This window comes from Nocardia fusca NBRC 14340 (assembly GCF_001618425.1).
In the GTDB taxonomy this organism is placed as follows: domain Bacteria; phylum Actinomycetota; class Actinomycetes; order Mycobacteriales; family Mycobacteriaceae; genus Nocardia; species Nocardia fusca.
The window spans coordinates 230,687-346,029 of the sequence record NZ_BDCU01000017.1 but is presented as its reverse complement, the minus strand read 5'-3'; the positions used below and the strand labels follow the sequence as shown (position 1 = coordinate 346,029).

At 69.7% G+C, this 115,343-nt stretch carries 101 protein-coding genes and 4 tRNA genes (2 of these 105 running past the window's edge); 59 read left to right on the top strand and 46 right to left on the bottom strand.

Annotated features, from left to right (window positions below):
• The 4 genes from NF4_RS08015 to NF4_RS08000 all read right to left on the bottom strand — a co-directional run.
• On the bottom strand, nucleotides 1-651 hold the 5' portion of the coding sequence (locus NF4_RS08015) for an amino acid ABC transporter permease (RefSeq protein ID WP_063126609.1). It extends 243 nt beyond the left edge of the window; the window shows 651 of its 894 coding nt (coding positions 1-651); the start codon lies at nucleotides 649-651; its stop codon lies beyond the left edge, outside the window.
• Nucleotides 652-715: 64 nt separating this feature from the next.
• Nucleotides 716-1,396 carry an amino acid ABC transporter permease gene (locus NF4_RS08010; protein ID WP_084532941.1) on the bottom strand — a complete coding sequence of 227 codons (681 nt, stop codon included), beginning with the start codon at nucleotides 1,394-1,396 and terminating at the stop codon, nucleotides 716-718.
• A gap of 84 nt (nucleotides 1,397-1,480) precedes the next feature.
• Nucleotides 1,481-2,320 (bottom strand): glutamate ABC transporter substrate-binding protein, encoded by an 840-nt coding sequence (locus NF4_RS08005; protein WP_030521659.1) that lies wholly within the window; start codon nucleotides 2,318-2,320, stop codon nucleotides 1,481-1,483.
• Nucleotides 2,321-2,391: 71 nt separating this feature from the next.
• Nucleotides 2,392-3,120: an amino acid ABC transporter ATP-binding protein gene (locus NF4_RS08000; RefSeq protein WP_156058930.1), complete on the bottom strand. Its 729-nt coding sequence runs from the start codon at nucleotides 3,118-3,120 to the stop codon at nucleotides 2,392-2,394.
• A 365-nt stretch (nucleotides 3,121-3,485) separates the two neighbouring features.
• Here NF4_RS08000 and miaB point away from each other — a divergent pair, with 365 nt between their 5' ends.
• A complete protein-coding gene (gene miaB, locus NF4_RS07995) occupies nucleotides 3,486-5,039 on the top strand; it encodes a tRNA (N6-isopentenyl adenosine(37)-C2)-methylthiotransferase MiaB (protein ID WP_063126607.1) in 1,554 nt (517 codons plus the stop codon).
• On the top strand, nucleotides 5,036-5,743 hold the full coding sequence (locus NF4_RS07990) for an Rv2732c family membrane protein (protein ID WP_232330355.1): 708 nt from the start codon (nucleotides 5,036-5,038) through the stop codon (nucleotides 5,741-5,743). The genes miaB and NF4_RS07990 overlap by 4 nt, the downstream gene beginning before the upstream one ends.
• A gap of 69 nt (nucleotides 5,744-5,812) precedes the next feature.
• On the opposite strand, the gene NF4_RS07985 is transcribed toward NF4_RS07990, so the two are convergent.
• Nucleotides 5,813-7,201 carry a DUF349 domain-containing protein gene (locus tag NF4_RS07985; protein ID WP_063126606.1) on the bottom strand — a complete coding sequence of 463 codons (1,389 nt, stop codon included), beginning with the start codon at nucleotides 7,199-7,201 and terminating at the stop codon, nucleotides 5,813-5,815.
• Nucleotides 7,202-7,590: 389 nt separating this feature from the next.
• Here NF4_RS07985 and NF4_RS07980 point away from each other — a divergent pair, with 389 nt between their 5' ends.
• The 7 genes from NF4_RS07980 (at nucleotide 7,591) to NF4_RS07950 (ending at nucleotide 15,127) form a co-directional block, all read left to right on the top strand.
• A complete protein-coding gene (locus tag NF4_RS07980) occupies nucleotides 7,591-8,388 on the top strand; it encodes a class III extradiol ring-cleavage dioxygenase family protein (protein ID WP_063126605.1) in 798 nt (265 codons plus the stop codon).
• Nucleotides 8,385-9,368: a tRNA (adenosine(37)-N6)-dimethylallyltransferase MiaA gene (gene miaA, locus NF4_RS07975; protein ID WP_063126862.1), complete on the top strand. Its 984-nt coding sequence runs from the start codon at nucleotides 8,385-8,387 to the stop codon at nucleotides 9,366-9,368. The genes NF4_RS07980 and miaA overlap by 4 nt, the downstream gene beginning before the upstream one ends.
• Nucleotides 9,365-10,198 (top strand): TrmH family RNA methyltransferase, encoded by an 834-nt coding sequence (locus NF4_RS07970; protein ID WP_084532940.1) that lies wholly within the window; start codon nucleotides 9,365-9,367, stop codon nucleotides 10,196-10,198. Before miaA ends, NF4_RS07970 begins: the two co-directional genes overlap by 4 nt.
• Before the next feature lie 92 nt (nucleotides 10,199-10,290).
• The gene (dapF, locus tag NF4_RS07965) at nucleotides 10,291-11,169 is read left to right on the top strand and encodes a diaminopimelate epimerase (protein WP_063126861.1); all 879 of its coding nucleotides are present in this window, start codon (nucleotides 10,291-10,293) and stop codon (nucleotides 11,167-11,169) included.
• A gap of 60 nt (nucleotides 11,170-11,229) precedes the next feature.
• A complete protein-coding gene (gene hflX, locus NF4_RS07960; RefSeq protein WP_232330354.1) occupies nucleotides 11,230-12,789 on the top strand; it encodes a GTPase HflX in 1,560 nt (519 codons plus the stop codon).
• A 123-nt stretch (nucleotides 12,790-12,912) separates the two neighbouring features.
• On the top strand, nucleotides 12,913-13,815 hold the full coding sequence (locus NF4_RS07955; RefSeq protein ID WP_063126603.1) for a lysophospholipid acyltransferase family protein: 903 nt from the start codon (nucleotides 12,913-12,915) through the stop codon (nucleotides 13,813-13,815).
• Nucleotides 13,816-13,981: 166 nt separating this feature from the next.
• Nucleotides 13,982-15,127 carry an acyl-CoA dehydrogenase family protein gene (locus NF4_RS07950; RefSeq protein ID WP_063126602.1) on the top strand — a complete coding sequence of 382 codons (1,146 nt, stop codon included), beginning with the start codon at nucleotides 13,982-13,984 and terminating at the stop codon, nucleotides 15,125-15,127.
• A 79-nt stretch (nucleotides 15,128-15,206) separates the two neighbouring features.
• Here the strand turns inward: NF4_RS07950 and NF4_RS07945 are convergent, their stop codons facing one another.
• Complete coding sequence (locus tag NF4_RS07945; RefSeq protein WP_063126601.1) at nucleotides 15,207-16,277, bottom strand: NAD(P)H-dependent amine dehydrogenase family protein; 1,071 nt, start codon at nucleotides 16,275-16,277, stop codon at nucleotides 15,207-15,209.
• A gap of 10 nt (nucleotides 16,278-16,287) precedes the next feature.
• Nucleotides 16,288-17,079 carry an SDR family oxidoreductase gene (locus NF4_RS07940; protein ID WP_063126600.1) on the bottom strand — a complete coding sequence of 264 codons (792 nt, stop codon included), beginning with the start codon at nucleotides 17,077-17,079 and terminating at the stop codon, nucleotides 16,288-16,290.
• 103 nt (nucleotides 17,080-17,182) lie between these two features.
• Here NF4_RS07940 and NF4_RS07935 point away from each other — a divergent pair, with 103 nt between their 5' ends.
• Nucleotides 17,183-18,055 carry a helix-turn-helix domain-containing protein gene (locus NF4_RS07935; protein WP_063126599.1) on the top strand — a complete coding sequence of 291 codons (873 nt, stop codon included), beginning with the start codon at nucleotides 17,183-17,185 and terminating at the stop codon, nucleotides 18,053-18,055.
• 53 nt (nucleotides 18,056-18,108) lie between these two features.
• Here NF4_RS07935 and NF4_RS07930 read toward each other — a convergent pair whose 3' ends face one another.
• Nucleotides 18,109-18,807, bottom strand: coding sequence for a hypothetical protein (locus NF4_RS07930; RefSeq protein WP_063126598.1), 699 nt, complete (start codon nucleotides 18,805-18,807; stop codon nucleotides 18,109-18,111).
• Nucleotides 18,808-18,871: 64 nt separating this feature from the next.
• Nucleotides 18,872-19,600 (bottom strand): transcriptional repressor LexA, encoded by a 729-nt coding sequence (gene lexA / locus NF4_RS07925; protein ID WP_063126597.1) that lies wholly within the window; start codon nucleotides 19,598-19,600, stop codon nucleotides 18,872-18,874.
• 171 nt (nucleotides 19,601-19,771) lie between these two features.
• On the opposite strand from lexA, the gene NF4_RS07920 reads away from it, so the two are divergent.
• Nucleotides 19,772-20,329 carry a hypothetical protein gene (locus NF4_RS07920; protein WP_063126596.1) on the top strand — a complete coding sequence of 186 codons (558 nt, stop codon included), beginning with the start codon at nucleotides 19,772-19,774 and terminating at the stop codon, nucleotides 20,327-20,329.
• Between the two features lie 203 nt (nucleotides 20,330-20,532).
• The gene (gene nrdR / locus NF4_RS07915) at nucleotides 20,533-21,000 is read left to right on the top strand and encodes a transcriptional regulator NrdR (protein WP_039825717.1); all 468 of its coding nucleotides are present in this window, start codon (nucleotides 20,533-20,535) and stop codon (nucleotides 20,998-21,000) included.
• A gap of 10 nt (nucleotides 21,001-21,010) precedes the next feature.
• Here the strand turns inward: nrdR and hrpA are convergent, their stop codons facing one another.
• On the bottom strand, nucleotides 21,011-25,192 hold the full coding sequence (hrpA, locus tag NF4_RS07910) for an ATP-dependent RNA helicase HrpA (protein ID WP_063126859.1): 4,182 nt from the start codon (nucleotides 25,190-25,192) through the stop codon (nucleotides 21,011-21,013).
• A gap of 166 nt (nucleotides 25,193-25,358) precedes the next feature.
• Between hrpA and NF4_RS07905 the strand changes: the two genes are divergently transcribed.
• Nucleotides 25,359-25,994 carry a DUF5134 domain-containing protein gene (locus NF4_RS07905; RefSeq protein WP_063126595.1) on the top strand — a complete coding sequence of 212 codons (636 nt, stop codon included), beginning with the start codon at nucleotides 25,359-25,361 and terminating at the stop codon, nucleotides 25,992-25,994.
• On the opposite strand, the gene speD is transcribed toward NF4_RS07905, so the two are convergent.
• From speD to NF4_RS07890, 3 genes are all read right to left on the bottom strand, one after another.
• Nucleotides 25,976-26,356: an adenosylmethionine decarboxylase gene (speD, locus tag NF4_RS07900; protein WP_232330353.1), complete on the bottom strand. Its 381-nt coding sequence runs from the start codon at nucleotides 26,354-26,356 to the stop codon at nucleotides 25,976-25,978. The two genes, NF4_RS07905 and speD, sit on opposite strands and share 19 nt — an antisense overlap.
• A gap of 35 nt (nucleotides 26,357-26,391) precedes the next feature.
• Nucleotides 26,392-28,890, bottom strand: coding sequence for a DEAD/DEAH box helicase (locus tag NF4_RS07895; protein WP_063126594.1), 2,499 nt, complete (start codon nucleotides 28,888-28,890; stop codon nucleotides 26,392-26,394).
• 77 nt (nucleotides 28,891-28,967) lie between these two features.
• On the bottom strand, nucleotides 28,968-29,909 hold the full coding sequence (locus NF4_RS07890) for a PAC2 family protein (protein WP_063126593.1): 942 nt from the start codon (nucleotides 29,907-29,909) through the stop codon (nucleotides 28,968-28,970).
• A gap of 419 nt (nucleotides 29,910-30,328) precedes the next feature.
• Here NF4_RS07890 and NF4_RS07885 point away from each other — a divergent pair, with 419 nt between their 5' ends.
• Nucleotides 30,329-31,702, top strand: coding sequence for a DUF4192 domain-containing protein (locus NF4_RS07885; RefSeq protein WP_063126592.1), 1,374 nt, complete (start codon nucleotides 30,329-30,331; stop codon nucleotides 31,700-31,702).
• Nucleotides 31,703-31,719: 17 nt separating this feature from the next.
• On the opposite strand, the gene galE is transcribed toward NF4_RS07885, so the two are convergent.
• Both galE and NF4_RS07875 read right to left on the bottom strand, forming a co-directional pair.
• The gene (gene galE / locus NF4_RS07880) at nucleotides 31,720-32,700 is read right to left on the bottom strand and encodes a UDP-glucose 4-epimerase GalE (protein ID WP_063126591.1); all 981 of its coding nucleotides are present in this window, start codon (nucleotides 32,698-32,700) and stop codon (nucleotides 31,720-31,722) included.
• A gap of 3 nt (nucleotides 32,701-32,703) precedes the next feature.
• Nucleotides 32,704-33,390: an iron-dependent transcriptional repressor DtxR gene (locus NF4_RS07875; RefSeq protein WP_063126590.1), complete on the bottom strand. Its 687-nt coding sequence runs from the start codon at nucleotides 33,388-33,390 to the stop codon at nucleotides 32,704-32,706.
• A gap of 183 nt (nucleotides 33,391-33,573) precedes the next feature.
• Here NF4_RS07875 and NF4_RS07870 point away from each other — a divergent pair, with 183 nt between their 5' ends.
• Together NF4_RS07870 and NF4_RS07865 are read left to right on the top strand one after the other, a co-directional pair.
• Nucleotides 33,574-34,839, top strand: a complete 1,266-nt coding sequence (locus NF4_RS07870) for an acetoin utilization protein AcuC (RefSeq protein WP_063126857.1) — start codon at nucleotides 33,574-33,576, stop codon at nucleotides 34,837-34,839.
• Complete coding sequence (locus tag NF4_RS07865; RefSeq protein WP_063126589.1) at nucleotides 34,832-37,531, top strand: bifunctional acetate--CoA ligase family protein/GNAT family N-acetyltransferase; 2,700 nt, start codon at nucleotides 34,832-34,834, stop codon at nucleotides 37,529-37,531. The genes NF4_RS07870 and NF4_RS07865 overlap by 8 nt, the downstream gene beginning before the upstream one ends.
• 209 nt (nucleotides 37,532-37,740) lie before the next feature.
• On the opposite strand, the gene NF4_RS07860 is transcribed toward NF4_RS07865, so the two are convergent.
• From NF4_RS07860 to NF4_RS07850, 3 genes are all read right to left on the bottom strand, one after another.
• Nucleotides 37,741-38,709 (bottom strand): sigma-70 family RNA polymerase sigma factor, encoded by a 969-nt coding sequence (locus tag NF4_RS07860; RefSeq protein WP_030521630.1) that lies wholly within the window; start codon nucleotides 38,707-38,709, stop codon nucleotides 37,741-37,743.
• A gap of 176 nt (nucleotides 38,710-38,885) precedes the next feature.
• Entirely contained in the window at nucleotides 38,886-40,409 is a 1,524-nt protein-coding gene (locus tag NF4_RS07855; protein WP_063126588.1) for a DUF7782 domain-containing protein, read from the bottom strand.
• Nucleotides 40,410-40,493: 84 nt separating this feature from the next.
• Nucleotides 40,494-40,934, bottom strand: coding sequence for a DUF3099 domain-containing protein (locus NF4_RS07850; protein ID WP_084532936.1), 441 nt, complete (start codon nucleotides 40,932-40,934; stop codon nucleotides 40,494-40,496).
• A gap of 302 nt (nucleotides 40,935-41,236) precedes the next feature.
• Between NF4_RS07850 and NF4_RS07845 the strand changes: the two genes are divergently transcribed.
• Complete coding sequence (locus tag NF4_RS07845; RefSeq protein ID WP_063126856.1) at nucleotides 41,237-41,473, top strand: DUF3039 domain-containing protein; 237 nt, start codon at nucleotides 41,237-41,239, stop codon at nucleotides 41,471-41,473.
• Nucleotides 41,474-41,672: 199 nt separating this feature from the next.
• Here NF4_RS07845 and NF4_RS07840 read toward each other — a convergent pair whose 3' ends face one another.
• A complete protein-coding gene (locus tag NF4_RS07840) occupies nucleotides 41,673-42,773 on the bottom strand; it encodes a YihY/virulence factor BrkB family protein (RefSeq protein ID WP_084532983.1) in 1,101 nt (366 codons plus the stop codon).
• 186 nt (nucleotides 42,774-42,959) lie between these two features.
• Here NF4_RS07840 and NF4_RS07835 point away from each other — a divergent pair, with 186 nt between their 5' ends.
• Nucleotides 42,960-44,702, top strand: coding sequence for a DEAD/DEAH box helicase (locus tag NF4_RS07835; protein WP_084532982.1), 1,743 nt, complete (start codon nucleotides 42,960-42,962; stop codon nucleotides 44,700-44,702).
• Nucleotides 44,703-44,758: 56 nt separating this feature from the next.
• Here NF4_RS07835 and NF4_RS07830 read toward each other — a convergent pair whose 3' ends face one another.
• Nucleotides 44,759-45,319, bottom strand: coding sequence for a hypothetical protein (locus NF4_RS07830; protein WP_063126586.1), 561 nt, complete (start codon nucleotides 45,317-45,319; stop codon nucleotides 44,759-44,761).
• On the bottom strand, nucleotides 45,319-47,070 hold the full coding sequence (locus NF4_RS07825; protein WP_063126585.1) for a DEAD/DEAH box helicase: 1,752 nt from the start codon (nucleotides 47,068-47,070) through the stop codon (nucleotides 45,319-45,321). Before NF4_RS07825 ends, NF4_RS07830 begins: the two co-directional genes overlap by 1 nt.
• 245 nt (nucleotides 47,071-47,315) lie before the next feature.
• On the opposite strand from NF4_RS07825, the gene NF4_RS07820 reads away from it, so the two are divergent.
• The gene (locus NF4_RS07820) at nucleotides 47,316-48,053 is read left to right on the top strand and encodes a TetR/AcrR family transcriptional regulator (RefSeq protein WP_063126584.1); all 738 of its coding nucleotides are present in this window, start codon (nucleotides 47,316-47,318) and stop codon (nucleotides 48,051-48,053) included.
• Nucleotides 48,054-48,141: 88 nt separating this feature from the next.
• Here NF4_RS07820 and NF4_RS07815 read toward each other — a convergent pair whose 3' ends face one another.
• A complete protein-coding gene (locus tag NF4_RS07815; protein WP_030521621.1) occupies nucleotides 48,142-48,336 on the bottom strand; it encodes a DUF7455 domain-containing protein in 195 nt (64 codons plus the stop codon).
• 269 nt (nucleotides 48,337-48,605) lie between these two features.
• Between NF4_RS07815 and NF4_RS07810 the strand changes: the two genes are divergently transcribed.
• Nucleotides 48,606-48,965 (top strand): DUF952 domain-containing protein, encoded by a 360-nt coding sequence (locus tag NF4_RS07810; protein WP_063126583.1) that lies wholly within the window; start codon nucleotides 48,606-48,608, stop codon nucleotides 48,963-48,965.
• A 17-nt stretch (nucleotides 48,966-48,982) separates the two neighbouring features.
• Here the strand turns inward: NF4_RS07810 and NF4_RS07805 are convergent, their stop codons facing one another.
• Both NF4_RS07805 and NF4_RS07800 read right to left on the bottom strand, forming a co-directional pair.
• On the bottom strand, nucleotides 48,983-49,645 hold the full coding sequence (locus tag NF4_RS07805; protein WP_063126855.1) for a response regulator: 663 nt from the start codon (nucleotides 49,643-49,645) through the stop codon (nucleotides 48,983-48,985).
• Entirely contained in the window at nucleotides 49,642-50,850 is a 1,209-nt protein-coding gene (locus tag NF4_RS07800) for a sensor histidine kinase (RefSeq protein ID WP_063126582.1), read from the bottom strand. The genes NF4_RS07805 and NF4_RS07800 overlap by 4 nt, the downstream gene beginning before the upstream one ends.
• A gap of 240 nt (nucleotides 50,851-51,090) precedes the next feature.
• On the opposite strand from NF4_RS07800, the gene NF4_RS07795 reads away from it, so the two are divergent.
• Both NF4_RS07795 and eutC read left to right on the top strand, forming a co-directional pair.
• Nucleotides 51,091-52,512, top strand: a complete 1,422-nt coding sequence (locus NF4_RS07795; protein ID WP_063126581.1) for an ethanolamine ammonia-lyase subunit EutB — start codon at nucleotides 51,091-51,093, stop codon at nucleotides 52,510-52,512.
• Nucleotides 52,509-53,330: an ethanolamine ammonia-lyase subunit EutC gene (gene eutC, locus NF4_RS07790; RefSeq protein WP_063126580.1), complete on the top strand. Its 822-nt coding sequence runs from the start codon at nucleotides 52,509-52,511 to the stop codon at nucleotides 53,328-53,330. Before NF4_RS07795 ends, eutC begins: the two co-directional genes overlap by 4 nt.
• A gap of 78 nt (nucleotides 53,331-53,408) precedes the next feature.
• On the opposite strand, the gene NF4_RS07785 is transcribed toward eutC, so the two are convergent.
• Entirely contained in the window at nucleotides 53,409-54,788 is a 1,380-nt protein-coding gene (locus tag NF4_RS07785; RefSeq protein WP_063126579.1) for an RNA polymerase sigma factor, read from the bottom strand.
• Between the two features lie 168 nt (nucleotides 54,789-54,956).
• Nucleotides 54,957-55,715, bottom strand: a complete 759-nt coding sequence (gene ppgK, locus NF4_RS07780; protein ID WP_157120045.1) for a polyphosphate--glucose phosphotransferase — start codon at nucleotides 55,713-55,715, stop codon at nucleotides 54,957-54,959.
• Nucleotides 55,716-55,923: 208 nt separating this feature from the next.
• Between ppgK and NF4_RS07775 the strand changes: the two genes are divergently transcribed.
• Nucleotides 55,924-56,835: an inositol monophosphatase family protein gene (locus NF4_RS07775; protein ID WP_063126578.1), complete on the top strand. Its 912-nt coding sequence runs from the start codon at nucleotides 55,924-55,926 to the stop codon at nucleotides 56,833-56,835.
• A gap of 22 nt (nucleotides 56,836-56,857) precedes the next feature.
• Here NF4_RS07775 and cei read toward each other — a convergent pair whose 3' ends face one another.
• Nucleotides 56,858-57,538, bottom strand: coding sequence for an envelope integrity protein Cei (gene cei, locus NF4_RS07770; protein WP_063126577.1), 681 nt, complete (start codon nucleotides 57,536-57,538; stop codon nucleotides 56,858-56,860).
• Nucleotides 57,539-57,927: 389 nt separating this feature from the next.
• Here cei and NF4_RS07765 point away from each other — a divergent pair, with 389 nt between their 5' ends.
• Nucleotides 57,928-58,230 carry a DUF4193 domain-containing protein gene (locus NF4_RS07765; RefSeq protein WP_030521610.1) on the top strand — a complete coding sequence of 101 codons (303 nt, stop codon included), beginning with the start codon at nucleotides 57,928-57,930 and terminating at the stop codon, nucleotides 58,228-58,230.
• Between the two features lie 13 nt (nucleotides 58,231-58,243).
• Here the strand turns inward: NF4_RS07765 and NF4_RS07760 are convergent, their stop codons facing one another.
• A complete protein-coding gene (locus tag NF4_RS07760) occupies nucleotides 58,244-58,759 on the bottom strand; it encodes a DUF3093 domain-containing protein (RefSeq protein ID WP_063126576.1) in 516 nt (171 codons plus the stop codon).
• A gap of 52 nt (nucleotides 58,760-58,811) precedes the next feature.
• On the opposite strand from NF4_RS07760, the gene dut reads away from it, so the two are divergent.
• Both dut and NF4_RS07750 read left to right on the top strand, forming a co-directional pair.
• Nucleotides 58,812-59,306, top strand: a complete 495-nt coding sequence (gene dut / locus NF4_RS07755) for a dUTP diphosphatase (RefSeq protein WP_084532934.1) — start codon at nucleotides 58,812-58,814, stop codon at nucleotides 59,304-59,306.
• Nucleotide 59,307: 1 nt separating this feature from the next.
• Complete coding sequence (locus NF4_RS07750; RefSeq protein WP_063126575.1) at nucleotides 59,308-60,240, top strand: DUF3710 domain-containing protein; 933 nt, start codon at nucleotides 59,308-59,310, stop codon at nucleotides 60,238-60,240.
• 82 nt (nucleotides 60,241-60,322) lie between these two features.
• Here the strand turns inward: NF4_RS07750 and NF4_RS07745 are convergent, their stop codons facing one another.
• Complete coding sequence (locus NF4_RS07745) at nucleotides 60,323-61,054, bottom strand: alpha/beta fold hydrolase (RefSeq protein ID WP_063126574.1); 732 nt, start codon at nucleotides 61,052-61,054, stop codon at nucleotides 60,323-60,325.
• An 89-nt stretch (nucleotides 61,055-61,143) separates the two neighbouring features.
• Here NF4_RS07745 and NF4_RS07740 point away from each other — a divergent pair, with 89 nt between their 5' ends.
• The 3 genes from NF4_RS07740 (at nucleotide 61,144) to shbA (ending at nucleotide 63,063) form a co-directional block, all read left to right on the top strand.
• Nucleotides 61,144-61,548 carry an OB-fold nucleic acid binding domain-containing protein gene (locus tag NF4_RS07740; RefSeq protein ID WP_063126573.1) on the top strand — a complete coding sequence of 135 codons (405 nt, stop codon included), beginning with the start codon at nucleotides 61,144-61,146 and terminating at the stop codon, nucleotides 61,546-61,548.
• A gap of 3 nt (nucleotides 61,549-61,551) precedes the next feature.
• Nucleotides 61,552-62,283: a DUF3159 domain-containing protein gene (locus NF4_RS07735; RefSeq protein WP_063126572.1), complete on the top strand. Its 732-nt coding sequence runs from the start codon at nucleotides 61,552-61,554 to the stop codon at nucleotides 62,281-62,283.
• A 141-nt stretch (nucleotides 62,284-62,424) separates the two neighbouring features.
• Nucleotides 62,425-63,063, top strand: coding sequence for an RNA polymerase sigma factor ShbA (shbA, locus tag NF4_RS07730; protein WP_084532933.1), 639 nt, complete (start codon nucleotides 62,425-62,427; stop codon nucleotides 63,061-63,063).
• A gap of 33 nt (nucleotides 63,064-63,096) precedes the next feature.
• Here the strand turns inward: shbA and NF4_RS07725 are convergent, their stop codons facing one another.
• Nucleotides 63,097-63,816 carry a potassium channel family protein gene (locus NF4_RS07725; protein ID WP_063126571.1) on the bottom strand — a complete coding sequence of 240 codons (720 nt, stop codon included), beginning with the start codon at nucleotides 63,814-63,816 and terminating at the stop codon, nucleotides 63,097-63,099.
• A gap of 2 nt (nucleotides 63,817-63,818) precedes the next feature.
• Nucleotides 63,819-64,484, bottom strand: coding sequence for a potassium channel family protein (locus NF4_RS07720; protein WP_063126570.1), 666 nt, complete (start codon nucleotides 64,482-64,484; stop codon nucleotides 63,819-63,821).
• A gap of 185 nt (nucleotides 64,485-64,669) precedes the next feature.
• Here NF4_RS07720 and NF4_RS07715 point away from each other — a divergent pair, with 185 nt between their 5' ends.
• Both NF4_RS07715 and NF4_RS07710 read left to right on the top strand, forming a co-directional pair.
• Entirely contained in the window at nucleotides 64,670-66,658 is a 1,989-nt protein-coding gene (locus NF4_RS07715) for an APC family permease (protein ID WP_063126851.1), read from the top strand.
• 6 nt (nucleotides 66,659-66,664) lie between these two features.
• Nucleotides 66,665-68,050, top strand: coding sequence for a class I SAM-dependent RNA methyltransferase (locus NF4_RS07710; RefSeq protein WP_063126569.1), 1,386 nt, complete (start codon nucleotides 66,665-66,667; stop codon nucleotides 68,048-68,050).
• Nucleotides 68,051-68,076: 26 nt separating this feature from the next.
• Here the strand turns inward: NF4_RS07710 and NF4_RS07705 are convergent, their stop codons facing one another.
• A complete protein-coding gene (locus tag NF4_RS07705; RefSeq protein ID WP_063126568.1) occupies nucleotides 68,077-68,742 on the bottom strand; it encodes an SIMPL domain-containing protein in 666 nt (221 codons plus the stop codon).
• A 231-nt stretch (nucleotides 68,743-68,973) separates the two neighbouring features.
• On the opposite strand from NF4_RS07705, the gene dxs reads away from it, so the two are divergent.
• Nucleotides 68,974-70,872: a 1-deoxy-D-xylulose-5-phosphate synthase gene (dxs, locus tag NF4_RS07700; RefSeq protein ID WP_063126567.1), complete on the top strand. Its 1,899-nt coding sequence runs from the start codon at nucleotides 68,974-68,976 to the stop codon at nucleotides 70,870-70,872.
• Nucleotides 70,873-70,920: 48 nt separating this feature from the next.
• On the opposite strand, the gene NF4_RS07695 is transcribed toward dxs, so the two are convergent.
• A complete protein-coding gene (locus tag NF4_RS07695; RefSeq protein ID WP_084532931.1) occupies nucleotides 70,921-72,276 on the bottom strand; it encodes a ribonuclease D in 1,356 nt (451 codons plus the stop codon).
• A 38-nt stretch (nucleotides 72,277-72,314) separates the two neighbouring features.
• Nucleotides 72,315-72,866, bottom strand: a complete 552-nt coding sequence (locus NF4_RS07690) for a DUF3000 domain-containing protein (RefSeq protein ID WP_063126849.1) — start codon at nucleotides 72,864-72,866, stop codon at nucleotides 72,315-72,317.
• A 286-nt stretch (nucleotides 72,867-73,152) separates the two neighbouring features.
• On the opposite strand from NF4_RS07690, the gene hemE reads away from it, so the two are divergent.
• From hemE to hemQ, 3 genes are all read left to right on the top strand, one after another.
• Nucleotides 73,153-74,217, top strand: a complete 1,065-nt coding sequence (gene hemE, locus NF4_RS07685) for a uroporphyrinogen decarboxylase (RefSeq protein WP_063126566.1) — start codon at nucleotides 73,153-73,155, stop codon at nucleotides 74,215-74,217.
• A 116-nt stretch (nucleotides 74,218-74,333) separates the two neighbouring features.
• Nucleotides 74,334-75,692: a protoporphyrinogen oxidase gene (locus NF4_RS07680; protein WP_063126848.1), complete on the top strand. Its 1,359-nt coding sequence runs from the start codon at nucleotides 74,334-74,336 to the stop codon at nucleotides 75,690-75,692.
• A 96-nt stretch (nucleotides 75,693-75,788) separates the two neighbouring features.
• Nucleotides 75,789-76,484, top strand: coding sequence for a hydrogen peroxide-dependent heme synthase (gene hemQ / locus NF4_RS07675; protein ID WP_063061043.1), 696 nt, complete (start codon nucleotides 75,789-75,791; stop codon nucleotides 76,482-76,484).
• A 95-nt stretch (nucleotides 76,485-76,579) separates the two neighbouring features.
• Here hemQ and msrB read toward each other — a convergent pair whose 3' ends face one another.
• The 4 genes from msrB to NF4_RS07655 all read right to left on the bottom strand — a co-directional run bounded on the left by msrB (nucleotide 76,580) and on the right by NF4_RS07655 (nucleotide 80,921).
• Entirely contained in the window at nucleotides 76,580-77,032 is a 453-nt protein-coding gene (gene msrB, locus NF4_RS07670) for a peptide-methionine (R)-S-oxide reductase MsrB (RefSeq protein WP_063126565.1), read from the bottom strand.
• A 38-nt stretch (nucleotides 77,033-77,070) separates the two neighbouring features.
• Entirely contained in the window at nucleotides 77,071-78,417 is a 1,347-nt protein-coding gene (locus tag NF4_RS07665; protein WP_269749585.1) for a glycosyltransferase family 87 protein, read from the bottom strand.
• A 107-nt stretch (nucleotides 78,418-78,524) separates the two neighbouring features.
• A complete protein-coding gene (locus NF4_RS07660; RefSeq protein WP_063126564.1) occupies nucleotides 78,525-80,075 on the bottom strand; it encodes an alpha/beta hydrolase in 1,551 nt (516 codons plus the stop codon).
• A gap of 81 nt (nucleotides 80,076-80,156) precedes the next feature.
• Nucleotides 80,157-80,921, bottom strand: coding sequence for a pyrimidine reductase family protein (locus tag NF4_RS07655; protein WP_063126563.1), 765 nt, complete (start codon nucleotides 80,919-80,921; stop codon nucleotides 80,157-80,159).
• 35 nt (nucleotides 80,922-80,956) lie between these two features.
• On the opposite strand from NF4_RS07655, the gene zapE reads away from it, so the two are divergent.
• A complete protein-coding gene (zapE, locus tag NF4_RS07650) occupies nucleotides 80,957-81,973 on the top strand; it encodes a cell division protein ZapE (protein ID WP_063126562.1) in 1,017 nt (338 codons plus the stop codon).
• A 161-nt stretch (nucleotides 81,974-82,134) separates the two neighbouring features.
• Complete coding sequence (locus NF4_RS07645) at nucleotides 82,135-82,944, top strand: tyrosine-protein phosphatase (RefSeq protein WP_063126847.1); 810 nt, start codon at nucleotides 82,135-82,137, stop codon at nucleotides 82,942-82,944.
• A 22-nt stretch (nucleotides 82,945-82,966) separates the two neighbouring features.
• Here the strand turns inward: NF4_RS07645 and NF4_RS07640 are convergent, their stop codons facing one another.
• Nucleotides 82,967-83,500: a GNAT family N-acetyltransferase gene (locus NF4_RS07640; RefSeq protein WP_063126561.1), complete on the bottom strand. Its 534-nt coding sequence runs from the start codon at nucleotides 83,498-83,500 to the stop codon at nucleotides 82,967-82,969.
• Between the two features lie 176 nt (nucleotides 83,501-83,676).
• Between NF4_RS07640 and NF4_RS07635 the strand changes: the two genes are divergently transcribed.
• From NF4_RS07635 to NF4_RS07625, 3 genes are all read left to right on the top strand, one after another.
• Nucleotides 83,677-86,196, top strand: coding sequence for an FAD-dependent oxidoreductase (locus NF4_RS07635; RefSeq protein WP_063814522.1), 2,520 nt, complete (start codon nucleotides 83,677-83,679; stop codon nucleotides 86,194-86,196).
• 7 nt (nucleotides 86,197-86,203) lie between these two features.
• The gene (locus NF4_RS07630) at nucleotides 86,204-87,157 is read left to right on the top strand and encodes a LysR substrate-binding domain-containing protein (protein WP_198165252.1); all 954 of its coding nucleotides are present in this window, start codon (nucleotides 86,204-86,206) and stop codon (nucleotides 87,155-87,157) included.
• A gap of 182 nt (nucleotides 87,158-87,339) precedes the next feature.
• Entirely contained in the window at nucleotides 87,340-88,221 is an 882-nt protein-coding gene (locus NF4_RS07625; protein WP_232330352.1) for a hypothetical protein, read from the top strand.
• Nucleotides 88,222-88,262: 41 nt separating this feature from the next.
• On the opposite strand, the gene NF4_RS07620 is transcribed toward NF4_RS07625, so the two are convergent.
• Nucleotides 88,263-88,493: a hypothetical protein gene (locus NF4_RS07620; protein ID WP_063126560.1), complete on the bottom strand. Its 231-nt coding sequence runs from the start codon at nucleotides 88,491-88,493 to the stop codon at nucleotides 88,263-88,265.
• Between the two features lie 41 nt (nucleotides 88,494-88,534).
• Complete coding sequence (locus tag NF4_RS07615) at nucleotides 88,535-89,755, bottom strand: sigma-70 family RNA polymerase sigma factor (protein ID WP_232330351.1); 1,221 nt, start codon at nucleotides 89,753-89,755, stop codon at nucleotides 88,535-88,537.
• A 219-nt stretch (nucleotides 89,756-89,974) separates the two neighbouring features.
• Between NF4_RS07615 and NF4_RS07610 the strand changes: the two genes are divergently transcribed.
• The gene (locus NF4_RS07610) at nucleotides 89,975-91,081 is read left to right on the top strand and encodes a baeRF11 domain-containing protein (RefSeq protein WP_063126843.1); all 1,107 of its coding nucleotides are present in this window, start codon (nucleotides 89,975-89,977) and stop codon (nucleotides 91,079-91,081) included.
• A 67-nt stretch (nucleotides 91,082-91,148) separates the two neighbouring features.
• Here the strand turns inward: NF4_RS07610 and NF4_RS07605 are convergent.
• The 3 genes from NF4_RS07605 to NF4_RS07595 all read right to left on the bottom strand — a co-directional run bounded on the left by NF4_RS07605 (nucleotide 91,149) and on the right by NF4_RS07595 (nucleotide 91,412).
• Nucleotides 91,149-91,223: transfer RNA gene (locus NF4_RS07605), tRNA-Val, on the bottom strand.
• A gap of 1 nt (nucleotide 91,224) precedes the next feature.
• A tRNA-Cys gene (locus tag NF4_RS07600) sits at nucleotides 91,225-91,295 on the bottom strand.
• 44 nt (nucleotides 91,296-91,339) lie between these two features.
• Nucleotides 91,340-91,412, bottom strand: a tRNA-Gly gene (locus NF4_RS07595).
• A gap of 314 nt (nucleotides 91,413-91,726) precedes the next feature.
• On the opposite strand from NF4_RS07595, the gene NF4_RS07590 reads away from it, so the two are divergent.
• Together NF4_RS07590 and NF4_RS07585 are read left to right on the top strand one after the other, a co-directional pair.
• A tRNA-Val gene (locus NF4_RS07590) sits at nucleotides 91,727-91,798 on the top strand.
• Nucleotides 91,799-92,192: 394 nt separating this feature from the next.
• Nucleotides 92,193-93,296, top strand: a complete 1,104-nt coding sequence (locus NF4_RS07585; RefSeq protein WP_063126559.1) for a CapA family protein — start codon at nucleotides 92,193-92,195, stop codon at nucleotides 93,294-93,296.
• A gap of 26 nt (nucleotides 93,297-93,322) precedes the next feature.
• Here the strand turns inward: NF4_RS07585 and NF4_RS07580 are convergent, their stop codons facing one another.
• Entirely contained in the window at nucleotides 93,323-95,668 is a 2,346-nt protein-coding gene (locus NF4_RS07580) for a molybdopterin-dependent oxidoreductase (protein ID WP_063126558.1), read from the bottom strand.
• Between the two features lie 213 nt (nucleotides 95,669-95,881).
• Here NF4_RS07580 and NF4_RS07575 point away from each other — a divergent pair, with 213 nt between their 5' ends.
• The 8 genes from NF4_RS07575 (at nucleotide 95,882) to NF4_RS07540 (ending at nucleotide 104,106) form a co-directional block, all read left to right on the top strand.
• A complete protein-coding gene (locus tag NF4_RS07575; RefSeq protein WP_198165250.1) occupies nucleotides 95,882-96,466 on the top strand; it encodes a biotin transporter BioY in 585 nt (194 codons plus the stop codon).
• On the top strand, nucleotides 96,459-97,580 hold the full coding sequence (locus tag NF4_RS07570) for a class I adenylate-forming enzyme family protein (protein ID WP_063126557.1): 1,122 nt from the start codon (nucleotides 96,459-96,461) through the stop codon (nucleotides 97,578-97,580). The genes NF4_RS07575 and NF4_RS07570 overlap by 8 nt, the downstream gene beginning before the upstream one ends.
• On the top strand, nucleotides 97,577-98,704 hold the full coding sequence (locus NF4_RS07565; RefSeq protein WP_063126556.1) for a thiolase family protein: 1,128 nt from the start codon (nucleotides 97,577-97,579) through the stop codon (nucleotides 98,702-98,704). Before NF4_RS07570 ends, NF4_RS07565 begins: the two co-directional genes overlap by 4 nt.
• Nucleotides 98,701-99,381, top strand: a complete 681-nt coding sequence (locus NF4_RS07560; protein ID WP_063126555.1) for an energy-coupling factor ABC transporter ATP-binding protein — start codon at nucleotides 98,701-98,703, stop codon at nucleotides 99,379-99,381. Before NF4_RS07565 ends, NF4_RS07560 begins: the two co-directional genes overlap by 4 nt.
• On the top strand, nucleotides 99,378-99,980 hold the full coding sequence (locus tag NF4_RS07555; protein ID WP_063126554.1) for an energy-coupling factor transporter transmembrane component T family protein: 603 nt from the start codon (nucleotides 99,378-99,380) through the stop codon (nucleotides 99,978-99,980). Before NF4_RS07560 ends, NF4_RS07555 begins: the two co-directional genes overlap by 4 nt.
• The gene (locus NF4_RS07550; RefSeq protein ID WP_063126553.1) at nucleotides 99,973-101,343 is read left to right on the top strand and encodes an AMP-binding protein; all 1,371 of its coding nucleotides are present in this window, start codon (nucleotides 99,973-99,975) and stop codon (nucleotides 101,341-101,343) included. The genes NF4_RS07555 and NF4_RS07550 overlap by 8 nt, the downstream gene beginning before the upstream one ends.
• Before the next feature lie 164 nt (nucleotides 101,344-101,507).
• A complete protein-coding gene (locus NF4_RS07545) occupies nucleotides 101,508-102,767 on the top strand; it encodes a cytochrome P450 (protein ID WP_063126552.1) in 1,260 nt (419 codons plus the stop codon).
• 148 nt (nucleotides 102,768-102,915) lie between these two features.
• Nucleotides 102,916-104,106, top strand: coding sequence for an aminoglycoside phosphotransferase family protein (locus tag NF4_RS07540; protein ID WP_157120042.1), 1,191 nt, complete (start codon nucleotides 102,916-102,918; stop codon nucleotides 104,104-104,106).
• An 18-nt stretch (nucleotides 104,107-104,124) separates the two neighbouring features.
• On the opposite strand, the gene NF4_RS07535 is transcribed toward NF4_RS07540, so the two are convergent.
• On the bottom strand, nucleotides 104,125-104,667 hold the full coding sequence (locus NF4_RS07535; RefSeq protein WP_063126550.1) for a hypothetical protein: 543 nt from the start codon (nucleotides 104,665-104,667) through the stop codon (nucleotides 104,125-104,127).
• A 694-nt stretch (nucleotides 104,668-105,361) separates the two neighbouring features.
• Here NF4_RS07535 and NF4_RS07530 point away from each other — a divergent pair.
• From NF4_RS07530 to NF4_RS07495, 8 genes are all read left to right on the top strand, one after another.
• On the top strand, nucleotides 105,362-107,668 hold the full coding sequence (locus NF4_RS07530) for a SulP family inorganic anion transporter (protein WP_063126549.1): 2,307 nt from the start codon (nucleotides 105,362-105,364) through the stop codon (nucleotides 107,666-107,668).
• Nucleotides 107,669-107,978: 310 nt separating this feature from the next.
• On the top strand, nucleotides 107,979-110,288 hold the full coding sequence (locus tag NF4_RS07525; protein WP_063126548.1) for a SulP family inorganic anion transporter: 2,310 nt from the start codon (nucleotides 107,979-107,981) through the stop codon (nucleotides 110,286-110,288).
• A gap of 134 nt (nucleotides 110,289-110,422) precedes the next feature.
• Entirely contained in the window at nucleotides 110,423-110,863 is a 441-nt protein-coding gene (locus NF4_RS07520; protein ID WP_063126840.1) for a TIGR02611 family protein, read from the top strand.
• Nucleotides 110,836-111,507, top strand: a complete 672-nt coding sequence (locus NF4_RS07515; RefSeq protein WP_232330350.1) for a (2Fe-2S)-binding protein — start codon at nucleotides 110,836-110,838, stop codon at nucleotides 111,505-111,507. The genes NF4_RS07520 and NF4_RS07515 overlap by 28 nt, the downstream gene beginning before the upstream one ends.
• Nucleotides 111,508-111,742: 235 nt before the next feature.
• On the top strand, nucleotides 111,743-113,815 hold the full coding sequence (thrS, locus tag NF4_RS07510; RefSeq protein WP_063126839.1) for a threonine--tRNA ligase: 2,073 nt from the start codon (nucleotides 111,743-111,745) through the stop codon (nucleotides 113,813-113,815).
• A gap of 36 nt (nucleotides 113,816-113,851) precedes the next feature.
• Nucleotides 113,852-114,451: an ATP adenylyltransferase gene (locus tag NF4_RS07505; RefSeq protein ID WP_084532928.1), complete on the top strand. Its 600-nt coding sequence runs from the start codon at nucleotides 113,852-113,854 to the stop codon at nucleotides 114,449-114,451.
• Nucleotides 114,452-114,529: 78 nt separating this feature from the next.
• Nucleotides 114,530-115,198 carry a phosphatidylinositol phosphate synthase gene (pgsA, locus tag NF4_RS07500; protein ID WP_063126547.1) on the top strand — a complete coding sequence of 223 codons (669 nt, stop codon included), beginning with the start codon at nucleotides 114,530-114,532 and terminating at the stop codon, nucleotides 115,196-115,198.
• A protein-coding gene (locus NF4_RS07495) for a phosphatidylinositol mannoside acyltransferase (RefSeq protein WP_063126546.1) crosses the window boundary here: on the top strand, nucleotides 115,195-115,343 show its 5' end (the start). 823 nt of this gene lie beyond the right edge of the window; 149 of the gene's 972 nt are visible here — the first part of the coding sequence; the start codon lies at nucleotides 115,195-115,197; its stop codon lies beyond the right edge, outside the window. Before pgsA ends, NF4_RS07495 begins: the two co-directional genes overlap by 4 nt.

Below are 115,343 nucleotides of genomic sequence, written 5' to 3'. Positions count from 1 at the left end.
GCCCAGCGCCGAATCCTTCAGCGCGACCACCATCTGGGAGATCAGGGCCGGCAGCATCGCCGTGATCGCCTGTGGGAGCAGGATGAGCCGCATCAGCTGACCCTTGCGCAGCCCCAGCGCCACCCCGGCCTCGGTCTGTCCCTTGGGCAGCGACAGGATGCCGGCGCGCACGATCTCGGCGATCACCGACCCGTTGTAGATGGTCAGTGCCGTCACCACGGCGCCCAGCGCCAGGTACTCGGATTCGAAGAGGTCGTATTCGGAGTACAGGGCGAACAGGAAGATCATCAGGATCAGCACCGGGACGGCGCGGGCGATCTCGACGATCGTGCCCGCCGTCCAGCGCACCCAGCGGTGATCCGAGAGCCGGGCGATACCGAATACCATCCCGATCACCAGGGCGAACACAATGGACAGCAGCGCGGCGACCACCGTGCCGCGCAGGCCGGGCAGGATGTAGGTGCTCCAGACCGCCCCGTCCAGGAACGGCTCCCATTTCTCGGCCGTGAACTGCCCTTTGTCGGCGAAGCCGCGGTAGACGAACCAGCCCGCGGCCACGATCACCACGAACACCACGACCGAGTAGACGATATTGCGGACTCGGGCGACGGGCCCCGGGGCGTCGTACAGAACAGAAGCCTGGCGTGTCATTTGGCCTCCCACGGAGCAGGTTCGTGCGGTCCGCGGACACCGCAGCAAAGGGGAAGGGATCGCATCATCGGGCCACCTCGAATCGTTTGGCCAGATGTCCGAACAGCAGGCCGGCGGGCAGCGTCAGGATGACGAAGCCGAGCGTGAAGATCAGGCCGATGGCCAGCAGCGCCGCTTCGGTTTCGATCATGTTCTTCATCAGGAACGACGCCTCGGCGACGCTGATCGCGGAGGCAACCGTCGTGTTCTTGGTCAGTGCGATGAACACACTGCCCAGTGGGGCGATCACCGAGCGGAACGCCTGGGGTAGCACGATGATCCGCAAATTCTGCAGGAAGCCGAGCCCCAGCGAGCGGCCGGCCTCCGACTGGCCGATCGGCACGGTGTTGATACCGGCCCGCAGTGATTCACAGACGAATGCCGCCGTGTACACGCTGAGGCCGATAACGGCCCAGCGGAAGTTGTTGTCGGCCAGCGAGGTGGGCCCCTCGGAGGCGAGGTTCATCCCGAGTGTGGAGTACAGGCCCAGGGAGCAGAACACCAGGATGAGGGTGAGCGGGGTGTTGCGGAACACGGTCACATAGGCCGTGCCGACCCAGCGGGCCACGGGGACCGGCGAGACCCGCATGCCGGCGACGACGGTACCCAGCACCAGGGAACCCACCGCCGAGAACACGGTCAGTTTTATGGTCATCCAGAATGCTTCGAGCAGCTGGGTGTCGTATTCCGAGATCAAATCGAACACGGTGGTTGCGCGCCTCCGATCGGCAGGATGGGCCCGGATCGGAGGGCTGGGCCGCGACCGCGGCCCAGCCCTCCGATGCGGTGGTCAGTACCGGTCCACCTGCGGGGCCTGCGGGGTCTCGTAGCTCGCGGCCTTACCGACCGTCTCCTGGAACGCGGTGTCCCATGCGCCCGAACTGATCATTTCCTCGATCGCGTCGTTGATCTTGTTGCGGGTGTCCTGGTCGCCCTTCTTCAGGCCGATCCCGTAGTTCTCGGTGGTGAACTTCTCGCCGACGACCTTGTACTTGCCGGGCGACTGCGACGCGTAACCGGCCAGGATGATGTCATCGGTGGTCACCGCCGCGACGGCTCCACTGTTCAGACCTTCGAGGCACAGCGAGTAGGTGTCGTAGGTCTGCAGCTGGGTGTCGGGGTACTTCTTCTGGATGTTCTGCGCGGGCGTGGAACCGGTCACCGAGCACACCGTCTTACCTTTTAGGCTCTCCGGGCCGGTGACATCGTTGTTGTCGGCCCGCACCAGCAGGCTCTGCCCCGCGACGTAGTAGGGGCCGGCGAAATCGACCTTCTCCTTGCGCGCGTCGGTGATCGAGTAGGTGGCGACCACGAAATCGACCTGTCCGTTCTCGATCAGGGTTTCGCGCTGCGCGGAGGGGGCTTCCTTGAAGGTGATGCCGTCCGGCTGGACGCCGAGTTTCGAGGCCACGTACTTGGCGACCTCGACATCGAAGCCGCTGTAGGTTCCGTCGGTGTTACGCAGGCCCAGACCGGGCTGATCGTATTTGATGCCGATGGTGAGCTCGCCCTCCTGGGCGTTCTCCAGTGCGGTCTTGTCGCTGCCGCCGCCGCAGGCCGCGGTCGTGGCGGCGGTGACGGCCACCGCCACCGCGCCGACCGCGATGCGGAGTGCTCGGTTGATCCTCATCGATTTCCTTCCCTCATCTCCTCGACGGCGCGACGCCGTCGAGTTTGTGCCTGTCTATCCGCCGGGCAGATTCAGTGACTGAGAATCTTGCCCAGGAAGTCCTTGGCACGATCGGACTTCGGTGCGCTGAAGAATGTCTCGGGGTCGGTGTCCTCGACCACCTGGCCGTCGGCCATGAACAACACCCGATCGCCGGCACGGCGGGCGAAGCCCATCTCATGGGTGACCACCAGCATGGTCATGCCCTCTTTGGCCAGCGAGACCATCACATCGAGGACTTCGTTGACCATCTCCGGGTCGAGGGCCGAGGTCGGCTCGTCGAACAGCATCACCTTGGGGTTCATGGCCAGGGCCCGGGCGATGGCGACGCGCTGCTGCTGACCGCCGGAGAGCTGGGCGGGATACTTGTCGGCCTGGTTGGCGATACCGACCCGCTCCAGCAGTTCCATGGCGTGCCGGCGGGCCTCGTCCTTCTTCGCTCCGCGAACCTTCAACGGCGCGAGCATGACGTTGTCCACGATCGTCTTGTGCGCGAAGAGGTTGAACGACTGGAAGACCATGCCGACATCGGCCCGCAGGGCGGCGAGGGCGCGACCCTCGGCCGGCAGCGGCACTCCGTCGACGCTGATCTCACCCGAATCGATCGGCTCCAGCCGGTTGATGGTGCGGCAGAGGGTCGATTTCCCGGAGCCCGACGGTCCGAGCACGATCACGACCTGCCCACGGGGCACCTCGAGGTTGATATCGCGCAGCACGTGCAGGGCACCGAAGTGCTTGTCGACGGCGCGTAGGGTGATCATGGGCACAGCAGTGGTGTCGCCGGCCGCCTCTGGCGTGTCGGCGTCGGTGTCGGTCATGGAACTGACCTTAAGCCGAAATTTCGGTTTTGCGAGCCTTTCGGCGACACTCCCCGGCGCCACACCGAGCCGAAATTCGGGTTTAACCCGGTGGTCATCCGCTGTAATCCGTTCGCTCGGCCGGGATTTGCCCGCCGCTGGGCCGACGGCGCGATAGCGGCGAACCCGTCGGCCGATTCCCCATATGTGGGAAGTACCACGGCGGGCGCACCGCCTGCACGCGGTCGCGGGCGGGTCGGACCCGGCCGCCACGGCGGGAGGTGCGATCTGCTGGAAAACGCCCGGACGGTGGCCCGTACCCTGGACGCGTGGATTCGATCGGACAGGTAGCGCTCCCCACCCGGCTCGAGTCGGCCGGCGCGCGTAGTTACGAGGTCCGCACCTTCGGTTGCCAGATGAACGTGCACGATTCCGAACGCTTGTCCGGCCTGCTCGAGGATGCGGGCTATCGGAAGGCCGCGCCCGGCGCGACGGCCGATCTGGTGGTCTTCAACACCTGCGCGGTGCGGGAGAACGCGGACAACAAGCTGTACGGAACCCTCGGTCATCTCGCGCCGATCAAGGCGTCCCGGCCCGGTATGCAGATCGCGGTCGGCGGCTGCCTGGCCCAGAAGGACCGCGATTCGGTCCTGAGCCGGGCGCCCTGGGTGGATGTGGTGTTCGGTACCCACAACATCGGTTCGCTGCCGGTACTGCTGGAACGCGCCCGGCACAACGACGAAGCCCAGGTCGAGATCCTGGAATCGCTCGAGGCGTTCCCCTCGACCCTGCCCGCGCGCCGGGAATCGGCGTACGCGGGGTGGGTGTCGATCTCGGTCGGCTGCAACAACACCTGCACCTTCTGCATCGTGCCCGCCCTGCGCGGCAAGGAAGTGGACCGGCGCCCAGGTGATGTGCTGGCCGAGGTACAGGCGCTGGTGGACCAGGGTGTGCTGGAGGTGACGCTGCTCGGGCAGAACGTCAACGCCTACGGTGCCTCCTTCGCCGACCCTGGGCAGCCCCGCGATCGCGGCGCGTTCGCCAAACTGCTGCGGGCCTGCGGCGGGATCGAGGGCCTGGAGCGGGTGCGCTTCACCTCACCGCACCCGGCGGAGTTCACCGACGATGTGATCGAGGCTATGGCGGAGACCCCGAACGTCTGCCCGCAGCTGCATATGCCGCTGCAGTCGGGTTCGGACCGCGTGCTCAAGGCCATGCGCCGGTCCTACCGGCAGGCCCGCTATCTGGGGATCATCGAGAAGGTACGGGCGGCGATGCCGCATGCGGCGATCACCACCGATATCATCGTCGGTTTCCCGGGGGAGACCGAGGAGGACTTCCAGCAGACCCTCGACGTCGTGCGGCAGGCCCGGTTCACCAGTGCCTTCACCTTCCAGTACTCCCCGCGACCGGGCACTCCGGCCGCGGAAATGGCCGATCAGGTCCCCAAGAAGGTGGTCCAGGAGCGCTACGACCGGCTGATCGCGCTGCAGGAGCAGATCTGTGTGGAGGCCAACCACGCCCTGATCGGCACCGAGGTGGAACTCCTGGTCGCCGACGGCGCGGGCAAGAAGAACGCCGCGACCGCCCGGATGAGCGGGCGGGCACGGGACGGGAGACTGGTGCATTTCCGGCCCGACGGGGCCGGCGCGCCGATCCGCCCGGGCGATCTGGTCACCGTCGAGGTGACCGGCGCGGCACCGCATCACCTGGTCGCGGACTCGGGGATCCGGGCGCATCGCCGGACCCGGGCCGGTGACGCGCACGAGGCCGGTACCACGCCGAAGACCGCGCCGATCGGTGTCGGGCTCGGGCTGCCGCGGATCGGGGCGCCCGCACCGGAACCGGTCGCCGCGGGCTGCGCTTCCGGATGCGGGACATGAGCGGGACCGGCGACGACGACCGCAGCGACGAGGATCGCGCGGCCGAGGGTGCCCGGGACGCGACCCCGCCGGCGCACGACGCGCCGACCCCGGAAGACCGATCAGGTGAGGGAAACGAGGACCAGGTGAATCCGGCCGAGACCGAGCAGTTCGAAGAATTCCGCGAAGATCTCGACGCGGTGGAGCGCCGGATCGCGGGTGAGATCGACCCGGGTGTGCGCGCCATGGTGGTGGCCGGTGCGGTGTTCCTGCTGCTTGTGTCGCTGGTGTTGCCGCATACCGGCGGCGCGCGCGGTTTCGATGTGCTGCTCGGTTCCCAGGCGGCCGCGGCCGAACACGTGGGGTTGCCGTCGCGGGTCTTCGTCTGGTTCGTGCTGATCTTCGGCATCGGTTTCTCGCTGCTGGCACTGATGACCAGGCGCTGGGTGCTCGCGTGGATCGCGGTGGCCGGATCGGCGATCGCCAGCGCGTTCGGGGTGTTCTCGATCTGGCACCGGCAGACCCCGGGCCTGAACAACTATGTCGGGTCCGGGCCCGGTGTCGGCCTGGTGCTGGGCACCCTCGCCGTCATGGTGCTGACCTTTCACTGGGTGAAGGTCGTCTGGAGCCGGACCGCGCTGCAACTGGCGGCCGAGGAACAGCGGCGGATCGCCGCGGCCCGCGAGGAGGAGCGGCAGCGGCGCCATCGGTTCGGCGAGGACTGACTTCCGCGGAGGCGGGCCGTCCGCCGCGACCGGTGGCCACGGCGGACGGATCGCTGATCGCGGGGCCGATCAGAGGTTGCTGACGGCGCCCTCGGCCGCGTCGGCCCATTCCCGCCACTGCTGTGCCTGCGCGAGAGCCTTCTCCGCATCGCGGGTTTTACCGGCGGCGGTGGCCTTGGCCGCCTGCTCCTCGAACTGGGCGACCCGCTCCCGGAACTGCGCGGCCCGGGCCAGCGCCTCCGGGTCGGTGCGGCGCCACTGGGCGTCGGCGGCCTGCCGGACACGCTTCTCGATCGCGCGCAACCGGCCTTCGAGATCGTGCATCCGCTCCCGGGGAACCTTGCCGATGGCGTCCCAGCGTTCCTGCAGATCGCGCAGTGCGGCCCGGGCGCCTTCCAGATCGGCATCGGGATCGATGGCCGGTTCGTAGCTGCTCAGCAGTTCTTCCTTGGCGATCGCGTTGTCGGCGAACTCGGCGTCGCGTTCGGAGGCCGCCGCGTTGCGCGCGGCGAAGAAGACGTCCTGGGCGCTCTTGAACCGACGCCACAGTGCCTCGTCGGCTTCCCGGGGTGCCCGGCCCGCGTTCTTCCATTCCACCAGCAGTTCCCGGAACACTGCCGCGGTGCCGGCCCAATCGGTGGACTCGGACAGTTCCTCGGCCTGGACACAGAGTTCTTCTTTGCGGGCTTTGGCTGCGGCCCGTTCCCGATCCAGTTCGGCGAAATGAGCGCCGCGGCGACGGTTGAAGGCCTCCCGGGCCTTGGAGTACCGGCGCCAGAGGGCGTCGTCGACCTTGCGGTCCACTCCGCGGATGGTCTTCCACTCGTCGAGGATTTCGCGCAGCCGGTCGCCGGCGGCCTTCCACTGAGTGGATTCGGCGGCGATCTGTTCGGCTTCGGCCGCGAGCGCCTCCTTCCGCTCGGTGTGCTCGTGCCGGGTGCGCTCCTTCTCCTCCTTGGCGTGGGCGGCCGCCTCGTCGGAGTGTTCGGCGATCGCGCGGAGCCGGACGGCCAAGCCTTCGATATCGCCGATCACCGCGGCCGTCGGCAGCGTTTCGGCGAGGGCGAGTGCGGCGGCCTTGGTTTTGCGGGCATCGGTGCCGGCGGCCAGCCGCGCCTCCAGCAGAGCGACCTCGGTGGCCAGGTCATCGAAACGGCGGCCGAAATGCGCCAGCCCCTCGGCGGCGTCCCCGGCCTGCCAGGAACCGATGACCCGCTCGCCGTCGGCGGTCTTCACCCAGGCCGTGCCGTCCTCGTCGACCCGGCCCCAGGCGCTGGGGTCGGTGGCGCTGGGCACGACCACCGGATGCGGGTGTTCGGTGGCGTGCCCGGACGTTTTCATCGCGGCCGGGGTGGGGTGCGCCTCGCCGGGTTTGGGACGGTTACCGGGCTTGGGAGCGCTGGACGGGCGACCGGGCTTGCCCGGGCCGGGTTTGGCGGTTCCGTTGCTGTGGGTCATTGCTCCTCGTCCCTGCCGCGCGTCACGGCTGCCTGGTTTACGCGCTGCGCATTCTGGCTATGCTCTGCTCATTCTGGCTACGCCCGCTGATTCTGGCTATGTCTGCCCATCTCGGCCGTGCGGGGGTCGACGTATAGTGCGTGCGTTGCCCGTGCGGCCGCACGTTCCACCATTCAACCCGGCCGCACTTCCGCCGGACCACACCGCCGACAGCGGCGGCGACCAGCCGGACCTGCGGATCCGGACCTGTCGGACCTGGTCCGGATACTTCGCACCCTAGCAATTGCCGCCCGGTTTCCGGGAGAGACACTCGTACCGCGCGCGGGGCGCGGCCGTGCCGGAGAACCGGCCGCGTCCCTGGCCGGCGGGTACGGGCTACGGTTGACGGCGTGTTCTGTCTAGCGGCTCTGATCCCCTCGCCGCCCGTCCTCGTCCCCGAATTGTGTGGCGGCGCGCCGGTGGCCGGCGCGGGCGCCGCTCCCGAACCGGCCGGTGCGCAGACCCCGGAAGCAGCGGTGAACGAACTCCGCGCGGCCGTGCTCGCCGTGGGGGCGGCCCTGGCGGAGGCGACACCGCACTGGACCGTGCTCGGGGTCGGGCCCACCGAGCAGACCTACGACGCCGATACGACGGGTACCTTCCGCGGTTTCGGTGTCGATGTGCGGGTGGGTCTGGGCGGTCCGGGCGCGGAGACCGCGGGGGATCCGGACCCGGACCTGCCGCTGGCGGTCCTCGTCGCCGGCTGGCTGCGCGCGGCGGTGGCCCCGCACGTGCCGGCGCGAGCGCGGGTGCTCGCCGCTGATACACCCGTGCGTAAGTGCGCGGAGTTCGGCGCGAAGCTGCGCGCGGAACTCGACGCCGAGGACGAGCCGCAGGGGGTGCTGGTGGTCGCCGACGGCGCCGCGACCCTGTCCACCACCGCACCGGGGTATTTCGATCCGCGGTCGGCGTCGCTGCAGACCGCGGTCGACGGGGCGGCCGGGGTGGGCGATGCGGAGGCCCTGCTCGCCCTGGACCCCGCCCTGTGTGCCGACCTGATGATGTCCGGCCGCGCCGCCTACCAAGCGCTCGCCGGGCTCTTCGCCGTCGACACCGCACCGCCGTCGGCGACCGAGCGGTATCGGGGCGCACCCTTCGGCGTCGGCTGGTTCGCCGGCCTGTGGCGGCCGGCCGCCGTGGCCCGGTGAAGGGGGGCCCGCGCCCGGTCGCGGTGGTCGGACCGACCGCGACCGGTAAATCGGATCTCGCTCTCGACCTGGCCGAACAGCTCGGGGGTGAGATCGTGAACATCGATGCGATGCAGCTGTACCGAGGCATGGACATCGGTACCGCGAAACTGCCACCGGATCAGCGGCGCGGGATCCCGCACCATCAGCTCGACGTCCTCGATATCACCGAAACGGCGACCGTCGCGGCGTACCAGGCCGCCGCATCCGCCGATATCGAGGCGATTATGGCCCGCGGCCGGGTCCCCGTGGTGGTCGGCGGTTCGATGATGTACGTCCAGGCGCTGCTCGACCAGTGGGAGTTCCCGGCCACCGATCCCGCGGTCCGGGCCAAATGGGAAGCGGTGCTGGCCGGGCAGGGGGTGGCCGCCGTGCACGAAGCGCTGCGCCGGGCCGACCCGGCCGCCGCCGCCACCATCCTGCCTACCGACGGCCGCCGGATGGTGCGCGCGCTCGAGGTCGTCGAACTCACGGGACGACCGTTCGCGGCGTCCGCGCCGGTGATCGGCGCGCCGCGCTGGAATACCCGCATCCTCGGAGTGGATCGCGAGACGGCGGAACTGGACGAGCGGATTGCCCGGCGCACCGCGGCGATGTTCGAGCAGGGCCTGATGGATGAGGTGCGCGGACTGGTCGACCTCGGGTTGCGCAAGGGGCAGACCGCGCGCCGGGCTATCGGCTACGCCCAGGTGCTGGCCTGTTTCGACGGCGAGTACGACGAGGCGCAGGCGCGCGAGCGCACCTTCATCGGGACCCGCCGCTACGTCCGGCGGCAGCGGTCCTGGTTCCGGCGTGATCGCCGGGTGCGCTGGGTGGACGGCGCCGCCCCGGACTCGACCGCGACCGCCCTGGCCCTGCTGGCAGACTCTGCGGTGTCCCATTCACCGGCGCCCGGTCCGCGGGCATCCGAACGCCTACCCGAGGAGCGAACCCGCTCGTGACCCGGCAGATCCATCGCCGCAACGCCGCTGTCCAGGTGTGGACGGCCTATCTGGACAATCGCGCCAAACGTCACCGGGACAGCCGCTTCCTGGTGCACGGGGTCCGGCCGATCACGCAGGCGCTCGCGCACGACTGGCCGCTGGAAACCCTGCTGTACCGCCTGGGTGATCCGGGGCTGTCCACATGGGCGCGCGAGATCCTGGAGACGAGCGCGGTGCCCGCCGTCGGACTGGCGCCCGAGCTGATGGCCGACCTGGGAGAAAAGACCGGTGGACCGCCCGAACTGGTGGCGGTGGCCGAGTACGCCGATGCCGACCTGATCGGCTGTGAAATCGGCGAGCCGGGAGAAGCGCCTGTGGTCGTCGTCTTCGACCGGCCGAATTCGCCCGGGAATCTGGGCACCGTGATCAGGTCCGCCGACGCGTTCGGCGCGTCGGCGGTGGTGGTCGCCGGGCACGGCGCCGACCAGTACGACCCGCGCTGTGTCCGGGCCTCGACCGGATCGCTGTTCTCGGTCCCGGTCTTTCGGGTGCCCGGTCCCGCGGAGGTACTGCAGTTCCGGGATCGGCAGGTGGCGCGCGGTGTGCCCACCCGGATCGTAGGGACCGACGAGAACGGTGAGCGCGCGATCTTCGACGAGGATCTGATCGACGCCACGATTCTGGTCGTCGGTAACGAGACCAGCGGTATGAGCGCCGCCTGGCTGGCGGCCTGCGATCGGACGGTCACCATTCCGATGGGCGGCAGTGCCAGTTCGCTGGGGGCGCCGTCGGCCGCGGCTGTGGCCCTGTACGAAATTTCCCGGCAGCGCCGGACGTTTGCCCGGTGAGAACAGTGGACGAGGAGACCCGAACCGACGTGCAGAACAGCCCCGACGTGCAGGAGAGCCCTGAGGTGCCGCAGAGTTGGAACGACAAGGACGTGGAGTTCACCAAGGGCCACGGCACCCAGAACGATTTCGTGGTGCTGCCCGATCCGGAGGTGCGGCTCGACCTGACCGTGTCCCGGGTGGCGGCGTTGTGCGACCGGCGCCGCGGGCTCGGCGCCGACGGTGTGCTGCGCGTCGCCCGGGCGGGCGAGCTGTTCGCCGCGGGCGTACTCGGCGAATACCCCGAGGGCGTGGGCCCGGGCGATTGGTTCATGGACTATCGCAATGCCGACGGTTCGATCGCGGAGATGTGCGGGAACGGGGTGCGTGTCTTCGCGCACTATCTCGTGGCCCGCGGTCTGGCCGACGGTCCGGAGTTCGTGGTGGGCAGCCGGGCCGGGGCGCGCCCGGTCGTCGTGCATTCGGCCGGTGCGGTCGCGGGGGAGGTGACCGTCGATATGGGCCCGGTGCGGGTGCTCGGCACCTCGACCGCCACGGTGGCCGGGTGGGGATACCCCGGTCTGGGTATCGATGTCGGCAACCCGCATCTGGCGTGCGTCGCGGATCTGTCGGCCGGCGCGCTGGCCGAACTGGATCTCACGGCGCCTCCCGGGTACGACCCCGATATGTTTCCGCGGGGCGTGAACGTCGAGATCCTGACCGGCCTCGGCGCCGACGGCACGGTCGATATGCGGGTCTACGAACGCGGCGTCGGCGAGACCCGCTCCTGCGGCACCGGAACCGTCGCCGCGGCCGCCGCGGCCCTGGCGGCCGACGGGTTCGATCTCGCGGACGGGACCGGTGAGGTCGGCGTCCGGATTCCGGGCGGGGAAGTGCGCGTCGGGGTGGACGCGGGCGCGGCGTGGTTGCGCGGACCCTCCGAACTGCTCGCCACCGGCCGGATCGCCGCGCAGTGGTGGGACGCGTTGTAGCCGCGTCCGGGCGAAAATCATATGCGCCGACCAGCGCATCAGTGGCAGCATGGATGGTGTATGAGAAACTCTGACATTTCCGGGACCACGAACCGGTCCCCTGAATCGTTCGACGCGCACTCGCCGGAGACCGATCCGGCCGTCACCGTCGACGATATCGACTCGGGTGCGTCCGATGCGAACGGCGCCACGCCGAGCACGCGGCGCGCCGGCTGGTCCGCCGATCCGACCACCGGCGAACTCCAGCTGGACGAGCGGAGCGCGCTCCGCCGTATCGCCGGACTGTCCACCGAGCTCACCGATATCACCGAGGTCGAGTACCGGCAGCTGCGACTGGAGCGTGTCGTGCTGGTCGGGGTGTGGACCGAGGGCAGTGTGGCGCGGGCCGAGGCGAGTATGGCCGAACTGGCCCGGCTCGCCGAGACCGCGGGATCCGAAGTGCTCGAAGCTCTGATCCAGCGGCGCGACCGGCCCGATCCCGCGACCTATATCGGGTCGGGCAAGGCCGAGGAACTGCGTGCGGTGGTGCTGTCCACCGGCGCGGACACCGTGATCTGCGACGGTGAGCTCACCCCCGCGCAGCTGACGGCGCTGGAGAAGGTCGTCAAGGTCAAGGTGGTCGATCGGACCGCGCTGATCCTGGATATCTTCGCCCAGCACGCCACTTCCCGCGAAGGTAAGGCGCAGGTCGCGCTGGCCCAGATGGAGTACATGCTGCCCCGGCTGCGCGGCTGGGGTGAGTCCATGTCGCGGCAGGCGGGCGGCCGGGCCGGCAGCAACGGTGGTGTGGGTCTGCGCGGCCCCGGTGAGACCAAGATCGAAACCGATCGGCGCCGGATCCGGGAGCGGATGGCCAAACTGCGCCGCGAGATCCGGGAGATGAAGACCGCCCGCGACACCAAGCGCGCGCGGCGCACCTCCAGCGGGGTGCCGTCGGTGGCCATCGTGGGTTACACCAACGCCGGTAAATCGAGTCTGATGAACGCGCTCACCGGCTCGGGTGTGCTCGTGCAGGACGCGCTGTTCGCCACCCTGGACCCGACCACCCGCCGCGCCGAGCTGGAGGACGGCCGCGAGGTGGTGTTCACCGATACCGTCGGCTTCGTCCGCCACCTGCCGACCCAGCTCGTCGAGGCGTTCCGCTCCACCCTGGAAGAGGTCACCGGCGCCGATCTGCTGCTACACGTGGTGGACGGCTCCGACGCGCTGCCCGCCGAACAGATCAAGGCGGTCCGGGAGGTCGTCACCGAGGTGATCCGGGAATCGGGACAGCCCGCGCCGCCCGAACTGCTGGTGGTCAACAAGATCGACGAGGTCGATCCGGTGGAACTGACCAGGCTGCGCGGCCTGCTGCCCGGCGCCGAATTCGTCTCCGTGCACAAGGACCTCGGTATCGACCGGTTGCGTACCAGGCTTGACGAGGTTCTCGGCGGGCTGGATGTGGAAGTGAGCGTACTTCTTCCGTATACTCGCGGCGATCTGCTCGCCAGAATCCATGCCGACGGCAGGATTACCCGGTCCGAGCACACCGAGAACGGCACGCGTGTCCAAGCGCGCGTACCGAGTGCGCTGGCAGCGGCCCTTTCCGGCTACGCCAACGCGGGCACTGCGCCGGCGTGACCGGCGGGGGCGCGCCCCGCGCGAGCTGATCTAGGTCGCGAAAATGTGGGACATTGCATAACCCTGTGGGATATCGATCCATGTTGATTCACAATCGGCATGAATCGACCTCAGGAGGGTTTTATGTCACAGAACGGCCGCACCGCTCTCGGCGGCGACGACCGACAGCGCAGGGCGCTGATGGACCGAACCGGGCTCAGTGACGGCGCGCCGGTATCGGTCGATCTGAGTGCGATCGACCTCCGGATCCTCGAGGCGGCCCTGGCGCCGCTCCGGGTCTGGAGCAGTCCCCGTTTCTTCGGCTTGGACAACATCCCCGCCGAGGGGCCGGCACTACTTGTCGCCAATCACAACCTGCTCGGCTTGATCGACGCGCCGTTATTGCTCCCGGAAGTGCTCCGTACGCGCGGCCGGTTGATCCGCGGTCTCGCCGAGAATCTGCTCATCTCCGTACCGGGCGTGCGGCACCTGCTGCACTACTACGGATCGGTACGGGGGACCCGGGATAACTGCCGGACACTGCTCGACCGGGGCGAAGTGGTTCTCGTCTTTCCCGGTGGGGGGCGCGAGGCGATCCGCCGCAAGGGGGAGAAGTACGCATTGCGATGGGAGGGCCGCACCGGCTTCGCGCGGATGGCGATCGAATGCGGTGCGCCGATCGTGCCGGTGGCGATGATCGGGATCGACGATGCCTACGACATCATCGCCGACAAGGACGACCGGTTGCTGCGGCCGCTGCGGCTGCTGGTCGAATCGCTCGGTATCCATGCCGAGCTCACCCCGCCGCTGGTGCGCGGTATCGGTCTCACCCCGATTCCCCGTCCCGAACGGTTGTATTTCACCGCCGGGACGCCTATCGACACCGGGCCGTGGCGTGATACCGGCGATATCGACGAGGCCGCGGAGCAGCTCGCGCAAGTGGTGCAGAAGGCGGTGCGGGAGGAACTGCTGTTCCTGCTCGGCCATCAGACCGTAGACCGCGGGCGCACGCTCGGTGGGCGGTTGCGCGAACTGCTCCCCGTCTGAGAGGCCGACCCGTCGGTGAATGGCAAGGCGGTGTGACTACTCGGCTTCACAGGGACGCACCAGGTAATTTGGACAGTGAAGTGAACACGGATTCACGCTCCGGGTACGGTAGGTCACAGCGACGGGCCGGCGCGGTCCCGTCCGGAGTGTTCACTAGGAGGTTGGTGTGGAGCGCACACTGTTCGAGCCCGAGCACGAGCTGTTCCGGGAGTCGTACCGCAAGTTTCTGGAGACGCATGTGGCGCCGTTCCACGACCAGTGGGCGGAACAGGGCGTCGTGGACCGGTCGGTCTGGCTCGAGGCCGGTAAGCAGGGCTTCCTGGGTACGGCGATGCCGGAGGAATACGGCGGCGGCGGGGTGAAGGATTTCCGCTACAACGCCATCATCACCGAGGAATCGGTGCGCGGGCAGTACTCCGGTCTCGGGTTCGGCCTGCACAACGATGTCATCGCACCGTATCTGCTGGAGCTGGCCAACGACGAGCAGAAGCAGCGCTGGCTGCCGAAGTTCTGTTCCGGTGAGCTCATCACCGCCATTGCCATGACCGAGCCCGGCACCGGTTCGGACCTGCAGGGCATCAAGACCCGCGCGGTCCGCGACGGTGACGACTGGGTTCTCAACGGTGCCAAGACCTTCATCACCAACGGCATCAACTCCGATATCGTCATCGTGGTCGCTCAGACCGACCCCTCGGCCGGTGCCCTGGGCTTCAGCCTGCTGGTGGTGGAACGCGGGATGCCGGGCTTCGAACGGGGCCGCAACCTGGACAAGCTGGGTCTGAAGGCGCAGGACACCGCCGAACTCAGCTTCAGCGATGTCCGGGTCCCGGCCGCCAACCTGCTCGGTGAAGAGGGCAAGGGCTTCATCCACCTGATGCAGAACCTCCCGCAGGAGCGGCTGTCGATCGCGGTCATGGCGGCCGCGGCGATGGAGACCTGCCTGGACTACACCTGCCAGTACGTCCGCGACCGCAAGGCCTTCGGTAAACCGATCGGCGCCCTGCAGAACACCAGGTTCGTGCTCGCCGAACTGGCCACCAAGGCCACGGCCGTCCGGGTGCTGGTCGATCGGTGCATCACCGAACTCAACGCGGGCACCCTGTCGGCCGAGGATGCCGCCATGGCCAAATGGTGGAGCACCGAGGAGCAGGTCGATCTCATCGACCGTTGCCTGCAGCTGCACGGCGGCTACGGCTATATGCGCGAGTACCCGATCGCCCAGGCCTACCTCGACGCGCGCGTGCAGACGATCTACGGCGGCACCACCGAGATCATGAAGGAGATCATCGGGCGTTCGCTGAAACTGTCCTGATCATCTGAAGTTCCACTGCCCTGGACAGGGGCGCCGGCCGGTAATCGAAATACCTGTATCCCGTCGGGGTACAGGTATTTCAGTCTGCCCGCCCCGGCCCGGTGATCAGCGGGAGGTCCAGGGTTGTGCGGACGCCCGGTGCGGCGGCCACCACCGCGGGGACCGCGTTGACCACCCGCATGGCCGTGGCCACCAGTCCGGCGTGGTTGTGGTCGCCGTTGTCGCTGGACAGGCAGAGGTCCATGGCGTAATTCGGTTCGCCGGTGATCTCGACGCGATACGAGCCGCCCTCCTGGGCCGGCCGCGGCCAGTCGGGCGCCAGATCCGCCCGCGTCCGGGTGATGTGTTCCAGCACCGTGACGGCCCGGTCGCCGACCATCCCGCGGACCTCGAAACGCATGGCCGCGGTGGTACCGGCCGCGATCGTGCCCGCCGCGATCTCGATGTCCTCGGGTGCGGGAATCCGCTCGTGGGTTTCGGTGACCGCGTCGAGTTCCACGCCCAGCCCGGCCGCCAGCTGGCGCACCACACTGCCCCAGGCCAGGGAGAGCACCCCGGGTTGCAGGAGCATGGGGGTCTCGTCCAGGGATTTGCCGAACCCCATGATGTCGAACATCACCGCGGCATTGTCGTAGGTCGCGTAGTCGAGGATCTCCATACAGCGGATCTGATCCACTCGCCGGCAGGTACCGGCCAGCGCCAGCGGCAGCAGATCGTTGGCGAAGCCGGGGTCGATTCCGTTGACGAACAACGACGCACCGCCCGCGGCGGCGGCTTCCTCGATCGGGGCGAGCATATCCGGCGGCAGGACCTGCCAGGGGTATTGCAGGAAGACCGGGGCGCTCGCGGCGATATTCACGCCGGCGGCCAGGATCGTGCGCAGATCCGCGAGCGCCTCGACGAGCCGATTGTCGGTCATCGCCGTGTAGACCACGCAATCCGGTTTCGCGGCCAGGAGCGCGGCGGCGTCGGTGGTGGCCAGGATCCCGGTGCGGGTATCCGACCCGGCCAGTTCCCCGGCGTCGCGGCCTTCCTTGGCGCTGCCGGACACCTTGACGCCGACCAGTTCGAGCCGGGGATCGTCGATGATCCCGGCCAGGGCGTGGCGGCCGACATTTCCGGTGCCCCAGTGCACTACGCGGTACGTCACAGCTGTCTCCTCACAGATCCGGAATGGGGATATCGAGGTTCGGGGCGATCAGGCCGCCGTCGGTCTCGATCACTTTCCCGGTCAGGTAACCGCCGGCCGGGGACGCCAGGAACAGCGCGGTGGCCGCGATATCGGCGGGATCGCCGATCCGGCGCAGCGGGGTGGCCTTCTCCAGGGCGCCGCGCAGGGTGTCGTCGGCGGCGACGACTTCGAGCGCGGAGGTCGAGATGGAGCCGGGCGCGATGGCATTGACCCGGATGCGCGGGCACAGATCCATGGCGGCCAGCCGGGTGTAATGCGCGAGCGCGGCTTTGGCGGTGCCGTAGGCGGCGAACGCGCGACCGGGAAGCCGGCCCATCGTCGAGGTGATGTTGATGATCGACCCACCGTCGGCGGTGTCCAGCATGATCGGTACGGCAGCCCGGACCAGGGCGTGGGCATTGGCGACATTGAAGCCGAAGGCCTGGGTCAGGGCCTCGGGTGTGGTGCCCAGCAGGGGGCTGGGCATGGCGCCGCCGACATTGTTCACGACGATGTCGAGCCGCCCGAACTCCGCCGACGCGGTCTCGGCGAGGGCGGCGCAGGCCGCGGGATCGGCGAGGTCGACGACCACGATATGGGCCCGCCGGCCCCCCTGGCGGATCTGCTCGGCCACCGCGGTCAGGTCGGATTCGGTGCGGGCGGCGATCACGACGTCGGCTCCCGCTTCGGCGAAGCCGAGGGCGATGGCCGCGCCGAGTCCGCGCCCGGCGCCGGTCACGATGGCGACCCGGTCGTCGAGCCGGAACCGGTCCAGAATCATGGCGCCTCCTGAAGTATGCTTGTGTCGACTATTCGACGTAATGTCATCGAATAGTCGATGCAGTGTAGATCCCGGGATACCGGGCGACAAGGGAGCATCGGATATGGCGACGGCCGGGTCCCCGCCGACACGCCGGGTGGTGGCGGTGGTCGAACTGCTCGCGGAATCGGAGCGGGCGCTGACCGTTTCGGAGATCGCCGAACGTCTGGAACTGGCCCGGGCGACGGTCACCGCGGTACTCGCCGAGTTGTGCGAGGCGAATTGGGTGGTCCGGGACGCGAGTCTGGCCTACCGGCGCGGACCGGCGCTGGCCCGCCTGTCACCCGCCGAACCGGTGGGCGCGGCCGTCGCCGTGGGTGCCGAGCTGGCGGCACTGGCCGAGGCCGCCGGTTGCGGGACCACCCTGAGCCGGATCTCCGACGATCGGCTCACCATCGTCGCCAAACAGTATGCGGGTGCGCGGATAGTGCCGGGCCTGTCCGTCGGGCAGTCGGTTCCGGTCGTCTACCCCGCGGGGGCCGCGGTGATGCCGTGGCGGACACCCGCCGAACGGCAGCGCTGGCTGGCGACGACCCACGGGCGGACCGGGGCGTCGGAACTACTCGACTTCGTCACCGCGCACGGATTCGCCATGTTCCGGCCCGAAACCGACGACGCCGGACTGGTGGATCTGCTGACCGAACTGCTCGGCGCGCTCGGCGCCGAACTCCTGCAACCGAAGGTGCGGTCCGAGGCGCTGCGCCAGCTGGGCCGGTTGACCTCGCGCGCGTACACCGAGGCCGATATCCGCACCCGGCACCCGCTGCCGCTCAGCTATGTGTCCGCCCCGGTTTTTCACGGCGACGAAGCGCCCTACGAGGTCCAGCTCGGCCCGTTGCGGGCGGAGGCAGGTCCGGCGGACCGGTCCCGGTATATCGACATCGTGCGCGCGGGAGCGCGGTCGATCTCGGTGGCACTGCGGACCGCGGACGGATGAGCACGGCGCCGGGCGCTGATCGGGGCTGTGCACCGATGGCGCCGGGCCGGGACCTATCCGTCGTATCCGCACCGCAGTACATCGGCCACCCCGCCGGGAGTCCAGTGTCCGGCGGCGCCCGGGCGACTGGCCAGATAACCCGCCGTCTCGCGGACCGACCATCGGTGCGCCGCACGCAGGCCCGCGCCGATCCGGCGGAGATACCCGGCGGCCGGCGGGTTTCCGCCGATCTCGCGCCAGCGCCACGGGCCGGTGCAGGTCAGAATCGGTATGCCGTCGACTATGCCCGGGCAGACCAGGGTTTCGTAGCGCCCGGGGCCCAGATGTGACCGGCCGGTGCGCACCGCCTCGGTCAGGTCGAGGTCGGTTCCGGCCGGACGGTACATCTCCTGGGCGGCGATATCGCTGAACTGCGACCGGGTCAGCAGGTAGGCGCGGACCGGGGTCTCGGCAGGGGTGGTGGGATCGTAGAAGGCCCGGCCGCCGGTCCAGATCACCGATTCGGTGGCGAAATAGAGCAGCCCGGGGAGTATCAGCGCGATCGAACGCACCGGCACCGTCCGGTCGCGGCAACCCTCCGGGGCGCCGGGCGGGCGGTGCACCGCGCCGACGGGCCGGGTGCCGGTGAGGTAGCAGCGCAAGCGTTCCGGGTCGGTATTCGACCCGTAGGCGGCATACCAGATCAGATCCGGGACCGGCCCGGAACCGAGTCCCGAACGCGGCCGGGCGATCGCGACCTCATGTGTTGCCATGGGCTCCTCACCGCCACCGGGAGAAGACCCGGCACCGGCGCGTGCCCGGTGCCGGTGGGCGGTCTCAGATCTTGCGGATCACGGTGACGACTTTGCCGAGAATGCGCGCGTCGTTACCCGGAATCGGTTCGAAATGCGGATTGTGCGGCATCAGCCAGACGTCCTTGCCGCTGCGTTTGAACGTCTTCACGGTCGCTTCGCCGTCCAGCATCGCCGCGACGATATCGCCGTTGTCGGCCACGTTCTGCTGCCGGACGACCACCCAGTCGCCGTCGCAGATGGCGGCATCGACCATGGATTCGCCGACCACCTTCAGCAAGAACAGTGAACCGTCGCCGACCAGTTCGCGGGGGAGTGGGAACACGTCTTCCACCGCCTGTTCCGCCAGGATCGGGCCACCGGCGGCGATTCGTCCGAGCACCGGTACATAGGTCGGTATCGGCCGATCGGTATCGCCCGCCGCGTCGGATGCGGCCGCGGTATCGGCGGGGGGCAGGGTGGTCACCGAGCGGACCGCCTCGTCCATACCGCGGACATCCACGGCACGGGGACGATTGGGGTCGCGGCGTAGATACCCCTTGCGCTCCAGCGTGCGCAGCTGGTGCGCGACCGAGGAGGTGGAGTTCAGGCCGACCGCGTCACCGATCTCGCGGATGCTGGGCGGATAGCCGCGCAGACTCACCGAGGAACGGATGACCTCGAGCACCTTGCGCTGACGCACGGTGAGATCCGTCGCCCCCGGTTCGGTGCCGGGGCCGGCCCCGTCACCCGTGTCGTCTGATTGGCTCACCACAACCGCCCTTTCTCGTCGGTCTCCGGCCCGGTGACCGCCGTCCCGGCAGACGGCCCGGACCGGCTGTGCCCGAGGTTTGATGTCGTGCAGTGAATCTAGTCGGCGCTCTCCGATCTATCAAACATCTGTTCGAGGTATGTCCGGCGTTGCTACTGACATTATCCCCCCGGCGTGGTAGAAATCGAACATCAGTTCGTCGAACATTTGATCGAATACCGCCCCTTGGTTCCGCGAGCAACCAGCACGGAGGTCTATCCGATGAACACCGCCATCAGCGTGACCGGCACCGGCACGCGGGAAGACGTCACCGCCCGGGTGCGGCCCGGTCCGGTCCCGCAGGGGGAGACCGGAACGCCCCGCCCGGACGAGGGCGGGTTGCCGGGTCCGGACACGCGGCGGCCCGATCCGTCCCGCCCGTGTGCCGCGACGCCGCACCGGGGCGGGGCGAACGGGTACCGCCCGGTCGTCCGGCCGGCGGCGCCGGCGATGCGCCGCGGGCCGGCGGTGGCGCCGCAGCCCCGGCCACCCGAACCCGGCGATCTGGTCGAGCGGGCCCGCGCCGGTTATGCGGCGACGGCCCTGACCGCCGTGATCACCGCGACGGTGGTGGTCGCCTTCCTCGCGCTGGCGCATCTGCGGGCCCCGGATCCGGCGCCCGGGCCGGCGCTGCCCGGAATTCCGGCCGCCGCGGTGCCCGGTCCGGCCGCCGACGCGCCCGGGTCCCGGTAGCGTGCCGGCGGCGCGTATGTCCGGACCAGGGGTGAGCGCGCGCACGACACACCCCGTACCGGTATCCTCGATGTGTTATGCACTCGAGCCGGTGCGTGTGACCGGCCCACCCGTATCCGGGCACCGGCCCGGTACCCGCGCTCGCCGGACCCGCGACCGGCGCCGGTTCGGCCGCGAGCGTTCGCAGCGACGAAGGACCCCGGATGCACTGCCCGTACTGCCGACACCCCGACTCCCGGGTCGTCGACTCGCGACTGGCCGACGAGGGCGCCGCCATTCGCCGCAGACGCTCCTGCCCGGAATGCGGCCGCCGTTTCACCACGGTGGAGACCGCGATCCTGTCGGTGGTCAAGCGCAGCGGTGTCACCGAGCCGTTCAGCCGGGAGAAGGTGATCCGCGGGGTCCGGCGTGCCTGTCAGGGCCGCGAGGTCGACGACGACGCGCTGAACCTGCTGGCCCAGCAGGTGGAGGACGCGGTCCGGGCCAAGGGGTCACCGGAAGTGCCGAGTCATGAGGTCGGCCTGGCGATTCTCGGGCCGCTACGCGAACTGGACGAGGTGGCGTATCTGCGTTTCGCCTCGGTCTACCGATCCTTCACCTCCGCGGAGGATTTCGAACGCGAGATCCGGGATATGCGGCAGGCCCGGGCAGCGGTCGGTCCCGGCGACTGAGCGGGCGTATTCAGCGGCGCACGGCCGCGATCGCCTTCTGGATCCGCTGGGCGGAGACCGGATACGGCGTGCCCACCTTCTGGGCGAACAGGCTCACCCGCAACTCCTGGATCATCCACCAGATATCGGTGACGTCGGGTGTGTTCCGCCGCGCCTCCGGTAACCGGGTGAGCAGCTGGTCGTAGGCGGCCAGTGCGGCGTCCACGTCCGTCATCGCCCGGCGGTCGCGTACCGCGGACCCGGGAAGGGCCGTGAGCCGGGCTTGCGCCGCGCGCAGATACCGGGGCAGTTCCCGCAGCCGGGCCGGGCCCCATTCGGAGACGAACCCGTCGAACAGCAGCTCCGCCAGCTGATCCCGGACATCCTCGGCGATATCGGCTTCTCGGACGCTGTTCAACGCAGTCGACACATCGTGCGCCGCGGCCAGGACCGGCACGACCAGCCGGACGATCCGGGTGACCACCTCGTTCAGCTTCGGCCGCAGCGCCGTCACCAGACGCTCGAACTGTGCGGGGTCGCGGACGGGTCCGCCCGCGGCGCCGATGAGCTGGTCGGCGGCCGCGGCGCGGCAGTCCTCGACCAGCGCGTCGACCGAACCGTACGGGTTCTGGCTGAGTATCAGCCGATCCGCCGGGGACAGGCCCGCGGTGACGCCGCGCACCGAGGTGGGGATGGCGTTGAGCACCAGCGCCCGGGTTCCCGCCCGCATGGCCCGGGCCTGTTCGGCGGGCGAGGTGAGCACGCGGACCGCCACTCCGTCGGCCTCCGGGACCAGCGCGGGATAACCGGTGATGGTCTGGCCGCCCACTTCCCGGCGGACCGTGGCCTCCAAGGTGCCCAGGGATTCCGAGGTCCACACGGTGGCGGGGGCACGTTCGGCGTTGGCGGTCGCCGCGGCCACCGAGGCGGAGACCTGATCGGCCAGGCGGGTCCGCAACTGCGCCAGACTCTTGCTGGTGGTCAGCACGCGGCCGTCGATATCGGTGGCGGCGAAGGTCATCCGGAGATGATCGGGAAGCGCGGCGGGGTCCATATCGCCGGGGGTGATCGGCGTGGCCGCCAGGCGGGTCAGCTCCCGGGCCAGCCCGGTCCGCAGCGGTTCGGCCCGCGGGGTGAGGACGCGCAGGGCGGCGGCCGCGAAATCCGGCGCGGGGACCACCGTGCGCCGCAACTGTTTCGGCAGTGTCTTGATCAGCGCCGTGGCCAGTTCCGCGCGCATGCCCGGCACCAGCCAGTCGAATCCGACCGCGCGGACATGGGCCAGCTGCGCCACCGGAATGCGCACGGTCACACCGTCGTCGGCCTGTCCCGGTTCGAATTGGTAGGTGAGTGGGAAGGACAGCTCGCCCTGGCGCCAGGTGTCCGGGAAATCCGTGGGGTCCAGCCGGTTCGCGTTCTCGTTCACCACCGTCTCGGTTGTGAAATCGAGCTGGTGGGGGTCCTGCCGGCGGGCCGTCTTCCACCAGGTGTCGAAATGCCGGACCGAGACGATATCGGCGGGGATCCGGCGGTCGTAGAACTCGAAGAGCACCTCGTCGTCGACGAGGATGTCCCGGCGCCGAGCGCGGTGCTCGAGGTCGGCGATATCGTCGAGCAGCGCCCGGTTGCGATGGAAGAACTCGTGCCGGGTCTGCCATTCGCCCTGTACCAGGGCATGCCGCAAAAACAATTCCCGCGAGACCTCGGGGTCGATACGTCCGTAGTCGACCGGCCGGCCGGTCACCAGGGGGACACCGTAGAGGGTGACGCGTTCGTAGGCCCGGGCGGCGCCGCGTTTGGACGACCAGTGCGGTTCGGAATAGATACGTTTGACCAGATCTCCGGCGAGCCGTTCGGCCCATTCGGGTTCGACGCGGGCGGTGATCCGGCCCCACAGGCGTGAGGTCTCCACCAGTTCCGCGGCCATCACCCAGCGCGGCGGTTTCTTGGCCAGCGAGGAACCCGGGAAGATCATGAACTTGGCGTTACGGGCGCCGAGGAACTCCCGGGACTCGGCTTCCCGGACCCCGATATGCGACAGCATGCCCGACAGCAGCGCCTGATGGATGGCGGTCGCGTCCCACGGATCGGTGTCCGGGGTCATCTCCTCGACCGGCCGGGGGGCCGCGGTGCCGGTCCGTACGGGCTCGGCGGCTTCCCGTTCCGGCTGCGCGCCGTGGCGTCCGCGTCCGCGCCGCGGACCGTTCTCGAAGCGTGCGGGGCGGGAATTCTTCGCCTCGGGCTCGGCGGCCGGCTCGTGCAGTGACCAGCCCATCCCCTTGGTGATGGTGCGGAGCTGGCCGTACAGGTCCTGCCACTCGCGGATTCGCAGGTAGTGCAGGAACTCCTCGCGGCACATCCGCCGGAAACGGTTCGCGGACAGTGCCCGCCGCTGCCCGGTGAGGTACTCCCACAGCCGCAGGTACGCCAGGAAGTCCGAATTCGGCACGGTGAACCGAGCATGTTTCGCGTCGGCGGCCTGCTGCTGATCGACCGGTCGTTCACGGACGTCCTGGATCGACAGGGCGGCCACGATCACCAGCATCTCGGCCAGACAGCCGTTGCGGTGGGCTTCGACGAGCATCCGGCCCATTCGCGGGTCCACCGGCAGCCGCGCCATCTCCCGGCCCGTCGGCGTGAGGGCGGGGCCCGATTCGGCCCGGCGGCGCTTCCGGCTCGCTCCCGTCTCGTGGAGGTCCGCGGAATCCGCTTCCCGGGCACCGGTTTCCGGGGCCTCCGCCGGCGGGCGCTTGTCCGGTGCGTCGCGGGTGAGGGCGCCCAGCTCCTCCAGCAGGGCGACACCGTCGCGGACCGCGCGCTGGTCCGGCGCCTCCACGAACGGGAACCGTTCCATCTCGCCCAGCCCGAGCGCGGTCATCTGCAGGATGACCGCGGCGAGGTTGGTACGCAGGATCTCCGGATCGGTGAACGCCGGACGGGATTCGAAATCGTCCTCGGAGTACAGGCGGATACAGATACCGTCGGCGACGCGGCCGCAGCGCCCGGATCGCTGTCGTGCCGAGGCCTGCGAGATCGATTCGATCGGCAGCCGCTGCACCTTCGTCCGCATGGAATAGCGGGAGATCCGGGCGGTCCCGGGATCGACCACATAGCGGATACCCGGCACGGTGAGCGAAGTTTCGGCGACATTGGTGGCCAGTACCACCCGCCGGCCGGTGTGCGGGGCGAACACCCGGTGCTGTTCGGCCGCGGACAGGCGGGCGTACAGCGGCAGGATCTCGGTCCGGGAGAGTTTCAGCTCCGCGAGCGCGTCGGCGGTATCGCGGATCTCCCGTTCACCGGACAGGAACACCAGCACATCGCCGTCACCTTCGGCGAAGAGTTCGGTGACCGCCGCGCAGATCGCATCGACCGGGTCGCGATCGACCGGCCGGTGATCTTCTTCCTCGTCGGCCTCCTCCGGCGCCGGCAGGGCCAGCGGCCGGTACCGGATCTCCACCGGATACGACCGGCCGGAGACCTCCACGATCGGCGCCGGGTTGCCCGCGGCATCGGCGAAATGCCGGGCGAACAGTTCCGGGTCGATGGTGGCCGAGGTGATGACGATCTTCAGGTCCGGCCGCCGGGGGAGCAGCTGCTTCAGGTAGCCGAGCAGGAAATCGATATTGAGACTGCGTTCGTGTGCCTCGTCGATGATGATCGTGTCGTAGGCGCGCAGCAGCCGGTCGCGTTGGATCTCGGCGAGCAGGATACCGTCGGTCATCAACTTGACCAGCGTGTGCTCGGCGGCGTGATCGGTGAACCGGACCGTATAGCCGACCGCGTCGCCCAGCTCGGTCCCGAGCTCCGTGGCGATCCGCTCGGCGACCGTGCGCGCCGCCAGCCGGCGGGGCTGGGTGTGCCCGATCGCCCCGCGGATACCCCGGCCCAGCTCCAGGCAGATCTTCGGGATCTGGGTGGTCTTACCGGAGCCGGTTTCCCCCGCCACCACCACGACCTGATGGGCGGCGATGGCGGCGGCGATATCGTCGCGGCGCCCGGTGACCGGCAGCTGCTCGGGATAGGTGATCGCCGGTATCGCCGCCCGCCGGGCCGCGATCCGTTCCTCGGCCGCCGTGATCTCGGACTCGATCCGGGACAGGTCGCCGCCGCGCACTCGATCCAGTTGCCGGTGCAGCCGGTGTTCGTCGCGGAGGGTGAGAGAAGCCAACCGGGTACGAAGCTCCCGGTGCGTGACTGCGGTCCTGGTCATTGCATCGACCAGCCTATCGAAACCCGGCGTCCGGCCGGGCCGCGGCCCGGGCAGGTACCGGCGGCCGGCGGTGACGCGGGCGGTGTCCGGCGGATCGAAGCTCTGTCCGCGGCCGATCGGTCGTGCGAATATGGTCGGGGTGCGCTTTTGCGAAAGGCGGTGCGGCATGGCCGGATTCGTACTCGACCAGGCCGGGGTGCGGGCCCTGGTCGCGCTGGCGTTCGCCGTGGCGGCGCTGGTGGTGCTGGCCCGGGTGATATTCGCCGCGCCGGTGCTCGCGACGGGGGAGTCCGAGGGTGGTGCTACAGGCTGCGGTGGCGCGGCGCACGGCGGTGACCAGGAATCCGACGCCGCGCATCTGCTGATGTGCGCGGTCATGCTGGTGATGGTGCTGTTCCCCACCCGGGTGCACACTCATGCCCTGCACGGTGTGCTGCTCGCGATGACGCTGGTGTTCACCCTGCTGCTCGGCGACCGGCTGGTGCGCTGGTACCGCGATGCGTATCCGCGGGCGGGGCAGCGTGCGGCGGCCATCGTGTACCACCTGGTCGCGGCCGCGGTGATGCTGTTCACGATGGCGGGACACAGTGCTGTCGGGCACAGCGCGGATCCGGGGCCGGCCGCTGTCTTCGCCGCCCTGTTCCTGGTGGACGCCGCCGTGGTGCTGGTCTCGGTGCGCACCGGGCGGGCGCGCTGGTGGGTCGCGCATCCGGTCGCGCCGGCCGCGGGCCGCGGACTGCCCGTCGCCGTACTCCCGCATCTCATCATGGATCTCGGTATGGCCTATATGCTGCTGGCCTGACCGCCGGCGGCCCGGCCGCGCAGCACCGTCGAGATACGGACGTGTTCGGGAGCCAGCGCCGCGCGCAACAGCTCGGCCACCGCACCGGCACTGTCCGCGGCGGCACCGCAGGTGAACACATCGACGAAGATGTCCCCGGTCTCCGGGTAGGTGTGTAGTGAGGCATGCGATTCGGCCAGCAGTGCCAGCACGGTCACCCCGTGCGGGTCGAACTGTTTACCGACGATCTCGCAGACGGTCACTCCCGCGGCGGACAGCGCGTGCCGCAGCACGGCCTCGAGCCGCCCGAGATCGTCGCACAGCGCCCGGTCCACCCCACCGAACTCGGCCAGGACATGCCGACCGCTGAATTCCGGCGCCACCTTCGGCCTCATTCGTTCGCGGCGGTACCCGCCGATCACCCCGACACCACCGTGACCTCATCGAAGACCACATCACCGGCCGCATCGGATTCGGCGAGGTCTACGGTGGCGAGCAGCGCCCAGCCGTGATCGCCCGCCGGATCGTCGAGGGTCTGGCGCACCTGCCAGAAACCGGGCCGCGTCTCGACCCGGAACAGTTGCGGACCGCGCGCGTCGGGTCCGGTACCGATGGTGTCGTATTCGTCGAAATAGGGGCCGAGATCGGCCGCCCAGTCCGGACCGGGGGACAGTTCCGCCAGTTCGTCCCAACGCTGCCGGGCGGCCAGTTCGATCCGGCGGAATACGGCGTTGCGCACCATCACCCGGAACGCGCGCTCGTTGGCTGTGACCGGGCGCACGCTCTCTGCACCGAACGCGATCTGCTCGGCGTCGGTCTCCGCGCCCGCGCCGGTCAGCTGTTCCCATTCGTCGAGCAGACTGGAATCCACCTGCCGTACCAGCTCGCCCAGCCATTCGGTGAGATCGTCGAGTTCTTCGCTCCGCGCCGACTCCGGCACGGTCCGGCGCAAGGCGCGGTAGGCGTCGGCGAGGTAGCGCAGCACCACCCCTTCGGAGCGGGCGAGGTCGTAGTAGGAGATCAGTTCGGTGAAAGTCATGGCCCGCTCGACCATGTCGCGCACCACCGATTTCGGTGACGGCGCGAACTCCGACAACCACGGATGTCCGGCCCGGTAGGTTTCGTAGGCGCCCTCGATCAGCTCCGCGAGCGGCTTCGGCCAGGTGATGTCCTCGAGCAGTTCCATCCGCTCGTCGTAATCGATGCCTTCGGCCTTCATCTCGGCCACGGCCTCCCCGCGCGCCTTGTGCTGCTGTGCCATCAGCAGCTGCCGGGGATCCTCGAGGGTGGCCTCGACCAGCGACACCATATCGAGCGCGTAGCTCGGCGACGCGCTGTCGAGCAGTTCGAATGTGGCGAGGGCGAACGGCGACAGCGGCTGGTCCAACGCGAAATCCCGCTGCAGGTCCACGGTGAGCCGCGCGTATCGGCCGTGCTCGTCGGGTTCGGGGAGCTGCTGTACCACGCCCGCGTCACGCAGCGCGCGGTACAGCCGGACGGCGCGCAGGATATGGCGCCGCTGCGCCGGTCGCGGTTCGTGATTGTCCTCCAGCAGATGCCGCATGGCCCGGAAGCAATTGCCCGGCCGCGCGATCACATTCAGCAGCATCGCGTTGGTCACCGCGAAACGCGACACCATGGGTTCGGGCGCGGCGGCGACCAGCCGGTCGAAGGTCTCCTCGCTCCACGAGACGAATCCCTCGGGTGGTTTGCGGCGCTGTACTTTGCGCATCTTCTTCGGGTCGTTACCGGCTTTGGCCAGCAACCGGGTGTTCTCGACCTCGTGTTCGGGTGCCTGCACCACCACGGTGCCCATGGTGTCGAAACCGGCCCGTCCGGCTCGCCCGGCGATCTGGTGGAATTCCCGGGCCTTGAGCCGCCGGGTGCGCACACCGTCGAATTTGGTGAGACCGGTCAACAACACGGTGCGGATCGGGACATTGATCCCGACGCCGAGGGTGTCGGTACCGCAGACGACCTTCAGCAATCCGTCCTGGGCGAGCCGCTCCACCAGCCGGCGATATTTGGGCAGCATCCCGGCGTGATGGACGCCGATACCGTGCCGGATGAGGCGGGAGAGCGTTTTCCCGAAACCGGACGAGAAACGGAACTCGCCCAGCGCTTCCGCGATGGCGTCCTTCTCGGCCCGGCTGGCGAAGTTCGCGCTGGTCAGTGCCTGCGCCCGTTCCAGAGCCGCGGCCTGGGTGAAATGGACGACATACACCGGGGCCTGATGAGTGGTGACCAGTTCGGTCAGCGTTTCGGTGATCGGCGTGCGCGCGTAGGAGAAATGCAGCGGCACCGGACGTTCCGTACCCGCGACCACCGCGGCGGCGCGGCCGGTGCGCCGCTCGAGGTCGGCGGCGAAGAAATCGACCTCGCCGAGTGTGGCCGACATCAGCAGGAATTGCGCGCGGGGTAGTTCGAGCAGCGGCACCTGCCAGGCCCAGCCGCGGTCGGGATCGGCGTAGAAATGGAATTCGTCCATCACCACCTGCCCGATATCGGCGTCCGGTCCCTCCCGCAACGCCAGATTGGCGAGGATCTCGGCGGTGGCGCAGATGATGGGTGCGGTCGGATTCACCGCGGCGTCTCCGGTCACCATGCCCACCCGTTCGGCGCCGAAAACCTCGCACAGCGCGAAGAATTTCTCGCTCACCAGCGCCTTGATCGGCGCGGTGTAGTAGCTGCGCAGGCCCCGGGTCAGCGCGAAGAGATGAGCGCCGACGGCGACCAGCGATTTTCCGGAACCGGTGGGGGTGGCGAGAATGACATGGGATCCGGCCGCCAGCTCCAGCAACGCCTCGTCCTGAGCCGGATAGAGCGCGGTACCCTGCTCGGCGGCCCATATCGCGAACGACTCGTACAGTGCGTCGGCGTCGGTCCCCGGTATCTCGAGCAGTTCGGTCAGATCCACCCCGGACACCCTACGGGCTGCCGTCCCCCGATCACCGGCACGGTGGGCGTGTGCCGGGTCTCACCGGCCGCGACGCGTCAGCCGCGTTCGTCGTCGTCGCCGGAGTAGCCGCCCTGCTCGGCGAGGAAACGCTCGAATTCGGCACCCAGTTCGTCGCCGCTGGGCAGCTCACCCTCACCGACCAGCAGGCTGGACTGCCGTTCCTGGGCGCTGACGAAGGTGTCGTACTGGCGCTCCAGCGCGTGCACCACCGTCTCCACTTCCGGGTTCCCGGCGATGTGCTCGTTGACCTGTTCACGCACCCGCGCCGCTGCCTCACCCAGCGCGGCGAGCGGGAACGCCAGGCCCGCGTTCTCACCGACATGTTCGAGCAGGGTCTGCGCGGCTTCCGGGTAGGAGGTCTGCGCGAGATAGTGCGGGACGTGTACCGAGAAACCCAGCGATTCGTGCCCGTGCTGGGCCATCCGGTACTCCAGCAGCGTGGCCGCACTCGCCGGTACCTGCAGTTCACCCGGCCAGCGCTGGTTGTCCGGGATGAGATCGCGGTTGGACGAATGCGCGGTGAGCCCCAGCGGCCGGGTGTGCGGCACCGCCATCGGGATGGCGCTCAGTCCGATACTGCGGCGCACACCGAGCTGTTCGGCCAGCAGCCGCACCGCGGTGGTGAACTTCTCCCAGCGCAGATCCGGCTCCATGCCCGCGAGCAGCAGGAACGGAGTGCCCTCGGTATCGCGCAGCGCCCACAGGTTCAGCTCGGGTTCCGCGTACTCGGAGAAGTGATCGGTTTTGAAGGTCATCAGGGGGCGCCGCGAGCGATAGTCCAGCAGCTCGTCCACATCGAACGAGGCGACGAGTTCGCTCTCCAGGCTTTCCCGCAGGTGGGTCGTGGCCAGCCGGACCGCATGACCCGCGTCCGAGTACCCCTCCAAGCCGTGCACCAGGACCGGACCCGAGCCATCGTCGGACGACAGCTGCGGAGCGGGGAACTCCAGTTCGTACATTCGCGACTCGTAGTCCATCGCGTACTCCTTCCTGCGCGATCCGTAGCGGGCGGGTCGGGCAACACTGCTGGTATCCGCTGCCGTGCCGCGAGCCGCGATCGCCCTCCATTGTCCCCCATGCAGATGTAGGGCCACACGCGGCCGTACATCGGCTCTCTGTGCTGACAACAGCGGTCGTCGGCGGTGAATTCCCCGGTCCCGGCGAAGGCGGGCCGGGGAGTCTGTGTGGTCTTGTGGCCGGTGAACGCACCGGGGAGTCTGGCACACTCCGCTTCTGGATGTACCCCATTTCCGAGTCGGCAACCCGGTCGCGGCGCGGGGGCGGCCCGCCGGCCGGAGTTGTCCACAACCCCGAGTTGTCCACAGACTTCGTGAGAACTGGTGTTTTCCCAGTTCACGTCCATACTGCGCGAGATCCGATACCGGATGCTCGGGCCATGAACTCCGCTGCGCCGTCCTCCCGTCCCGCCTCCGCCGAGGCCCGGTCGGTCCCGCACCGAGCCGGCCGCCCGGCTCCCGCCCCACCTCGTGCCGACCGGGCCGCGGGACGGTGCCCCACAGCCCGGGCGCTGGTCGCGCGCGGCGGGCCCCACCCGGTTCCGGCGCCCGCCGCCGCGTCCGGTGGGGGTGCTTCCGGTCCGCACTTCTCCGGACGGAGTACCTACGAGTACGCCGCGGCCTCGCGGGCACGCTGCGCCGACCGGGCCGGTGACGAGTACGACCGCCCACTCCATATCGGGCCCGCCCGGCTCGACGACCCGGGAGATCTGCTGGCCGCGCTCCCCGCCATGCTCGGCTTCCGGCCGGAGCGTTCGCTGGTACTGGCCGTCCTGTGCGCGGCCCCCACGGCGGAGAGTGCGGTCATCGATCTCGTGGTGCGGTTCGATCTCCGGCATCCAGGCACCGGTGCCTCCTCCGATACCGAGACGGTGGCCGCCGCGGCCGCGCGGGTTTGTGCCCGTCCGGGAGTGGTCGGAGTGCTCGCCGTCCTGGTGGACGACGCGCTCAGCGATGGTGAACCCGCGGGACCGCAACGGATCCCGGTATTCGGAGAAATGGAACGGCAGCTGGCGTCCCATGCCGTGCCGGTGCGCGGCGCCTGGGCCGCTCGGTCGATCGCGGCCGGGCGGCCGTGGTGGAGCGTGACGGGCCCACCGCGCCGCGGGCGGATCGCCGATCCGGAGGCCTCGGCGGTCACCCTGGGCCGGGTTCTGGACGGCCGGCCGATCCGCCGCAGCCGGGACGAATTGACCGCGTTGGTCGCCCCGGACGACGCTCTGCGCGCGCGGGTGTCGAGTGAACTGAAGGAGGCCAGGGGTCGAGCCAAGGACAGATATGTGGCTGCCGCGCAGCGCGGCGATCCGGCCGGTTATCTGCGTGGCGAACTGATGACCGTGCTCTGGCTCATCGCGAACGCCGAATCCGGCCCCGGACTCGATGCCCGGGAACTTGCCCAGATCGCGGTGGCCCTCCGTGACCGGGAGGTCCGCGATTCCGTCTTCGCCGTGGCCGATACCGCGCACGCCGAAGCGGCCGAGAGCCTGCTGGCCCTGCTGACCCGCGCGCTGGACGGCGCCGACCGGGCGGAAGCGGCGACCCTGCTGGGCTATTTCGCCTACGTGCGGGGCGACGGCCCGTTCGCCGGAATCGCCCTGGACGCGGCGCTGGATGCCGAGCCGCGCCACTCGATGGCCGCACTGCTGCATACCGCCCTGGAGGCCGGCATGCGACCCGAACGCCTCCGCGATCTGGCGCAGTGCGGCCGGGACACCGCCACCGCTCTGGGCGTCGACCCGGCCGCGGTGTGGTGAGGGCGGCCGCGGCCGGATCAGCGCGCGCTGTGCGCGCGCGAGCCGAGGCCCCGCAAATAACTCCAGGCGGTGGAGACGATCTCGTCGAGGTCGTTGTGTTCCGGCTTCCAGCCGAGTTCGTCGATCGCGCGTCGGCTGGAGGCGATCAGCACGGCCGGGTCACCGGCGCGGCGCGGGGCGTCGACCGCGGCGATGGGTCCGCCGGTGACCCGTTCGCACGCCGAGATCACCTCGCGTACGGAGAATCCCGTACCGCTACCGAGATTGAACACCCGGTGGGTGCCCGCCGCGGCGGTCTCCAGGGCCAGCAGATGCGCCTGCGCCAGGTCCAGGATATGGATGTAGTCGCGGACCGCGGTGCCGTCGTGGGTCGGCCAATCGGTGCCGAACACCGAAATGGAATCCCGGTGTCCCGCAGCCACCTGCAGCACCAGCGGAATCAGATGTGTCTCCACCACCCGGTTCTCGCCGAGACCGCCGTAGGCCCCGGCCACATTGAAATAACGCAGGCTGGTGGCGGCCAGACCGTGGGCCACGGAATACGAGGTGATGGCGTGATCGATCGCCAGCTTCGAGGCGCCGTAGGGGTTGGTGGGGCGAGCCGGCGCGTCCTCGGTGATCGGAACCTGTTCCGGCTCGCCGTAGACCGCCGCCGTCGAGGAGAAGACGAGTCGCCGGGTCTCGGTGTCGCGCATCGCTTCCAACAGGGCGAGTGTTTTCACCACATTGCCGTGCCAGTACTTTTCCGGCCGCTGCACCGACTCGCCGACCAGCGATTGTGCCGCGAAATGCAGAACTCCGTCGAATTGCCGGGTGCGCAGCAGATCCGGCGCGGCCTCGGCGATATCACCTTCGACGAATTCGACGCCCTCGGGCACGCCGTCGGCATTTCCCGTCGACAGATCGTCGACGACCACCACCTCGTGGCCCTGCTCCCGCAGCACGAGCGCGCAGACACCACCCACATAACCGGCTCCGCCGGTGACCAGAAGTTTCATCGATCAGACCAGCTTCACCTGAACGGCGTGGGCCATTTCGTCGGGCAGTTCGTACCCCGAGTGGCCCGGCACCGTGATGACGACGGCGCCCGGTTTGCTCTCGACGGTGACCCGGGCGTCGGGTACCACGCCCGCTTCCCGCAGTCGGCCGATCACCTCGGGATCGGTCTGGATGTGTTCGGCCAGCCGGCGCACCACCACCGCGTGCGTACGGCCCTGCGGCAGTTCGGACAACCGCTTCAGCGGTTCCTCCAGCAACTGGCTCGCGGAGATACCGAGTTCGTCCAGGCCGGGGATGGGGTTGCCGTAGGGAGAGGTCGTCGGGTGGTTGAGCACCTCGACCAGCCGCCGTTCGACATCCTCGCTCATCACATGTTCCCAGCGACAGGCTTCGGCGTGCACGTTCTGCCAGTCCAGCCCGATGATATCCACCAGCAACCGCTCGGCCAGCCGATGTTTGCGCATGACCGCGACCGCCATGCTGCGGCCCTTCTCGGTCAGTTCGAGATGCCGGTCACCCGCGACAAGCAGCAGGCCGTCGCGTTCCATCCGGGCCACGGTTTGGCTGACCGTGGGTCCGCTCTGCTCGAGGCGCTCGGCGATCCGGGCACGCAGGGGTACTACGCCCTCCTCCTCGAGGTCGTAGATGGTACGGAGATACATCTCCGTGGTGTCGACCAGATCCTTCACTGTTGCCCCTTCGTCGGCACGAATTCTACCTGCGCACCAGCGACCCCGGTCGAAACGAACGGGTCGCCTGACGCGATGGGAATACATTCGGCGCGCGGCCCGACGCCGCAGTCGCGCATATATGTATTTCTACTGCATGACAACGTGCGATGGGGTTTCACCCTTCCCGATACGGTTGCGATCATGGCCACTGCACCGCCGGACGTGAACCCCGGCTCCGGGGAACCGGGGACCGTTGTGTGGACCGAGCGTTTCCTGGACTACTCGTGGACCCCCGAGCATCCGATGAAACCGGTCCGTCTGCAGTACACGATGGCGCTGGCGCGCTCGCTCGGGGTACTCGACGGAATAGAGCTCCTGGAGCCCGGCGCGGCCGGTCGCGAGGAGTTGCTGCGGATACACACCGGCGACTACATCGAGGCTGTCCGCTCGGCGGTGCCGCGGGAGCCGGTGGGTGATCTTCCGGTCGATCCGCCCTACGGGCTCGGGTCCAGCGATAATCCGGTGTTTCCCCGGATGCACGAGGCCGCGTCGGTGATCGTCGGCGGCACCCTGGCCGCGGCGCGGGCCATCGCCACGGGCGCCACGCGGCGGGCGGTGAGTATCGGCGGCGGTATGCACCACGCCATGCCGGGCCGGGCCGCCGGTTTCTGTGTGTACAACGACGCGGCGGTGGCCATCTCCTGGCTGCTCGACCACGGTTTCGATCGGATCGCCTACCTCGATGTGGATGTCCATCACGGCGACGGGGTGCAGCATGCGTTCTATCGGGACCCGCGGGTGCTCACCGTGTCGATCCACCAGCATCCCGCCACACTGTGGCCGAACACCGGCTGGCCGGACGAGACCGGTAACGGCCCCGGAGACGGCACCGTGATCAATCTCCCGCTGCTGCCGGGTACTCGCGATCCGCAATGGTTGCGCGCCTTCCACGCGGTGGTACCCGGCGCGGTGGCGGCGTTCCGGCCCCAGCTGGTGGTCAGCCAGTGCGGGGTGGATACCCACCGCGAGGATCCACTCGCGGAGCTGGAGTTGGGTATCGAGGGGCAGCGGGCGGCCTTCCTGGCGATGCGGGAGCTGGCCGACCGATATGCCGAGGGGCGGTGGTTGGCGGTCGGCGGCGGTGGGTACGGCCTGGTGCGGGTGGTGCCCCGGGCCTGGACCCATCTCCTGGGTATCGCGCTCGACCGCCCGGTGGACCCGGCGACCGCGATACCGCAGGATTGGATCGATCTCGTGCACACCGACAGGCCCCGTATATCACCGCCCCGCACCATGGGCGACGGTGTGGATATCGCGTTCCGGCGCTGGGACGGCCCCGGGGGGACCGCCGAAACCGGGGACGCCCGGTTCGACCGCTCCCAGCGCGCCGTCGACACGGCCGTTCTCGCCACCCGCCGAGCGTGCTTCGGCCCGCTCGGCCTGGACCCGGAGGATCCGCGTGACTGACCCCACCGACCGTGTTCCCGACGATCCGCCGCCGGCGCCGCTGCACTGGCAGGCGGATGTCCTGGCCTCCGACGGCGGTGTGGTGCGGGTGCGCCCGATCACTCCGGCCGACGCCGACGAACTGCAGCGATTCCACACCGCGCTGTCCGAGCGCAGCCGCTACCTGCGTTATTTCGGGCCCTACCCGCGGATATCGCCGAAGGATCTGCACCGCACCACCCACCTCGACTATCGGGACCGGGTCGGACTCGTCGTCGTCCTGGGGGACGCGATCATCGCCGTCGGGCGTTACGAGATCCTGGACCGGACCGGCTCGCGCGCGGCGGAGGTCGCCTTCGTGGTGGCCGACGAGCACCAGGGACGCGGGCTCGGATCGATCCTGCTCGAACATCTGGCCGGCGCGGCCGCGGAGAACCGGATCGACACCTTCGTCGCCGAGGTGCTGGCCGAGAACACGGTGATGGTCACCGTGTTCCGTGAGGCGGGCTATCAGGTGGAGCGCAGCCGCGACGGCTCGGTGCTGCATCTGGAATTCGCCATCGATCCCACCGAGGCGTTGCGCTCGGTGCGCGACGCGCGGGAACGGGCCTCGGAGGCACGCAGTGTGGGCAATCTGCTGGCCCCGCGGTCGGTGGCGGTGATCGGCGCGACGCCGAGCACCACCCGCGTCGGTGGTGTGGTGCTGGCCAATCTGCTGGACGGAACGTTCCAGGGCGCGGTTTACCCGGTGAACCCCGAGCGGCGTTCGGTTCGCGGTGTCCACGCGTATCCGACTGTTCGCGCTATCCCGGACGAGGTGGACCTGGCCGTCGTCGCGGTCCCCGCGGCCGCCATCGGATCGGTGCTCGACGACTGTATGGCCAAGGGCGTCAAGGGCCTCCTGGTGCTGTCGGCGGGGTTCGGGGAGACGGGGCAGGAGGGCCGCAACGCGGAGGCCGAACTCGTCGCCGCCGCCCGGGGGCACGGCATGCGCGTGGTGGGGCCGAGTGCGCTGGGTATCGCGAACACCGACCCGGCGGTCGGTCTCAATGCCACGCTGGCCACCCTGTTGCCGGGTCGCGGGCGGATCGGATTCTTCTGTCAGTCGGGGCCGCTCGGGGTGGCCATCCTCGCCGAGGCCGCCACGCGAAATCTGGGATTGTCCACCTTCGTCTCCGCCGGCAACCGTGCCGATGTCTCCGGCAACGATCTGCTGCAGTACTGGGATACCGACGCCGATACCGATGTGATCCTGCTGTACCTGGAGAGTTTCGGTAATCCGCGCAAATTCTCCCGCATCGCGCGCCGGGTGGCCCGCAACAAACCGATCGTCGCGGTCAGTCCCAGCCGGCTGGCCGCTCGCGGGATGTCGGACGGTGGGCTGGATCGATCCATCGTGCGCGATCTGTTCGCCCAATCCGGTGTGGTGCAGGCGGATTCGATTTCCGAAATGTTCGACTGCGCGGCCCTGCTGGGCTATCAGCCGCTGCCCCGCGGGCCGCGGCCGGCCGTCGTGGGTAACAGCACCGCACTCAACTGGCTGACCTCCGACGCGGCGCGCAGCGAGGGGCTCACCGTGGTCGAACCGGTGGACCTCGGTCCGCAGGCCACACCCGAGGACTTCCGGCTCGCTGTCGCCGCGGCACTCGAAGCCGACAACACCGATGCGGTGATCGTGATCTTCGCGCCGCCGATTCCGCTGCCGCAGACCGGATATGCCGAGGCGATCCGGGCGGCGGTGGCCTCGGTGCCCGCGACCAAGCCGGTGCTCACCACCTTCGCCAGCGGCGACGGTATCCCGAATCTGCTGGCCGTCCGTGGTCCCGGCGCGGCCGCGATCCGCGGATCCATTCCGTCCTTCCCCGATCCGGCGCGCGCGGTCCGCGCGCTGGCCAGAGTGCATCGCTACGCGCGCTGGCGCGACCTACCCGCGTCTCCGGCCTCCGATACCGTCCACACCGGCGACGAGAACGGGCGACCGGCCGGTATCGACAGCGAGCGGGCCGTGCGGCTGATGGAGCACTGGACGACCGATCCGGCCGGGCGGTGGCTCACCGACGACGAGACCGTTCTACTGCTCGACTGCTACGGCATCTCCGTGGTGGAGTTCCGGGCGGTCCGCGATGCCGAGGCAGCCGTGGCGGCGGCCGAGGAACTGGGCTATCCGGTGGCGGCGAAGGCCACCAACGAGAGCTGGCGGCGCCGCCCCGATATGAGCTGGGTGCGGTTGGACCTGTGGCGCCCGGACGCGGTCCGCCAGGCCTATCGCGATCTGGTCGACCTGTGCGGGGATCCGCTCCTGCACATTCAGCGCATGGCGCCCAAAGGAGTCGGCTGTGTGCTGAAGGTGCAGGACGACCCGGCGTTCGGTTCGGTCATCGAATTCGGGCTGTCCGGCCCGATCATCGAACTTCTCGGGGATCGGGCCTATCGAGCACTGCCCCTGTCGGCCCAGGAGGCCGCCGCGCTGATCGATGCGCCGCGTGCCGCCCCGCTGCTGAACGGAACCCCGGCGAGTCCCCGGGTGGACAAAGCGGCTCTCGTCGAACTCACCCGGCGTATCTCGGCGATGTTCGACGATCTCCCCGAGATGCGGGAACTGTCCTTCGAGCCGGTACTGGCCGCCCCGGAATCGGCGGCGATCCTCTATGCCCGCGCCCGGATCGGTCCGCAGCCGAGCCGCTTCGACACCGGGCCACGTCGATTGGGGTAGGGAGCCGCGGTGGCGGTTCCGCGCCGGGCCTTGTGCGGGGGGAATCTCCGGCGGGCCCGGCGGCCGGGACGGCCGAAGATCGCGACGGACCGGCCGACAGGCCGGTATCCGGGAGCGTCGCCCGGCCGGGGACGAGGCGGTGCCGACCCGGGGTGGTGATACAGCGTGACCGGCCGAAACCGGCCGGTCACCGTGGGGAGGTGTGGCTATCAGCTCGCGTAGGCGCGCAGCCGGTCCGCCCGCTCGCCCTTGCGCAGTTTGGACATGACCTCGCGCTCGATCTGCCGGACACGTTCCCGGGACAGGCCGAACAGCTTGCCGATCTGATCGAGGGTGCGCGGCTGGCCGTCGTCCAGACCGAACCGCAGGCGGATCACCTGCTGTTCACGTTCGTCGAGCGTGTTGAGGACGCTGCGCACGTCGTGGTGCAACAGGCCGGCGATCACGGCGCTCTCGGCCGAGGTGGCCTCGGAGTCCTCGATGAAATCGCCCAGCGGGGCTTCTTCGTCGTTACCTACCGGCATGTCCAGGCTCACCGGATCGCGGCTGTGGTCGAGCAGATCGGCGATCTTCTCCACCGCGATACCCGACTCGGACGCGAGTTCCTCGTCGGTGGCCTCCCGGCCGAGCTGCTGATGCAGTTCGCGCTTGATCCGGGCGAGCTTGTTGACCTGTTCGACCAGATGGACCGGGAGCCGGATGGTACGACTCTGATCGGCCATACCCCTGGTGATCGCCTGCCGGATCCACCAGGTGGCGTAGGTCGAGAATTTGAAGCCCTTCGCGTAGTCGAACTTCTCCATCGCGCGGATCAGGCCCAGGTTGCCCTCTTGGATGAGGTCCAGCAGCGGCATCCCACGGCCCGTGTACCGCTTGGCGAGCGAGACGACCAGACGCAAGTTGGCTTCCAGCAGGTGCGAACGCGCGGCCTGGCCCTCCCGGACGACGATGGCCAGATCACGCTTGCGGGTCGCCGACAAACGCTTGCCGGTCTCCAGCAGGTGCTGGGCGTAGAGACCCGCCTCGATGCGCTTGGCCAGTTCGACTTCGTCGGCAGCTGTGAGCAGGGCGGTCCGGCCGATCCCGTTCAGGTACACGCGTACCAGATCGGCGGCGGGGCTCGAAGCGTCGAGGTCCGTATCACTGGGGCGCACACGAGTGGTGGCGGGGCTTGTCATGACTTGCCTCCTGTCGGTGGTGTCTCACTCCGAACAACGGACCCGACATAGGGAAAGTTCCCTCGCCGGGCGCGGATAAACCGCTCTGAACTGCGGTTTTCACTGTGGCGTTCTGAGAAGTTCCTGAGAACGAGAGCCCCTCGGCAGGTGGCGGGACACGCGGTGGGCGCGTACCCCTAGTGCGGTACCGGGTGAATCAACCCGTGCCTCACCAAGCCGGTGACCACTCCGAGGGCGGCATCCGCGAACTCGGGGGAGACCTCCTCCGCTCCCTGTGACAGTGCCAGCAGTTCGATCAGTTCGTACAACGGCAGGCCGTCGGGCCGCATTCCCGCCAGCAGGGAGACCGTCGTCTCGTCCACTTCGTGCTGCCACCGCGGTCCGTCGCCCCGGTGCAGGCGCATCACCCGCTGCTCCCAGCCCTGCTCACCCGGCAGCGAAACCCGCTCGAGCGCGGTCGCCGGGTCGACCCGATAGCGCGAGCGCCGGGCCCGGTCCGGATCACCGGCGATATCGCGCAACCAGGCGGATCGCTGGAAGTAGGCCAGCGCTTCCGCACCGAGCGGATCGTCGAAGCCGTGGGTGAGGTCCTCGGCCAGTAGTTCGGTCGGCGCATCCACGGCGCGCAGGTAGACGAAACCGAAACCGATACCGGTCACCCGGGCCTGTTCCAGCGCGGTCAGCCATTCCTCGGCCCGCTGCTGGGCCGCGAGGGTGCGCGGATCGAGGCCGGCGTCGCGCAGCCAGGTGCCCACGTACAGCGCGGGGTCGGCGACATCACGCTGGACGACCCACGCGTCGATACCGTGCGCGGGCAACCAGCTCGAGACGCGCTGCCGCCAGTCCTGGTCCTCGGTCTGCACCCAGGCGGCCAGCACCGCGGCGGTTCCGCCGGGGGCCAGCAGCCGGGGGACACCCGAGATCACCAATTCGCTGGCGCCGTCGAGGGCGAGCCCGGAATCACGGTAGGTGTGCTCGACCCGGGCGGGCCCCACCACGAAGGGCGGATTGGCCACCACCTGATCGAACCGGCGCCCGGCGACGGGTTCGAACCACGACCCGGGCACCAGGTCGATATCCAGATCGTTGAGCGCCGCGGTGGCCTCGGCCAGCCACAGCGCGCGCGGATTCACATCCGTGGCGGTGACCGACCGGGCGTAGGACGCGGCGTGCACGGCCTGGATACCGCAGCCGGTGCCCAGATCCAGCACCGAGCCGACCGGTGCCGTCGGGGTGGCCCGCAGCAGCGAGAGCGAGGCATGGCCGACGCCGAGTACATGGTCCTCGGTCAGGATGCGCCGGTGCATCGAATCGTCGAGGTCGGACAGGATCCAGCGGTTGCCCGCGCCGATATCGGTCGGGCGCAGGTCCAGCGCCGCGCGGACCTCGCGGCCCGAGCGGGTCAGCAGTCCGGCCGCCACGGCCTCGTCGATCCGCACCGGAGCCAGTGCCGCGGCGGCCTCGCGCTCGTCCAATGCGTCACCGAGGAGGAGCAGACGGACGAGCGCGCCCAGTTCGCCGGCGGCGCGCGCGGCCCGGCGCACCGGTACCGGTTCCCCGCGGCCCAGGGCGCTGTGCGCTTCGTCGCCCAGCGTTTCGAGCAAAGTGTCGGCGTCGTATCCGACCCTGGTCAGCGCGGTGCGCAGGGACGGGCACAGGGCGGTCAGGGGTGATCGGACAGTCGATCCGTAGGTGGGCACAGCGGTACTCTGCCACCTCCGCGGGCCCGGCCGGATGGCCGCACCGCCGTGGCGATGTGGCCGGAGTAGGCGATGACGAGCGGTCTAGCCGTCGATCTGGTCGTGCCGGCGTTCCTCCAGCGCGGGACGCGGGCGGTCCCAACGGCTGGGTTCGTTCTTGTCCCGCGGCGGCCGGTCGTTGGCGATGAGGACCGCGATCCACGGCAGGGGGACCGAAGCCGCCATGATCAGGATCGAGATCAGGGCGTTCCCGAAGACCGTGTAGGCCACCCCGGCCAGGATCAGCGCCGGGATCCGGAACGCCATGATGATCGTGTACCGGCGAACCCGGGCCCGGTGCTGCTCCTCGAAGGACGGGGCAGCCTTCGTGATCAGCGCCGCGTGTCTGGCGTCGTCGCCGGGGAAGTATCCGCGCGAACGAGAGGGACGGGCCGGCCGCGGTGTGCCGGGGGGCTCACCGGGACCGCTCGCACCGGCGTCGAGGTGCTCCGAGCGGCGCTCGGAGTCTTCGCCGTGCTGCTGCATACCTTCGAGTCTTGCACTATCGCCGCCGCCGTGTACAACGCGTCCGCCGGGAATCGTGCACGACGGCCGCGCCGCCGGGTTCGGTCGTTTCGAGAGGGTGCCCGATCGCCGTCGGCTGTGGCCGCGGGCCACGCCTTCTCCCGGCCGGACCGACCGCTGTGCGCGGCGCCCCGTCGCGTCGACCGCCCGCCCGCCCGGGCCGGCGGAACCGCGAGGCGGCCGCCATCACCACACGCCGGTAGGGGCCCGGTCGCGGGGGTGATCCCGCGAGCGCGGTGCCGTGATGCGGCATCATGGAGGGCGTGAGTACCGATACTCTGGTCCGCCCCGATACGACCACCGACGAGACCACCGGTGACGACACCCCCAAGTTCTTCCACTATGTGAAGAAGGACAAGATCGCCGAGAGTGCCGTGATGGGCACCATGGTGGTGGCGCTGTGCGGGGAAGTCTTCCCGGTGACGCGCTCGCCGAAGCCCGGTTCGCCGGTCTGCCCCGAGTGCAAGAAGGTCTACGAGACCCTTCGTAAGGGCGAGTGACCGCATCCCGGCCACGCGGCCGCAGAAGCGCATCGGCCCGTGCAGACGTGCGCCATGGGCGGTACCGGCAAAGGCCGCCGCACCGGGCGCACCGCCGACGCTCCGGCGCGGCCCGGCTCGGAGGGAAGAGTTCCGCACCACCCCTCCGGCATCGGCCGCCCGGGTGGTCTCGCCGACCGTCGACGTGTCCGTCGGCAGGTCAGCGGGTGACAACCGGCGCCGGTGCCCCGCCCGCAGAACCGCCCTCCGGGCCACTGTCGTCGCCGCGGCGTGCCCCGCGTCGGCGCGGGATCCGGTGGGCACCCGGATCGGCCGGATCGGCCTCCACTTCGCCCTGCGCCTCGCTGCGGCGTTTGGCCAGCCATGCCTTGAACTGTTCTATCCGGGTGGCCCGGGCCGGCCAGAACTCCTGGACCGCCGCGTTGAATTCCGCGCCGAGAATCACCGCGAAACCCAGGAAGAACGTGAACAGCAGGAACGCGATCGGGGTGGCCAGGGCGCCGTAGGTGACCCCCGTCCGGGTCACCAGGGCCAGATAGTGGCGCAGGACATCGCTGGCCGCCATGAAGAACACCGCCGCCAGCAAGGCTCCACAGAACAGCCGGTGGTAGGGCAGCGAACTGTGCAGCGCGAGTTTGTACAGCGTGGCCAGCCCGACGATGAGTAGCAACCCCACCGCGGGGTAGTAGAACATATCGATCAGGCGCAGTCCCGGCTCCAGCCACGAATCCGGCAGTACCCGCCCGATGAGCACCGGGCCCAGCGCGATGAGCGGCAGGATGAAGATCGCCGCGATCAGGAACTGGACGTAGAGGAGCAGGGCGAAGATGCGCTGCCAGATCGGGTTCCGCGCGTCCTGCTGGCCGTGCGCCTCCACGATCGCGTCGACGAAGGTCGCCATGGCCGAGGAACCGGCCCACAGCGAGAGGACGAAACCCACCGAGACGAACGCGGCCCGGCCGCGCCCGAGCACATCGCGGATCGTCGGCTCGATCAGATCGGTGACCACACTCTGACTGAACAGGTCGCGACTGAACGTGAGAGCTTTCGATTCCACGATCTCCACGGTGTCCGGCCCGAAGAGGCCGCTGACGTAACCCAGCCCGCCCAACAGGCCGAACAGCAGCGGTACCAGCGACAGGGTCTGCCAGAAGGCGGCGGCGGCGGATTTCGCGAAGATCGAGTCGTCCCAGGCCTTCGCAGCCACCCGGACCACCAGCCGGCCGATCTGGGCGAGGGCGCGCCGGGCCCACGCGGTACCCGACGGGTCCGCGCCGGGTTCGCGTCCGTAACTGTGCATGGTCTGTCCAGCATCGCGCACCCGGACGCCCAGCGGTATGGCGGCGGGCAACGTGTCGGGGGGCGATCGGTGAATCGCCGGTGACCGAGCACGGCCCGAAAACCGCCCCCCACGGCGTGTGACGCCTGTCGCGGGCCCCGCGCCGGTTTGGCGCCATCGCCGCCACGACCGCTAGTGTTTGTCTCCGTGACCGATGCGAGCGGTGCTATTGCGACGGAGGTTCCGGGCGCATCCCTGCGCGCGTGGCAGCGGCGCGCGCTCACCCGGTACCTCGCGACCAAACCCCGTGATTTCCTCGCTGTGGCGACTCCTGGGGCCGGTAAGACGACCTTCGCGCTGCGGGTCGCGGCGGAATTGCTGGCCGATCGTACGGTCGACCAGGTCACTGTGGTCGCGCCGACCGAACATCTGAAACATCAGTGGGCCGCGTCGGGGGTGCGCTCGGGACTGGCGCTGGATTCGAACTTCTCCAACACCACCGGTGGCACCTCGGGGGACTATCACGGCGTGGTGGTCACCTACGCCCAGGTCGCCGCGCATCCGTTCAAGCACCGGGTGCGCACCGAGAACCGGCGCACCCTGGTGATCCTGGACGAGATCCATCACGCCGGCGATTCCAAGAGCTGGGGCGACGCGGTGGCCGAGGCGTTCGGTGACGCCACCCGCCGGCTGGCACTCACCGGCACGCCGTTCCGCAGCGACGACAGCCAGATCCCGTTCATCACCTATGAACCCGACGAGGCCGGTCTGCCGCGGTCGCGGGCCGATCACAGTTACGGCTACACCGAGGCGCTCGCCGACGGGGTCGTGCGGCCGGTGGTGTTCCTCGCCTACTCCGGCGAAGCGCACTGGCGCGACAGCGCGGGCGAGGAGTACACCGCCCGGCTCGGTGAACCGCTGAACGCCGAACAGACCGCCCGGGCCTGGCGTACCGCGCTCGACCCGGCGGGGGACTGGATCTACGCGGTACTGCGCGCGGCGGATATGCGCCTGGCGCAGCTACGTGAGGGCGGTATGCACGATGCCGGCGGCCTGGTGATCGCCTCCGATCAGGAAAGGGCCCGCGCCTACGCGGAACTGATCGAGCATCTCACCGGTAACCGGCCGGTGCTGGTGCTCTCCGACGACCCCACCTCCTCGGCCCGGATCGGCGAGTTCAGTGCGGGCACCCAGCCGTGGATGGTCGCGGTGCGAATGGTCTCCGAGGGCGTGGACGTTCCGCGGCTGGCCGTCGGTGTGTACGCCACCAGCGCCTCGACGCCACTGTATTTCGCCCAGGCCATCGGCCGGTTCGTCCGCGCCCGGCGGCCGGGCGAGACGGCGAGTGTGTTCCTGCCGTCGGTTCCGGTGCTGCTGGATCTCGCCGCCCAGCTCGAGGTCCAGCGCGACCATGTCATCGGGAAGCCGCACCGTGAGAAGGACGGTCTCGACGACGACCTGCTCGCCGAGGCGAACAAGCAGCAGGACGAACCGGGCGAGGCAGAGAAGGCGTTCGTGCCGCTGGCTGCCGACGCCGAACTGGACCAGGTGATCTACGACGGGTCGTCGTTCGGTACCGCGACGTTCGCCGGTAGCGCCGAAGAAGCCGACTACCTGGGCATTCCCGGGCTGCTCGATGCCGATCAGATGCGTGCGCTGCTGCGGGAGCGGCAGGCCCGGCAGATCGCCGACCGGTCCAAGGCCGAACCGGAGGCACCGGCCCCCGTGTCCCCGGCAGCGGGTAATGCCGCCGAGCGGGTGGCGACCGCCGACAAATTGGGCGAACTGCGGCGTGAGCTGAACAGCCTGGTCGCGATGCATCACCACCGCACCGGTAAACCACACGGGGTGATCCACGGCGAGCTGCGGCGCCAGTGCGGCGGGCCGCCCACCGCACTGGCCACCGCCGATCAGCTCGGCGAGCGAATCGCCGCGCTGCGCCGGATGTGAACTGCCGCGGCCCCTTCGGCGGTCCGGCTCGGGGACACCGGCGCCGGTGTCCGGGCTCACACGTCGAAGAACATCGCGGGGTCCAATGCGTTGAGCGGTATCCAGCGCGGTGTTTCCGACCTCTCGCCGGAATCGCCCGGCGCGGCACTGTGATCCGGGTGGCCGTACCCCTGCATATCCAGACTCAGCCGCGGATCCTCGTCGACCCGGCGGGCGAGATCGTAGAACGTGGCCAGTACATGGAGACAGCGTGCGGTGCGCGCGCGGCACGAGCAATCGATCGCCGCGGGTTCCGGGGCCACCGAGACGCCCGCCGCGAAGGCCGCCGCATGCATCTCATCGGTCAGCAGGGTGGGTTCGGCGCCGACGATCGCGGACAGTGCCGTGAGCGCGGTCCGGGTGAGCGGCGCCAGTTCGAGATGGACGACCGACGCCTGGCCCCCGCGGTGGATGTGCGCGCGGACGGTACGCCCTTCCACCACGGACCGGACCCCGTCGTTGCGGGCGATACTGCGCGCCCGCGGGAGCATCGGCTCGGGGCGGGTCTGCCGTAGCGGCTCGGCCAGCCGGACCCAGTCCATCCCCCAGCGGGTGTAGCCGAATTCGTTGTCCGCCATCAGTTTCCCCGCTTCCGTCGCAGCACTTCCAGGAGTCGCTCGTCGTCGAGCCGGGCGAGATCGGCGATACCGCTTCCGTCGCCGAGATCGGTGAGCGCGGATTTGCGGCGCTGCATTCCCGCGATATGTTCCTCGACCGTGGTGGCCGAGGTCAGTGTGGTGACGGTGACCGTGCGGGTCTGCCCGATCCGGTGCACCCGGTCGGAGGCCTGGGCATCGACGGCGGGATTCCACCATCGGTCGAAATGGATCACATCCGCGGCCCGGGTGAGAGTGAGCCCGGTACCCGCCGCCCGCAGGCTGAGCACCAGGACCGGTGGTCCGCCGGGGGACTGGAACCGGGTGACGATCGCCGCGCGTTCGGCCTGGGTCAGCCCGCCGTGGAAGAACGGCGCGGTGATGGCGAACTGTTCGGCCAGATGCCGCACCAGCAGGTCACCGGTGGCCCGGTACTGGGTGAAGATCAGCGTCGGCGCGCCGTTGTCGAGGTTGGCGGCGACGATATCGGTGCACAAGTCGAGTTTCCCCGAGCGGCCCCCTAATTCGCCCTGGTCACCGTCCACCAGGCCGGGATGGTTGCACACCTGTTTCAGCGCGGTGAGCGCCGCCAGCACCCGGGTCTGCCGCTGGGTGCCAGTACCGAAGCCGTCGGCGACCGCGCGGTCGAGCAACTGATCGTAGAGTTTCTCCTGTTCGGGGGTGAGATCGCACAGCAGATCGTTGTGGATCTTGGCCGGGAGCGCGGCGGCGACCTGAGCCTTACGGCGGGCGAGCAGGACCGGTTCGATCGCGTCCTGCAGGCGCGCTGCCGCAGTGGCCGAACCCTGCTCGATGGGTTTGACGAAGCGCCGCCGGAACTGGGCGCGATGCCCGAACAGGCGTGGTGCCACGAGGTGCAGCAGCGACCACAGTTCCTCGAGGTGATTTTCCACCGGGGTACCGGTCAGCGCGACGACGGCCGCGGCGTCGAGAGCGTGGGCCGCCTTCGACACCTGTGTGCGGGGATTCTTCAACGCCTGGGCCTCGTCGAACACCACGGTCGCCCAGTGGTTTCCGGTGAGTCGGTGACCGTGCAGCCGCAGCACGGGGTAGCCCGTCACGACGATATCGCCGGCCGCGGTGCCGATCTCGCCACCCCGCCAGGCCACCGGCCGCAGGGCGGGAGCGAAACGCTGTATCTCGTGTACCCAATTGCCCACCAGCGAGGTCGGGCACACCACGAGTTGCGTACCGTGGTCGGCCCGCCCGAGCAGCAGACCGATGGTCTGCACGGTTTTGCCGAGACCCATCTCGTCGGCGAGGACCGCCCCGCCATGGTGGGCGACGGTGGCGCGCAACCAGCCGATTCCGCGCGCCTGATAGGGCCGCAGGTCGGCGAGTAGGTCGTCGCGCAGGCCGGCGGCGACGGCCGTGGTGTCGTGGAGCACCGATCGGGCGTGCTCACCGGTGAGCATTGCGGTCCCCGTCGCGTTGGGAAACGCGTGCCCGGCGAGAGGGAGGTCCGCGTGTTCGCCGGTCAGAATCGCCTGCCAGGCGCGGGTGGAGTGGCCCGGCTCGGCAGGTGCGAATCCGGCGAGACCGGCGGGGTCCACCAGCGCGCAGTCGACCGGGATGACCTGCAGGGTGATACTTCCCGCACGTGCCTGGGCCCGGGTTCCGCCGGGTACGGCCAGCGCGAGGGTCGCGGTGTCGCCGATTCCCGTGGGTGCCGGGCCGGGCTCCCGCCCGGTCCAGGTCCACAGGGCGAACATGTGACGGTCGGGCAGATAGGTGGTCTCGATGGTCGGCAGAGTGCACCCCTATGATCAGCGTATAGTGTACGGAGTATTAGGCCAACGCGCACCGTACCGGATTTGTTCCGGTACGCCCCGGGCAGTGCTCGGGTGGTCTCTCTACGTGGTGAAGGGAATGCGATGAGCAGCGACGGCGCGCCGACGGCAGCGCGGCACCCGAGCCGTCCGGTATCCCCATCGGCTGCGGTCGGCCGGAGGTACCGGTGACACGTCCGCCCGATCCTGCCCGTGTCCTGCTCGAACTGCTGTGGCGGCATGAGCTGCCGCCCCGGCGCGGCGGCCGCGGTCCCCGGCAGACCGTGAGCGTCGACGAGGTGGTGGCCGCGGCGATCGGGCTCGCGGACCGCGAGGGCTACGAGAAAGTATCGGTCCGCGCGGTCGCCGCGGAGCTGGGACTGCGGCCGATGAGCCTGTACACCTACGTCCCGAGCAAGGACGCGCTCACCGTCCTGATGGTCGACGCGGTCGCGCTGGAGGATGCCCCGATCCCCGCCGGCCTGCCCGTGCGGGACCGGATGGTGGCCGTCGCCCGGCAGATCCGGGACGAATACCTGAGCCACCCGTGGCTGTTCGAGGTGCCCTCCTGGCGGATGGTGCTGGGACCCGGCCGGACGCGGCGGTACGAGCGGCACCTGGCGGCGCTGGACGGGGCGGGCCTCGACGATATCGAGATGGACCGGGTGATCGCGGTGCTGTCGCAGTTCGCGACCGGTAACGCGCGGACCGCGCTCGCCGCGGCCCGCAGCGTCCGGGAACAATCCGACGCCGACTGGTGGGCGGCGCACGGGCCGGTGCTCGAGCAGGTCATGCCGGCCACCGACTTCCCACTGTCGGCCCGGGTCGGTGCGGCCGTCGGCGAGCTGTACCAGGCGCCCGGTGACCCGGCCGGAGATTTCGACTACGGGCTGCACCGCTTGATCGACGGCATCCTGCCCGGCTGACACGCCCGTGGCGGACGACCGGATCGGTCGCCCGCCACGGAGACGGTGTTCTGTTGTTCGATGCTGTTGTGTCGGACGCGAGGACGGGTCAGAGAGCGGGAGCGGACTCCGTGTCGATCACGGCGTCGAGTTCGCGCAGTCGTTCCATATGTTCGTTCGCGTGGTGCTGGCAGAAGAGCAACTCGCCACCTGCGGGCAGAACGGCACGTACACGCGCAGCCGCCCCGCAGCGATCGCAGCGATCGACCGCGGTCAGTGGGGTGCTAGTCAGGGTTCCTGGCATGACTCCTCCGTCCTGGCTTCCGGCACAATACCGTTCACCTGGTGTGAGGCCCGTGGTCACTCCGCGGGCTCGCTTCCGCTACTTCCCAGCAGTGGTGTAACTACTCTGTCAGACGTTCGGGGCATCGGGATTGTTCCCCCTGGGGAACCAGTGTGTTTTCCCTAACACGACCAGCGCTTTTCGCCTGTGGCGAACACCGTGGGGCGGGTGTGGAAAACGTACGGCCCTTGCTCCGTACCGACTGTCGAGTTGTGTATCGGAGGTTACCCGTGCCCTGTGACACTCACACCCTTGTTCACCTCTGCACTCCCGGTGAGTGGGCAGTTGCTCGGGAAGATGGTGCGCATCGGCCCGATTCGCTACGGACGGAGGGCTTCGTTCATCTCTCCGCGCCACCGCAGGTACACCTGCCCGCGAACCGTCTTTTCGCAGGTCGGCGCGACCTTCTGCTGCTCCGCCTGGACCCGGACCGACTCGCGGCGCCGGTGCGCTGGGAGCCGGGGGCGCCCGGTGATGATCCGGCGTTGCGTTTCCCACATCTGTACGGTCCGCTGCCGGTCGAGGCCGTCATCGGGGTGGAGAGCTACCTCCCGGGCACCGACGGACGCTTCGCGCCGCTGCCCGGCTGAGTCGCGGCCGACCTCGGCTACGGGTGCCCGGCGGCCCCGTCGCCGAGTTCGCGCGCCAGGATCGCGGCCTGCACCCGCGATCGCATCCCCAGTTTGGTGAGGACACGTGACACATGTGTTTTGACCGTGGTCTCGCTGATGAACAGCCGTGCCGCGATCTGCGCGTTGGACAGCCCGCCGCCCAGACAGTCGAACACCTCTTTCTCCCGGCCGGTGAGCTCGGCCATACCCGGTGGCGGTTCGGATCCCCGGCCGGACGGAGTCCCGGCGAAGGCGTCGATCACCGCGCGGGTGACCTCGGGGGCGAGCACTCCCTCGCCCGCGGCGACCGCGCGGACCGCGTCGACCAGGGCGGGCCCGGACGCCGACTTCAGGACGAACCCGGAAGCGCCCGCGCGGAGGCTGCGGAACACGTATTCGTCGAGGTCGAAGGTGGTGAGGACGAGTACCCGCGCCAGGCCCTCGCCGGTCACCCGGGTGGTCGCGGTGATGCCGTCCACCCCCGGCATGCGCACATCCATCAGCACCACATCCGGCCGCAGCGCCCGGGCCTGGGCCACCGCGACCCCGCCGTCCGCGGCCTCGCCCACCACCTCGATATCGCCGGCCGCGTCGAGGATCATGCGGAGTCCGGCGCGGATCGCGGCATGATCATCGGCGATGAGAACCCGGACCGTCACCGCGGATCCCCCGCGGTTCCGGGCACCGCGGCCAACGGGAGTCGCGCCCGCACCCACCAGGCGCCGGACTCCGGCCCCGCCCGCAATGTACCGCCGAGGGCGGCGGCACGTTCGCGCATATTCGACAGGCCGCGCCGGTCGGCGGCCGGCTCCGGCGCCGGAAGCGGTCCGGCGCTCAGCGGGTTGCGCACCGTCAGAACCAGTGTCGTGGACTCGGCGTGCACGTCGATATCGACCTCCTGCCCGGGGGCGTGTTTCATCACATTGGTCACCGCTTCCTGGACGATGCGGTAGGCCGCCTGGTCCACCGCCCCGGCCGGTACGGTCTCGCCCAGGTCCAGCCGGACCCCTACCCGCATACCCGCCTGCCGGGCCGCGGTGACCAGCCCGGGTAGCTGGGCCAGGCGCCCCGGCGCGGTCGTCTGATCGGCGTCGTCCTCGCGGCGCAGCAGCCCGATCATCGTCCGCATCTCCCGGAGCGCTTCGACGCTGTTGGCGCGGATCGCGCCGAGCACCCCGGCCAGCCGCGGGTCGGCGGTGCCGTCGAGGCCGCCCAGCGCCGCTTCGGACTGCAGGGCGATGGCCGACAGATGCCCGGCGATCACATCGTGCAGGTCCCGGGCCATGGCCTTGCGTTCATCGGCCACCGCCGCCCGCCGGTCCAGTTCGGCGACGAGCGACAGGGCGCGGGCGCGCGCCCGTTCGGCATCGGCGGTCTCCTTGTGCGCGCGGACGGTCAGGCCCCACCACAGCGAGGTGCCGACGAAGGCCGCCGCCAGTACCAGCGCCAGCGACATCAGATGCCAGTCGCCGGTGATCGCCAGCACCACCCCCGCCGCGGTCGCCGAGAGGGTCAGCCAGGCCACCACCGCGCCCTGCATCTGGCGTCGTGTGCCGTACACCACGGCCGCGTAGATGAGATCTGTGTACACCAGCCAGACCGGCAGTGTCGGACCGAGCGACAGATCCATCACCAGCGGTATCAGCCCCAGCACCATCGCGGTGATCGGGGCCCGGCGTCGCACCGGCAGTACCGCACTCGCCAGCCCGAGAATCGCGATCCGCGGCCACAGCGGGCCGGCCTGCGCCTCGGGGGCGAACATCATATGGAAGCCGGCCAGGTACAGCAGCACGCCGAACAGGAACCATCCGCCCGCCACGACGACGTCCCGTGTCGTCGCCGACAACGCCGACCACCGCTGCATCCGTTCATCTCAGCACACCGATCCGCGGCTCGGATCCATCGAAGTGATGAGCGGTGCCGGCACGAACTGCGGAGGCCGCAGCCGCAGCCGTGGCGCCGGCGGAGTTCCCGGTGCTGGGCGCGGAACCGTCGGCGGCGGTAATCTGCGGAGGCACCGTGTATGTCGGCCGCCCACCGACCGGTCCGCAGGACACCGTCCACGGGCCGGGCGAGCACAGCGGCCCGGACGGACGGGAACCGGATGACGGTCTACACCCAGCGCCTCGGCGGCACGAACTACCGCTTCGACGGGCTCGTGGACGTGCTGGCCAAGGCCACGCCCCGGCGCAGCGGCGACGAACTGGCCGGATGTGCCGCGGGCACCGATGCCGAACGAGCGGCCGCGCAATGGGTGCTCGCCGATATCCCGCTCACCGAGTTCCTCGAGCAGCCGGTGGTCCCCTACGAAACCGACGAGGTGACCCGGCTGATCCTGGACACCCACGATCGCGCCGCCTTCGGTCCGGTCGCCGCGCTCACGGTCGGTGGGCTCCGGGATCGGCTGCTCGCGGTCGCGGCCGGCGAGGGAACCACCGATCCGGCCGCCACCCTGCGCGCTCTCGCTCCCGGTCTGACCCCGGAGATGGCCGCCGCGGTCAGCAAGCTCATGCGCAATCAGGACCTCATCGCCGTCGCGCACGCGGCTCGCGTGAGTTCGGCGTTCCGGACCACCATCGGGGCGCCCGGCACCCTCGCCACCCGGTTACAGCCCAACCATCCCACCGACGACCGCGACGGGATCGCCGCCGCCGTCCTGGATGGCCTGCTGCTGGGCTGCGGCGACGCCGTGATCGGCGTCAACCCGGCCACCGACTCCCCGCGGGCCGCGGCGGACCTGCTCATCCTGCTGGACGATATCCGGACTCGCTTCGAGATTCCGGCGCAGTCGTGCGTGCTCGCCCATGTCACCACCACGATCGATCTGATCGCGGCCGGGGCGCCGGTCGACCTGGTCTTCCAGTCCGTCGCCGGGACGGAGGCCGCCAATGCGGCGTTCGGTGTGAACCTGGCGCTGCTGCGGGAAGCGAACGACGCCGGGCGGTCGCTGCGGCGTGGCACCGTCGGCGACAATGTGATGTATCTGGAGACCGGCCAGGGGTCGGCGCTCTCGGCCGACGCGCACCGGGGAACGGGTGGAAGGCCGGTGGATCAGCAGACCCTCGAGGCGCGCGCCTACGCCGTGGCGCGGGAGTTGCGGCCGCTGCTGGTGAACACGGTGGTCGGGTTCATCGGCCCGGAGTACCTCTACGACGGCAAACAGATCGTCCGGGCGGGCCTCGAGGATCATTTCTGCGGCAAATTGCTGGGTCTGCCGATGGGCGTGGACGTCTGCTACACCAATCACGCCGAAGCCGACCAGGACGATATGGACACGCTGCTCACCCTGCTCGGTGCCGCCGGATGCGCCTTCGTCATCGCGGTCCCCGGTGCCGACGACGTGATGCTGGGCTACCAGAGCCTGAGCTTCCACGACGCGCTCTACGCTCGCCGGGTGCTGGGACTGCGGCCCGCCCCGGAATTCGCGCACTGGCTGGACCGGCTCGGAATGCTGGACGAGACGGGCCGGGTGCTGCCCGTGGCGCCCGCCGCGTCCCCGTTGCGCGCGCTGACAGGGGGCCGATGACCATCGACGAGGAGAGAACACCCGCGGACTCCCAGGCGTTCTGGACCGGATTGCGGTCGTTCACCCAGGCGCGCATCGGTCTGGGCCGGGCCGGTGACGCGTTACCCACCCGGCGCGTCCTGGAATTCGCCGCGGCGCATGCCGCCGCCCGCGATGCGGTGCACATCCCGCTCGAGGTACCGGCGCTGTGCGCGCGGCTGGCCGAACTGGACGTGGGCGCGCCGGTCCATATCCGCAGCCGGGCCCGGGACCGGGCCGAATATCTGCGCCGCCCCGACCTCGGTCGGCTGCCGGCCGTCGACCCGGACGCGGCGGACAGTGGGCCGCCGCGGCTCGCGTACTCGGGCGCCGATATCGGCCTGGTACTCGCCGACGGATTGTCCGCCCGGGCGCTCACCACCCACGGGCCGCCCACGGTCGCGGCGTTGCTGGAGGTGTTGCGCCCGCGCTGGTCGATCGCGCCGCCGGTGGTGGCGACGCAGGCGCGGGTGGCGCTGGGCGACCATATCGGTGCCGCCCTGGGGGTGACGACCGTGCTGGTGCTGATCGGTGAACGTCCCGGCCTCTCGGTGGCCGACAGCCTCGGCGTCTACTTGACCCACCGGCCACGCCCCGGCCGCACCGACGCCGACCGTAACTGCGTATCGAATATCCATCCGCCGGAGGGAACGGGATACCGCCGGGCGGCCGAGGTCGTCGCCGCCCTGGTGGCCGGTGCCCGCCGGCTCGATCGCTCCGGTGTGATGCTGAAGGACACGTCCCGGGACCATATCCTGCCGGGGCCGTCCGGGCGGTTATCGGACGGCGAAGCGGGGTAGCCGCGCAACGGCCCCTGTACACCGCGGGAACCGGTGGTTCCATACGTGTTCAGGGGCCGCTGTGTATGCTGCCGGGACTCAGTCCAGGTAGTCGCGCAGGACCTGCGACCGGCTGGGGTGCCGGAGCTTGCTCATGGTCTTGGATTCGATCTGCCGGATCCGCTCACGGGTCACCCCGTAGACCTGACCGATCTCGTCCAGGGTGCGCGGCTGGCCGTCGGTCAGGCCGAACCGCAGCCGGACCACGCCCGCCTCACGTTCGGACAGGGTTTCCAGCACCGACTGCAGCTGATCCTGCAGCAGGGTGAAGCTGACCGCGTCCACCGCGACCACGGCCTCGGAGTCCTCGATGAAATCACCGAGCTGACTGTCGCCCTCGTCGCCGATGGTCTGATCCAGCGAAATGGGTTCCCGGGCGTACTGCTGGATCTCCAGCACCTTCTCCGGGGTGATGTCCATTTCCTTGGCCAGTTCCTCCGGGGTGGGCTCACGGCCCAGATCCTGGAGCAGCTCGCGCTGGATACGGCCGAGCTTGTTGATGACCTCCACCATGTGCACCGGAATCCGGATGGTGCGGGCCTGATCGGCCATGGCGCGGGTGATCGCCTGCCGGATCCACCAGGTGGCGTAGGTGGAGAACTTGTAGCCCTTGGTGTAGTCGAACTTCTCGACCGCGCGGATCAGGCCGAGGTTGCCCTCCTGGATGAGGTCCAGGAACGCCATCCCGCGGCCGGTGTAGCGCTTGGCCAGCGACACCACCAGACGCAGGTTCGCCTCGAGCAGGTGGTTCTTGGCACGGTTGCCGTCGCGGATGATCCAGTTGAAATCGCGGCGGGTGGCCACGGGGAGCTTGTCCCCGGCCTCGGTGAACTCGCGCATCTTCTCCGCCGCGTAGAGCCCGGCCTCGATCCGCTTGGCGAGTTCGACCTCCTCCTCGGCATTGAGCAGCGCGACCTTACCGATCTGCTTGAGGTAGGCCCGCACCGAATCCGCGGAGGCGGTCAGCTCGGCGTCCTTGCGCGCCTGGCGCAGCGCCTCGGACTCCTCCTCGTCCCAGACGAAATCGCCGGAGGCCTTGTCCGCCGCGGTGGGTTCGGAGGTGCCGTCCTCGGCCGCCTCGGGCTCCTCCTCGGCGACCTCGGCTACGAGATCGTCGCCTTCCTCGGTGAGATCGTCCTCGGAGACCTCCAGGTCGCCCAGATCCGCCACATCCAGCGAATCGTCGTCGAGCTGTTCCTCGCCCGAGCCCGGGGCGCCCGCGCTCCCCGCCTTCTTGGCCGGGGCCTTCTTGGCGGCTCCCTTCTTGGCAGCGGCCTTCTTGGCCGGAGCCTTCTTGGCAGCGGCCTTCTTCGCCGGGGCCTTCTTGGCCACGGCCTTGCGGGCCGGGCGTGCCGCGGGAACTTCCGTGGCCTCGGCGTCGGCCGATTCGGCTGTCTGACGGGTATTCGTGGCTACCACGTACGCCCTTTCGTGACGGTCTCGTGCGGCGTCACGCCAGAGTAGTATTCCGGCGGAGCGGTCTGTCGGGTTTACCGGCTAAAACGCCGGTCGGGGGTCCGGCTCACCGCCGGGTGCTTCCATTGTAACGATCCGACCAGTGTGCACTGGCCCGTGCCATGGAGAACCTCAGGGGGTGATCCCGGCATCGACGGCCATGGCCGCGCCGACGATACCCGCTGTGTTCCTCAAGTTCGCCGGGACCACGCGGGTACGGTTGGTCAGCAGTGGAATCCACTGGTCGGCGTCGCGGCTGATCCCGCCACCGGCCACGATCACCGTCGGCCAGAAAAGGGCCTCCAGGCCGCTCAGCACGGTGCTGACCCGCGCCGCCCACTCGGGGTAGTCGAGGTTCTCCCGCTCTTTGACCGAGGCGGCGGCCCGGTGCTCGGTTTCCATGCCGCCGATCTCGAGATGCCCGAGTTCGGTGTTCGGAACGAGTGAGCCGTTGTTGAGCAGCGCGGAACCGATTCCGGTACCGAATGTGAGCAGGAGTACGAGCCCGTGGATATCGCGGGCGGCGCCATAGCGGTCCTCGGCGAGTCCCGCGGCGTCGGCATCGTTGAGCACGGTCACCTCGCGACCGCCGAGTGCCGCCGCGAACAGGGCCCGGGCGTCGGTGCCGATCCAGGATCTGTCGACATTGGCCGCGGTGTGCGCGACACCGTCGAGGACCACGCACGGCAGGGTGAGACCCACCGGTCCGTCCCAGCCCGTGGTCTCGACCAACTTCGCCACGGCGGCCGCGACCGCGTCCGGGGTGGACGGATGCGGGGTCGCGATCTTGATGCGCTCGTGCACGAGCTCCCCGGTGTCCAGGTCGACCGCGGCGCCCTTGACGCCGCTGCCGCCGATATCGATGCCGAACGCGTGCCGTCCAACGGACATGCGGGTTCCTCGTTCCCTGTGCTGGCTGATGTCATGGTGTGCCGCACCGGTTTCCGGGTGGGCCCGGCCGCGCGCGAGGAGATCCGGACGGCGTCGGCCGGCCACCCGCGTCCCGCTGCCTCCTCCGCGGCCGCGCTCCGCCGGTGTGGTGTGCACGACAAGGGTAATGTGCGCGCCCGAACGACCTCATCGCAGGATCTGTGCTCCGATGGAGGACGTGCCGGAATCGATTTGGTCTCTCACCGCTGCCACCGAACCCGCCCCCGCCGATGCCACCGTGCTGCGCCGGATCGCGGCCCATCTGGCCGGTATCGCCGCCGCGCATGCCCGGGTCCGCCGTCGCGAGGTCTTCGCCTCCGCCGCCTCCGCCGAGGCCGCGGTGCGGACCAAGAGCACCCCGACCGATCCGGTGACCGTCGTCGATACCGAGACCGAACAGCTCATCCGCGACGAACTGGCCCGGCTGCGACCCGGCGACCACATCCTCGGCGAAGAGGGCGGCGGCGATCTGGCCGCGGCGGGGGACGACGAGGTGGTGTGGGTGGTCGACCCGATCGACGGGACCGTGAACTTCCTCTACGGGATCCCGGCCTACGCGGTCTCGGTGGCCGCGGTGCGCGGCGGGCGACCGGTCGCGGGCGCGGTCGCCGATATCGCGGCGTCAACGGTCTACACCGCGGCCACCGGCCTCGGGGCGCTGCGGATCGGCCCGGACGGCCGCGATACGCCGCTGCGGTGCAACCCGGTGCGCTCCGCGCGGCTGGCGCTGGTAGCGACCGGCTTCGCCTACGGGGTCGAACGGCGGACCCGGCAGGCGGCCTGCGTCGCCGAGTTGCTGCCGCATGTGCGGGATATCCGCCGGATCGGCGCGGCCGCACTGGATCTGTGCATGGTCGCCGAGGGGCGGGTGGACGCGCACTACGAGCACGGTCTCAATCCGTGGGACTGGGCGGCCGGCGCGCTGATCGCGGCCGAGGCCGGCGCGGTGCTGCGGCTGCCCCCGCTGCCCACGACCGGTGCCGCGGGGGCACTCGTGGTGGCCGCGGCGCCCGGTATCGCCGACGAACTGTTCGCGCTCCTCGATCGCCTGGGCGTCGCCGCGCCGATTCCGGAGGCCTGACCCCCGGCCCGGGCGCCCGCGGTCAGCAGCGGGCGGTCCGGGCGGCCGCGAGCATATCCGGATCGATCGCGGGGCTCTCCCCACTCACCGGGTTCTTCAGCGACCGCAGCACTTCCTCGGCGTCGTTGTTGGGTTGCAGGTCGCCGCCGAACAACGAGCCGAGCACCAGGTCGACGGATTCGTCGGAGCGTTTGTCCTCGATGAGCTCGGCACACGGGACGGCCAGCTGTACCGCGGCCGCGACCGGGCGGCCGTTCTCACCGAACCGGATCTGGCCGGTGCATTCCAGGTCGCCGTTGGCGTATATCGGATCGTTACCGTATGGATCCCCGGGCGGGCTGCCGAAACCCAGATCGCCGAGCTGAGCCGCGACGTGCGCGGCCTGACCGCGCTGTCCGTTGGCGTTCAGGACACGCACCTGGGTACCCGAGGTCGGTGCGGGTTCCACATCCTCGAGGCGACTCGCCCCGACCCGCTGGCCGGGCAGCGGCTGCGGCGCGGCCTTGGGATCGGTGGCCGGGGTCGGCGAATTGCATGCCATCGGCGTGTGGTCGTCGTCGTTGGTGGTCAGTGCCTTGATCCACAGACCTGCGCAAACAACCATGAGAACAACCACGAGAATCAGCCAGGGGCGCGGCCGTCGACGCGGGTAGGGACGGCCTTTGGCATCCGTCGGTCTGCCTTCGGTGATCAGTGAAACCACGTCGACACTGTACGTACCCCCGCCCGCGTGCCGCGCATTACCCGGGCCGCTCCGGGCGCGTTACCAGGGCCGGTCACGGCTCGCTCCGGGCGGCGTATCGATTGCCCAGCGGTTTCGACACGGCTGGGTTTCGATTGCGACATTTTCCGCACCGTCCGCTATTGTCTGGCCGCCCAGACCGAAATATCCATGAGTAAATCGGCGTTCGGTCGCGGGAACAAGCAGGGCAACTCATGCGTTGTCCGGACGCTATCGGAGGTGAGTCCATTGGGTTCGCGCTGATAGAGGACCGGTGCGGGTGTGAAGTGCACCACCGGCGGGGCGGCGGGCGCGGTCGAGAGACGGCGTGCGCCGATCCGGATATACGGAGTAAGGACGAGGGGAACGACATGGCAACCGACTATGACGCACCGAGGCGTACCGAGTCCGACGATGTGTCGGAGGATTCGCTGGAGGAGCTGAAGGCTCGTCGCAACGAGGCCCAGTCCGCCGTCGTGGATGTCGACGAATCCGATACCGCGGAGTCGTTCGAGCTCCCCGGCGCGGACCTGTCCGAGGAAGTGCTGACGGTTCGGGTGATCCCGAAACAGGCCGACGAGTTCACCTGCTCGAGCTGTTTCCTGGTACATCACCGCAGCCGCCTCGCCAGTGAGGCAGGCGGTCAGATGATCTGCATGGATTGCGCGGCCTGAGCGGAGCGTGAGGTCAATCCGCGCTCGGAAGTCCGAGCGCGGCCAGGACCGCCGTGGGCCGACGTGTGCTGACCAGCCAGTAGGGTGTCGGATCGTCCGGGTCGTCGAGAACCAGCAGGACCATGGTGCCGATCCACGGCCGGTGCTGGACATAAGCCGCGGGATCGAGCTGCCGGCCCAGTGCCGCACTCTTGGCGCTTCTGGGCACCACGGTCGCCCGGGCGACGAACGATACCGGAAGATGGGCCCGGTCCACCCGCAGTTCGGGGGTACCCGTCGCGTCCGGGGTGACTTCGAGGCGATGCCGGCTCATCCACAGCAGCACCCAGACGGGCACCGGGAACAGCAGGACATACGGCAGCCAGGCCCGCAGGCCGGGCGCTCCCATATGGATCTCCGCGGCGAGCAGACCGGCGAGGGCGAAGCCCACCGGCCACCACCACAGCGGCACCCAGAGGCGTTCGCGATAGGCGGTCGGTTCCGGTCGCGCGGGGCGCTCGGTTTCGGTGGGTCGAGGCTGGTCGGACACGACTCAACACTAAGCGACACCCACGCCGGGCCTGCGCGTAGGCTGGTCGGACGTGAACGCACTCTCACCCATACCGCTGCTCCGGCTGGACCCCGGGATTCCCATGCCGACGCGCGCCCACGCCGGCGACGCGGGCGTGGATCTGTGCACCGCCGAGGACGTCGTCCTGGAGCCGGGAGAGCGGGTACTGGTCGGCACCGGTATCGCTGTCGCGCTGCCGGTGGGCACCGTGGGCCTGATCCATCCCCGCTCCGGGCTGGCGGCCAAGGCCGGACTATCCGTGGTGAACACGCCGGGGACCATCGACGCCGGCTACCGGGGTGAGATCAAGGTATGCCTGATCAACCACGATCCGCGCACACCCATCGAATTGCGCCGCGGTGACCGGATCGCGCAGCTGCTGGTGCAGCGGGTGGAACTGGTCGAGTTCGTGGCGGTGGACCGGCTCGACGAGTCCGCGCGCGGCGCGGGCGGTTACGGATCCAGCGGGGGACACGCGAGTTTGACGCCGGGCGGGGCGGAGCCCGCCGACGGCAAGGAGGCCTGACATGTTCGGACGACGGAAATCCGGCGGACGCAGATCCGGCGACGGGAACGACACCGGCGAGTACACCACGGGTGAGTACGAGACCGGCGAATACGAGGACTACGACGACGGCGGCTACCACCGCGCCGAATACGACGAGCCCTACGACGACAGCTACGACGACGGTTACGACGGCGCCGCCTACAGCGACGCCTACGACGCCGCGATCGACGATCCCGACACCGAACCCCAGCGGCGCGGCCCCTACGACTACGACGATGTCGCCGAGGTGCTGGAGAACTTCACCGATACGCGGCTCGACCTGGGCTCGGTGATCCTGCCGGTGCCGCCGGGCGGGCAGTTGCAGGTCGAGATGACCCCGCAGGGCACCCCGCAGGCGGTCCATCTGGCCACCGAACACGGACGCATCACTGTCGCGGCCTACGCCGCGCCGAAATCCAAGGGCCAGTGGCGCACGGTCGCGGCCGACCTGGCGGAATCGCTGCGCAAGGACGGGGCCCGGGTCTCGGTGGAGAAGGGCCCGTGGGGCCGGGAACTGGTGGCCGTCACCGAGGGCGCCGATCTGCGCTTCATCGGGGTGGACGGTTACCGGTGGATGATCCGGCTGGTGGCGGCGGGACCCTCGGGTTCCACCGCGGCGGGCGGCCCGCTGGTCGTGGCGGCGCGCACCGTGCTCAGCGAGACGATCATCCGACGGGGAACCGACGCGCTGCCGGTGCGTGAACCGCTTCCGGTGGTTTTGCCCCAGCAGCTCGCCGAACAGCTCACCGCCGCCCACCAGCAGCAGCAACAACAGCAGGCCCAGCAGCAGGTCGCGACCCCGCCGCCCGGCGCCCGGCCCTCGCCGACGCCCGCGGTGCTGCCGCCCCAGCAGCCGCAGCAGCCGCGGCGGGGCGCCGAAGGGTCGGCGATGCAGCAGCTCGGTCGTAACTGACCGATCGCGTGGTCCGGTGCCCGAGCGGCACCGGACCACGCGGCCGGGGGCACGGATCCGGTCGAATGGCCGGGCGGCGGTGTCAGCCGAGGTGCCGCAGCGCCAGCCGCCCCACGATGCCCGGATCGGCGCCGAATTCGTCCAGCGTCACCTCGGTGAGTGCCGACCGGGGTGCCCGGTGTGCCCATTCCCGTCCCACGGTCACCGGATGCACCGGGTCATCCGCAGCGGCGATCACCGCCAGGGGGACGCTCAGCGCGTCCAGCAGGGTGGGTTCCGGCCATTTGTACTGCGCCGCTTCCTCCAGCGCCGCCGGCAGCCCGGGCCACTGCGAGCGCCACGACCGGGTGAGCGCGTCGGCCAGCCAGCCGGGGCTGCTCGCCCGCATCCTGGCGATCACCGCGTCCAGGCCCTCGGCGCGCAACTGGGCCGCGGTGACCGCCGCACTGTGTGTGGCGGGGCATTCCGCGGTATCCGGACCGGTCCACGCGGGCAGGGCCGCCACCACACCACCGACCTCGCCCGGTTCCCGGCCCGCGGCCCATTCGACGGCGACCGCGGCGCCGAGCGAGATACCCGCCGCCAGCACCGGGCCGCGGGTCGCGGCGTCGTCCAGGGCGGCGCGGTAGCTCTCGATCACCGCGGCCGGATCGGGGTCCACGGCGACGAAATCGATTCCCGCGGCGGCGGATGCGGGGCCGAACGCGCGGCGGGCGAAGTGTGCGTCGGAACCGGTTCCGGGCAGGGCGACGACAACGGCCGGACGTGGGGAATCGAACACCGGACCGAGCGTAGCGGTGCCGCCGGTACCCATCTACAGTGGCGGGTACGGCTACAGCCGGGCCGGAGTAAGGAATTCGGATGACGTGCGAACCATGTCGTCCGCGCACAGGAGAGCAGGCGATGTCTGCCGCGGCAGGAAGAAAAGCGGGCGCCAAGTCCGCGACCGGATATTTTCGCAGGCTCGGCCGCAGATTGACCGAGGATATCGATCAGCTCGACGCCGAGGAGCTGGCGGAGAAGGCGGACGCTTCGGGCGCCTGCCGGGTCTCGGAGTGCCGGCGCGGTGAGGAGGCGACGATGCTGGGCCGTTTGCGCAGTGTCGACTCCTGTCCGCAGTCCTCGGGTGCGAGTATGCAGGCGGAGTTCTTCGACGGTACCGATGCCATCACCCTGGTGTGGATCGGACGACGCCGGATTCCCGGTATCGAATCGGGACGGCGCATCATGGTGCGCGGCCGGGTGGGAGAACGCGAAGGCCGCAAGGTGATGTACAACCCCTACTACGAATTGCGCGGAAACAGCTGACGTATGCCATCGAGCGACGAGTACGCCACCAGACCGCTGCCCCGGGCCGCGACCACTCCGGAATCCGCGCCCGCCGCCCGGGCCGGTTCCGCCGACGACACTCCTGCGGAACCGGACAAGCAGACCCTGCTGGAACAGCTGGGCGGCTTCGGCGGCCTGATCTACTCGACGCTGCCGGTTCTGGTCTTCGTCCCGGTGAACACCGTGTTCGGGCTCACCGCGGCGATCTGGGCCGCGCTCGGGGTGGCGACGGCGATCCTGGTCTGGCGGCTGGTGCGCCGCGAGCCGATCCAGCCCGCCGTCTCCGGTTTCGTGGGCGTGGGTATCTGCGCGCTGATCGCCTGGCGGGTGGGCGAGGCCAAAGGCTTCTTCCTGTTCGGGATCTACACCAGCCTGATCTACGGGGCTGCGTTCCTGATCTCGATACTCGTCCGGCGGCCCCTGGTCGGGGTGGTGTGGGGCGTGCTCAACGGCCACAGCGGCGACTGGCGCGCGGATCCGCGGGTGGTCCGTCTCTACGACCTGGCGACCGTGGCGTGGGTGCTCGTCTTCGGTGCCCGCTACCTGGTGCAGAACCACCTCTACGACACCGACAACACGGGCTGGCTCGCTGCCGCGCGGATCGCGATGGGCTGGCCGCTCACCGCAGTCGCGCTGGTGGTGACGGTCTGGGCGGTGCGCCGGGCCGGGCATCTGCCCGCCGGCTCCGGACGGCATTCCGCCGGCCCGGCCTGACTTTCGCGGCGCCGCGTCATTCGAAGGTGCGGCCGGCGTCATTCGAAGGGTGGTCGAGGACCCACCCTTTGGTGTCTATCCCGCGCGCGCCGTTCATCGGACGATCGTTGACGAAGACGATCTCCCCGAGAGGACTGGCGAATGCGAGCCGAGCAGCACCCGATCACCCGCCCCGAGCGGGGATCCGAACATCCGGTGCGGTCCCAGAGCCGCCGGATCTCCGCCGAACTGGACGTTCTCGTCCCGGCGGCGGCCGGCGGTGACCGCGCCGCCGTGGCCGAGATCCTGCGACTGGTCCAGCCCCTGGTTCAGCGTTACTGCCGGACCCGCCTGGGCAACGCCGCCCATCTGCACGTCACCGCCGATGATGTGGCGCAGGAGGTGCTGATGGCCACCGTGCACGCCATCGGGCGCTACCGGGATCAGGGGAAGTCGTTCCTCGCCTTCGTGTACGGCATCGCGGCGAACAAGGTGTCCGACGCGTTCCGCGGTGCCCAGGTCCATCCGGCCTATCCCATGGCCGAGGTGCCCGAAGCGGTGTCCACCGCGGCGGGCCCCGAGGAGTGGGCGCTGGCCGCCGAACGCGGTGCCCTGGCCCGCGAACTGATGCAGCAGCTCAACCCGGTGCACCGGGAGGTACTGGTGATGCGGATCGTGCTGGGCTGGAGCGCGGCCGAAACCGCGGCGGCGATCGGCACCAGCCCCGGCGTGATCCGGGTCATGCAGTACCGGGCGTTGAACAAGCTGCGTGCGCGCGCGACGCAGCCCGTCGCCGCCTGAGGCCGAGGACGTGGGCCGAGTGCTGCCGGGTGGTCAGTATTCGGCGTCCTGCGCGGGTGTCAGGCCGGTGGTGCTGCCGGTCTGTGATTCGATGCCGTGCGGTGCCAGCACCGCACGCAGTTCCTCCTCGGCGGCCGCGGAGACGACGAACAGCAGTTCGTCGTCGCCCTCGAAGGGGTCGTCGGGCTGCGGTACGATGACCCGCCCGCCGCGCAGAATGGTGACCAGCGCGGAATCCCGCGGCAGGGTCAGATTGCGCACCGGTTTACCGGCCAGCGTCGTATCCGGTGGCAGGGTGAGTTCGACCAGGTTCGCCTGCCCCTGCCGCAATGTCATCAGGCGGACCAGATCGCCCACCGATACCGCTTCCTCGACGAGAGAGGCCAGCAGACGCGGGGTGGAGACGGCCACATCGACACCCCAGGAGCCGTCGAAGAGCCATTCGTTGCGCGGATCGTTGACCCGCGCCACCACCCGGCGCACCCCGAATTCGGTCTTGGCCAGCAGACTGTGCACCAGGTTCGCCTTGTCGTCGCCGGTCGCGGCGATGACGACCTCGTAGTCCTCCAGCCCGGCGTCCTCGAGCAGTTGCAGTTCGCAGGCGTCGGCATGGACCCAGATCGCCTCGGGGACCGCCTCGCGGTCGATATGGTCGAGCTGGCGTTCGAGCAGCATGACGTTGTGTCCCGCCCGGAGTAGTTCGCGGGCGATGGAGCGGCCGACGGCCCCGGCTCCGGCAATGGCCACTTTCATGATCAGTCCTTGCTAGCTGGAGGTTTCGCGGCCAGCGCGACGGCCTCCCCGGCCGAGCCGGAGGTGGCGGCCACATACACGATGTCGTCGGCCTGCACGACGGTCTTGGCGTCCGGCAGAATGCCCTGTCCGAACCGGATGACGAACGCGACCCGGGCGCCGGTGGCGTTCTCGAGTTCGCTCACCGTGCGCCCGTACCACTCCTCGTGCAGGATCAGCTGGGCGACGGCGACGGTCCCGGTGGGATCACGCCAGGTCGTGGTGCCCGCATCACCGATCAGTGTGTGCAGGAAGCGGTCGGTCGTCCAGGGCACGGTGGCGATGGTCGGGATACCGAGCCGTTCGTAGACGGCGGCACGCTTCGCGTCGTAGATACGGGCCACCACCCGGTCGATACCGAACATCTCCCGGGCCACCCGTGCGGAGATGATGTTGGAGTTGTCGCCCGAGGACACGGCGGCGAAGGCCCCGGCCCGTTCGATACCCGCCCGGCGCAGGACCTCGCGGTCGAATCCGACCCCCACGACCTGCTCGCCCGGGAACTCCGGGCCCAGGCGCCGGAACGCGTCCGGATTACGGTCGATCACGGCGACCTCGTGACCTATCCGGACCAGGGCGCGGGCCAGCGACGCCCCCACCCGGCCGCATCCCATGATCACCACGTACACCGTGAACCTCGCTCCTGACTCGGTCTGCCCTACGGCAAGTGGAACAGCCGTGTGGCTGCTGCGAAAACGAACCGTACTCGCTGGTTCCCGCCCCCAGCCACGTTCCCCCCGCGGGGGGTGGCCAAACCCCGCCGTCCGGTGATGCCTCGCAGCGCAGCCGGGCGCGGGGGCTTATGCTCCGTCCAGTGTCGAAGTTGACGACCGCCACCAAGCGTCTGGTGTTGGGGCGGCCATTCCGTAGTGACTCCCTGGGCCACACCCTGCTGCCGAAACGAATCGCGCTGCCGGTGTTCGCCTCGGACGCGATGTCATCGGTCGCCTACGCGCCCGAGGAAATCTTCCTCGTGCTGTCGGTGTCCGGGCTGGCCGGTTACGCGTACGCCCCGTGGCTCGGCCTCGCCGTCGCGGCCGTGCTGGTCATCGTGGTCACCAGCTACCGCCAGAACGTGCACGCCTACCCGTCCGGCGGCGGTGACTTCGAGGTGGTCACCACGAACCTGGGCCCCACGGCCGGTCTGACGGTGGGCAGCGCGCTCCTGGTCGACTATGTGCTCACGGTCGCGGTCTCGATCTCCTCGGCCGCGTCCACCATCGGCTCGGCGATCCCTTTCATCGCGACCCACAAGGTGCTCTTCGCGGTGGCCGCCATCGTGCTCATCACCGCGATGAACCTGCGCGGGGTGCGGGAGTCCGGCCGGCTGTTCGCACTGCTGTCCTATGCCTTCCTGTTCGGTATGTTCACCATGCTCGCCTGGGGACTGATCCGGATCTTCGTACTGGGTGACGATGTGCGCGCCGAATCGTCGGGTTTCGAGCTCCGGGCCGAGGAGGAGCATTTGGCCGGGCTGGGCCTGATCTTCCTGCTCGCCCGCGCCTTCTCCTCCGGCTGCGCGGCGCTCACCGGTGTCGAGGCGATCAGCAACGGCGTGCCGGCCTTCCGCAAACCCAAATCGCGCAATGCCGCGACGACCCTGCTGATGCTCGGGGCGATCGCCATCGTGTTGCTGCTCGGCATGATCGTGCTCGCGCGGCAGGCGCACGTGGTGTTCGCCGAACACCCCGAACAACTCGTCGGCGCGCCCGAGGGATACCACCAGAAGACGTTGATCGCGCAGATCGCGCACGCGGTGTTCAGCGGTTTCACTCCCGGCTTCTACTTCGTGGCCGTGGTGACCGCGGTGATCCTGGTACTGGCCGCCAATACCGCGTTCAACGGATTCCCGGTCCTGGGTTCGGTCCTGGCCCAGGCGCGCTTCCTGCCCCGCCAACTGCACACGCGCGGCGACCGGCTCGCCTTCAGCAACGGCATCCTGTTCCTGGCGGTCGGCGCGATCGCGTTCGTGGTGGCGTTCGACGCGGAAGTGACCCGGCTGATCCAGCTCTACATCATCGGGGTGTTCGTCTCGTTCACCCTCAGCCAGACCGGCATGCTGCGGCATTGGAGCCGGTTGCTGGCCCGGGAAACGGATCCGGCCGAACGGCGCCGGATGATGCGTTCCCGGGCCATCAACGCGCTGGGCCTGGTGGCCACCGGGGCCGTCCTGGTGATCGTGCTGGTGACGAAGTTCTTCGCCGGCGCCTGGATCGCCATCGTGACCATGGCGGTCATCTTCGTGATCATGAAGATGATCCACCACCACTACAATTCGGTGGCCCGGGAACTGGAAGAGCACGTGTGGGACGGGGTTCTGCCGAGCCGGACCCATTCGATCGTCCTGGTGTCGAAACTGCACCTGCCGACCCGCCGGGCACTGGCCTACGCGCGGGCCGGGCGGCCGGATACCCTCGAGGCGATCACAGTGAACGTCGACGAGGACGACACCCGGGCACTCGTGCGGGACTGGGAGAAGAGCGACAATCCGGTGCCGTTGAAGGTGATCGAATCGCCCTACCGTGAGATCACCAAACCGGTGCTCGAGTATGTGAAGCGGGTGCGCAAGGACGCGCCGCGCGATGTGGTGACCGTCTTCATTCCCGAGTACGTGGTCGGGCACTGGTGGGAGCAGGTGCTGCACAATCAGAGCGCACTGCGGCTGAAGGGCCGGTTGCTGTTCGAACCGGGCGTGATGGTGACCAGCGTGCCGTGGCAGCTGAGTTCCTCGGCGCGCGCCCGTGCGGCGGGCGAACCCGCGGCACCGGGCGCGGTACGGCGCGGCTACGGCGACAATGGGTGAGGTCCGATGAGTTCGTGGCGCGATCGGGTGCTGTCGGTACGGCTCGGGCCGCCCGGGCACGGCGGATTCTGTGTGGCTCGTCACGAGGGCCGGGTGATGTTCGTCCGGCACGGCCTGCCCGGTGAGCTCGTGCGGGCCCGGGTCACCGAGGACCGCGGCGGCGCGTTCTGCCGAGCCGAGGCCGTGGAGATCCTCGAGGCATCACCGGACCGGATCCCCGCCACCTGTCCGGTATCGGGGCCGGGTGGGGCGGGGTGCTGCGATTTCTCCTTTGCCACCGCGGCGGCGCAGCGGCAGCTGAAGGGCGCGGTGGTGGCCGAACAGCTGCGCCGCATCACCGGTATCGAACGCGCGGTCGAGGTGGAACCCATCACCGGTTCCGGCGATCGCACCGGCGGCTGGCGCACCCGGATCCGGCTCGCGGTGGATACGGCGGGCCGGGCGGGTGTGCACCACTACCGCAGTACCGGGGTGCTGACCGACCTCCGCTGTCCGCAACCCGTGCCCGGCGCCCTGGACGATATCGACCGGCGCCGCTGGATGCCCGGCGCGGAGCTGGTGATCGCGGTCGACGACACCGGGGCCCGGCATATCGTCGAAATCGCCCCGCCGGTACCCGAGACCGGCCGTCGCGGCGGTGATCGGCACGGCGGCCGTTCCGGGCCCGGGAGCCGGGCCGACCGGCGTAGCGGACGCGCACGCGGGCCGCGGGACGGCTCGAGCCGAGCCGGCGCGGAGCCGGAGACCCCGGGCGCACAGCGGCGGCGCACGGCGGCCCGGCGCGCCGCCGCCCACACCGACCGCGACGAATGGGTGGTCGAAGGGAGCGGCCGGGCCGTCCAGTACGTGGCCGGCCGGCGCTGGGAGGTGTCGGCAGCCGGCTTCTGGCAGGCGCACCGCGGTGCCGCGCAGTGCTATTCGGATATCGTCGCCGACTGGGCCGACCCGGGCGTGGGCGCGACCGCGTGGGACCTGTACAGCGGCGCGGGCGTTTTCGCGGCGCGCCTGGCCGAACAGGTCGGCCCGACCGGCGCCGTGCGGGCGCTGGAATCCGCACCGGCCGCGGTCGCCGACGGTAACGCCGCGCTGGGCGATCTGCCGTGGCTGGAGCTGCGCACCGGACGGGTCGAGCAGTGGGCGGCCGGACACCATCACCCACGGCCGCGGGTGGTGGTACTCGATCCGCCGCGGGCCGGGGCCGGCAAGCCCGTGGTGCACGCCGTGGCCGCCGCGGCGCCGGACCGGATCGTGCACATCGGCTGTGATCCGGCGTCGTTCGCCCGGGATCTGCGCCTCTACCTGGACGCCGGCTACGGACTGACCGCGTTGCGCGCCTTCGACGCGTTTCCGGCCACCCATCACGTGGAATGCCTTGCGCTCCTGGAGCGTTGACAACGCCCGTGCGGCGCCGCGGCGCCCTATCGCAGCTGCCAGGTGGCCCGCAGTGTCGCGGTGATCTCGGTCTCCCCGGATTCGAGGGGCACCGGCGTCGGCGCGGACGCGGCCACCATCCGGATACCGCCGGGCTCGGTGGGCTGCGCCGGCGGTGGCGCGGTGGTGTGCTCGGTGATCTCGAGCACGGGACCCAGCTCGCGGGCGGCGCGGCGGGCGTACTGCCGCGCCTTGTCCAGTGCGTTGTCCCAGGCGGCGTCGCGGGCGCGCTCCAGTAGCCGTTCCCGGTCGGCGAAGGTGTGCCACAGCCCACCCAGCCGCGCGTCGTCGCCGCCCGCCGCCACGGCATGGGCCACCACGTCCGACGGCGCCGGTCGCGCGGGGTCGGCCGCGGCGGCGAGTGTGACCGTGAGCGTGCTGGTCGCGATGTAGCCGATCACCCGTGCGGTGCCGTCCTGCCAGGAGGTATCCGAGCGCACCGACAGCATGCCGGTGCCGATATCGCTGCCGGTGACGCCGTCTTCGCGTAACGCGGCCGTCAGTGCCGTCACACTCCGGCCCGCCCGGTCGTAGGCCAGACCGACGGTGCTCGCGCGACATTCGACGCCGATCGAGAGCACGATCAGATCGGGAGCGGCGCGTACGGTGCCGTACCCGAATACGGTCACCGTTCCCGCCTGCGGCTGGGTCATCCGGTCTCCTCGCGGTTGATATGCGGCGCTCGTCGGTGCGCCGCCGTCCCGGTGCCCGCGGCCGGACGCGGTTCGCGCGGCACCCGCCTCTCACCTTAGGCTGGACCGATACGCCGGACCGCGGTTCCGGCCCGGTACTGAGGTGGGTACGGCTCGCCGCCCGGGTGGTGCAGTCGGCCGCGGCTCCTAGACTGGTCGGATCAACTGCGCTATCCGGAGGGAGCGAATCAGGTGGGAGTGCTTTCCCGGGTCGATACGCCCGAAGACGTGCGTCGGCTCTCGGCACCGCAACTGCGGGAGCTGGCGGCCGAGATCCGCGAATTCCTGGTGCACAAGGTCGCCGTCACCGGCGGGCACCTGGGGCCCAACCTCGGGGTGGTGGAACTCACCCTCGCCCTGCACCGGGTATTCGATTCGCCCGCCGACCCGTTGATCTTCGACACCGGGCACCAGGCCTACGTGCACAAGATCGTGACCGGTCGCAAGGATCGCTTCGACACCCTGCGCCGCAAGGACGGATTGTCGGGGTATCCCAGCCGCGCGGAGAGCGAACACGACTGGGTGGAGTCCTCACATGCCTCGGCGTCGCTGTCCTATGCCGACGGCCTGGCCAAGGCGTTCGCGCTCACCGGCCAGGACCGCCATGTCGTGGCGGTCGTCGGTGACGGGGCCCTCACCGGCGGTATGTGCTGGGAGGCGTTGAACAATATCGCCGCCGCCAAGGACCGCCCCGTGGTGATCGTCGTCAACGACAACGGCCGCTCCTACGCCCCCACCATCGGCGGGCTGGCCGACCGGCTCACGGCGCTGCGCACCCAGCCGGTGTACGAGCATATGCTCGACACGGGCCGCCGGTTCCTGAAAAGCATTCCGGGCGTGGGTGATTCGGCGTATTCGATGGTGCACGCGGTGAAGGCCGGGATAAAGGACGCGGTGAGCCCGCAGGAGCTGTTCAGCGATCTCGGTCTCAAATACGTCGGCCCGGTGGACGGCCACGATCTCGTCGCGCTCGAATCGGCGCTGCGGCACGCCAAGGATTTCGGCGGCCCGGTGGTGGTGCACGCGGTCACCCGGAAGGGGCACGGATACGAACCGGCCGAGAACCATGTGGCCGATCAGATGCACGCCTGCGGTCCCATCGATCCGCGGACCGGCGAATCCGTGAGCAGCGGGACCGCGGTCAGCTGGACCTCGGTGTTCTCGAAAGAGCTCATCTCCCACGCCGAACGGCGCGACGATATCGTCGCGATCACCGCCGCTATGCCGGGTCCCACCGGACTGTCCGCGTTCGGTGAGCGTTTCCCGGATCGGCTCTTCGATGTCGGTATCGCCGAACAGCACGCGCTGGCCTCGGCGGCGGGTCTTGCTCTCGGCGGGCTGCACCCGGTGGTGGCCATCTACTCGACCTTTCTGAATCGGGCCTTCGACCAGCTGCTGATGGACGTGGCACTGCTGAAACAGCCGGTCACCCTGGTGCTGGACCGCGCCGGGATCACCGGCGCCGACGGCGCGAGCCACAACGGTATGTGGGATCTGTCGCTGCTCGGCATCGTGCCCGGTATGCGGGTGGCCGCCCCGCGCGATGCCGCGACCCTGGCCGAGGAACTGACCGAGGCGCTGGCGGTCGGTGACGGGCCGACCGCCTTGCGGTTCCCTAAGGACAATGTGGGCGCCGAGATCCGGGCGATCGAGCGGCTCGACGGCGTGGATGTGCTGTGGCTGCCGGACCGGGAGGGGCCGTCGGCGCAGGCCCAGCGCGGCGATGTGCTGTTCGTGGCCGTCGGTGCCCTGATACCGGCCGCGCTACAGGCCGCGGAATTGCTGGAGGCCGAGGGGATCACCGCCACGGTCATCGACCCGCGGTGGGTGCTGCCGGTTTCCGATACCGTCGTCAAACTGGCCGAGAATTACCGCTTGGTGGTGACCCTGGAGGACAGCGGCCTGCACGGCGGAATCGGGGCGACCGTATCGGCCCGGCTGCGTGCGGCGGGGCTGGACGTGCCCGCTCGCGATATCGGCATCCCGCAGGAATTCCTGGAGCACGGCAGTATCGCCCAGGTGCGGCAGGAGCTCGGCCTGACCGCGCCCGATATCACTCGACGCGTCACCGGCTGGCTGGACGCGCCCTAGCTGACGCGAGGGGACGGCCGCGCCCGCAGGGTACCGTGCGGGCGGCCGTCAGCTCGGCGGTTGGTCGATGAGGGCGGTGGCCAATGGCCGCGCGGTGAGTTCGCGTTGCCAGGGCCGGGCGCCGTGGCTCTTCAGGAAGCCGTCGACCGCCGCCGCGACCTCGCCGGTGGCTTCCGGCGCGCTGCGGTAGTCGGGCAGGCCGTCCCAGCACAGCCGCCGCACCAGATCGGGCGACAGCAGATTCTCCACCGGGACCGCCACCCGCTCGGAGATCCGGGTCATCACCGCGCGGGCCCGGGCCAGCCGGGCCGCGGCGGCGGGATCGCGGCGTTCCCAGCGGTTCACCGGCGGCGGCCCGTCGTAGGGCTGGCTCATCCGGGGTAGGTCCTCGTCCGGCAGGGCGCGTGCGCGTTCCACCGCGCCCAGCCATTCCCGGGAGTAGCGGCGCTGGCGCGGGCCGCCGAACACCGGCAATTCCCGTAGCTGCCCGATCGAGGCGGGTTCGGCCTTGGCGGCCGCGATGATGGCGGAATCCGGCAGGATCCGGGAAGGCGCGATATCGCGTCCGCGCGCCAGGGTATCGCGGGTGGTCCACAGTTCCCGCACGATCGCCAGCTGGCGGGCCCGGCGCAGCGTATGGATCCCGGAGGTCCGCCGCCAGCGGTCCGGTTTCGGCGTGGCCGGTTCGAGCAGCCGGATATGTTCGAACTCCTGCGCGGCCCAATCGGTTTTGCCCTGTTCGGCCAGCGCGGCGGCCACGGCCGCACGCAGTTCGATCAGCAGTTCCACATCGAGTGCGGCGTAGTTGAGCCAGGCTTCCGGGAGCGGCCGGGTCGACCAGTCCGCGGCGCCGTGCCCTTTGCGCAGCGCCCGGCCGAGCAACTGCTCGACCATCGCCGCCAGACCTACCCGGGGAAAACCGGCGAGCCGCCCGCCGAGTTCGGTATCGAACAGCACCGCCGGTCGCAGCCCCAGCTCGGCCAGGCCGGGCAGGTCCTGATCGGCCGAATGCAGAATCCATTCCAGTCCGTTGATCGCCTCGGCCAGTGGTGCGAGTGCGTCGGCGACCGGTATCGGGTCGATGAGCACGGTGCCCGCCCCGGCCCGGCGCAACTGGATCAGGTACGCCCGGGACGAATACCGGAAACCCGAGGCGCGTTCGGCGTCCACCGCCAGGGGCCCGGAGCCGGCGGCGAGACGTTCGGCGGCCGCTGCCACGGCCTCGGCGGTGCGGCAGACCGGGGGAATCCCCTCGGCCGGGACCAGCAGCGGTTCCGCGGTGGGCTCGGCCGGACCGGAATCGGCGGCTTCGTCGCGTGGGCCCGGATCGAACGCCGGAGACAGGCCGGTGCCACCATCCGGGTGGTCACCGGACAGGTGTTCGGGCTCCTCTACTACCGGCATAAAGGGCCACTCTACGTGGCCGAGGCTACGTCCGATATTCAACCACGGTCGGTCTCGCCGGCCGGCGAGGGCCGCAGATCGGTGATGCCCGCCGGCGGCAGACCCGCCGCGTAGGCCAGGACTTCCCCGAACGCTTCCACATGGGGGCGCATCTCGGTGGTGCGAGCCGTCCAGGAGGCCCGTAGTTCCAGCTGGTGCGCGCGGGGTGGACCGGCGATATCTCCGTAGCGCACCGAACTGGTGGAGGTCACCGTACCGCCGAGCGCGGTGAACGGACCCTCCCGGGATTCCAGGGCGTCCACCAGCCAGCTCCAGGCGACCTCGGGGAGGAGGGGGTCGGCGGCCAGCGCGCCGTCGATATCGGCCTGGATATAGGCGACCAGCCGGAAGACGCCGTGCCACGCCTCGTCCCCGCTGGGGTCGTGGAGCAGGATGAGCCGCCCGAAGGCATCACCGTCGGAGTCGATCGGTACGACGGGTGAGTCCTCGTGGATCACCTCGGCGCCGAGCGCATAGGAGTACGGGGCGAGACGCTGCGGCGGACGGATCGGGGACAGCTCGATCCGCGGATGTACGGATGCGGTGCCCATCGCCGACACGGCGGCACGAAACGCTGCGGGTTCGTCGCCGGGCCCGTCGTCGGGTGCGCCGTCGCGGATATCGAGCGGTGTCACGGGGAATGACGGTAGACCCGTAGCACCCGGGGCGTGCGGAGGCGCGCCGGGCGACCGTTGTTGCTGCGTGGGCGGGTCCGATCGTGGTAAACACCGCGCAACCCGCCGGGACGGCGTACGCAGCCGCCGCCCAGGACGGCGGATCGGTGGTTCCTGCGGTGCTGTGCGGCCTTGCGCGCCGGGCCGGGCGGGGCCGCATACGATGGCGGTGATGAGCACATATACGCGCCGCCGGTTGTCCGATGCCCCGTTCCTGGCCGCCGCCACCGGCGCCGCACCGGCTCGGCGGCCGGTGTGGTTCATGCGCCAGGCGGGCCGGTCACTGCCGGAATACCGCGAGGTCCGGGCAGGTATCGGGATGCTCGAGTCGTGTTTCGATCCGGAACTCGTCTGTGAGATCACCATGCAGCCGATCCGCCGCCACGGCGTCGACGCGGCGATCCTGTTCTCCGATATCGTCGTTCCGCTCAAGGCCGCCGGAATCGATCTCGATATCGTGGCCGGCGTCGGTCCGGTGGTGACCACACCGGTACGTACGGCCGCCGATATCCAGGCGCTGCCCCGGCTGCGGCCCGAGGAAGTGGGCGCGGTCACCGACGGGGTGCGGTTGCTGGTCGAGGAACTGGGGCAGACCCCGCTCATCGGTTTCGCGGGTGCGCCGTTCACGCTGGCGTCCTATCTGGTGGAGGGCGGCCCCAGCAAGAACCACGAGCGCACCAAGGCCATGATGCACGGCGATCCGACGGCCTGGCACGCGCTGCTCGGGGTGCTCACCGATATCACCATCGTGTTCCTGCGGGCCCAGCTCGAGGCCGGGGTCGACGCGGTGCAGCTGTTCGACTCGTGGGCCGGGGCGCTTTCGCTGGCCGACTATCGCCGCTATGTGCTACCGCATTCGGAGCGGGTGTTCGCCGAACTCGCCGAGGCCGGGGTGCCCCGGATCCATTTCGGGGTGGGCACCGGGGAACTGCTCGGCGCCATGGGGGAGGCCGGGGCCGATGTGGTCGGTGTCGATTGGCGGCTGCCGCTGACCGAGGCGGTGCGGCGGGTCGGCCCCGGGAAAGCGTTGCAGGGCAATCTCGATCCCGCGGTGCTCTTCGCGGGCTGGCCGGTGGTGGAGGCCGAGGCACGCCGGATCGCCGACGAAGCGGATTCGGCGCTGGCCATGGGCGCCGCGGGCCATATCTTCAATCTGGGTCACGGGGTGCTGCCCGAGACCGACCCGGGAGTGCTCACGGCGTTGGTGGAGCTGGTCCATGAGCTGTGAGGTCGTGGCGACCGTCGTGACATCGGCGTCAGGGACCGGACACTCCGGCCGGGGTGGGTGTTTCGGGTGCGGAGGGCGCGATCGCGCGGTGCGCGGGCGCCGGATACGGTCGGGGGATGAGAATCGCGGTGGTCGGTGGGGGGATCAGCGGACTCGTCGCGGCCTACCGGTTGCGCGGTCTGCTCGGCGAACCGGCCGCGATCACGGTGGCCGACATCCGGGACCGGTTCGGCGGGGTGCTGCGGACCGGCGAGATCGCGGGTGAACCGGTCGATCTGGGTGCGGAGGCGTTCGTCGGCCGGCGGCCCGAGGTGCCCGAGCTGCTGGGCGAACTGGGTATTGCCGACCAGCTGGTTCATCCGGCCGGTCTGCGCCCGCTGATCTGGTCGCAGGGGCGGGCCCATCCGCTACCGGAGCGCACGCTGATGGGTATCCCGGCCGAGGCCGCGGCCGTCGAAGGACTGGTCGATGCCGCGACGGTGGCGTGCATCGCCGCCGAACCCGGGCGTCCGTTCACCTGGCGGCCCGGCGGCGATATCGATGTCTACTCGCTGGTGGCCGATCGCTTCGGGGAGCAGACCGTGGCCCGGAGTGTCGACCCGCTGCTCGGTGGCGTGTACGCCGGTTCCGCCCGCTCCATCGGCCTCCGCGCGGCGCTGCCCACGCTGGCCGCGGCGCTGGACCGTGGCGCGGGTTGCCTCACCGAGGCGGTGGCGGCCGCACTGCCCCCGCCTTCCGGCGCGCCGGTGTTCGGAGCGCTGCGCGACGGTTACGGGGCGCTGCTGGACGCGCTGGCCGGTCGGACGGCGGCCACCACGATCCGGGACACCGCCGTCACCGGTCTCCGGCGGATACCGGGTGGCTGGGCGGTGGAACCGCTCGGGGAATTCGAGGCGGTCGTCCTCGCGACCCCGGCGCCGGTGACGGCCCGGCTGCTGGCCGAGATCGCGCCCGTGGCGGCGCACGCGGCCGCCGGGATCGAGCTGTCGTCCTCCGCTCTGGTCGCGTTGGAACTGCCGAAGGACACCGTGCTGCCGCCGAATTCGGGAGTGCTGGTCGCGACGGGGGAGCCGTTGCGGGCCAAGGCGTTCACCCTGTCCAGCCGGAAATGGGCCCATCTGGCCGCGCGGGAGACGGCCCTGGTGCGGGTCTCGTTCGGCCGGTTCGGTGACGACGCGGTATTGGGTCTTTCCGATGCCGAACTCATCGACGCCGCCACCGCCGACCTCGCCACCGTCACCGGGGTGCCGATCACCCCGCGGTCCGCGATCGTGCAGCGCTGGCCCGGCGGCCTCGCCCAGTACGCTCCCGGGCACACCGAGCGGGTCGCCGAGATCGAGTCCGCGCTCGCCGGTTTCGGCGATCTCGCGGTGACCGGCGCCTATCTGCACGGTGTCGGGGTGCCCGCCTGTGTGGCGGCGGCGACGCGGGCCGCGACTCATATCGCCGGCGGTGTGGCTCCGGCCCCGGCCTGAACGCCGTTCGCCCGGGTGTGGGCAGCCGGTCGGCCCGGGCCTGGCGATCGACCGGCCCCGGCCCCGCGACGATCCGGCGAGTGGCACGATGGGGCCATGGCGCGACTCGATTACCAGTCTCTCAACTCCACCATCCGCTATCTCATGTTCTCCGTGTACCAGGTGCGGCCCGGAGTGCTGGGGGACGACCGCGCGACAGCGCTGAAGGAGGCCCGCGAGTTCTTCGACGGGCTCGCCGATCGCGGTGTCGTGGTGCGTGGCGTCTACGATGTGGCCGGTATGCGAGCCGACGCGGATTTCATGGTGTGGACCCATGCCGAGCGGGTCGAAGACCTGCAGGCCGCCTACGCCGATTTCCGGCGCACCACCGAACTCGGCCGGGCCAGCACTCCGGTCTGGAGCAATGTGGCGCTGCACCGGCCCGCGGAGTTCAACAAGAGTCATATCCCCGCGTTCCTGGCCGGCGAGGAAGCCGGGAACTACATCTGCGTCTACCCGTTCGTCCGGTCCTACGAGTGGTATCTGCTGCCCGACGACGAACGCCGCAAGATGCTCGCCGATCACGGTAAGGAAGCACGCGGCTATCCCGATGTGCGAGCCAACACCGTCGCCTCGTTCGCGCTCGGCGACTACGAGTGGATCCTCGCGTTCGAGGCGCCGGAACTGCACCGGATCGTCGATCTGATGCGTGACCTGCGGGCCACCGAGGCCCGGATGCACGTCCGGGAGGAGACCCCGTTCTACACCGGGCCGCGGGTCGAACTCGATCAGCTCGTCGCCGCCCTGCCCTGACCAGGAGTAGCGCAACCGCCCGGCGGAGGCCCCGGAAACGGGGGCATGTCCGCCGGGCGGTTGTCACATGACGTACCGCGGGGCAGCAGGACGGGTCACTCCGCTGGACCACTCACGGGTTGCAGGCGCAGGGAGATGGAGTTGATGCAATACCGCTTGTCGGTGGGTGTTGGATAGCCCTCGCCCTCGAACACATGCCCGAGGTGGCTGTGGCAGTTCGCGCACAGCACTTCGACGCGGCGCATTCCCAGCGAATTGTCCTCGCGCAGCAGTACCGCGTCCGAGGCGGCCGGATCGAAGAAGGACGGCCATCCGCAATGCGACTCGAACTTCTCCGTGCTCCGGAAGAGTTCGGCGCCGCAGGCACGGCAGCTGTACACCCCCTCGGTGGTGGTGTCGGTGTATTCGCCGGTGAACGGCCGCTCGGTGCCGGCTTCGCGGAGCACCGCGTACTCCGCAGGGTCCAGCCTGGCCCGCCACTGCTGTGGGCTGAGCTGGATCTTCGGGGCGGGCAGGGAGGTATCGGTCGCGTCCGTTTCGGAGCTCATACCTCCACGCTAATACGCGTGTCCCGTGGCGTCTCGTATCAGCTGCGCACGGCCTGCGTCTCGACTACGCGCGCACCGGTCGATTTGGGCTCCGCCGCGGGGCCGGCGGCCGGGGACCGGACCGGCGGGGCCGGTGCGGCGAAATCGTCCACCCCGGCATCCCGGGAGTCGGGCGCATCGGCCATCCATACCGGGTCCAGCCGCGGCAACCGGCCCGTCCGCCGGGCGGCCAGATACCGGTCGCCGAGCACACAGAACACCACGACCAGCAGCAGGCCCCAGCCGAAGGTGATCCGCAGGTATTCCAGGTTGCGGCCGATATCGGGCCAGCGGTCCGACAGCCATTTGTCGTAGGACAGGAAACCGAACACCGCCAGCCAGGCCGGCCAGTTGCGCAGCACGGAATTGCGCAGCACGACCGACATGAGGAACGGGAACAGCATCATCGAGTAGTACATCTGGCCCAGCGAGGCCAGCAGCCACGAGGCGGTGAGCAGCACACCCGACGCGGTGGTGACGAAGAACAGCTCGTCCTCGCGGTAGTACCGGTACAGGATCCACAGCGAGACCAGCACCAGGACGGCCATCGTGAGCCGGATGGTCCAGGTCAGCCAGGGGGGAAGGCCGTAGTACTCCGCGTTGCCGGGAATGGCGCTGTTGAAGTAGTCGCGCGTTTCGAACAGGTATGGCGCGGTACGGGTGAAGAAGCGCTCCGGATCCCGCGACAGCGGCCAGGCGACGGCGGTCAGCGCGATCGGCACGGCCACCGCCGTAGCGACGAGTGCCCACTGTTTGCGGACCACGGCGATCAGCAGTAGCGGTGCCAGAGTTGGTTTGACGGCCATACTGAGGCCCAGCACCACACCTGCCCAGACATCTCGTCGTCGTAACAGCAGGATCAGGAACAGCATCTCCGCCAGCAGCAGGCATCCGTTGACGTTGGTGAACACCAGCGTGTTGATCACCGTCTCGGACATGAACATCGCCAGCAGCAGGACCGGGGCGGCGATGGAGCGCAGCGTGTAGTTGAACAGCCGCAGCAGCAGGTACCAGGCGATCAGGATGGCGACAGCGTTGAGCAGGATGAACAGCCACCGCGACTTCTCGTAGTCGATCACGGCGATAGGTGCGATCAACAGGGTGCCGCTGGGCGGGTACAGATAGTGCGGGTCGACCGAATCGAAATTCGCCGTGTAGACCTCGCGTCCGTTGAGGAAATCCAGCGAGGCCTGGTAGACCGGCTTGTAGTCATCGGTCACGAAACCGTTGACAGCCTTGATGAACACCCGGTTCAGCACGGTCATGACCGCCAGCGGCCAGAGCGCGAACCGGATCACGTCGGCGGTTGTTCGAGCAGTGCGGGGCTCGAGCTGTCGAAGGAACACCACGGCACGGTACACCGGGCGGTGCCGTGGTGTTGCCGGGGCCCACCCTCGACGCGCCGGTCAGGCGCCCCCTCGGACCCTGTTCGGGGTGCCCTCGCGCGGGATCGTCAGGCGGGGCAGGCGGTGCCGTCGCCGGGCAGCCGCCCGTCCTTCAGATACGCGACGAGCGCGGTCTGCGCGCATCCGGAATGCGCGCTCACCGGGTGGCCCCAGCCCTGCCAGGTCATGGTCGAGGTCCGGGCGCCCGCGGCCCCGAGTGCGCCGGTCACCGAGGCCTGGGCGACCCCGGTCACCGGGTCTGCCACACCCGTGAGTACCAGCACCGGCAGTTCGAGTTTCTCCAGCGCCGCCGGTGCCTCGGTCACCGGCCACGCCGAGCAGGCCAGCATCGACAGCGCGGTGGCCCGGCCGAACGCCGGATACTTCTGCGCCCAGATACCGGCGAGGTCGGTGACCTGGGGCGCGGGCGGGGTCTGGGGCATATCGGTGCAGCCGTTGACGAACTGTCCGTCGGTCGCGGTGGCGGCCTCCTGCTGATCGATCAGCGCCTGCAGCCCGCCCCGGTCGCCGCGCCCGGCCGCGGACAGGGCGTCGGCGAGTGCGCCGATCCGGCCGGTCTGGTCCGCGCGGGGGCTGCCGAGGAACCCGGTGACAGCCGTGCGCACCGCGTTTGCCGATATGTCGCCGAGTTGCCCGTCGGCGGCTTTCTGTATCAGCGCGGTCACCGCCGCGCGCGGATCGGGTCCGAGCGAGCACGAGATACCGGCGCACTGCTGGGCGAACGCCGACAGCGCCGCCTCGGCGCCCTGGACCGCGGTCTCGGTCCGGGTGACGGTGTCCACACCCACCGGGGTGGGGGAGTCGAGGACGAGCCGGGCCAGCCGGTCACCGTACTTGCGGGCGTACTCCAGGCCCACCAGGGCACCGCTGCCGGTGCCCAGCACGGCGATGTGGTCGACGTTCCACTCCCGGCGCAACTGCTCGATATCGTCGGCGGCGTGCGCGGCGTCGAAGGTGCCGTCGTAGGGCTGCAGGAAGTCCCGGCAGGAAATGGTGCCGTTGCGGGACAGGTCGGACATACCGGTCACCGCGTCACCGCCCGGGGTGAACTGGGCGTTGTCCTGGAGGCCGCTGCGGATATCGGCGGGCAGGCAGTCGATCGCCTGGGAGGTGCCGATACCCCGGCGGTCCACCGCGACCAGGGGGTGGGCGGTGAGCAGGGCGCTCGCCGGACCGGTGGCCAGCCCCGCGAGGGTGGCGCCGGAGGAGCGGTCCACACCGGAGGTCAGCACCACGGGTGCGGCGTCGGGCGGGGTCTGCGGCAGCCGGGCGCGCACCGCGCCGGTGCGGAAGTTGCCCAGCACCGTGCCCGCGCTGTCGATCGGAGTGGAGAAATCGGCACATTCCAGGACCAGGCCGGCGGGCCCCGGGCCCATCCCGGCCTTGTCGAATGTTTCCCGGGTGCACTCGCGCCACGGGAGGTCCTTCGTCGGAACCTCGGCGGCGGGCGGCGGTGGGACCTGGGCGGAGGCGGTGGATTCGCCTGGCACAGGCGGACGTTCGACGGCGACGTGCGGGCGGTCCGACGGACCGGCCCCGCATCCGGCGATCATGATCAAAAGTGCCGAGGCCGGCACCACTGCCCGAGTCCAGCGCATGCGCTACACCCTGCCAGGTCCCGATCGGATCCGCCTGAGCGGGACGCCCGGGCCCCGTCACGCACGCTCGCCGCCCGGGTTTCAGGCGCGCACCCAGCGGGTGAGCATCGTCCCGTCCGGGTCCAGCAGCACATGCGCCGGCGTCATCCGCATCCCGAATTCCTCGTGCGACACCGAGATCCGGCGCGCCGCCCCGCCGACCAGCAGCGGCGCGGTGGTCAGGCACAGTTCGTCGACCGCCCCCGCGCCGGCCAGCGAGCCGAACAGCTGCGGTCCGCCCTCGCACAGCATCCGCCGCAACCCCCGCGCCGCGAGCACCTCCGGAACCGTCTGTGGTGCGATGACCTCGTCACCGATCTCGATCACCTCGGCACCGGCGTCGGCGAGCGCGCGTACCCGCTGCGCGGGCGCCGCCGCGGTGGTGAGGATCAGGGTGGGGGTCCGGGCGGTGGTGATCACCCGATGGTCCGGGTCCAGCGCGGCGGCGGCGGTCACGATCGCGATGGGCGGCGGGTCGCCCTCGGCATGCCCGCCGATGCCCCGGGCGAACAGCTCACGGCGCAGGGCCGGGTCGGTCTGCGCGCCCCCGTAGTTCTCCGCGCGTACAGTGCCCGCGCCGACCAGGACGACGTCGCACAGTTCGCGCAGCAGATGGAACACCCGTTTGTCCGCCGGTGTACCCAGCGCACCCGAGACACCGCCGGATCCGGTGACGGCGCCGTCGATACTGGAGACGAAATTGACCCGCAGCCAACTGTCGTCCGGACCGCCCGGATAGGCGTACAGATCGGCGAGTGCGTCATTGTCGAGGTCTGTGAGCTGGATCGCATCGGGGATACGCTGCATACCAACAGCTCATACCACGTCACTAGGCTACGTCCATGCCGATGCGCCTCGTCGACCGCCGTCCGGAGGTCCCCGCCGACCAGCTGGTCGCCCAGATGGTACCGCCGCCCATGTTCGACGAGGTCGGTTTCGATACCTACATCCCCGATCCGAACGAGCCCAGCCAGGCCGCGGCGGTCGCCTCGGCGCGTGCCTTCGCGGAGAAGGTCACCGCCATCCACAAGGCCGCGCAGAAGAAATCCTTCTTCGGGAGGAAGAAGCCGACCCAGGGCGCGGGCCTGTACCTGGACGGCGGTTTCGGTGTCGGCAAGACCCACCTGCTGGCGTCGATCTTCCACAGCGCGCCCGCGCCGAAATCGTTCGGCACTTTCGGCGAACTCACGAACCTGGTCGGCGCGCTCGGATTCGGCAACGCGGTCGAGCGGCTGTCGGCGAACAGTGTGCTGTGCATCGACGAATTCGAACTGGACGATCCGGGCGACACCATGCTGGTCTCCCGGCTGCTCACCGAGCTCTCGGCGAGCGGCGTCTCGATCGCGGCCACCTCCAACACGCTGCCCGGGCAGCTCGGCGAAGGCCGGTTCGCGGCGCAGGATTTCCTGCGCGAGATCAAGAAACTCGGCTCGATCTTCGACACGGTGCGGGTGGACGGCCCCGACTACCGGCACCGCGATCTGCCGCCGGCCCCGGAACCCGGCACCGACGCGCAGTTGACCGAACGGGCGGCGGCCACCCACGCCGCGACGCTGGACGATTTCGACGCTCTGCTGCGCCATCTGAGCACCCTGCACCCGTCGAAATTCGGGGCGCTGATCGACGGGGTGTCCGCGGTGTTCGTCTCCGGCGTGCATCCGGTCAACGATCAGGCGGTGGCCCTGCGCCTGGTGGTGCTGGCCGACCGGCTCTACGACGCGGGCACCCCGGTGACGGTCTCGGGCGCGAAACTCGACGAGATCTTCTCCCAGGAAATGCTCGACGGCGGCTACCGCAAGAAGTATCTGCGGGCGATCTCCCGGCTGCTGGCGCTGTCCCGCTTCGAGGTCCCGGCCTGAGCGCGGCCCGGCGGTAGCCGGGTCGTTTCCGGTCGCCGGGCGCCGACCCGCGCGGCGCGCGGAGACGCGCCGTTTTCGGGTTGACCCCGGACCCCCGGATTGGTTTGCTGAGTCCGGCACGCCGCGCGGGGGTGCCGGCGAGCACGATGGGAGTTCCGCTCATGGTTCATCGTTCGGCACGCGTACCTGCCGCTGTTCTCACCGGTGCCCTGATTGCGCTCGGCCCCGCCGCGGCGGCGAATATCACCGCGGCGCCGGCAGTCGCCGAGGTACTCACCGTCGACCGGTCGCTTCACTTGGCCGGCGCTCCCAATGCCCGCGATCTCGGCGGTTACCGCACGGTGGACGGACGGACCGTACGCACCGGTATCGCGTTCCGCACCGATCAGCTCGACAATCTCACCCCCGCGGATCTGGCGGAGCTGACCCGGCTCGGGGTCCGTGCGGTCGACGATCTGCGCACGGTGTACGAGCGCGCGCTCGGCCCGGACCGGATCCCCGCCGGTGCGCGTGCCAACTGGTACGACATGATCGGCGCCGCCCCGCTGCCGGAACTCGTGTCGACCCTCGCCGGTGGGAGCGACCTGTACCGGGCGTTCATCACCGCCCCGGGCGCGAACCAGGCGGTGGCCGGGGTGCTGCGCGATATCGCGGCGACGGGGCGGGGGCCCGAGGCCGGCGCGGTGCTCTTCCACTGCACCGCCGGCAAGGACCGGACCGGCTGGACCGCCGCGGTACTGCTCACGGTGCTCGGTGTGGATCGGGCCACGGTCACCGAGGACTATCTGATGTCCAACCACTACCGCGGCGCCGCGGCCGGTGATCCGGTGGGCGGGGTCCAACGGGAGTGGCTCGACGCCGCCTTCGATCAGGTCGCGGTGAGCTACGGCGGTTTCGACCGCTATGTGAGCGAGGGGCTGGGTCTCGGCTCCGCAGAGATCGACACCCTGAAACAGCGCATGCTGGACTGAGACCGCGACACGGGTCCGAAGGTCAGAACTCGAGTCGCAGCACGTCGTCGTGGTACACCTGGCGCCCGACGGTGAAAGTCCGGGTACCGACCTGCTCGAAGCCGTACTTGGCGTAGAAGCGTTGCGCCCGCAGGTTCTCCTGGTTCACGCCGAGCCAGACACCGGCGTAATCGGCGCCGCGGGCCTGCTCCAGCGCCGCGTGCATGAGCGCGCTCGACACTCCGGTGCCGTGATGGCCCGGCAGCACATACATCTTGCTGATCTCGAGCACCGGATCCAGCGCTACCGCCGTCGCCACCGCGGGGTCGGACGGCGGCCCGCTGTGCAGGATGGCGTACCCGACGATCTCGCCGTCCGCGACCGCTTTGAGGACCGTGCGCGCCGGATCGGACAGATATTCGCCGAACCGCTCCCCGGAGAGCGCCTCCGCCAGGAACACCTCGATATCGTCTATATCCGAACCCGGCGGGCAGGCCAGCGGGAAGGTCGCGGCGGCGACATCGCTGAGCTCCTCGGCGTCCCACAGTCCGGCCCGGTCCACGGTGACAGTGGTCATATCTCAATGAGACCACAGCGGTACGGCGCGGCGGTGTGTCCGCTGGTCCGGCAGGTGCGTACCCGCCCCGCGGACAACTGGCCCGGGGTTCCGGCGGGGCTCTTGCGACCTGCGGCGATGGGCGTAAAAGAGCCTCCAGCTTTGCTGCCGGACACATCCGACGTAATCTCTCGCCCATGAGGAGCGGGAACCGCATCGCGATCGTCGGTGCGGGTATCGCGGGTCTGGTCTGCGCGAAGGTCCTGAGTGAGGATGGGTTCGCGGTCGAGGTATTCGACCGAGCCCCCGATATCGGCGGCGTGTGGAGCGAGACTCGCCGTTACCCGGGCTTACGCGCGCAGAGCAGCAAGTACACCTACCACTTCTCCGACCATCCGATGCCCGCCGACTACCCACGGGTGCTCGACGGAGCCCGGATGCAGGAGTACTTGGCGAGCTACGTGCGCGCCTTCGGGCTGACCGATCGCCTCCGGCTGCGCACCGAAGTGGTCGCGGCCGATCCGGTCGACGGCGGCTGGCTGCTCGAGATACGCGATCTCGACGGTGTGCATCGCACCTCCTGTGATCACCTCGTCATCGCCAACGGCGTATTCAGCGAACCGGAGCTCCCCGATTTCGCGGGTATGACCGAATTCGGGCGTGCCGGAGGCCAATTGGGCCACAGCACCCAGTTCCTGGATGTGGACGCGGTCCGCGACCGTTCGGTGGTCGTGGTGGGCTACGGTGCCGCGGCCTGCGATCTGGCCACCGAGATCAGCCGGGTGGCCGCCGAGACCACGGTGGTGGCGCGTCGGCTGCTGTGGAAGATGCCGCGCCGGCTGGCCCCCGGCCTGGACGCCGAACGGGTACTGCTCACCCGCACCGGTGCCGCCCATTTCCGGCATCCCGAGCCCGGCCGGTTCGAGCGTCTGCTGCGTGGTCCGGGCCGTTCCTTCCGGGAGAGCAACCTCGATCTCATCGAAGCGCTGGTGGCCCAGCGGTCCCGGGCCGCGGAGCTGGGGCTGGTGCCGCCGGTGCGGTTCGACCAGGCCCACGAAGCCGCGTTCGGACTGGTCGCAGATGATTTCGCCGACCAGGTCGCGGCCGGCCGTATCACCGTGTGCGGCGGGATCGAGGTCGCCGCGCTGGGCGGCGGCCAGGCCGGGCCGTATGCCGAACTGTCCGACGGCCGGCTGGTCCGTGCGGATATCGTCGTCTGCGCCACCGGTTTCCAGCAGCGGGTCCCGTTCCTGACCCCGTACGTACAGCGCCAGCTCACCGACGATCACGGTAATTTCCGGCTGTATCGGCAGATCCTGCCGTTGCAGGTACCACATCTGACCTTCGCCGGTTACAACTCGTCGCTGCTGAGCGCGGTGGGCGCGGAGGTCGGCGCGCACTGGACCTCGGCCCTGCTCACCAGGAGCCTGTCCCTGCCGCCGACGGAGACGATGAGCGAGCGGATCGAGGCCCGCCTGCGCTGGATGCACGAGTACACCGGCGGTCACCACGCGCACGGTGCCTCGGTGACCCCTTATGCCCTGCGCGATATCGATGAACTGCTGGCCGATCTCGGGGTGAAGTTGCCCTTCGCGGCACGCACCGCGCAATGGGTGCGCCCGGCCCGGCCCGGTGACTACAAGGTGGTGTCGCGCCGGAAGCGTGGGCCCGTGGCCCAGCCTCTCGCGGCCCCCTACGGTGGGCCCTCGCCGCAGTCGTCGCCACCGCAGCCGGCGTCGCCGCCGACCGGAGCGACCGAACCGATCCATACCGGCGCCGCCCGCCCCGAATCGTCCGGCGGGCGACCGGTGGCCTCGGAATCTCCGACCGTGAAATTGCCGGAATCGGCTCTCCCAGGCGCCGACGAGCGGACCAAGATCATCGCGATGCCCGCCGCGCACCCGGTCGGACCGGACCCGCAACCCGCGCCCGGGCAACCTCCGCAACCGGTGCACCAGGCCCGGCCCGCGCCCGCACCGGTGAATACCCGGTGGCCGGTGAATACCCCGCAGCAGGAGAACGCGGCGCCCCCCAACGGGCAACCCGCGGAGACACCTCCCGCCGCGCAGCAGTCGGCCGTGGACGTCGCACGCGACGCGGCCCGGCGGGCCGCGGCCGAAAAGCGCGCGGCCGGTATCGCCGCACGATCCAACAGCCCCACGGTCCGGCTCGATATGCGTGCGGCCCAGGCCGCGGCAGCCGCCGCGGCGGCCGAGAACTCCGCGGCACCGTCGCCCGGGCCGGGGACACCCGGCGGCGATGCCCCGGGTGGCGCGGCATCCGCGCCCGCCGCCGAGACCGGCACCCAGGAGGCGTCGGAACCGGATACGGCCACCACGGAATCGGACCGCGCCGAACCGGCGAAGACCGACCCGGCACCGGCGACCGGGGCCGTGGATACGGAGTCGACTGCCGACCGGTCACCGGCTACCGGTGCCGGTGACACGCCCGCTGAAGCTGCGGGTTCGTCGGCCCCGAAGACCACCGAACCGGTGTCCGCCGACGCCACCGACCGGACATCGGCCATCGGTGCGGGCGATACGGCATCGGCTTCGGGGACCGCCGAACCGGCGCCCGCCGACACCACCGAGCGGGCGCCGGCCACCGGTTCGGCGCCCGCCGCCGGTTCGGGGAAGCGGGAAAGGGCAACCGCCGACTCGGAATCGGTTTCTCCCGAATCCGAGACACAGGCCACCGGCGCGTCCTCGCGAACCTGATCCGGCCGTGCCGGATCTGGATCTGAACCTGCTGGTGGCCCTGCACGCCCTGCTCGAGACCAACAGCGTTACGCAGGCCGCCGAGCGGCTCAACACCTCGCCACCGGCGATGAGCCGCACCCTGGCGCGGCTGCGCCGGGTCTACGACGATCCGCTGCTGGTCCGGGCCGGGCGCCAGCTCGTCCCGACGCCACGCGCGCTCGAGTTGCGGTTCGAGGTCGGCGCGCTGGTCGAACAGGGGCGGGCGCTGCTGGCGAAACCCGATACGGTCGACCCGACCGCCCTGGTACGCGGGTTCGCGTTGTACGTGGACGACGCGGTGCTGCCCGAACTCGCCGGCCGGCTGCTCACCGAGGTCCGCGCCCGGGCACCGGGAGTGACCCTGCGGTTCGTGCCCGGCGAGACGGCCGGTTCGGCGAGTGCGCTGCGCGACGGCCGGATCGACGCGCAGGTCGGGGTGATCGCGCAGGCGGATCCGCAGACCCGGGTGGAACGGGTACGCGGAGACCGGTTGATCGGCGTCGCCGCACCCGGCCATCCGCTGGTCTCCGAGCGGGTGACCGTGGCCGCCTACGCCGCCGCGGCCCATATCAGCATCTCGGCGCGCGGGATCGCCCGCGGCCCCATCGACGACCGTCTCGCCCTGCACGGCCGCACCCGCCGCGTCGTGGCCACTGTCCCCGATTTGACAACGGCGTTGCTCGCTGTGCGTTCCGGTGTCGCGGTGTGCCCGGCTCCCGCGGTCGTGGCGGCCACCGCCCTGCCGGCGCTGGGTCTGTGCGCGTTCGAGATCCCGCTGCCGCTGCCGGAGGTGACGATTTCGCTGGCCTGGCATCCGCGCAACACTCCCGACCCCGCGCACGCGTGGCTGCGCACCCTGGTGCGTTCGGTGCTGACAGCCGCCGATCCGGTGACCGGGACACCGCCGGGGGTGAGGGTTGCATGGGTCCCATCTGGGTAACTGCTGGGCAGAAACCTGGCGGTGACCGGCCTCTGTGGAGCACCCTGGAATACGTCGGTGTGGTGTCGGGCCGACATGGTGGGACGGGTTAGATGGGTGGTCGCATGCAGACGAAGCGGCGGACTGATATTCGGTGCGGGCGTCGGACGATGTTGTCCGACCTGGGTATATCCGACGGTCCGGTGGGTACGGACACCGCGGAGCAGACCACCTCCGGGTACGGTTGCGGCTGTGCGCGCTGTGTGGAGGCGCAGTGGGACGCGCAGCGACTCAAGTATTGGCTGGCGAGCCGGCTGCTCGCGTTCGGCGCGGACGAGGCGGTGGTGGACCGGCGCTGCGGCCCGGTCACCGTCGATGTCTGGTGGCGGCGCGGCACCGAGCAAGGCGCGATCGAGGTGCGCACCGGCCCACTGACCCAGGAACTCGCGCAACAACATACGGACCGGCTGCGTGCGCTGGGTTGCGCGAAGGTGCTGTGGTTGTGCGCGCCCGGTTTCTGGGTGTCCCAGTTGCCCGCCCTCGGTATCGCCGATCTCGCGCCCGCCTCGTGTGAGTACCGCGCCGTGAGCGGCATGCTGGAAACCGGTCCCACCGGCCTGGTCGTGCCGAGCGGGCGACCTTACGAATTACGGGAGTTCCTGCGGGAGTGGGTGGCAGGCGAGGTCGCGTGGGGTTACCGCGATCATTTGAAGAAAGGATGGGCGGCCGTGACCGACTGGGAGAAGCACACCAGGACCCAGGCACTGCTGCTCGAACAGCAACGCCTGGAACTGATGTCGCAGCGCACCGCGCTGGCCGTGGCCCGGCAGGCGGTGCGCGAGAAGAAGCGGCAGCTCGCCAAAACCGTCGCCCGGATGGAGCGGACGGCGCAGCGCGCCCGGGAGCAGGCCGAGGCGGTGGCGGCGGTGGATCGCCGGATCGCCGATGAGCGGCGGGTACACCGAGCGCTGGAGGACACCATCCGGCGTCTGCACAAAACCATCGACAACTGGCAGCTGATCACGGTTTTCGTCATGTTGTTGCTCGTGACCTTCATCGCGGCGACCATGCTGGTCAAACCCTGACGGCGACCGCCCGGCCCGATCTCGTACCCGCCGGGCGGATCTCAGCGCGCAGAGGCCGCCGAATCCGCCGCGGGCGGTCTTCTGTCCAGCGCGGCCACGCGCAGCTCTTCCACCGGCGTGTCGGCGAGCAGGACCAAACAGTCGCTCAGGCCGCCCAGCGCGACGATGGCGCGGGCCCGATCGCCGAGCCCGGCGTCGGGACCGACCAACAGCGCCCGATCCCATTGGGCAGACCCGCTGGCCGCGGCCCGGCGGTTTCCGCGCCGGTGCACCGGCCGGGCCCCGCCGGGGTGAGGGCCTGATGTTGCGTCCGCTATCCGGCGGCCAACCGGAACGGGCCTCGATCCCACCGCCACTCGTTACGGACCACCAGCGCGATCAGGTCCACTGGGTCGAATCCGGTCTCCGCCCGCACCTGCCGTAGTGCGGGCAGCCGGACCGGGCCCTCGGTGAGCAGTTCGGTGAGCCGGTCCTCGAGGCCTGCGGGCACCCGGTGGGCCGCCAGTTCCGGTTCACCGAGGTGGCTGCCCGTCCAGAGCAACCAGCCCCAGCCGTTCTCGTGCGCCCGGGCACGGGCCGCCGCGGACTTCATCCGGTTCACATGGAAACCGATATGCCCCAGTGGTTGTTCGTCGATCAGTACCAGGCGCCCGTCGGCGAGTTCGGCGACGACGGTCGGGAAGTGCAACTGTTCCGTGCCGTCGATCCGGTACCCGACGGCATCGGGATATTCCTGGAAGTTACGGATCCGGTCGTCGGCGTCGAGCAGGCGGAGCAGCCTGGCCTCGAGCCCGGAGTCGAAACCGATATCACGTCCCGGTTTATGCAGGTAGAACCGGCCGCGACCGTCGTCGTCCATATCGAAGGTCCGCGCCGGGCCGGTGGGCAGCGGTGCGGGCGAGCCGTTCCCGGTGGGCCAGTCGATCCGGTCGAGCCAGGGCGCCGGCGGTCCGGCGGGTTCCTCGTCCATGCGCAACCGGGACAGCAGGTGGTTGGTCTTCTTGCGCCAGCCCACGATGCGCTGGGTGACGAAACCCGCGATCCGTTTCGCGTCGGCCGCGGTATGACCGGCCAGCCGCAGCTTCAGGTATGACAGATCGTTCACCGCGATATCGGTATCGGTGGCGTAGGTTTCGGCCAGCAGCGCGCGAGTGAGTGCGGAATCCCGGGTGCCCACGGGGTAGCGCCGGGCGTACTCGGGAACCGGCAGCCGTCCGGAGCGCGCGGTGTGCCGGAGCAGTTCACCGACCGCCTTGGTGTGCAGCTGGCGGGCCCGGTCCCGGGCGAAATCCAGACGTGCGCCGATACGGGTGAGCGTTTCGGGACGGTCCCCGGTGATACCGAGCCGCAGTCGCAGGATCGTCGCGGCCCGTTCCCGGTCGACCGCGTAATCGTCCACCAGTTCGGCCAGGGCGTGGCCGCATTCCTCGAGTTCGAAGGACAGATGCTCACGGAGATCGTCCGGGAACGATTCCCCGGTGTCCGTGGCGGCCGGACCGTCCGGCATCACCTCGCGGGCTGGTTCCGTCTGCACACACACCCCCTGTCGGGACCCGGCGGGCCGGTCGGCTCGAGTTCGTGCGGGCCAGCTTAACCGCGCCCGCCGACAACCCCGGCGGACGCGTACCGACTGTCCGGGGTCGTCCTGTGCTCTAATGAAGTTTGCCGAGTATTCGCCCTGCGTCACGACCCACCGCCGCGATCCCCGGTTCCACCGGATTCGGCGCGCCGACCCCACGATGTGGAGGATTTCGTGCTGCACACCGATATCCCGACTCGCGGCGAGATCGAAGCGCTCGCCGCCCTCACCGACGACTGGTGCGTATCGATCTACACCCCCACCGAATCGGACGCGGCCGATCCGGACCGCAACCGGATCGCGTTCTGGGACCAGGTCCGGCAGGCGCTCGGCCAGGTCACCGATGCGGCGGCGCGGACCGCCCTGGAGGAGGAATTCGACGTCCACATCGACGATGCCGAGTTCTGGCGCTACCAGTCGCGCACCCTGGTCGCCCTCGCCACACCGACGCGGATCCGCACCTTCCGGGTGCCCAACGAGTTGAACGCCTCCGTCACCGTGGGCGATCGTTTCTACCTCAAACGCCTGCTCCGCGCCGTCACCTTCCCGCAGTCGGCGTTCGTCCTGGCACTCGCCGAAGGCAGCGTCCGGCTGGTGGAGATCACCGCCGACAAACCGGCGTACACGGTGCGGATACCCGGCCTGCCGGCCAACGCGGCCGCGCACGCCGGCAAATCGAGCCTGGGCGATCGGGCCCCGAAGCGCCGTGTCCAGGGGGAAGAGGGCCGCAAGATGCGGGCCCGCCAGTATGCCCGCGCCATCGACACCGAACTCCGCGATTTCCTGGCCGGCCGCCACGTCCCGCTCATTCTCGCGGCCACCGAACCGATCGACGCCCTGTTCCGTTCGGTGAACAGCTACGACGGTCTGCTCGCCGAGAGCATCCCGGGCAGCCCCGAGCACGCCTCCGACCAGGAACTCGCCGACCGTTCCCGTGCGGTACTGGACCGCCACTACGCCGCGCAACTGGCCGAGCTGATCGAGCTGCTGGACCGCCGCCGCAGCGAGGGCCGGGCCGCCACCGATATCTCCGATCTCGCCCGATCGGCCACCGCGGGCGCCGTCGACACTCTGCTCGTCGATATCGATGCGTCGGTGCCCGGCACCGTATCCGCCGACGGCGCGGTCACATTCGCCGAACCGGAGCCGGTCGACGCGCCCGGCATCCTGGACGAGATAAGCCGTCGCGTCCTGCTCACCGGTGGCCGGGTCCTGGCCGTGCGCGCCGAGGACCTGCCCGGTGAGACGCAGATCGCGGGCATCCTCCGTTACGCGGCGTAGCCGCCCGGAAAAAGCAGTAGAGGCACTTTCCGATCTGTTCGGAAAGTGCCTCTCAACCGATATGAACTGGTGCGCGATACTGGGATTGAACCAGTGACCTCTTCCGTGTCAGGGAAGCGCTCTCCCGCTGAGCTAATCGCGCGAGGTGGAGACGGGAATCGAACCCGTGTGCACGGCTTTGCAGGCCGTTGCCTCACCACTCGGCCACTCCACCGCGCAAAGGGGGAAGGCATTCTATGCGCCTGGCCCTACCTCTCGAGCGGATGACGGGATTCGAACCCGCGACCCTCACCTTGGCAAGGTGATGCGCTACCAGCTGCGCTACATCCGCATTCTGCATCCCCGGTGGTCGTTTCCGTCCTCCGTGGTGCGAGACAGAACATTAGCCGACGTTCGGCGAAACCTACAAATCGCCTGGTAGATGCCGGTAAATTACAAGCTTGTCATTTTCCGCCGGTACCGGTGCGGGCCGCGCCACTCGTCCGTCCGGGACGCGGCCCACTCCGCCGGTAACGGGTGGGTGTGGCGGCCCGGCCGAACCCGGTGAAAGAATGACAACCGGGTGATTTGGTGGCGAACGGGTGGTGCGTGTTAAGGTTCGTACTCGTTCGGAGGGCATCGAAATCCCCCCGAGCGGTTTATCCCGGTCTCATAGCTCAGCGGGAGAGCGTCCGCCTCACACGCGGAAGGTCGCTGGTTCGATCCCAGCTGGGACCACAGAAAGAAATCGCCTCCTATCTGCGAATCGGCAGGTAGGAGGCGATTGTTGTTTCCGGCCGATTTTCGCTGCCGCACCCTTGGCTACGCCCTTGGGCCCAGTTTTCGCACCGGTCCGGAGTTCGATACCCGCGGCGTAAGCGGGGAGGAGTGCTCCCTCTCAGCGGCACTATGTGTCGATACCCGGATATGCGCATTTGACCAATGTCGACCACTCCGGGTGGTGCCTCGGACCTGTGTCACCGCAAGTCTGGTGATAGCTTTCAGGTATGGGTTTCGGGGCGGAACCGATGGTTCGCGCGGTCGCCCCGGCGCGGCTCGTTGTCGGTTCGGGGGCGTGCCGGGCCGGGATGGTTGGCACGCGAGCCCGACCTGTGCTGTACCGGGGGGTGCCATGACGACGGACACGGTCCTTCTCGGTGGTGATGTGATGCTGGGTCGTGGTGTGGACCAGGTGCTGCCGTATCCGGGCGCCCCGGAACTGCGGGAGCCGTGGGTCCGGGATGCCCGGCGTTACGTCGAATTGGCCGAGTGGGCCCACGGATCGGTGCCGCGGCCCTGTGGCTACGACTGGGTGTGGGGTGAGGTGCCGGGCCTGCTGGACGAGCTGGGGCCCGAGGTACGCCTGGTCAATCTGGAAACCGCGATCACCGCGGACGGTTGCTTCGCCCCCGGCAAAGGAATCCACTATCGGATGCAGCCCGGCAATCTGCCGGCGCTCGCCGCGTTCGGTCCCGACGTCTGTGCGCTGAGCAACAACCATGCCCTCGATTTCGGTATCGGCGGATTGATGGACACACTCGACGCGCTGGCCGGCGTGGGTATCCGGGCCGTGGGCGCGGGAGCGGATCTCGCCGCGGCGCAACAGCCCGCCGCGGTGCCACTACCGGACGGACGCCGAGTCCTGATCGCGTCCGTATCGACCCGGTCCAGCGGTGTGCCACCGGACTGGGCTGCCGCCACCGGCCGTCCCGGCGTCTGGCGCCTCGACCATCCCTCGGTGCGGCACGCCGACGAGATCGCGGCGCACCTGGCGGCGCACCGCCGTGACGGTGAGCTCGCGATCGTCTCGGTCCATTGGGGTTCCAACTGGGGGTACGGAATCGGCCTGAGCGAGCGGCAGTTCGCACACCGCCTCATCGACGCCGGTATCGATATCGTGCACGGCCACTCCGCGCACCATCCCCGGCCGATCGAGATCTATCGCGGCAGACCCATCCTGTACGGGTGCGGTGATGTGATCGACGATTACGAGGGAATCGGCGGCCACGAGTCCTACCGGCCCGACCTGCGGTTGCTGTATCTCGTCACTCTCGATCCCGTCGGCCCGGCCCTGCTGCGAATGCTGCCCCTCCGTATCCGTCGTATGCGGCTCGAGCGCCCGGGGCGATCGGATACGCAATGGTTACGGGATCGGCTCGCCGATATCAGCCATCGTTTCGGCACCCGGGTCGAGATCGCGACCGACGATCTGCTGGCTGCCGGGCCGGCGGCGTGAGGCTCGAAGGGCCGGCTGTATGCCGATCAGGCGGGGTGGGCGCCGACCTGTCCGGCAGGGATCAACTCCGGGGGCCGGTGGATGCGCAGGGGCGGGAGGTCGCCCGCGTAGCGTTCGATCTGGACCAGGCAGCTGTTGACCGACGGGCCCTGGGCCAGCGAACTGGTGCCGATGTCGTGGGTGACGGTGTTCGGGTTGCCGTGTACGTCCAGTGATTTCGGGTCGCCGGGGTCCAGGGGGTCGTACCAGGCGCCGGTGGCCATGTGCACGACCCCGGGCCGGACCGCGGCGGTGAGCCGGAGGCCCGCGAGGAGGGCTCCGCGGTCGTTGAAGACGCGGACGATATCGCCGTCGTGCAGGGCGCGGGCGGCGGCGTCGGCGGGGTGCATGCGCAGGGGTTCGCGGTCGCGGATCTTGGATTCCCGGCTGGTGGCGCCGTAGTCGAGCTGACTGTGCAGGCGGGTCGCGGGCTGGTGGGAGAGCAGGTGCAGCGGAAAGCGTTGCGCGCGGGGGCTGCCGAGCCACTCCCGGGCGGGGAACCAGGCGGGGTGGCCGGGGCAATCGGAGTAGCCGAAGTCGGCGACGGTGCGGGAGAAGATCTCGATCCGGCCCGACGGTGTACCGAGCGGATGGCGGTCCGGGTCGTCGCGGAACCGTTCGAGCACGTGGCGGCTCTCGGGGAGCCGGGGGCGCAGGTCGATCGGCGCACCGGACCGGAACTCGTTGTAGTCGGGGAGGGTGATGCCGGCGGCGGCCGCGTTGTCGACGGTGGTCTGCCACAGGTGTTCCACCCACTGCCGCGCGGTGCGTCCCTCGGTGAATTGCGGGCCGAAACCCAGCCGGTCGGCGAGGGCGGCGAAGATCGCGTAATCGTCGCGTGCCTCCCGGTAGGGCGGCAGGGCCGCGCGCATGGGGGACAGCCAGTGATCGACCCGCGCGGCGGCGAAATCCTCGCGCTCCTGGGCGGCGGTGCTGGGGAGCACGATATCGGCCAGGCGGGCGGTGGAGGTCCAGCCGATCTCGTTGACGATGACCGTTCGCGGCCGGTTCCAGGCGCGGCGCAGCCGGTTGAGGTCCTGGTGATGGTGGAATGGGTTACCGCCGGCCCAGTAGACGAGGTCGATGTGCGGATAGGTGAGGACGCGGCCGTTGTAGTCGACGGTCTCGCCGGGACGTTCCAGCATGTCGGTGAGGCGCGCCACCGGAACCACCGCGGCGACCGGATTCGGCGGCTGCGGCAGGGCGGCGATCTCGAACGGCAGCCGGCGCCGCTGCATCCCGTTGGTCATTCCGCTCCCGGTGCCCATGAGGACGCCGCCGCCGGGCAGGCCGATATAGCCGAGGGCGGCGGCCAGCGCCCAGGCGGCCCAATAGGTCTGCTCCCCATGTTCGGCGCGCTGCAGGGCATAGGGGAGTCCGATCACACAGCGTTCCCGGGCCAGCAGCCGGGCCAGCTCCCGGATCTCGGCGGCGGGTACCTCCGACAGCGCCGCCGCCCACTCCGGGGTTTTCGGTTCGCCGTCCGCGCGCCCGGTCACATAGTCGGCGAAGCGGTCGAAACCGACCGTGTAGCGATGCAGGAAGGCTCGATCGTGCAGATCCTCGGTCAGGAGGGTGTGCACCAGGGCCAGCATGATCGCCACATCGCTGCCCGGCCGGCACGGGATCCACCGGGCGGCGAGAACCGGCTCGAGGTCGTCGCGGACGGGTCCGATATTGATCGTGTCGACGCCGGCGGCGCGGAGGGCCGCGAGATGGTCGCGATAGCCGTGGGCGCCGAAGCTACCCGGGTTGACCTGCGCGTTTCGTGCCGCTGCCCCGCCGAAGAAGACGATGCGGGCACAGTGTCGCGCGATCTCCTCCGTGGTGGGGGACTGCCGGGCCGCGTAATAGGCGTTCATCCCGAGCACGTGCGGGATCGTGACCTCGGCGGCGGCGAACGAATAGGTGTCCACCGAGGCGGTGTAGCCGCCGAACATCCGCAGGAAGCGATGGATCTGCCCCTGGGTGTGGTGGAACCGGCCGGCGCTGGCCCAGCCATAGGAGCCGCCGTAGATCGCGCGGTTGCCGGCTCGCTCCCGGGTGGACCGCAGGGCGCCGGCGGCGATATCCAGCGCCTCGTCCCAGTCGACCTCCACGAACGGTTCGCGGCCCCGGCCCGTGGTGTCGCTGTGCTCGCGGTCCCGGTAGTACCCGAGCCGGACGGCGGGCCGGGCGATCCGGTGATCGGGGTCGTGGGTGGCGGTGAGCGAGCGGCCGATCGGCGAGGGGTCGGGGTCGGATCCGGTGGGGGTGACGCGGAGTTCGCCGTCGCCGGCGCGGTCGATCAGGTAGTTGCCCCAGTGTGTCGCGGTCGGTAGCGGCTGCGTCATCGTGGTCCTTCGGACGGTTGTACGGCGATCCGGGTCATCGATCACCGTACGACCGGGTTGTGGTCCGGAGCGGGTCGTGGGGTGGAAGGGGGTGCCGGATCCGTAGCCCGGCCTCCGCGGGCCGGGGGACAACTGCGGGGGACCCGTCGGCGGGTTACCCGGCGATTGCTATCTTGAACGTCGTTCAAGTCATGGTGTTGCGGAGGTATCCCGGTGAGCGGTGTCGACAACGAGCGGAGGCCGCGGCCGGGTATCACCGCACGCGATATGGCACAGATCGCGGTGTTCGCCGCGTTGATCGCGGCGCTCGGTCTCCCGGGTTCCATCACGGTCGGATTCACCGGTGTGCCGATCACTCTGCAGACCCTCGGTGTCCTACTGGCCGGGGCGGTGCTGGGACCGCGCAAGGGTACGGCCGCCGTGGCGGTCTTCATCGCCCTGACCGTCATCGGGCTGCCGCTGCTGTCGGGCGGCCGCACCGGGCTGACCGCGCTGGCCGGCCCGAGCGCCGGCTATCTGGTCGGCTGGATCCCGGCGGCGCTGTTCATCGGGTTGCTCACGGCCCGGATCGTGCCCAAGTATCCGGTGCTGCCCGCGCTGCTGATCAACGCGGCCGGCGGCATCGTGGTCATCTACTTCTTCGGGACCCTCGGCCTGCTGCTGCGCACCGATATCGCACTGTGGCCGGCGATCACCTCGAACGGCGTGTACCTGCCCGGCGATCTGCTGAAGGTGGTCGTCGCGACGATGGTGGCCAAAGGTGTGCACCGCGCCTATCCCGGGTTGATCCGTGCCTAGCCGGGAACTCGGCGGAACCGGCGCCGCGCCCGCGCTCGATCTCGGCGGGCATCGGTACAGCTACGCCGAACTCGACCGCGCCGTCGACCGCTGGATCGACCGGCACGAGCCGGGCCCGGGTGGATACGATGCCTCCACTCTTCCGGTCGCCGAAGCGCTGATCTGCGTCTGCGCGGCCGCACGGCGCGGTGTCCCGGTCGCCGTGGAGGACCCCGCCACGCGCCCCGACCGCACCGAATGGCCGGCCTCGGCATTCCTGCTGGTCGCCACCTCGGGGTCGACCGGACGGCCGCGGCCGCTGGCCCGCACCGCCGCCTCCTGGTACGACAGTTTTCCGTCCTTCACCGCGCTCACCGGAGTCACGGCCGCCGACCGGGTCCTGCTCACCGGCCCGCTGCACGCGACGATGCATCTGTTCGGGGCCCTGCACACGCTGTGGTGCGGGGCCTGCGTCACCGACGACCCGCGGCACGCCACCGTCGTGCACGCCGTTCCGGCGGTACTGCGCGAGGTCGTGCGTACCGCACCGGAGCTGCGCACCGCCGTCGTCGCCGGTATCGCGGCCGACCCGGGCGCGCTCGCGGCGGCCCGTCATCTGCGCGTCGTCGAGTACTACGGTTCCTCCGAGGTATCGCTGGTCGCCGCCCGGCGGGTCCCCGAACCGCTGCGGTTGCTCGACGAGGTGGACGCCGAGATCCGCGACGGGTTGCTCTACGTCCGATCGCCCTACACGGTGCTCGGTGCGCCCGAATGGTTCGGTGTCGGCGATCTGGCCGTACTCGGGGACGACCGGGAACTCGCGGTCCGGGGACGGGGCGAGGCGGTGATCAACGTCGGCGGTACCACCGTCGTCGCCGAGGATGTGGAACGGGTACTCGGCGGTATCGACGGTGTGGTGGCGGCCGCGGTGATCGGTTCGGCGCACGCAGTGTTCGGCGAAACCATCACGGCGGCAGTGCAATTGGACGGGGTCGCCATCGAAGAGGTGCGGCGGCGGGCGCGCGGATTGCTGAGCCGGGAAGCGGTGCCGCGGCGCTGGGTGCGGGTCGGTGAACTCCCCACCACGACCGCGGGGAAGATCGCCCGCGGCCGGTTGAAAGACTTGCTGGCGTGAGTGCTGTTCCTGTTCTGGTCGCCGCCCGGCGAACCCCGATCGGCACGGCCGGGCACGCGTTCGCCGGACTGACCGTCACCGATCTGGCCGCACCGGTCCTGCGGGCCGTCGCCGGGGAGTTGCGCGCGGCCGGGCTGGACGACGAGATCGACGATGTGGTGCTGGGCAACTGTCTGGGCCCCGGCGGGGATCCGGCCCGGGTCGCGGCGCTGCGCGCCGGGCTCGGAACGCAGGTACCCGGCGTCACCGTGGACCGGCAGTGCGGTTCCGGCCTGGACGCGGTGATGCAGGCCGTGCTGCGGGTGCGCAGCGGCGCGGACGGGTTGATCCTCGCCGGCGGCGCCGAATCCGCCAGTACCGCGCCGTGGCGGTTCTGGCCGCCGGAGCCGGAGCGGGAACCAGTGCGCTACACCCGCGCGCCGTTCGCGCCCGAGGGTTTCCCGGACCCTGATATGGGCGTCGCCGCCGATGACCTCGCCCGCCGCCGCGGTATCGGCCGGGAACGGCAGGACGCCTACGCCGCCCGCTCCCATGCCCGCGCCGCCGCCACCGATTTCGGCGCGGAACTCGTACCGGTCGCGGGGGTGAGCCGGGACCAGCGCATCCGGCCGGGGATGACCGCGCAGCGGCTGGGCCGATTGCGGCCCAGCTTCGGCGCCGACGGCACCGCGACCGCGGGCAACTCCTGCGGTATCTCCGACGGTGCCGCCGTGCTGGCCGTGACGAGCGAGACGCGAGCGGCCGGGTTGCCCGCCCTGCGGATCCTCGGTTCGGCGGTGAGCGGCTCGGATCCCGCGTTGCCCGGACTGGGGCCGGTGCCGGCGATCCGGAAGGTGCTGCGCCGCACCGGTCACTCGGTGGCCGACCTCGGCATCGTGGAGATCACCGAGGCCTTCGCCTCGGTGGTGCTGGCCGTGTCCGACGAACTGGGCCTGGACGAAGGGGTGCTCTGCCCGGAGGGCGGCGCGATCGCCATGGGCCACCCCTGGGGCGCCTCGGGCGCGGTCCTGCTGGTGCGGCTGGCGAGTCAGATGCTACGGCCGGACGGGCCCGCCCTCGGACTGGCGGCCTGTGCCATCGGCGGTGGTCAGGGGATCGCCGTACTCGTGGAGCGGAGGCAATGAGCGAGATCGTCTTCGACGCGGTGAGCCACCGCTACGGTGAGCGCCGGGTCCTGCGCGAGGTGGATCTGCGGATCACCGAGCGCCGGGTCGGGATCATCGGCGCCAACGGATCCGGGAAGTCGACGCTGGCCCGGATGATCAACGGTCTGCTGACCCCGACCTCGGGCACCGTCACCGTGGACGGTGTCGATGCCTCGAAGAAGGGTGCCCGGGTACGCCGCAAGGTGGGATTCGTGTTCACCGACCCCGACTCCCAGATCGTCATGCCGACGGTCGCCGAGGATCTGGCGTTCTCGCTGCGGCGCACGGGCCTGAGCAAGCCGGAGATCGCCGGGCGGGTGGCCGAGATACTGGACCGCTTCGGCCTCGCCGCCCACGCCGATCATCCGTCCCATCTGCTTTCCGGCGGGCAGAAACAGCTGCTGGCGCTGGGTGCCGTTCTCATCCGGCGTCCGGAGGTGATCGTCGCCGACGAGCCGACCACCCTGCTGGATCTGCGCAACGCCCGTGCTGTCGCCGCGGCGCTCGATTCGGTGGACCAGCAGGTGATCGTGGTGACCCATCAGCTCGGACTGCTGGACAGTTTCGAACGGGTGATCGTCGTCGACGAGGGCGCGGTGGTCTTCGACGGCACCCCCACCGCGGCCGTCCCCGCCTATCGGGAGTTGATCGAGTGATCGGGCTGTACCTTCCCGGTCGCTCGCTCCTGCATCGGATGCCCGCCGGTGTGAAACTGCTGTCGCTCGTCGCGATCATCGTGGCGGCGACCGTGCTCGTGCGGACACCCGCCCAGGTGGGTGTCCTCGCGCTGGGTGTCGCCGCGGTGTTCGCGCTCGCCCGGATCCCGTGGCGGGTGGCGCTGGCCCAGCTGCGGCCGGTGGTGTGGATGCTGGTGTTCATCGCGGTGGTCCAGATCCTGACGACCTCGCCCGCGCGTGCCACGGTGGTGTGCGGGCTGCTGTTGATCTCGGTGGCGCTGGCCGCGCTGGTCACCTTGACGACCCGGGTCACCGATATGTTGGACGCCGTCACCCGGGGGCTCGGTCCGCTGCGCCGTCTCGGCGTCGATCCCGAACGTATCGGCCTGCTGCTGGCGCTGGCGATCCGCTGCGTGCCGCTGCTGGCCGGGATCGTCCGGGAGGTGGCGGACGCCCGGCGGGCGCGCGGACTGCAGTGGTCGGTGACCGCCCTCGCCACGCCGGTGCTGGTCCGGGCGTTGCGCACCGCCGACGCGATGGGCGACGCGCTGGCCGCCCGCGGAGTCGACGATGACTGAACTGCTCGCCGAGCGGATCGCGCGCCAGGCTGCCCGGGATCCCGCGGCGACCGCCGTCGTCGCCGCCCGCGAACAGGCCACCTACGGCGAATTCCTGGAGCGGGTCACCCGTACCGCCGCGGGTCTGGCCGGCGCGAACCGGGTGGCGGTACTGCCCACCTCCGATATCGGCTCACTGGTCACCGTGGCGGCGGCGATGTACGCCGGGGTCGGTGTGGTGCTGCTGCACCGCCATCTGCTGCCGCGGCAGCTGGACCGGGTCCTGACGCTGTCTCGTCCCGCGCAGGTGTGCGCCGCCCCCGGCCATCATCGGCTGCTGCGCCGACTGGGCTGGACGGGCACGATCCGCACCGCGGCGGAACTGGAATCGGACGGACCGTGCGGGCGCGCCGGCCCCGGAAGTGAACTACTGGTGGGGATCACCTCCGGCACCACCGGTGAACCCAAACTGTTCGTCCGGGATCAGCGGTCATGGGCGGCGACTCTGGACCGCTCCGACGCGACCTTCGATATCGACAGGGGAGACCGGGTCTCGACGCCGGGCGTACTCGATCACACGCATTTCCTCTACGGCGCGCTGCACGCGCTGACCCGGGGGGCGACGGTCGATCTGCGTCCGGTCACCGCGGCGCTGGCCGATGACCCCACCCATCTGTACTCGGTCCCCGCCATCGCCTGGGACGTGGTGCGTTCGGGCGTGGCGCCGGTCGGCAGTGTGCGCGAGGTGCTTTCCTCGGCGGCGCGCTGGCCGCGGCCGGGCCGGACGGCCTTGCGGGAGGTACTGCCGAATGCCGCGCTCACCCATTTCTACGGGGCCTCGGAGCTGAGTTTCGTCTCGTTCGACCGCGGTCTCGGCGATACCGACGACAGTGCGGCGGGGGAACTGTTCGACGGAGTCGAAGTAGAGATCCGCGACGGCCTCGTCCATGTACGCAGCGATATGGTCTTCACCGGGTATCTGGCCGAGGACGGTGTGGTGGCCGGCCCGGTCGACGGCTGGTTCTCGGTCGGCGATCGAGGAGCGTTGGCGGGAAATAGGTTACGGCTCTTCGGTCGGGACGGCGAAATGCTCATCCGGGGCGGCCTGAATGTGGAGCCGGCGGCGGTCGAGGCCGCGCTGACCGCGATCCCCGGCGTCGCCGAGGCCGCCTGTGTCGGACTCCCGGACCCGCGCTGGGGACAGGTGCCGGTGGCCGCCGTCGTCGTCACGGGCGACGCGCCCGGACCCGAGGAGATCCGGCGGCGGCTGCGGGCGGTGCTGCCGGCCCCGAGTATGCCGGATCGGGTCCGGGTGGTGGACCGGCTGCCGCGGACGCCGCGGGGCAAAGTGGATCGCGCCGCGCTGACCGCCCTGTTCGGCTGACACCGCGCCGGTCGGGGCGACGGCGACCCGCCCCGGTGGGTGTGGCGCACACCCTGGAACGCAGAACTGTCGTGCGGCAGGTAATCTCGCGTCCCTGACGTTGCCGGGACTTCGGTCGAGTCGCACCGGTCGTCGAGTAGCCACCGCCGTGACTGGAGAACTCTGTGAATTCCGCACGTCCCACCGCGCTTTCGGGGATCCCGGCCGCCCTCGGCTCACCTCAGAACAGCGCCGGGCCTCGTGTCCCCCTGTACTCCGACGAGATCGCCACCACGCCGCAGCGTGCCTATCAGGACATGCGGCGGCGGTACGGCTCGCTGGTACCGGTCGAACTGGCGCCCGGGGTCCCGGCGACCCTGGTCATCGGCTACCACACCGCGCTGCGGATCCTGAACGATCCCGAGCACTTCCCCGCGGATTCCCGGATCTGGCAGCAGGATGTCCCGCGTGACTGCCCGGTACGGTCGATGCTGGAGTGGCGTCCGGCCGCCATCCGCAGCACCGGCTCCGAGCACGCGCGCTACCGCCGGGCGACGGTCGCCGGGATCGACGGCGTGGATCTCTTCGCGATGCACAGCACCGTCGAGCAGATCGCGATCCCGCTGATCGACAGCTTCTGCGGCGCCGGATCCGCCGAACTCATCGGCCAGTACGCGTTTCCGCTGACCTTCGCGGTGGTGAACAGCATGCTGGGGTGCCCGGCCGAGATCGGCCAACGGGCCGCAGCGGGGATGGCCGCGATGTTCGAGGGTGTCGACGCGGACGCCGGCAATATGATGTTCGCCCAGGCCATGGCGGATCTGGTCGGGTTGAAGCGGGCCGAACCGGGTGACGACGTGGTCACCCGGCTGCTGGCGGATCCGGCCGACCTGGACGACGAGGAGATGTTGCACCAGGTCCTGAGCTTCTACGGCGCGGGGATCGAACCACTGCAGAACCTGATCGTCAACACCCTGCGGCTGATGCTCACCGACGAACGTTTCGCGAGCGGCATCCTGGGCGGCAGTCTGTCCACCCGGGACGCGCTGGACGAGGTGCTGTTCACCGATCCGCCGCTGTCCAACTACTCGGTCTCGTTCCCCCGGCAGCCGATCCTCATCGACGGGGTGTGGCTGCCGGCGCATCAGCCGGTGGTGATCAGTATGGCCGGCTGTAACAACGATCCCGCGATCGATACCGGTGCCTACACCGACAACCGCTCGCATCTGTCGTGGAGTATCGGACCGCATTCCTGCCCGGCGAAATCGGTGGCCTACCTGGTGGCCCAGGACGCCATCGATCAGTTGCTGGACGCGCTGCCCGAGATCCGGCTCGCCGTACCGGCCGACGACCTGACCTGGCGGCCGGGACCGTTCCACCGGTCGCTCACCGCGCTGCCGGTCGCGTTCCCCGTGTCCGCGCCGCTGCGGCCGGCGAGCGCGTAGGACCTGTTACCGGCGCTCGCCGGCCGCGGCGGTGCCATGCCGATCCGGTGTTCGGCGGACGTCGCCACAGTGGGAAGCGCATCGCTCGGCGCACCGATTATCGTGCAGAGCGCAGAGTTTCGATGTGTGAAGGGTTCGGGTGGTCGAGGTGTCGGTTCGGGAAAAGGGCAGGGCGGTAGGGCTCACCACGCGGATCGCGGGGTACTACCTGCGGGACGTGATCCGCAGAACGGCTCCCACCGAGCTCACCGAGGTACCCGCCGCCCCCGAGTTGCTGACCGAACAGTGGCTCACCGCCGCGTTGTGCGCGCAGCATCCGCAGGCGCGGGTGGAGTCGTTCACGCTCACCGAGGGCAGCAACGGCACCTCATCGCGACGGGGGCTCACCGTCCGGTACAACGAGGCCGGTGTGGCGGCCGGTCTGCCGACCGAGCTGTTCACGAAATCGACTGCGGCACTGACGATGCGAGTGGTGTGCGGGCTGTGTCAACTGCTGGGCAACGAGTCCGGTTTCTACCGCCACATCAGGCCCGAGCTCCAGCTGGAGGCGCCCTGGGCGTATCACGCCGCCTTCGATCCGCGGTCTTTCCGCTCGTTGTTCGTGCTCGAGGATGTCGTGGCCACCAAGGGCGCCACCTTCGGCAATCCGCTCACCCGGGTGCTGGACAAGGCGATGGCCGAGGACATGGTGGGGCAGCTGGCGCTCTATCACGGTGCGTATTGGGACAGCCCGCGGTTGCGCAGTGATTTCGGCTGGTTGCTCACCGGTGCGCAGTGGCACACCACCATGAACAACATGATCAATACCGGCCGGATGTTCCGCAACGGGCTCGCGCGCGGCGCCGAGGTGATCCCGCCGGAACTGCGCGGCCGGCGCGAAGAGCTGTGGCCCGGCCTGTTCCGCTCCATGGCGCTACACGAGCGCACCCCGCAGACCCTGCTGCACGCCGATGTGCACGCGGGCAACTGGTACGTCACCGGCGACGGCCGGATGGGCCTCTACGACTGGCAGTGCACGCTGCGCGGGAACTGGGCGGCCGATTTCGCGTACGCGATCATGTCCGGGCTGACCGTGGAACAGCGCCGGGAATGGGAGCGTGACCTGCTGGAGTACTACCTCGACCGGTTGCGGGCCGCGGGCGGTGCGGCGCTCGCTTTCGACGCCGCGTGGCTGCAGTACCGGCAGCAGACCTTCCAGGGCGTTTTCGCCTGGGTCGGCACGCTGGGACAGGGCCGCATGCAGCCCGATATGCAGCCCCGCGATATCAGCCTCGCCAATTTCGAGCGGATTTTGCAGGCAGTGGCGGATCTGGAGTCGCTCGACAGTCTGGCCGAGTAGCCCGCGAACCGGACCGGCTCAGGCCCGGGGCCGGTCGCCGGTGGGCCGGCCGGGGAGGGGATGGGCCAGGAAACCATCGGCGAAGTACTGCATCGAACCGCACCGGTCACAGCGGTAGGCATGCTGATGGACGAGTTCCTGGCCCCATTCGGCCGGACGGTCGGTGAGGATCCCCGCGACTCCGGTGACGAAGCCGAGCGCACCGAGATAGGTCCGTTCCCGTGCGCACCAGGGACAGGTGAGGTCGATCGATTCGCGGATGCGGCGGACCTCATTGTCCTGCTGCCGGATCCGGTGCCGGGCCTGCTCGATATAGCGTTCGGCGTGGCCGAGTGTCAGCTGCTCGGGGGTGCTCCACCCGCCGTCGTAGCCACTGCCGACGGCGGTGCGCAGGTGGGCGAACTCGGCGGCCGAGCGGCGCACCTCCCGGGTGCCGCGCAGTCCGCCCGCCGCGCGATAGGAGATCTCCGCTCGCGGAATCCCTTCCGGTAGGCCGGAAGTGAGTCGAACACGTTTGGGATCGTCCGCATCCGGCTTGTACTCGATACCCCGGTCCGACACACCGACGAGAATACCGCCGCGGCGGCCGCGTCCGCTGGTCGTCCCGGCCGCACAACCGTGGTCCGTGCGGCCGGGTCTCGGTGAGAATTGTGTTTCCGCTGTTCAGGGCCCGGCTTTGTTCGATAGACTCATGTCGATTCATTGATGTGACGCGCGCGTCGCCGGCTCGGTCATCCGAGGCTGTCTCCGGGGTGCCACAGGTCGCCGCATCTCAATGACACGTATCGATTGGGTAGCGATTGTCATTTTCGTCTCGCTACCTCTATTGCTGAGTTTGGGTAGTTCTTTACTATATGTGGAGCCGGACTGTGGCATCTCGCATCACTGGGACACCACGGGAATGGTTGTGGCGGTGCCTCGGAAGGGTTCCTCCGAGCGCTGTTCACTGCGCTTCGATCAGCTGTCTTGCATGGGTTTTCAACAGTATTCTGGTAGTCGCGTCTGCTCGTTCGATGTGGTTCCGAGGGTGGGATCGCTGCGGTTCGGTCTTCGTAGTGGCGATGTGGCCGGACGCGAGGTCCAGTTCTTAAGCTTTGCTAAGGCTTTACCAATACCATGGCGACGGTTTGAAACTCGGCTCGTTGCCGTGCCGAGGACCTGCTTCACCGCGAGATGCCGGTTCGCGGTCTGTGCCCGACTGGACATGTTGATCGTCAACCGACCTCGGCTCCTGCCGAGTCGGCGAAGGAGACCAATGGCAACCAAAATCCCGAATGCCCATGCGTCACCGCCTGGACCGGGCTCGTCCGTAACCACGGCCGGGTCCGGATCCCGTTCACGTTCCCTGGACCCGGCCTCGATCCTGCGCCATGATGTCCCGGCTTCGATCGTGGTCTTCCTCGTCGCGTTACCGCTGTCCATCGGTATCGCCATCGCCTCCGGCGCCCCGGTGGCCGCCGGTCTCATCGCCGCCGTCGTCGGTGGTGTCGTGGGCGGGGCGCTCGGCGGCTCCGCTCTGCAGGTGAGCGGCCCCGCGGCCGGCCTCACCGTGATCGTCGCCGAATCCATTTATCAATTCGGCTGGCGGGTAACCTGTTTCATCGTCGCCGCGGCCGGTGTGTTGCAGATTCTGTTCGGTTTGAGCCGGGTCGCGCGGGCGGCGCTGGCGGTGGCACCGGTGGTGGTGCACGCCATGCTCGCGGGTATCGGCATCACCATCGCACTCCAGCAGGTTCATGTGCTGCTCGGTGGCGAATCCGGCAGTGCCGCCTGGGAGAACATCACCGGCCTGGCGGGCCGGTTCGCCTCCGCGAACGGCCCCGCGGTGCTGCTCGGCGTGGCCGTGATCGTCATCATGCTGGGCTGGAATCGCCTGCCCGAACGCGTCAAGGTGGTGCCCGGGGCACTGGTGGCCATCGTGGTGGCCACGGGGCTTTCCGTGGTGTTGTCGCTGGACGTGAAGCGGGTCTCGCTGGACGGTTCGTTGTTCGACGCGATCATGTTGCCCGAACTGCCGCACGGTGATTGGGCCGCCGTGATCATGATGATCTTCACCGTAGCGCTGATCACCAGTGTGCAGAGTCTGCTGTCGGCCGTCGCGATCGACAAGATGCACACCGGGCCGCGGACGGACCTGGATCGCGAGATGATCGGCCTGGGATCGGCGAACGTCCTGACCGGGTTGCTCGGTGGATTGCCCGTCGCGGGCGTTATCGTGCGCAGTTCCACCAACGTGGCCGCGGGCGCCCGCAGCCGGGCTTCGGCGATCCTGCACGGTGTGTGGGTGCTGGTGTTCTCGGTGGCCCTGGTGTCGCTGGTGGAGCAGATCCCGCTCGCCGCGTTGGCCGGCCTGTTGATCGTCATCGGGATGCAGCTGGTCAAACTGGCGCATATCCGGCTCGCGCACCGCACCGGCGATCTTCTCGTCTACCTCGCCACCCTGGTGTCGGTGATCTTCCTGAACCTGCTCGAGGGGGTTCTGATCGGTTTGGCGCTGGCCTTCGCGCTGCTGGTCTGGCGGATCGTGCGGGTCGCGGTGACGGCGGAACAGATCGGCGGCACCGATCGCTGGCTCGTGCGGATCGACGGCTCCTGTACGTTCCTTTCCCTGCCGAAACTGGCCACCACCTTCGCCGAGGTCCCGCCGGGGGTCGCGGTGACGGTGGAACTCACCGTGGACTTCCTCGATCACGCCGCCCACGACGCCATCACCGATTGGGCGCGGCAGCACGAGAACAACGGTGGCACTGTCGATTTCGTGGAAATCGGTTCCTCTCGGATGGCGAACGCGCAGGAGGCTCCGCCGTCGCGGAGTATGGGCCGGGTCGCGCTCGCCGATGTCCTCGGGCCGTGGCGGTTGCATCGCAACGGTTCGTCGAAGGGATTGCAGGACAGTGGTGATCCGCTGGCCAGCGGTATCGCCGCCTACCATCGCAGCCGTGCGCATCTGGTGCGGTCTCATCTGGACGAGCTGCGTGACGGCCAGGATCCGGATTCCTTCTTCCTGACCTGCTCGGATTCACGGATCGTGCCGAATGTGATCACACACAGCGGGCCGGGTGATCTGTTCACGGTGCGCAATGTGGGCAATCTGGTGCCCGAGCACGACGCCTCGGTGGAGGCGGCGCTGGTCTTCGCGCTCGAGAAACTCAGTGTGCGCACGGTGGTGGTTTGCGGCCATTCGTGCTGCGGGGCCATGGGCGCCCTGTACTCGGGTGAGTCGGCCGGTCCGGGTATCGACCGGTGGCTCGAGTACGGTCGGCCGAGCCTGGAGCGTTACCGGGCCGGGCACGTGGTGGGCGCCGCGGCGGAGGCGGCCGGTTTCGGTCCGGTCGAGCAGTTGAGCATGGTGAATATCGCGGTGCAGCTGGAGAATCTGCGGCGGCATCCGTCGGTCCGCCGCGCGATCGAGGAACGTGGGCTCACCGTCTCCGGTCTGTTCTTCGATATCGCCAGTGCCCGGCTGATCGAGGTGAGTGTGGACGGGATCGCTTCCATCGAGGACTCGGACGGGCTGCTGGCGCAATTGCAGTGTGAAACGGCGTCGATGGGAGCGGTATGAGCATGGATGCGGCCATCCGTTCCGGCGCTACCGATCGAGTCGGGACCCCCTGCGAGACAACCGCTTTCGGCTGTGATTTCGGTCATAATGGGATAGGGCCGACATGGTCGCGCGCGTTATCGCCACCGGTGGGGGGTGCTTTCTCAGGCTTTGATAAGTCATTACCCTTACTATGGCAACGGTTTACAACTCGGCCCGTTGGTGTGCCGAGTACCCACTTCACCGCGAGTTGCCGGTTCGCGGTCTGTGTCCGAGCGGACACCTTGATCGTCAACCGACCTGGCCCGTGCCGAGTCGGCGAAGGAGAACGATGGGCACCCAGAGCACGAATTCCCCGGAATCAGTTACTGGTTCGGGCCCGGACGGGCGCGAGCCCGCCGGGTCCGGGCGCAAACCCACCCCGACCTGGCTGACCTCGATCCTGCGCCATGATGTCCCGGCCTCGATCGTGGTCTTCCTCGTCGCGCTACCGCTGTCCATCGGTATCGCGATCGCCTCCGGCGCCCCGGTGGCCGCCGGTCTCATCGCCGCGGTGATCGGTGGTGTGGTTGCCGGTGCCCTCGGCGGCTCGGCCCTCCAGGTGAGCGGCCCGGCCGCGGGTCTCACCGTGATCGTCGCCGAATCGATCAACCAATTCGGTTGGCGCGTAACCTGTTTCATTGTCGCTGCGGCCGGTGTGTTGCAGATCCTGTTCGGTCTGAGCCGCATCGCCCGGGCGGCGCTGGCCGTGGCGCCGGTGGTGGTGCACGCCATGCTCGCCGGAATCGGCATCACCATCGCACTGCAACAGTTGCACGTACTGCTCGGTGGCGAATCCAACAGCACCGCGTGGACCAACATCACCGACCTGCCCGCGCAGCTGGCCGCGCTGCACGGGCCGGCCGTTTTCCTCGGCGCGGTCGTCATCGCCATCATGCTCGGCTGGAAGTACCTCCCCGAACGGGTCAGGGTCGTCCCGGGCGCCCTGGCCGCAATCGTGGTGGCCACGGTGCTGTCGCTGCTGTTCTCGCTCGACGTCAAGCGGGTCACCATCGACGGTTCGCTCTTCGATGCGATCGGGCTGCCCGAATTGCCCCGCAGCGACTGGGCCGGGGTCGTGGTGATGATCCTGACCTTCGCGCTCATCGCCAGTGTGGAGAGTCTGTTGTCGGCCGTCGCGATCGACAAGATGCACACCGGGCCGCGGGCCGACTTCGACCGCGAAATGCTCGGTCAGGGTTCGGCCAACGTACTGTCCGGCCTGCTCGGCGGCTTGCCCGTCACCGGCGTCATCGTGCGCAGCTCCACCAACGTCGCGGCCGGGGCCCGCAGCCGGGCCTCGGCCGTACTGCACGGTGTCTGGCTCCTGATCTTCTCGGTGGCCCTGGCATCACTGGTGGAGCAGATCCCGCTTGCCGCGCTGGCCGGCCTGCTCATCGTCATCGGCGTACAGCTGGTCAAACTGGCGCATATCCGGCTCGCCCACCGCACCGGCGATCTGCTCGTCTACGCGGTGACCCTGGCCGCGGTGGTCTTCCTGAACCTGCTGGAAGGCGTGCTGATCGGCTTGGCGCTGGCCTTCGCGCTCCTGCTCTGGCGGGTCGTCCGGGTCACCATCACCGCCGAACCGCTCGGCGGCACCGATCGCTGGCTGATCCAGGTCGACGGCTCGTGCACGTTCCTGTCGCTGCCGAAACTGTCGTCCACCTTCGCGAAGGTCCCGCAGGGTATCCCGGTGACCGTGGAGATGACCGTCGACTTCCTCGACCACGCCGCCTACGACGCGATCACCGATTGGGCGCGGCAGCACGAGAGCAACGGTGGCACTGTCGATTTCGTGGAAATCGGTGCCGCGCGGATGGCGAACGTGGAAGCAGCACCACCCTCGCGCAGTATGAGCCGGGTCGCCCTCGACGGTGTCCTCGGGCCCTGGCAGGTGGATCGCAACGGTTCGTCGAATGGATCGGGAGACAGTGGTGATCCGCTGGTCAGCGGTATCGCGGCCTACCATCGCAGCCACGCGCATCTGATGCGGCCGCATCTGGACGAGCTGCGTGACGGCCAGGATCCGGATTCCTTCTTCCTGACCTGCTCGGATTCGCGGATCGTGCCCAATGTGATCACCAACAGCGGGCCGGGTGATCTGTTCACGGTGCGCAATGTGGGCAATCTGGTGCCCGAGCACGGTGACGCGTCGGTGGAGGCGGCGCTGGTCTTCGCGGTGGAGAAGTTGAATGTCCGATCCGTGGTGGTCTGCGGTCACTCCTCCTGTGGGGCCATGGGCGCGCTGCACTCCGGCGAACCCGCGGGTCCGGGCATCGACCGCTGGCTCGAATACGGCCGGCCGAGCCTGGAGCGCTACCGGGCCGGGCATGCGGTCGGCCGCGCCGCCGAAGCCGCCGGTTTCGGTCCGGTGGAGCAGTTGAGCATGGTCAATATCGCGGTGCAGCTGGAGAACCTGCAGCGGCATCCGTCGGTCCGCCGGGCCGCCGACGAACGCGGGCTCACCGTCTCCGGTCTGTTCTTCGATATCGCCAGCGCACGGGTCATCGAAGTCCGCCTCGACGACATCGCCCCCATCGAGGACAACAACGAGTTATTGGCGCAGTTGCAGCGGGAACCGGCGCAGTCCGCCCGGTGACGCGCCGGAACGTGACCCGTCCGGGTCTCCCGGGCGGGTCACGTCCGCGCTCTCGTCCCGCGGCGCCTCGTAGGCTGGTACCCGTGGAAAGTCGTTCCGATTCCGTCGCGGATCGTCCCGCGGCCGAGGCCGGTATACCCGGAGAGGGCACCGAGCCGGAGGCCGGGCACCGGTCCGGTCCCGCGTTCTGGCGCGCCTACCGGGATCGGATCGCCCGGCGCCCTACGCTCGAGATCGTCTACCGCGTCGGGGTCGCGGTCGTCGGCACCGCGGTGCTCGTCGTCGGGGTGATCACCATCCCGTTCCCCGGTCCGGGCTGGGCACTGGTGTTCGCCGGTATCGGCATCCTGGCCACCGAGTTCGCGGTGGCGCGGCGAGCGCTGGTGTGGTTGCGGGACAAGTACCGGCGCGGGATGGCCTGGTACATCTCCCGCGGGCCGATCATGCAGGTGATCGCCTTCCTGGCGACGTGTGCGCTGGTCGTGGCGACCCTGTGGGTACTCGGGACGTTCGGATTGGTCGGTGACTGGATCGGAGTCGATTGGCAGTGGTTGCGCAGCCCCCTGATGTCGTGATCTCGGTGCGCGGCCGGATGCTCACCGACGAATCGTGGCTGGCGGCTCGACTGGCGGATCTCGGCGCGTCCTGGCGTACCGATTCGATGCGGGTGAGCGCGACGCTGTGGTGGTGTATGACGGCCTCGGCGCTGGTCGAACAGGTGGTGCGGGCGCTGGCCCAGGGGCGTCCGATTCCGGCACCCACCCTGGACCGGCTCACGCTGACCCTGCGCGCCGACGGGACCGTCGAACGGGTAGGGATCGACGAACCCGGGTGGCACGCGGCAGGCGCGGACTCCGGGATCGAGGCCACCGAGGCCGATATCGCGGTGGCCCTGCGGGAGACCCTCACCACGGTGATCGACCGCCTCACCGCGGTGTCGGGTGTCCGGGAACCGGCGCTGTGGGCGGTGGTCACCGATGTGGTGGGGAGCTGGGCCGTCGACGCCGGGCAACCCCCGATCGGCCGGCGGCTGGCGGAGGCGATCGGCACGGCACTGCCCGAACCCCGTTTCGTCGAGGTCGCCGGGCGCACCTTCGTCCGGCGTGCCTCCTGCTGCCTCGTGTACGAGGCGCCGGGCTGCGAGAAATGCGTCAGCTGCCCCAAACGCCGCCCGGACGAGCGTGAAGCGCTGCTCGCGGACTACGCGCGGCGGGGGTGAGGAGCCGGTTCCGTTACCGGCCGGGCATTCGCGCGGGCACGGCGAGCGACCTCGCCCGGTCCATCGACACGCGTTCCCGGCTGTGCCGATAGCATGGTCGCGGCCGGGCTGTGCCCGGTCACCGACAGACGGATCGAGCCGTCATCGAGCCGGAACGAGCCGGAGTGATGCGGGCGATCCGTTGCCCGAGCGAGCCGAACCGCAACCGGCCACAGATACCGAGGAGAGCGCCACCGTGACCACCACAGCCCCCCGCAGCCCAGCCACCCTCGTCCGGGTGCCTGCCGGGACGACGGCGGGTGCCGCGGTGCGTGAGGCGGGCCTGCCGGCCAAGGGCCCCGATACCGTGGTCGTCGTCCGCGACGCCGCGGGACAGTTGCGCGACCTCTCCTGGGCTCCGGAACTCGATACCGAGGTCACCCCGGTCGCCGCGAACACCGAGGACGGCCGCAGCGTGATCCGCCATTCGGCCGCCCATGTGCTGGCCCAAGCGGTGCAGCAGGAGTTCCCCGAGGCCGTGCTGGGTATCGGCCCGCCGATCAAGGACGGCTTCTACTACGACTTCCGGGTCGAGCGCCCGTTCACCCCCGAGGATCTGGCCAAGCTGGAGTCCCGGATGAAGAAGATCGTCAAGGGCGCGCAGCGGTTCTCCCGCCGCGTGGTCGAGGTGGACCAGGCGCGGATCGAACTCGCGAAGGAACCGTTCAAACTCGAACTGATCGGCGACAAATCCGGGATCGACGACCCGGAGATCATGGAGGTCGGCGGTAACGAGCTGACCATCTACGACAATCTCGACCCGCGGACCGGCGAGCGGGTGTGGGGCGATCTGTGCCGGGGCCCGCACATCCCCACCACCAAGTTCATCCCGGCCTTCAAGCTGACCCGCAGTTCGGCCGCGTACTGGCGCGGTGACCAGAACCGGGAAGGCCTGCAGCGCATCTACGGCACCGCCTGGGAATCGACCGAGGCGCAGGAGGAGTACCTGCACCTGCTCGCCGAGGCCGAGAAGCGCGACCATCGCAAACTGGGCCTGGAACTCGACCTGTTCTCCTTCCCGGACGAACTGGGCTCGGGTCTGCCGGTGTTCCATCCCAAGGGCGGCATCATCCGCAAGGAGATGGAGGACTATTCGCGTCAGCAGCATGTGGCGGCGGGCTACGAGTTCGTCAACACCCCGCACATCACCAAGGCGCATCTGTTCGAGACCTCCAAGCACCTCGAGTGGTATGCCGACGGGATGTACCCGCCCATGCACCTGGACGCCGAACTCAACGAGGACGGCACCGTGCGCAAGCCGGGGCAGGACTACTACCTCAAGCCGATGAATTGCCCGATGCACAACCTGATCTACCGGTCCCGCGGCCGGTCGTATCGGGAACTGCCGCTGCGGCTGTTCGAATTCGGTTCGGTGTACCGGTACGAGAAGTCCGGGGTGGTGCACGGCCTGACCCGGGCCCGTGGTTTCACCCAGGACGACGCGCATCTCTACTGCACCCAGGAGCAGGTCGTCGAGGAACTGACCGGCACCCTGCGGTTCGTGCTCGACTTGCTGAAGGCCTACGGTCTGGACGATTTCTATCTGGAACTGTCCACCAAGGACCCGGACAAGTACGTCGGCTCCGACGAACTGTGGGACGAGGCCACCGAGACCCTGCGCCAGGTGGGGGAGGCGTCCGGTCTGGAACTCGTGCCCGATCCCGGCGGCGCCGCCTTCTACGGCCCGAAGATCTCGGTGCAGACCCGCGACGCGCTCGGCCGCAACTGGCAGATGTCGACCATCCAGCTGGATTTCTTCGAACCGGACCTGTTCGAACTCGAGTACACCGCCTCCGACGGCACCAAGAAGCGGCCGGTGATGATCCATCGGGCCCTGTTCGGCTCGATAGAACGCTTCTTCGGCGTCCTCACCGAGCACTACGCGGGTGCGTTCCCGGCCTGGCTGGCGCCGGTGCAGGTGGTCGGCATTCCGGTCGCCGATACCTTCGTCCCGCACCTGGACGCGGTGGTGGAGCGGCTGCGCGCGGCCGGGGTCCGGGCCGAGGTCGATCGCGGTGACGACCGGATGCAGAAGAAGATCTTCAACCACACCGCGCAGAAAGTGCCGTTCATGCTGCTGGCCGGCGCGCGGGATGTGGAGGCCGGCGCGGTGAGCTTCCGGTTCCGGGATGGCACCCAGGTCAACGGGGTACCGGTGGACGATGCGGTGCGAGTGGTCGCGGAGTGGATCCGCCGCCGCGACAATTCCTCGCCCACCGCGGACACGGTTCGCGCCCTGGTGGACAGCGAAGGCGGTGCGCCCGAGTGACACCGGGTCCGTCCGGGCGGGGAAAGGGTATGGAGCATGAGTGAGCGCACGGTGCCGGACGAGCTGACCGAGGAGTCGGGCGCGACCCCGGAGCGGTCCGGCGAGATCGTGGATCGCGGCGCGGGCGAACCGGACCGGTTGCAGCGGCTGTGGACGCCGTATCGGATGTCCTATATCGCGGAGGCCGCCACCACGGCGCCCAAGGGCGCGACCGGGCATCCGTTCACCGATATCCCCACCATGTCCGATGAGGACGGTCTGGTCATCGCCCGCGGCGAGCAGGTGTACGCGGTGCTGAACCTGTATCCCTACAACCCGGGGCACATGATGGTGGTGCCCTATCGCCGGGTCGCGAACCTGGAGGATCTCACCGCCGCCGAATCCGCCGAGCTGATGGAGTTCACGCAGCGGGCCATCCGGACGATGAAGAAGGTGTCCCGCCCGCACGGCTTCAATGTGGGACTCAACCTGGGCGGTGTCGCGGGGGGCTCACTCGCCGACCATCTGCACCAGCACATCGTTCCGCGCTGGGGTGGTGACGCGAACTTCATCACCGTGATCGGGGGCGCGAAGGTGATGCCGCAGCTGCTGCGCGAGACCCGGGCGCTACTCGCGTCGGCCTGGGAGGAGGCGTAGATGAGCGACGCCGTACTACGGGCGCGCGCCGGAGCCGGATGGGTGCGGGCGACCCACCGGGCAGAGCAGGAGGGGTAGGTGCTGAGCATCTTCGGCCGGGCGACCTTCGCCAAGGCCACCGCGCCGCTGGGTAGGGCCCTGGTCGGCACCGGCCTCACCCCCGACGCGGTAACCCTCATCGGCACCGCCGCCTCGATCGCCGCCGCGGTCACGCTGTTCCCCACCGGGCATCTGTTCTGGGGAACCATGCTCATCTGGTTGTTCGTCATGTTCGACATGCTCGACGGCGCGATGGCCCGGGCCCGGGGCGGTGGGACCCGCTACGGGGCGGTGCTCGACGCGACCTGCGACCGCGTCGCCGACGGCGCCATCTTCGGTTCGCTGGCCTGGTGGGCGGTCTACCACGAACAGAGCAGGCCGCTGTTCGTGGCCACTCTGGTGGTCCTGGTGACGTCGCAGGTCATCTCCTACGCCAAAGCCCGGGCCGAGGCCAGCGGGCTGTCCGCCGACGGGGGCCTGATCGAACGCCCGGACCGGCTGGTGATCGTGCTGGTGGGCGCCGGGCTTACCGGGATCGGCGGGTACTGGGGTATCGAATGGCTCACCTGGGCCGTGCACGTGGCGATGTGGGTCCTGGCCGTACTCAGCATCGTGACGGTGGGCCAGCGGGTGCTGGCGGTGCGCAACTCGCCCGGGGCCCGCGAGATCCTGGGTAGCACGAACAAGGGAACGGAGCGGCCGTCGTGAGCGGGTGGCGGGCGAACGCGAGCGATCGCGGATACGCCGCGGGCTGGCGGCTGGTGCGCGCCCTCCCGGATCGGGCGGCGCGCACACTGTTCGACCGGGGTGCGGATTTCGTGTCCCGCAAGGGCGGGCCGGTCCAATTGCGGCG

Bases quoted from the DNA above. Each gene is read 5' to 3' on its own strand.
- NF4_RS07825 (WP_063126585.1), bottom strand. From the start codon at position 47,070: ATGTTCGCCCTGTGGACCTGGACCGGGCGGGAGCCCGGCCCGGCACCC.
- NF4_RS08005 (WP_030521659.1), bottom strand. From the start codon at position 2,320: ATGAGGATCAACCGAGCACTCCGCATCGCGGTCGGCGCGGTGGCGGTG.
- NF4_RS07905 (WP_063126595.1), top strand. From the start codon at position 25,359: ATGGCCGGATTCGTACTCGACCAGGCCGGGGTGCGGGCCCTGGTCGCG.
- NF4_RS07690 (WP_063126849.1), bottom strand. From the start codon at position 72,866: ATGGGCACCGCATCCGTACATCCGCGGATCGAGCTGTCCCCGATCCGT.
- NF4_RS07580 (WP_063126558.1), bottom strand. From the start codon at position 95,668: ATGACGCAGCCGCTACCGACCGCGACACACTGGGGCAACTACCTGATC.
- NF4_RS07635 (WP_063814522.1), top strand. From the start codon at position 83,677: ATGAGGAGCGGGAACCGCATCGCGATCGTCGGTGCGGGTATCGCGGGT.
- hemE (WP_063126566.1), top strand. From the start codon at position 73,153: ATGGCGGTGATGAGCACATATACGCGCCGCCGGTTGTCCGATGCCCCG.
- NF4_RS08000 (WP_156058930.1), bottom strand. From the start codon at position 3,120: ATGATCACCCTACGCGCCGTCGACAAGCACTTCGGTGCCCTGCACGTG.
- NF4_RS07940 (WP_063126600.1), bottom strand. From the start codon at position 17,079: ATGATTCTGGACCGGTTCCGGCTCGACGACCGGGTCGCCATCGTGACC.
- NF4_RS07930 (WP_063126598.1), bottom strand. From the start codon at position 18,807: ATGGCAACACATGAGGTCGCGATCGCCCGGCCGCGTTCGGGACTCGGT.
- NF4_RS07525 (WP_063126548.1), top strand. From the start codon at position 107,979: ATGGGCACCCAGAGCACGAATTCCCCGGAATCAGTTACTGGTTCGGGC.
- NF4_RS07740 (WP_063126573.1), top strand. From the start codon at position 61,144: ATGTCTGCCGCGGCAGGAAGAAAAGCGGGCGCCAAGTCCGCGACCGGA.
- shbA (WP_084532933.1), top strand. From the start codon at position 62,425: ATGCGAGCCGAGCAGCACCCGATCACCCGCCCCGAGCGGGGATCCGAA.
- NF4_RS07695 (WP_084532931.1), bottom strand. From the start codon at position 72,276: ATGCCGGTAGTAGAGGAGCCCGAACACCTGTCCGGTGACCACCCGGAT.
- hrpA (WP_063126859.1), bottom strand. From the start codon at position 25,192: ATGACCAGGACCGCAGTCACGCACCGGGAGCTTCGTACCCGGTTGGCT.
- NF4_RS07705 (WP_063126568.1), bottom strand. From the start codon at position 68,742: ATGACCCAGCCGCAGGCGGGAACGGTGACCGTATTCGGGTACGGCACC.
- NF4_RS07505 (WP_084532928.1), top strand. From the start codon at position 113,852: ATGAGTGAGCGCACGGTGCCGGACGAGCTGACCGAGGAGTCGGGCGCG.
- NF4_RS07735 (WP_063126572.1), top strand. From the start codon at position 61,552: ATGCCATCGAGCGACGAGTACGCCACCAGACCGCTGCCCCGGGCCGCG.
- NF4_RS07885 (WP_063126592.1), top strand. From the start codon at position 30,329: ATGAACTCCGCTGCGCCGTCCTCCCGTCCCGCCTCCGCCGAGGCCCGG.
- ppgK (WP_157120045.1), bottom strand. From the start codon at position 55,715: ATGTCCGTTGGACGGCACGCGTTCGGCATCGATATCGGCGGCAGCGGC.
- NF4_RS07860 (WP_030521630.1), bottom strand. From the start codon at position 38,709: ATGACAAGCCCCGCCACCACTCGTGTGCGCCCCAGTGATACGGACCTC.
- msrB (WP_063126565.1), bottom strand. From the start codon at position 77,032: ATGAGCTCCGAAACGGACGCGACCGATACCTCCCTGCCCGCCCCGAAG.
- NF4_RS07935 (WP_063126599.1), top strand. From the start codon at position 17,183: ATGGCGACGGCCGGGTCCCCGCCGACACGCCGGGTGGTGGCGGTGGTC.
- NF4_RS07725 (WP_063126571.1), bottom strand. From the start codon at position 63,816: ATGAAAGTGGCCATTGCCGGAGCCGGGGCCGTCGGCCGCTCCATCGCC.
- NF4_RS07775 (WP_063126578.1), top strand. From the start codon at position 55,924: ATGGAGGACGTGCCGGAATCGATTTGGTCTCTCACCGCTGCCACCGAA.
- NF4_RS07560 (WP_063126555.1), top strand. From the start codon at position 98,701: ATGAGCGAGATCGTCTTCGACGCGGTGAGCCACCGCTACGGTGAGCGC.
- NF4_RS07800 (WP_063126582.1), bottom strand. From the start codon at position 50,850: ATGCAGCGGTGGTCGGCGTTGTCGGCGACGACACGGGACGTCGTCGTG.
- NF4_RS07955 (WP_063126603.1), top strand. From the start codon at position 12,913: ATGTCACAGAACGGCCGCACCGCTCTCGGCGGCGACGACCGACAGCGC.
- NF4_RS07815 (WP_030521621.1), bottom strand. From the start codon at position 48,336: ATGCCAGGAACCCTGACTAGCACCCCACTGACCGCGGTCGATCGCTGC.
- hflX (WP_232330354.1), top strand. From the start codon at position 11,230: ATGAGAAACTCTGACATTTCCGGGACCACGAACCGGTCCCCTGAATCG.
- NF4_RS07640 (WP_063126561.1), bottom strand. From the start codon at position 83,500: ATGACCACTGTCACCGTGGACCGGGCCGGACTGTGGGACGCCGAGGAG.
- NF4_RS07585 (WP_063126559.1), top strand. From the start codon at position 92,193: ATGACGACGGACACGGTCCTTCTCGGTGGTGATGTGATGCTGGGTCGT.
- NF4_RS07680 (WP_063126848.1), top strand. From the start codon at position 74,334: ATGAGAATCGCGGTGGTCGGTGGGGGGATCAGCGGACTCGTCGCGGCC.
- NF4_RS07795 (WP_063126581.1), top strand. From the start codon at position 51,091: ATGACGGTCTACACCCAGCGCCTCGGCGGCACGAACTACCGCTTCGAC.
- NF4_RS07710 (WP_063126569.1), top strand. From the start codon at position 66,665: ATGAGTTCGTGGCGCGATCGGGTGCTGTCGGTACGGCTCGGGCCGCCC.
- NF4_RS07890 (WP_063126593.1), bottom strand. From the start codon at position 29,909: ATGGACTACGAGTCGCGAATGTACGAACTGGAGTTCCCCGCTCCGCAG.
- NF4_RS07840 (WP_084532983.1), bottom strand. From the start codon at position 42,773: ATGCACAGTTACGGACGCGAACCCGGCGCGGACCCGTCGGGTACCGCG.
- NF4_RS07530 (WP_063126549.1), top strand. From the start codon at position 105,362: ATGGCAACCAAAATCCCGAATGCCCATGCGTCACCGCCTGGACCGGGC.
- hemQ (WP_063061043.1), top strand. From the start codon at position 75,789: ATGGCGCGACTCGATTACCAGTCTCTCAACTCCACCATCCGCTATCTC.
- galE (WP_063126591.1), bottom strand. From the start codon at position 32,700: ATGAAACTTCTGGTCACCGGCGGAGCCGGTTATGTGGGTGGTGTCTGC.
- NF4_RS07750 (WP_063126575.1), top strand. From the start codon at position 59,308: ATGTTCGGACGACGGAAATCCGGCGGACGCAGATCCGGCGACGGGAAC.
- NF4_RS07990 (WP_232330355.1), top strand. From the start codon at position 5,036: ATGAGCGGGACCGGCGACGACGACCGCAGCGACGAGGATCGCGCGGCC.
- NF4_RS07655 (WP_063126563.1), bottom strand. From the start codon at position 80,921: ATGCAGCGTATCCCCGATGCGATCCAGCTCACAGACCTCGACAATGAC.
- zapE (WP_063126562.1), top strand. From the start codon at position 80,957: ATGCCGATGCGCCTCGTCGACCGCCGTCCGGAGGTCCCCGCCGACCAG.
- NF4_RS07870 (WP_063126857.1), top strand. From the start codon at position 33,574: ATGGCCACTGCACCGCCGGACGTGAACCCCGGCTCCGGGGAACCGGGG.
- nrdR (WP_039825717.1), top strand. From the start codon at position 20,533: ATGCACTGCCCGTACTGCCGACACCCCGACTCCCGGGTCGTCGACTCG.
- NF4_RS07645 (WP_063126847.1), top strand. From the start codon at position 82,135: ATGGTTCATCGTTCGGCACGCGTACCTGCCGCTGTTCTCACCGGTGCC.
- NF4_RS07985 (WP_063126606.1), bottom strand. From the start codon at position 7,201: ATGACCCACAGCAACGGAACCGCCAAACCCGGCCCGGGCAAGCCCGGT.
- NF4_RS07765 (WP_030521610.1), top strand. From the start codon at position 57,928: ATGGCAACCGACTATGACGCACCGAGGCGTACCGAGTCCGACGATGTG.
- NF4_RS07850 (WP_084532936.1), bottom strand. From the start codon at position 40,934: ATGCAGCAGCACGGCGAAGACTCCGAGCGCCGCTCGGAGCACCTCGAC.
- NF4_RS07550 (WP_063126553.1), top strand. From the start codon at position 99,973: ATGACTGAACTGCTCGCCGAGCGGATCGCGCGCCAGGCTGCCCGGGAT.
- NF4_RS07660 (WP_063126564.1), bottom strand. From the start codon at position 80,075: ATGCGCTGGACTCGGGCAGTGGTGCCGGCCTCGGCACTTTTGATCATG.
- NF4_RS07830 (WP_063126586.1), bottom strand. From the start codon at position 45,319: ATGGCGGACAACGAATTCGGCTACACCCGCTGGGGGATGGACTGGGTC.
- eutC (WP_063126580.1), top strand. From the start codon at position 52,509: ATGACCATCGACGAGGAGAGAACACCCGCGGACTCCCAGGCGTTCTGG.
- NF4_RS07745 (WP_063126574.1), bottom strand. From the start codon at position 61,054: ATGGGTACCGGCGGCACCGCTACGCTCGGTCCGGTGTTCGATTCCCCA.